Here is a 115,343-nt window from a genome sequence, read left to right as displayed (position 1 = left end):
CGCGTTCATCGGCAAAGGTCACTTCAACGGCCTTGTGGCGCGCGTACCACGCGCGAACCTTGCGCTCGCCCGCGGCCAGAAAGGCCGCGAGGTCGTCGGCAAGCGAGGTGCGCAGCAGGACGAAGACCGGATGCAGCGAAGTCTCGCCGGCGGCGTTGGTGGTCTTCGCGGTCGCAATGTCGGCGTCGTCGGCTTCGACCGCTTCGGCGAGACGTTGGGCGAGATCGGCCGGCAGCCACGGTGAGTCGCAAGGTGCTGCTAGCAGCCATTCGGTGCGTGCCGCAAGCATGCCGGCGAGCAGTCCTGCGAGCGGTCCGGCGTAGTCGGGCAGGGAGTCGGTTACGACCGCGGCGTGCCAGGGCGCGCCGAGCGCGGCGTAGGCGTCCTGATGCCGGTTCGCGCTGACGAGTAGCGGACCGACCTGTGGCGCGAGGCGCCGCATGACATGCAGCGCCAGTGCTTCCCCTTGCAGCGGTTGCAGACCTTTGTCGGCGCCGCCCATGCGAGTGCCGCGTCCGCCGGCGAGCACGAGTCCGGTGATGCGGTCGGCGGGCATGTTCATCGGCGTGTCTTGTTCAGCCGCCGATGTACGACATTTCGATCCGGCCGCCGTCTCCGGAAGGCGGTTGTCCAGCGCTGCTGCCGCGCAATTGCGAATAGCGGTCGGCGCGGCCTTGCCAGATGTGCGTGATGGCGCCGTCGATGTCGTCGTCCGTGGCGTCGCCGCGCACGAGCGCGCGCAGGTCGTAGCCGGCCGAGGCAAAGAGGCACAGGTAGAGCTTGCCTTCCGTCGAGAGGCGAGCGCGCGTGCAGGTGCCGCAGAACGCGCGCGTGACGCTGGAAATCACGCCGATTTCGCCGGCACCGTCGGCATAGGCCCAACGTTGCGCAGTTTCGGCAGCGCTATGCGCTTCGAGCGGCACCAGCGGAAACTCCGCGTGAATGCGGCTGACGACGTCGGCGGACGGCAGCACTTCGGTCATGTTCCAGCCGTTTGACGTGCCCACGTCCATGTACTCGATGAAGCGCAGCACGATGCCGGAGCCGCGGAAGTGGCGGGCGAGGGGCAGAATTTCCGCGTCGTTGGTGCCGCGCTTGACGACCATGTTGACCTTCAGCGGGGCGAGGCCCACGGCCTCGGCGGCAGCGATGCCTTCGAGCACGTCGGCGACGGCGAAGTCGGCGTCGTTCATGCGGCGAAAGAGGGCGTCGTCGAGCGCATCGAGACTCACGGTGACGCGCGTGAGCCCGGCATCCTTGAGGCTGCGCGCCTTGCGCGCGAGCAGCGAGCCGTTCGTGGTGAGCGTGAGATCGAGCGGACGTCCGTCGGGCGTGGTCAGCGTGGCGAGGCGTTCCACCAGGTGCTCGACGTTCTTGCGCAGCAGCGGTTCACCGCCGGTGAGGCGGATTTTTTCGACGCCGTGTGCGACGAAGCGCTTTGCGAGCCGCTCGATTTCCTCGAACGTGAGCAGGGCGCTGTGGGGCAGAAAAGGATGGTCCTTGTCGAAGACCTCGCGCGGCATGCAGTAGACGCAGCGGAAGTTGCAGCGGTCCGTCACCGAAATGCGCAGGTCGCGCAACGGCCGCGCCAGCGTATCGAGGAGTACGCCGCGCGGTGCGCTCGCGGCTCCGGCAGCGGAGCGAGGGACGGTGAGCGCGTTGGCGTCGGCGACAGGGATGATGCGACGGGACATGGTGGTTTTAACAAGGCTTGACCATGCATTTTAGCCGAACCGCCTCTTTGCCACATGGGACCAGACCGGCCGCGTGGGGCTTTGCGGGTGGCTTGCCGGCGAGGGGGCGCCTCAAGCGTGGAAGGCTCGCGAGGAACTCTGCCATGTTGTGGGCCTCTGGCGCTGCCACGTTGCGGCCGTTGGCGGCGTCCGGGCACAGGCGTCGGACAAAAAAAGCCCGCCGGTGAGGGCGGGCTTTCGGGTTTGCAGCGGGGTTTGCAGCGCGGTTCGAGCGACCGCGCAGCCTTACTGCGGGTGCTTGACGGTCTCGACCTGTTGCATCGGCGTCGAATCCGCCGGCGGCAGCGGCTTGCGTTCGCGCGGTGCACGCGGCGGCCTCACCACCTGGGCGGCCGCTTCCTGCGCGGCGCGCAGCTTGTCGGCGTCCGTGTTGACCCAGACGAGGCCGGCGTTTGCCAACATCGGCTGCAGCGTTTCCGGCGACAGACCGTTGGCGTGCGGCGCCGCTTGGCGGGGCTTGACCTCGGCCACTGCTGCCGGCGCCGTTTCCACGGGAGTTGCGGCGGCGGGCACGGCTGCTTCATGCGCCGGAACCGCAGCCTGGATCACGTCTTCCCGAATCACCGGAACCGGCTGTGCCACTGCGGGAACCTCTTCCACCGGCGGCGTGGTGCTTTCCGGGGCCGCTTGCGCGGCGGGTGCCGTTTCAGCGGATGCGGCGTGAGACGGCGCAGCCGTCTCGGCCGATGCAGGCGCCGCGGCTTCAACCGGCGCGACAGGCGCTGTTTCGACTGCGGCGGCAGCCGGAGCGACCTCGACCGGAGTCATCGCGGGGGCCGGCACAGGCGCCGGTTCGGTAGCCGGCACCGCTGGCGCATGACTGACTTCCGTAGCCGGGACGCTTTCTTCCGCGGGCACGATGGGCGCGACGGTTTCGATCTTCGCTGCGGCTTGCGCGGCGAGTTCGGGGGCGTCGATGGCGGGCTGGAGTTCCGTCACGACGACCTTCTCTGTCGCCACAGCAGCGACCACGGCTTCCACTGCGCCCGCCGGCTTCACGCCGTGATGCTCCACTTCGTGAACGGCTTCCGCTCCCTCTTCAGGCTCCGTGTCGCCGCCGGCTTCCGCGAGGTCGGCCGTATGCGTCAGGTTCGCGCCTTCAGCTTCGCGCTCGCGACGACCGCCACGGCGGCCGCGACGACGGCGGCGGCGTTCTTCGCCTTCACGCGGTGCGGCGCCCTGGTCTTCCGGTGCGATGTCTTCAGTGATGCCTTCCGCGAGACTTGCCTCGACGGCAGTTCCCGACTCAGGCGCCAGCAGCTCGCCCGGGACGTTCAACTGCTCAGCTGCGGCCTCGGCTTGCGGACGACGGCGCTCGCCGCGTTCCGCACGCTCGCCACGTTCGCGGCGCTCACCGCGCTCCTGCCGTTCGCCGCGCGGTGTGCCTTCTGCCGCGGCGTCGGCGCGTTCCTGGCCGCGCTCTACGCGCTCGATGCGTTGCTCGCGTCCTTCGCGGCCCTCGCGACCCTCACGTCCTTCCCGGCCCTCGCGGACTTCACGGGCTTCACGCGGTTGGCGCGGCTCGCGTGCCTCACGACCTTCACGACCTTCGCGGCCTTCACGCGGTTCGCGTTCCTCACGGCGTTGAGCCGGTTGCTGCTGACGTCCGCCGACGGCTGCGCCTTCACCGCGCGCGGCTGCGTCGCGTCCGCCGCGGCGGTTGCGATTGCGATCGCCACCGCGCTCGCCGGCCGGGCGTTCCGGCCGCGCTTCACGTGCCGGACGTTCGGTCTTTGCGGGTTGCGCAGGTGTCGGAGCGGTAGCGACCGGAGCCGGCTGCACGCCGAACAATCCCTTGAGCCAGCCGAAGAAGCCGCCGCTCGCAGGCGCGGCAACGGCCGGGGCGGGCGCCGCCTGGGGCTCCGCGGCCTTGACCGGTGCGCTGGGTGCCGGACGCTCAGGCGTAATGCCCTTCACCGCGGCCTCCTGCTTCGGCTTCACTTCTTCGCTGCGCTTGCTGTAGCCCGTTTCGGACTCCATTTCGCGGGCCGCGTCTTCGGCCATCTTCCAGGATGCACGCGGCTCGTCGAGGCGCGCGTCGTCGTGGCGCAGGCGCTCGAGCTTGTAGTGCGGCGTGTCGAGGTGCTTGTTCGGAATCAGGACGACGTTGACCTTGAAGCGCGACTCGATCTTGTTGATTTCCGCGCGCTTTTCGTTCAGCAGGAAGGCCGTCACTTCGACCGGCACCTGGCAGTGGATCGCGGCGGTGTTTTCCTTCATCGCCTCTTCCTGAATGATGCGCAGGACCTGCAAGGCGGACGATTCGGTGTCGCGGATGTGGCCCGTGCCGTTGCAGCGCGGGCAGGTGACGTGGCTGCCTTCGGAAAGCGCCGGGCGCAGACGCTGACGCGACAGCTCCATCAGACCGAAGCGCGAGATCTTGCCCATCTGCACGCGGGCGCGGTCGTGCTTGAGCGCGTCTTTCAGGCGCTGCTCGACTTCGCGCTGGCTGCGGGCCGACTCCATGTCAATGAAGTCGATCACGATCAGGCCGCCCAGGTCACGCAGGCGCAGCTGGCGAGCCACTTCGTCGGCGGCTTCCAGGTTGGTGCGGGCGGCGGTTTCCTCGATGTCGGCGCCCTTGGTGGCGCGCGCCGAGTTCACGTCGATGGCGACGAGCGCCTCGGTGTGATCGATCACGATGGCGCCGCCCGAAGGCAGCGGCACCGTGCGCGAGTACGCGGTCTCGATCTGGTGCTCGATCTGGAAGCGCGAGAAGAGGGGCACATCGTCGTGGTAGCGCTTCACCTTCCCGACGTTGTCGGGCATCACGATGTCCATGAAGGCGCGGGCCTGATCGTAGATGTCCGTCGTATCGATCAGGATTTCGCCGATATCGGGCTGGAAGTAGTCGCGGATCGCGCGGATCACGAGGCTTGATTCCAGGTAAATCAGCATCGGCTCGCCCTGGCGGCCGCTTTGCGAGGCGGCCTCGATGGCGCGCCACAGTTGCAGCAGGTAATTCAGGTCCCACTGGAGTTCTTCGGCGCTGCGCCCGATGCCGGCCGTGCGCGCGATGATGCTCATACCGTCGGGCAGTTGTAGCTGACCCATGGTTTCGCGCAGTTCCTGGCGGTCGTCGCCCTCGATGCGTCGCGAGACACCGCCGCCGCGCGGATTGTTCGGCATCAGCACGAGGTAGCGGCCGGCGAGCGAGATGAACGTGGTGAGCGCCGCGCCCTTGTTGCCGCGCTCTTCCTTCTCGACCTGGACGATGAGTTCCTGGCCTTCGCGCAGGGCGTCCTGGATGCGCGCCGAGCGCATGTCCACGCCATCGCGGAAATACTGGCGGGCCACTTCCTTGAACGGCAGGAAGCCGTGGCGGTCTTCGCCGTAGTTGACGAAACAGGCTTCGAGCGACGGCTCGATGCGGGTAACGATGCCCTTGTAGATGTTGCCTTTGCGCTGCTCGCGCCCGGCGGTTTCGATGTCGATGTCGATCAGCTTCTGACCGTCGACGATGGCAACGCGCAGTTCTTCCTGCTGCGTCGCATTAAACAGCATGCGTTTCATTGAACGGCTCCAGAGCGGCCTTGCCGGCCCACGTCCCGTGGTTGTCAGGCACGGGGACGCTGGCGGGCGGCGGCATGCCGCGCCTTATTGTGTTGTCACAAGCACGCTGGAGCAGGAACGATGGCGGGGAGAATTGCCGTCAGAGGGCCCATCCGGCAAACGGATGGAAGGGCCGCGGGGCACGTGCGAATACGGCTTCAAACAATGGCTCGATACGCCGCGCGGAATGCGGTGGTCCGAATGCTTCCGGTTTCTTCGACGCCTTGGCCTGCTGCGCGCAATGTGCTGCGCGCGGCCTTGCTGCGCGTTGAAACCTGCGGTCGTGCCGCATGCGGGAAGCTGATCTGGAACGCCCGTCTTCCCCCTCGGGTGTCTCGCCTCATTTTGACGTCGCCATGTTCCGCCGTTTTCTCGGAACGCTTCGGGCGCACGCCGTATTTTCGCCACTGGCCGCCTTGTGCCGCGCAACCGCACAAACTGTGGAGCGCGAGAGAAGGCCTGCCAGACAAATTCTTTGTACCAACATTCCGTTACCGTCGGAGCCGACGTGACCGAACGTGCCTGTGGGCGCCGTCCCTGCCCGTTGCGGGATCCGTGCGTGCAACTCGTTGCATCTCGTTGTCAGGGTGAGCAACCAGCCCCGGGCGCAAGTAAAATGACGATTTATCGCTTGCTGCCTGCGCAGACCGTGCGGTTTGGGGCGCCTCGAAGTCGTTCGAACCGTTCGAACGCGAAGGCCGGCCGCGCCGGTACGCTGGGCAAATTATATTCAGAATGAAAGGGTTAGGCAAAATTTCCCAGAATCAGGTCGCAAGCGACCAGGTTTCCTTCGTCGAAGTGGACGAGAACTCCGCCGGTCAGCGCATTGACAATTTCCTCACGCGCGTCTGCAAGGGCGTGCCGAAAAGCCACATCTACCGGATCCTGCGCAGCGGCGAAGTGCGCGTGAACAAAGGGCGGGTCGACGCTCAGTACCGGCTCGAACAGGGCGATCTGGTGCGCGTTCCGCCTATCCGGATCGCACAGACCCAGAGTTTCGACGCTGCGGCTGTGCCCTCCGCGCAGTTCGAGATCCTCTTCGAGGACGACGCACTGCTCGTCATCGACAAACCCGCCGGTGTGGCCGTTCACGGCGGCAGCGGCGTGGCGTTCGGCGTGATCGAGCAAATGCGGGAGGCAAGGCCGCACGCGAAGTTCCTGGAACTGGTGCACCGGCTGGACCGCGAAACCTCGGGCGTGCTCATGCTGGCGAAGAAGCGCACGGCGCTCGTGGGCCTGCACGAGCAGATCCGCGACAACCGCATGGACAAGCGCTACTACGCGTGCGTCCATGGACAATGGGCAAACGACTGGGGCCGTCGGCGCGTCGTCAAGGAGCCGTTGCACAAGTATCTGACTCCGGAAGGCGAGCGGCGCGTGCGTGTGCAGCCCGATGGTCTGGCCTCGCACACGATTTTCAATCTGGTCGACCGTTGGCCCGGGTACGCGCTTCTCGAAGCGGAGCTCAAGACCGGCCGCACGCATCAGATTCGTGTGCATCTGGCGCATCTCGGCCTGCCGATCGTCGGCGACGCCAAGTACGGCGATTTTGCGCTGAACAAGGCGCTTGCCCGAGCGAACGCCGTCCCGGGGCTCAAGCGCATGTTCCTGCACGCGTACCGGCTCAAGCTCGTGCATCCGCTCACCGGCGAGACCTTGCAGTTTGAAGCACCGTTGCCGGCGGATTGCCGGCGTTTCCTCTCGCAACTCACGGCGTTGCGCGATGGGGCCGCAAATGCAGGAAATTCGCCGCACGCCGGGACGCATCAGAACCCGGGTGAAAATAGGCACGATACCGATATCGAAGGGGAGACGAACGCGCATGGCCCGACAGCACTTTGACCTGATCGTCTTCGACTGGGACGGCACGCTGATGGACTCGACAGCGCACATCACGCGCAGCATCCAGGCCGCGTGCCGCGATCTCGGCCTTCCCGTGCCCGCCGACGAGGCGGCGAGCTTCGTGATCGGGTTGGGATTGCGCGACGCGTTGCAGATCGCCGCGCCGACGCTCGACCCGTCCGACTATCCGCGTCTCGCCGAGCGGTACCGGTTCCACTATCTGGTGAAGGATCAGCACACGGAACTCTTTACCGGCGTGCGTGAAATGCTGGAGGAACTGCGCGACACCGGCTATCTGCTGAGTGTTGCCACGGGCAAAAGTCGCGTGGGTCTGAACCGCGCCCTGGATCAGGCTCGTCTCACGAGCCTTTTCGACGGCACGCGCTGTGCTGACGAGACGTTCTCGAAGCCACACCCCGCCATGCTGCAGGAACTGGCGCGGGAACTTGGCCAGGACCTCGAGCGCACAGTCATGATCGGCGACACCACCCACGATCTGCAGATGGCGATCAACGCAGGCGCGGCCGGCGTGGGCGTGGCCTACGGCGCGCACCCGGCGGACTCGCTCGCCGCGCTCGAGCCCTGCTTCGTGGCCGACAGTGTCGGGTCGCTCGTCGCGTGGCTGCGGGAGAACGCGTGAGCGCCGCGGTGCTCGACCCCGTGCGCGTATGCGCCGCCGGGGACCTTGTCGAGGGCGGCCAGGGCGTGCGTTGCCGGGCGTCGTATGCGGGCGGGGAGGCGGTCGTGTTCTTCGTGCGCTACAACGGCAGGCCCTACGGCTATCTCAACCGCTGCGCCCATGTGCCCATGGAGCTCGACTGGGTGGAGGGCCAGTTCTTCGAATCGTCCGGTTTATACTTGATGTGCGCTACGCATGGCGCGATTTACGAGCCCGATACCGGCCGGTGTGTCGGCGGTCCGTGCCGCGGCGGCAGGCTTCGCCCGGTGCAGGCTGACGAAAGGGACACGCCGGAAGGCCGCGCCGTATTCTGGCTCCCGGACAACGATCTGCGTCCGGCCGATTCCTGACCTTCCACACGCCACGCATGTCCGACCAGCCGACTTCCGATCCGCGCGACCCCTCCTCGTCGGGTCCCCGACCCGTTCCTGCCACCTCTGCCGGAGAACCCGGCTGGGAGCGGGCGGCGCTCGAGCGTATCGCGCTCGCCGCGATCAACGAGCAACGCGCCGCCCGGCGCTGGAAAATTTTCTTCCGCTTCGCCTTTCTTGCCGTGTTGCTGGTTGTCGCCATCGGGCTGCTCGACGTCTCCGGCGGCAAGGTGTCCGGCTCGGGCCGCCATACGGCGCTCGTGTCGCTGGACGGCGAGATTGCGTCGGATAGCACTGCGAACGCCGAAGATATCGATACCGCACTCCAGAATGCGTTCGAAGACGACGGCACGGCCGGCGTGATTCTGCGCATCAACAGCCCGGGCGGAAGCCCCGTGCAGGCCGGCGTTATGTACAAGGAGATTCGTCGGCTGCGCGCGAAATATCCGGCCATCCCGCTCTACGTAGTGGTGGGCGACATGTGCGCCTCGGGCGGTTATTACGTCGCGGCGGCGGCCGACAAGATCTACGTGGACAAGGCCAGCATCGTGGGCTCGATCGGCGTGCTGATGGACGGCTTCGGTTTCACCGGGTTGATGGAGAAGCTCGGCATCGAGCGACGGGTTCGTACTTCGGGTGAGAACAAGGCGTTTTACGATCCGTTCTCGCCGGATACGCAGAAGATGGATGAGCATGCCCAGTCGATGCTCGATCAGATCCATACGCAGTTCATCTCGGCCGTGCGCGAAGGGCGCGGCAAACGGCTGCACGAGACGCCCGATATCTTCTCCGGCCTCTTCTGGACGGGCGAGAAGAGCGTGGAACTGGGTCTCGCAGACGGTTTCGGCGATATGGACTATGTGGCGCGCGACGTCATCAAGGCGCCGGACATCGTCGATTACACCGTGAAGGAAAGCCTGACCGACCGCGTGGCGCGCAAATTCGGCACCGCCGTGGGCAGTGCCGCCGTCCACACGCTGATTCTGACCGGCAAGGTGAATCTGCGCTGATTGCATCAACGAGCGGGTGAGTGGGCGCTCGCTTTTGGCCGCCTGAGCGAAACGGAAGGGTGCGCGGCCTGCGCCAAAGGCCGCGGCTAAGCGTTATACGGCGAGCAGCAGAAAAATCGCGGGCCGCTTCTGCAAATCCAGGGCTGGCGCCTTTTTCCAGGCAGATACCGGCCGGCTTGCAATAGTCTCCGTGGGTAAGGTCAGATCGGCCGCGACGCACAAAAGTGTCGAGGGTGCGCAGATGGAGATGAGCGCGTCCAGCAACGCGCGGTTGCGATACGGCGTCTCGATGAAAATCTGCGTCTGTTTCGACTTGCGCGACTGCTGCTCGAGTTCGCGCAGCCGCTTCGCGCGTTCGCCGGCATCGACGGGCAGGTAGCCGTGAAACGCGAAGCTTTGACCGTTCAGCCCCGAGGCCATGAGTGCAAGCAGAATCGAGCTGGGCCCGACAAGCGGTACGACCTTGACTCCACGCTCATGTGCGCGACGCACAAGAAGCGCGCCGGGATCGGCTACGGCCGGGCATCCCGCTTCGGACACGAGCCCGGCGTCCGTGCCGGCGAGCACCGGTTCGAGCAGCTTGTCGATTTCGCCGGGCGGCGTGTTCACGTTCAACTCGCGAATTTCGATCGCCTGAACAGGCTGTTCGGTACCCACTTTCTTCAGGAAGGCGCGCGTGGATTTGGCGTTTTCGCCAATGTAGTAGTGGAGTCCGGCCGCGCGCGTGCGCACCGCTTGCGGCAGCACGGCTGCGAGCGAATCGGCGTCGCCTTCGCCCAGCGTGTTCGGAATCAGGTAAAGCGTTCCGCTCATGCCGCCTCCAGCAACGGATAACCTGCGGCGAGCAGCATCCGCGTGAGCGCGATCAGCGGCAAGCCGATCAGCGCGGTGGGGTCGTCGGACTGAATCGCCTCCAGGAGCGCGATGCCGAGCCCTTCGGATTTGGCGCTACCCGCGACGTCGTAAGGCGTCTCGGCTCGCAGATAGGCGTCGAGCGCGCCGTCCGGCAGGCGGCGAAAACGCACGTGGGTGATCACATCCACGCTTTGCGACTCGGCCGATGCGCTGTCGAACAGGCATAGCGCACTGTGGAACAGTACCTCGCGGCCCCGCATGGCCTGCAATTGCGCCAGGGCGCGTTCGTGCGTGCCCGGTTTGCCGATCTGCTGGCCGTCGAACGTCGCAACCTGATCGGACCCGATAACGAGTGTGCGGCGCGCGTTCGCGGGCAGCGTGGCGGCCACGGCTTTCGCCTTGGCTTCGGCGAGGCGCAGCGCGGTGGCCTCCGGCGTTTCACCCGGGAGAGGCGTTTCGTCGATCGCGGGTACTGCTACGTCGAACGGAATGCGCAACCTTTCGAGCAGTTCACGCCGGTAGGGCGAACTGCTGGCGAGAATCAGGGCGGGCCGGCCGGTTGAAGGCGGGCGATCGGAAAAGTCCGGCATGGTCTATTGGGCGCTGAAAGAGGGGTGGCTGACGGGCTGGTGACGGCTAACGAGGGGCTGCGGCGGCCCGCGAACGTGCAAGAGACGGCGGCGCTACCGGCGATTTCGCCCGTGCCCTTAAGTGTTTGACTCGAAAAGACAAAGGCGATATGATCTCCGGCTTTTCATCGGTACGCTTTCGCATGCTCTTGCCGGTTCTCTTGTTGGCAACGAAGCTGCGCGAAATTCACCGATGCAGGAGCCGCCCATGACCGAACATCCTGGCAAACCTGCCGGTCCGGCCAGCATGCATGAACTTGATCTCTTCGAGTTCGCGCGCAGCGGGCGCCAGGCTGCGGGTGTAGTGCGCGTCTCGCAACTGCCGCGCATGTTAAACGAAGTCCCGGCAGACGCGCCAGACCGCGATACCTCGTTTACGTGGCAGGCGGAAGGCTCCACGCAGCCGGAATTGCAGGACGACGGTACCGAGGGTCCGCAGCCGTATTTGAGGCTCGCCGTCCACGGTGCCGCCTGGCTCGAGTGTCAGCGGTGCCTTACGCCGTACGAGCAGGCGTTCGATGTCGATGCAATTTATCGCATCGTTCAAACGGAAGCCGAGGCGGAGGAGTTTCCGCTCGACGAGGACGAAATCGAAGTGATCGTGGGCTCGCGCCAGTTCGATCTCATCGAGCTGATCGAGGAAGAATTGCTGCTTTCGTTGCCGGTGGTGCCGAAGCACGAGGTCTGCCCCGAAGTCCACGAGAGCCTCATTTCCGGTGCGAGTGGCGAGGATGCCAGCGAGCCGCCCGAAGAAGACGTTGAGGGCGGCCAAAGCGTTGGCGAGCCGGAGCAGGGCACGACAAAGCCTAATCCTTTTGCGGCGCTGGAAGCGCTCAAGAAGGGTGGGGTGGGCGACAAGCATTGACGGCGCTTTAAGCGGGCGTTGAACAAACAGGTTGCAGGGTAGCGCGATACGCCTCTGCGCAGTCCGGGCAGTAGGTCGGGACAGGTGTCAGGGTTGGTTAAGGCCGGATCGTGCTGTGTTAGAATTCGGAAAATTTTCAGGAGTTATCATGGCAGTTCAACAGAACAAGAAGTCGCCGTCGAAGCGCGGCATGCACCGCTCGCACGATTTCCTTCAGTCGGCCCCGCTGGCTGTCGAGCCGAGCACGGGTGAAGTGCATCTGCGTCACCACGTCAGCCCGAATGGTTATTACCGCGGCAAGAAGGTTGTCAAGACGAAGAACGACTAATCGCCACATCGCGTTGCGCCTTCTGGCGTTTCGCATGGCGACCCGTTCGCTTGACTACTTTCCTGCTCGGCAAAAAGGCGGCATTCAACTGCCGCTTTTTTGTGTCTGAAATTCGTCGCATTCCATGACTGTAAAGCTCACGATTGATTGCATGGGAGGCGACCACGGTCCGTCCGTCACCGTCCCCGCTGCGGTCCATTTCGTTCGTGCGCATCCCGACGCGCATCTGATGCTCGTCGGCGTCGAAACGGCGATTCGAGCGCAGCTGAAAAAGCTCAAGGCACTGGACGACCCGGCGCTTTCCATCGTGGCAGCAAGCGAGATCGTCGCCATGGACGATCCGGTCGAGGTCGCGCTGCGCAAGAAGAAAGACTCGTCGATGCGCGTGGCGCTCAACCGCGTGAAGGACGGAGAGGCGCAGGCCTGCATCTCCGCCGGCAACACCGGCGCGCTGATGGCCGTCTCTCGCTATGTGCTCAAGACGCTGCCGGGCATCGAGCGGCCGGCTATCGCGTTCGCCATGCCGAACCCGCATGGCTACACGACCATGCTCGATCTCGGCGCGAATGTCGATTGCGGGCCGCAGCATCTGCTGCAGTTCGCCGAGATGGGGCACGCGCTCGTGTCCGCACTCGAAGGCAAGGAGCGTCCGAGCATCGCACTCCTGAACATCGGCGAAGAAGTCATCAAGGGTAACGAGACCATCAAGCGCGCAGGCGAACTGCTGCGCGCAAGCACGCTGAATTTTCGCGGCAACGTGGAAGGCAACGATATTTACAAGGGCACCGTCGACGTGATCGTCTGCGACGGTTTCGTTGGAAATGTCGCGCTGAAAACGTCGGAAGGATTGGCTCAGATACTCGCCGACATCATCAAGGAAGAGTTCGGCCGCTCGTGGCTCACGAAGCTCATGGCGCTCGCCGCGCTGCCGGTGCTTTCGCGCTTCAAGAAGCGTGTGGATTACCGTCAGTACAACGGCGCGGCCCTTCTCGGCCTGCGCAGTCTCGTCATCAAAAGCCACGGTTCTGCGGACGCCTACGCGTTTGAGTGGGCGATCAAACGCGGGTATGATGCCGTCAAAAATGGCGTGGTGGAACGTCTTGCGCGCGCCATGGAAGAGAACGCGGCACCCCTCGAGCGGGCCGCGCGCGAAGCGGGCGGCGCGGGCTTTGCGAGCCCCGTCGCGGGCCAGCCGGCCGAGCCCTACGCAGCATTATCCCCGAAGGCATAATGGCTCAATCGACTCTATATTCCCGCGTGGCCGGTACTGGCAGCTATCTGCCGCCGGGCCGCGTCACGAACCAGGAACTGGCTGAACGCCTCGCGAAGAACGGCATCGAAACGAGCGATGAATGGATCGTTGCCCGCACCGGCATCCATGCGCGCCATTTCGCCGAACCCGACGTTCCCACCAGCGAACTCGCACTGATCGCTTCGCGTCGTGCGATCGAAGCGGCGGACATCGATCTGCAGTCCATCGATCTGATCATCGTTGCGACGTCCACTCCCGACTACGTGTTTCCGAGCACGGCCTGCCTGCTGCAGAGCAAGCTCGGCATCAAGAGCCACGGCGCGGCATTCGACGTGCAGGCCGTGTGCTCCGGCTTCGCCTATGCTCTGGCGACCGCCGACAGCTTCATTCGCGGCGGACAGGTGCGCACGGCGCTCATCGTCGGCGCCGAGACGTTCTCCCGTATTCTCGATTTCAATGATCGCACCACGTGCGTGCTGTTCGGCGACGGCGCCGGAGCAGTGATCCTCCAGGCATCGGACGAGCCCGGCGTGCTCTCGAGCGCACTGCACGCCGACGGCAGCTACGCAAATATTCTCTGCACGCCCGGCAACGTGAACGGCGGCGTGGTTGCCGGCAGCGCGTTCCTGCACATGGATGGCCAGGCGGTGTTCAAGCTCGCCGTCAACCTGCTGGAGAAAGTTGCCGTCGAAGCGCTGGAAAAGGCTCATCTCTCGGCTGATCAAATCGACTGGCTCGTTCCGCATCAGGCCAACATCCGCATCATGCAGGGCACCTGCCGCAAGCTGCACTTGCCGCAGGAGCGCATGATCGTCACGGTCGGCGAGCACGGCAACACGTCGGCCGCCTCCATTCCGCTCGCTCTCGACGTCGCCGTGCGCGACGGGCGCATCCGTCGCGGCCAGAACGTGCTGATCGAGGGAGTCGGCGGGGGCTTCACCTGGGGTGCATCCGTCATCCGTTATTGACGACCGCAGTGGTGCGGTGCCGGAGCGCTGCAACCGCCTATGTGGTTGTCACGCGGGGCAATCGCGCCGCATCGCGGTGCACGCGCAGAGCGTGTGCGCCCGCATCTGAAATCATCGAATTGGGGACGTTATGAAATTCGCGTTCGTTTTTCCCGGACAGGGCTCGCAGTCGGTCGGCATGCTGAATGCGTTCGCCGACCACGCTATCGTGCGCGAGACCGTCGAGGAAGCCTCCGACGCGCTCGGCCAGGACCTGGGCAAGCTGATCGCCGAAGGGCCTGCCGAGGAACTCAATCTCACGACCAATACGCAGCCCGTCATGCTCACGGCGGCTTACGCCGTCTACCGCGCCTGGCAACAGGCGGGTGGTCCGGCGCCGGCCATTGTGGCCGGCCACAGCCTGGGCGAGTACACCGCGCTCGTGGCGGCCGGCGCGCTCGCATTTCGCGATGCTGTGCCGCTCGTGCGTTTCCGCGCGCAGGCGATGCAGTCGGCGGTGCCGGTGGGCGAAGGCGGCATGGCAGCGATTCTTGGCCTCGACGACGACGCGGTGCGCGCCGTGTGCGCGGAGGCCTCAGTCGCCGGCGTTGTCGAAGCGGTGAATTTCAACGCGCCTGCGCAGGTCGTGATCGCGGGCCACAAGGCCGCTGTCGAAAAGGCCTGCGAACTCGCGAAGGCAAAGGGCGCGAAGCGCGCGCTGCCGCTGCCGGTGTCGGCGCCGTTTCACTCGTCGCTGCTCAAGCCGGCTTCGGACCAGTTGCGCGAGTATCTCGCGAGCGTCGAAGTACGCGAACCCGCCATTCCCGTCGTGAACAACGTCGATGTCGCCATGGTGCGCGACCCGGCGGCAATTCGCGACGCGCTGGTGCGTCAGGCCGCGGGCGCGGTGCGCTGGGTGGAATGCGTGAAGGCGATTGCAGCGCAAGGCGTGACGCACGTGATCGAATGCGGTCCCGGCAAAGTGTTGGCGGGCCTCACGAAACGTATCGACGGCAACCTCGTGGGGGCGGCGATCGTGGACCCGGCTTCGCTCGACGAGGCACTGAAGCTCGCCGGCGCCTGACTCGACGAGTGCGGTCGGGCGGCTTTGCTGCCCACGGGCCCGTGGCGTGCCTGCGCTGACAGCCAAGCCAGACGCTTTCGCCGCGAGGCGCATCGCCGATGAGCGCATTCCTGTATTACTCGCCCGCTGATTTGATGGTTATCGGGCCATTCGCAATCCGGACTGAACGATGGAAAAGACTCTCGACAAACAGATCGCGATCGTAACCGGCGCGTCGCGCGGCATTGGCCGCGCCATCGCGCTCGTACTGGCTCGCCAGGGCGCAACCGTGATCGGCACGGCAACGAGCGAAGTGGGCGCAGTCGCGATCAGCGACGCGTTCAAGGCAGCAGATCTGAACGGTCGCGGCGCGGTGCTCGACGTCAACGATGCCGGCGCGGTGGAAGCGCTGATCGAAGCGACCGTCAAGGAATTCGGCAGCCTCGGCATTCTCGTCAACAACGCCGGCATCACGCAGGACCAACTCGCCATGCGCATGAAGGACGAGGAGTGGGACGCGGTGATCGACACCAACCTGAAGGCGGTGTTCCGTCTGTCGCGTGCGGTTCTGCGTCCGATGATGAAGGCGCGCGGCGGTCGCATCATCAACATCACGTCGGTGGTGGGTTCGGCGGGCAACCCGGGTCAGGTGAATTACGCTGCGGCGAAGGCCGGGGTGGCAGGCATGACGCGTGCGCTCGCGCGCGAGATAGGCAGCCGCAACATCACCGTGAATTGCGTTGCGCCGGGCTTCATCGACACCGACATGACCAAGGTTCTGCCCGAAGAGCAGCAGGCGGCGCTCAAGGCGCAGATTCCGCTCGGCCGTCTTGGCAGCCCGGACGATATCGCGCACGCCGTTGCGTTCCTCGCGTCGCCGCACGCCGGCTACATTACCGGCACGACGATGCACGTCAACGGCGGTATGTACATGTCGTAACCGGATTCAGGTACTATCCGCGCCTTGATGCGCTCGTCGCAAACACCGTTGAAGAGCGCAGCGCGGACTGGCCATCTGGAACCCGTGGGCGCAGCTTTTTTGCCAGGTCAAACCTGATAAAATGCGCGCACTCGTATTTATGAACTTTCTTCCCTTGGAGGGGTAATGGACAACATCGAACAGCGCGTCAAGAAGATCGTCGCGGAACAACTGGGCGTAGCCGAAGCGGAAATCAAGAACGAAGCATCGTTCGTGAACGATCTCGGCGCGGACTCGCTCGATACCGTCGAACTGGTCATGGCCCTCGAAGACGAATTCGGCATGGAAATTCCGGATGAGGAAGCCGAAAAGATCACGACCGTCCAGCAGGCTATCGACTACGCCCGCGCGAACGTCAAGGCCTGAGCCGGTTCGCGTCCGCGTTCCGCGCGCTGCCTGCCGGGCCGCGCCGCTGCCCGCTCATCAGCCAGTGCACCTGCGAGCACATTTGCAAGCGCATCTGCCGGCTAACAGCCACAGGGCTCACAGGAGCATTTCCTGTGGCCCCTGTGGCTTTTGCTTTTGTCATTCTATGGAAAAGGGGTTACCGTGAGCCGCCGTCGAGTTGTCGTTACAGGCCTGGGGCTGATTTCGCCTGTTGGCAATAATGTTGCCGACGGCTGGTCCAATCTCGTTGCCGGCACGTCCGGCATCGCCAACATCACGAAGTTCGACGCGTCGAACTTCTCGACGCGCTTCGCCGGCGAGGTGAAGGGCTTCAACATCGAGGACTACATCCCCGGCAAGGAAGCCCGCCATATGGATACGTTCATCCATTACGGCGTTGCGGCGGGCATGCAGGCGATGCGGGACAGCGGGCTTGAAATCACCGACGAAAACGCGGAACGCGTGGGCGTGGTGGTGGGGTCCGGCATCGGCGGACTGCCGATGATCGAAATTACGCAGACCGAACTGCTCAATCGCGGTCCGCGCCGTATTTCGCCGTTCTTCGTGCCGGCCTCGATCATCAACATGATCTCGGGCCACCTGTCGATCAAGTTCGGCATCAAGGGTCCCAATCTCGCGATCGTCACGGCCTGTACGACGGGCCTGCATTGCATCGGCGAGGCCGCGCGCCTCATCGAGTACGGCGATGCGGACGCGATGATCGCGGGCGGTGCTGAGTCCACCGTGTCGCCGCTCGGCATTGGCGGTTTCGCCGCGGCGCGCGCGCTTTCGCAGCGTAACGACGATCCGGCTACGGCGAGTCGTCCCTGGGACAAGGATCGCGACGGCTTCGTGCTGGGCGAGGGTGCGGGCGTGATGATGCTCGAGGAGTACGAGCACGCGAAGGCGCGCGGCGCGAAGATCTACGCCGAAGTGGCGGGCTACGGCATGAGCGGCGACGCGTACCACATGACGGCACCGCTCGAGAATGGCGACGGCGCGCGCCGCTGCATGCTGGCCGCGCTGAAGAATGCACGCGTCAATCTGGACGAGGTGAGCTACCTGAACGCACACGGCACGTCGACGCCGCTTGGCGATCTCGCGGAGACGACGGGCATCAAGCGCGCATTCGGCGATCACGCGAAGAACATCGTCGTCAATTCGACCAAGTCGATGACGGGCCACCTGCTCGGTGGCGCCGGTGGTCTCGAGTCGGTGTTTACGGTGCTGACCGTGTACAACCAGGTGTCGCCGCCCACCATCAACATCTTCAACCAGGACCCGGAGTGCGATCTCGACTACTGTGCCAACACGGCGCGGGAGATGAAGATCGACGTGGCGCTGAAGAACTCGTTCGGGTTCGGCGGCACCAACGGCACGCTGGTCTTCAAGCGCGTCTGATCGCTTGACGCCGCTCTCCCGGGCGGGGTGTCCGCCGGGTCCGCAAGATGGACCATGGTCTGCGCTGCCGTCCGGGGAAGTGGTGCAACGCCTGGCGCCGCGACGCATTGCGTTGCGGCAGTCAGTCGGTTTGCAGATTGCCGTGTTCTGTTTCATCGCGGTTGCTGTTGCAGCCGTTCATACGAGCCTCGCGCCTTGGCTCGGCGGCTGGCGCGCGTTGCCGCTTTCTCTGGCCGTTCTGGCGCTGCTTGCGTTGGTTTCTGCGGCGCTTCGTCGCGGCGCCCCGGCTGCAATTGAAATCGGGCCAGACGGTGTGTCGGCGTTCGACCGCAGCGGCGTGCGCGTTGCCCAAGGGCTCATCGCGGCCAGTTCACAGTGGGGCGCCTGGCTGCTCGTCCTCGTTCTCGCTTCAGGTCGGCGCCGGTACTCACTGGTTATCACGGCCGACGCGCTCCATCCCGATGCTTTTCGCGAACTCTCGGTAATCGCGCGTTGCGGCGGACGTGGATGACCCCCGCGCGTGCTTGCTGCCGGCTGAACCGGCTACTACCCGTAACGCCTGTAACCGCTGTTACCGGCGTAACGTGAGGGGCCGAACGGAACGCTACAATGGTGCCCCGCGGGGCACTCCCCATTAACGGATTTATCAGGTGAGCGAAAAAGAAATCGATCAGTTGCTCGTCGAGCGCGTGCAAAAAGGCGACAAGGCGGCGTTCGAACTTCTGGTCTCCAAATACCACCGCAAGATCATCCGGCTGATCTCGCGTCTCGTGCGGGACCCCGCCGAGGTCGAGGACGTGGCCCAGGACGCCTTCATCAAGGCATACCGCGCGCTGCCGCAGTTTCGCGGCGAATCGGCGTTTTATACGTGGTTGTACCGGATTGCGGTGAATACCGCCAAGAACTACCTTGCGACCCAGGGCCGTCGGGCGCCCACCTCGACGGAGGCGGACGCGGAGGAGGCGGAAACTTTCTCCGACGCCGATCAACTAAGGGATATCAATACGCCCGAGTCGATGTTGATGAGCAAGCAGATCGCGGAGACGGTCAACGCTGCCATGGCGCTGTTGCCGGAAGAACTGCGCACCGCCATTACGCTCCGGGAAATTGAAGGATTGAGCTACGAAGAGATCGCCGAGATGATGGGCTGCCCGATCGGCACCGTCAGATCGCGAATTTTTCGTGCTCGAGAAGCCATTGCGGCAAAATTGCGTCCGCTGCTGGACACACCTGAAGGCAAGCGCTGGTAAGCGGTACCGGCAGCCAGAAGGGCACGAGCGCGATTATCAGGGTTTGGGTGGTGTCACTACGGGGTCTGTAAGGAATGGGGATCATCATGGGGTCGGTCTCGATGCAATCGCAAGCAGGCTCGCACGGCGAGCACCTGTCCGCTTTCGTCGACGGGGAAATGCCTGGCGACGGGCAATTGAACACCTTTCTCGGCGGGCTCAACCCCGAGGAACGCGCGGCGTGGTCCAGCTATCACCTGATCGGCGATGCGCTGCGTTCCGACGACCTCGCCATCAGTCCGGCGGCAAGCAGCGCTTTCCTGGCGGGTTTTGCCGCGCGCTTCGAGTCGGAGCCGCATCTACTCGCACCGCCCTCGGCGCCAGTCACGCGCCGTTTGCTTGCGCTGCGTCGCCGGGTGGTTCCCGCGTTCGCCGTCGCGGCCGCCGCCGCAACGCTGACGTGGATCGTCGTGCCGCAACTGCAAGGTGCGGGCGGCGTGGCCAGCCATGGCGGCGCCCAACTCGCGGCGGTCCAGCCCACCGACAGCGTACAGCGCGTGGCGATGGCTTCCATGCCGGCGGCCAATGTGCAGCCTGCTGTGGCGCAGGACGCCAACATCATTCGCGACGCACGACTCGACCAGTATCTTGAAGCGCACCAGCAGTTCGCCCAGCAACCGATGGTTCCCGACTCCATGCCGCTGATCCGCGCTGCAGCGCTTACTACGCAAGGCCAATAAGTCTGATGCAGACCCTGCGGTTGAATAAAACGACGATCTGGGGACGGCTGCCGGCATTCCTGTGCTGTGCAGCCGTGTTGTTATCGGCGCTGTCGGTCACTGCCCGCGCCGACGCGCAAGGGACTTCCGCCAGCGATCCGGCTGCCACACGCCGCATGGCGGCCGAATGGCTGAACCGGATTCACCAGGCCGCCCAGCAGCAGAACTACGAGGGTGCCTTCGTTTATCAGCGCGGCACGTTCGTGCAGACTTCGCGCATCACCCACTACGCCACGCACGGTGATGGCGAGTACGAGCAGCTCGAAAGCCTCGACGGCAAGCCGCGCAAGATGCTGCGCCATAACGACGAGCTTTATACGTTTGTTCCCGAGCGTCACCTCTGTGTGGTCGAAAAGCGCCAGAACAAAGACTCGTTCCCGGCCTTGCTCGCCGCGAGTGCGGACCAGGTGTTGTCGGTCTATGAGCCGAAGCTGGTGGGTACCGACCGTGTGGCGGGCGTCGACAGCCAGGTGATTGAGCTCGATCCGAAAGACGCGTATCGATTCGCGTACAAACTGTGGGCGGACACGAAGACCGGTCTGCTGCTACGTGCGCAAACGCTGGACGCTGGCGGTCAGGTGCTCGAACAGTTGTCGTTCTCGCAGATCCGCATCGGTGTGCCGGCCGACAAAACGCCGATCGCGAACGGCATTCGCAATACCGCAGGCTGGACCATCGTGCGGCCGCCGGTTGAAGCGGTGGACATGGAAGCCCAGGGCTGGCAGTTCGCGCCCACCGTGCCGGGTTTCCACAAAATTCGCGAGCTGCGCCGGCCCATGGCCGCCCGCAACCCGTCGAGCCCGCCCATTCCGGTCGATCAGGCCGTCTTCTCGGACGGGCTCGCCGCCATTTCGATTTTTATCGAGCCGGTCGAAAACAATACACGCAAGGAAGGGACGGGCAATAGCGGGGCGACGCACGTTCTCGTGAAGCGCAGCGGCGACTACTGGATCACGCTGCTCGGCGAGGTGCCCCAGGCAACGTTGCAGCAATTCGCGTCTGCCATAGAATACAAGGCTCCGCGATAAACCCTCCTTCGGCTGACTACGATATGACGACTTTTTCGGTGCGCAAATTCTTCGCGGCCGCAGCGGTGGCGGTCTGCCTGCCGTTCGCGCCGCACCCGGCGTCTGCGGCCCCGGCGGCCAATCTGCCCGATTTCACCGACCTTGTGGACAAGGTCGGTCCCGCAGTCGTCAATATCCGCACCACCGCGCGTGTGCCTACGTCGCAGCGCGGGCTGCCGCCCGGACTCGACGACGGCGACATGTCGGAGTTCTTCCGCCGCTTCTTCGGCATTCCGATGCCGCAGTCACCGCAAACGCCGCAATCGCCGCGTGGTGGTCAAGGCGGCGGCTCGGACTCGTCACCCGACAGCGGCGGCAACGACACCGAGCAGAACAGCGGCGTGGGTTCCGGCTTCATCCTGTCGGCCGACGGCTACGTGATGACGAACGCGCACGTCGTGGACGGCGCGGACAGCATCTACGTGACGCTCACCGACAAGCGCGAGTTCAAGGCGAAGCTGATCGGCGTGGACGACCGCACGGACGTGGCCGTCGTGAAGATCAGCGCATCGAGCCTGCCCGCGGTGACGATCGGCGATTCGAACAAGGTTCGCGTAGGCGAATGGGTGGTGGCGATCGGCTCGCCGTTCGGGCTCGAAAATACGGTGACGGCCGGTATTGTCAGCGCGAAGGGCCGTGACACCGGCGACTACCTGCCGTTCATCCAGACCGATGTTGCGGTGAATCCCGGCAACTCGGGCGGTCCGCTCATCAACATGCAGGGCGAGGTGATCGGCATCAACTCGCAGATTTATAGCCGCACCGGCGGCTTCATGGGCATCTCCTTCGCCATTCCCATTGACGAGGCCATGCGCGTGGCCGACCAGCTCAAGTCCACCGGCAAGGTGGTGCGCGGTCGCATTGCAGTGGCGATTGGCGAAGTGACCAAGGACGTGGCCGACTCGCTGGGCTTGCCGAAGGCGCAGGGCGCCCTGGTGAGCAGCGTGGAGCCGGGCGGGCCGGCCGACAAGGCAGGCGTGCAGCCGGGCGACATCATCCTGAAGTTCAACGGCCAGTCGGTGGATGCGGCAACGGATCTTCCGCGCATGGTGGGCGACACGAAACCGGGCACGAAGGCGACGGTCACGGTCTGGCGCAAGGGCCAGACGCGCGATATGCCCATCACGGTTGCCGAAATGCAGACGGACAAGACCGCGAAGGCTGACCAGAAGCCGGCCCCGGCTCCGAAGCCGCGCGCGTCGAATTCGCTCGGTATTGCGGTGAGCGACATTCCAGAAGATCAATTGAAGACGTTGAAGCTGCGCAGCGGCGTGCAGATTGACGCCGTCGACGGCCCGGCCGCGCGGGCGGGGCTGCAGAAGGGCGACATCATCCTGCGGGTGGGCGACACGGACATCAAGAGCGCGAAGCAATTCGAAGAGGTTGCCTCGCACCTCGATTCGCAGAAGATGGTCGCTGTGCTCGTGCGTCGCGGCGAGAACACCCAGTTCGTACCGCTGCGCCCCCGCGCAACGGCAAAATGACGAGGCATAGCGCCTGATGCCCACCGCTTGCGCAACCCTCACGCTGTATGGGCGCGCGTGGTGCCACCTGTGCGACGACATGCGCGCCGCGCTCGAGCCGTTGCTGGCCGAGTTCGGCGCGACCGTCGAAATCATCGATATCGATGTGGACCCCGTGCTGGAGGGGCGCTACAACGAACTGGTGCCGGTGCTTGCAATCGGGGGCATCGAATTGTGTCGCTACCGGTTCGAAGAAGCGCCGGTGCGAGCCGCGCTGACGCAGCTCGCGGCGTCCACACGCGAGTGAGGGCGGCGGTTGGCTGTACGGTTGATCCAGCCGTCCTGGATGCTTTACCCGTTTCTACGCCCGAACGCGCTGAAGATTGGCCGAGGCCGCCCAAAGCTGCCTCTGGAAGGCCTTTTCGGCTAAAATAGTCCGGTTTTTCATTTGCTTACAAGGCGTGCTCTGCAATCGTCCGGGCGCGCCTTTTTCGCTTGATCGGCACTGAATGGATCATATTCGTAACTTCTCGATCATTGCGCACATCGACCATGGCAAGTCGACGCTCGCCGATCGCATCATCCAGTTGTGCGGCGGCTTGTCTGACCGTGAAATGGAATCGCAGGTGCTCGACTCGATGGATCTCGAGCGCGAGCGCGGCATCACCATCAAGGCGCAGACCGCGGCGCTGAGTTATCGCGCGCGCGACGGGAAGGTTTACAACCTCAACCTGATCGACACGCCAGGCCATGTCGACTTCTCATATGAAGTAAGCCGTTCGCTGTCGGCTTGCGAGGGCGCGCTGCTTGTCGTGGACGCGAGCCAGGGCGTCGAAGCCCAGACGGTTGCGAACTGCTACACGGCCATCGAACTCGGCGTCGAAGTCGTGCCGGTGCTCAACAAGATCGATCTGCCGGCGGCGAATCCCGAAAACGCGATTGCCGAAATCGAAGACGTGATCGGCATCGACGCAACCGATGCCACGCGTTGCAGCGCGAAGACGGGCGAGGGTGTGGAAGACGTACTCGAAGCGCTCGTCGCCAAGGTGCCGCCGCCGAAGGGCGACCCGGAAGCACCGTTGCAGGCGCTCATCATCGACTCGTGGTTCGACAACTACGTCGGCGTCGTGATGCTCGTGCGCATCGTCAATGGCACGCTGCGCCCGAAAGAGCGCATCAAGCTGATGGCGACGGGCGCCCAGTACCCGGTCGAGCACGTCGGCGTCTTCACGCCGAAGTCGAAAGACCTCGAGGTGCTCTCCGCGGGCCAGGTAGGCTTCATCATCGCCGGCATCAAGGAACTGGCGGCAACCAAAGTGGGCGATACGGTCACCAACGCGGCAAAGCCTGCCGCGGAGCCGCTGCCGGGCTTCAAGGAAGTGAAGCCGCAGGTGTTCGCGGGGCTGTATCCGGTCGAGGCCAACCAGTACGACGCACTGCGCGAGTCGCTCGAAAAGCTGAAGCTGAACGACGCGTCGCTGCAATACGAGCCGGAAGTCTCGCAGGCGCTCGGCTTTGGCTTCCGCTGCGGCTTCCTCGGTCTGTTGCACATGGAGATCGTGCAGGAGCGGCTCGAGCGCGAATTCGACATGGACCTGATCACCACGGCGCCCACCGTGGTGTACGAAGTGGTGCTGGCCGACGGCAGCACAATCATGGTCGAGAACCCGGCGAAGATGCCGGACCCGTCGAAGATTGAAGAGATTCGCGAGCCGATCGTCACCGTGAACCTGTACATGCCGCAGGACTACGTGGGCTCGGTCATCACGCTGTGTACGCAAAAGCGCGGCAACCAGGTGAACATGCAGTACCACGGCCGCCAGGTGCAGCTCACCTACGAAATTCCGATGGCCGAGATCGTGCTCGACTTCTTCGACCGGCTGAAGTCGGTGTCGCGCGGCTACGCGTCCATGGACTACGAGTTCAAGGAATATCGCGCGTCGGACGTGGTCAAGGTCGACATGCTCATCAACGGCGACAAGGTGGATGCGCTTTCCGTGATCGTCCACCGTTCGCAGTCGCAGTATCGCGGCCGCGAAGTGGCCGCGAAAATGCGCGAGATCATTCCGCGCCAGATGTACGACGTCGCGATCCAGGCGGCGATCGGCGCGCACATCATCGCGCGCGAGAACATCAAGGCGCTGCGCAAGAACGTGCTCGCCAAGTGCTATGGCGGCGACATCACGCGCAAGAAGAAACTGCTCGAGAAACAGAAGGAAGGCAAAAAGCGGATGAAGCAGGTCGGCTCCGTCGAAATTCCGCAAGAGGCATTTCTTGCCATCCTCCGGGTCGAAGACAAATAAGATCAACACGGGAACCGTACCTACATGAATTTTGCCCTGATTCTTTTTGTGCTCGTCATTCTGACGGGCGTTGCATGGGTGGCGGACAAACTGGTTTTCATGCCGCAGCGGCGGCGGGCGGCAGAGGCGGCGGTGGCGGAATTCGACCGCCAGCAGGCGCGCGTCGGCGAGCGCTTCGCAGACGAGAACGCGCCCGCCACGCGAGCCCGCCTGCGCGAAGAAAAGCTGCGCCAGCCGTGGTGGCTCGAGTATTCCGCGAGCTTCTTTCCTGTCATCCTCGTGGTGTTCATGGTGCGCTCGTTCGTGATCGAGCCGTTCAAGATTCCGTCGGGATCGATGGTGCCCACGCTGCTGGTTGGCGACTTCATCCTCGTCAACAAATTCGACTACGGCATTCGCCTGCCCATCGTGAATACGAAGATCACGCAGGGCCGTCCGCTCGAACGCGGCGACGTGGTGGTGTTCCGCTACCCGAAGGACGAGTCGGTGGACTACATCAAACGCGTGATCGGCTTGCCTGGCGACGTGGTCGCGTACGAAGACAAGAAGCTCACCATCAACGGCAAGCCGGTTCCCGAAACGCCGCTGCCCGACTACTTCGACGAGGAGCGCATCGGCTACGCGAAGCAGTTCGAAGAAGATCTCAACGGACGCAAGAACGCGATCCTCAATAATCCGGCCGTGCCGCCCTTCGTGGTGGGTGCGGAAGATTACCCGTATCGTGAGAACTGTCAGTACAACGATCGCGGCGTCGTATGCAAGGTGCCGGCGGGGCACTACTTCATGATGGGCGACAATCGCGACAACAGCGCCGACAGCCGCTACTGGGGCTTCGTTCCGGACAAAAACCTGGTCGGCCGCGCCTTCTTCATCTGGATGAACTTCGGCAACCTGAAGCGCGTCGGCTCGTTCAACTGAGCACACATCGTCACGATGCGTTTCGCACGCGAGACGCATCGCATCGTGTTCGCGCGGCACTTTAAGAACGTGCGATAACGCCGCTTCACCACGCTTTTTCGCCCGCTGCCCCGTGTGTTCGCCGGGGCAGGCGGGCGCGTTATACTCTGCCCATGCCCCTATCTCCGCTGGAAAGCCGCTTGCGCTATGAATTTCGTAATGCGGAATTATTGCGCCAGGCTTTAACCCACCGCAGTCACAGTGCCACGCATAATGAACGGCTCGAATTTCTGGGCGATTCCGTTCTGAATTGTGCGGTGGCTGCCCTTTTGTTCCAGCGTTTCAGCAAACTGGACGAAGGCGACCTGTCGCGTGTGCGGGCCAATCTCGTGAAGCAGCAGTCGCTGTATGAAATTGCTCAGGCCCTCAATATCTCGGAAAGCCTGCGGCTAGGGGAAGGCGAACTGCGAAGCGGTGGTTTCCGTCGCCCGTCCATTCTGGCGGATGCGCTGGAGGCGGTCTTCGGCGCGGTCTTTCTCGACGGCGGCTTCGATGCCGCCCAGACCGTCATCAAGCGCCTGTACGTGCCGATTCTCGACCATATCGATCCTCGTACGCTCGGCAAGGATTCGAAGACGCTGCTGCAGGAATACCTGCAAGGTCACAAGATCGCGCTGCCCACCTATACCGTGGTCGCCACGCATGGTGCGGCGCACAATCAGCAGTTTGAAGTGGAATGCACGGTTCCGAAGCTCGACGTGAAAGTGTCAGGCTCCGGCGCGAGCCGGCGAGCGGCTGAGCAGGCCGCGGCCAAGAAGGCGCTGGAAGAGGTAATGGCCGTGGCGCCTGCGCTCGCGACGAAACCGAAGCGCTCGAAGAATTCGCGTGCGGCCAAGGCGGAACAGGAAGTGGTGCCGGGGGTGACAGGTGTGCAGGCCGCGCTGGATCTGCGCGCACCAGAGCGCCGTCCGGATCGCGCGGCACGTGCCGCGGAAAAGACCGCGGCCACCGCCGAGCCGGCGGCCGAGCGTGCGCCTTCGGCGTCTCCTGTGGCGTCGGGCGCCGTGCCGCCTGCCGCGCCGCTGGCCGTGATTCGTGCCGCCCACGTCGGCTCGACGCAAGGCCAGGAGAGAACGCCCGAAAAGCCGGCTGAAAAAAGCACTGAGAAAGCCACAGAAAGAACGTCCGAGCGAGGCGCCGAAAAGCTCCAGGACAAGGCGCCCGAGAAGAGCGCCGAAAAAGCGCAATCGAAGGAAGAGCACAGCGCTGAGAAGGTCGAGCCAGCTTCTGCGGAACGCAGTCGCTCCGAGAAATCCGATCGTCCTGAATCGCGTGCCGACCGTTCTGCCGAAAAATCCGAATCTGCTGGTGCTGCGGCGACTACGTCGGGCACCCCGGCCATCAAGGCCGCGGCAGATCGCGCCGAAGCCACCGTCCATAGCATCGATCGCTCCGGCGAGCGTAATGACGCATCGTCCGGCGCGCGTCCGCTCGCGGAGAAGTCCGTTGCACTGCGTGCTCGCGATGCGTCGTCCGGCACGTCCGAAGACGCAGTCGTGGCCCCCGGCGCCGTACCTGTCCGCGCCGCGGACGCCGGCCACTGAAACAATGTCGCCACCGTGCGCCGCACGTTGGTGAAATCCGCTGTCATCCGACCATGAATGCTCCTCTTTCCTCCTCGTCTTCCGGTTTTCGCTGCGGCATGGTCGCGATCGTCGGCCGCCCGAACGTCGGTAAATCGACGCTGATGAACGCGCTGGTCGGACAGAAGATCAGCATCACGTCGCGCAAGGCGCAGACCACGCGCCATCGCATCACGGGCATCAACACGATCGACGACGCGCAGTACATCTTCGTCGATACGCCCGGTTTCCAGACCCGCCACAGCTCCGCGCTCAACCGCTCGCTGAACCGCGCCGTCACGTCGACGCTGAGTTCGGTGGACGCCGTGCTGTTCGTCATCGAGGCAGGCCGCTTCGGCCCCGACGACCAGAAGGTGCTCGACCTGATTCCGCCTTCCGCGCCCACCTTGCTGATTGCCAACAAGCTCGATCGCGTCTCGGACAAGAACACGCTCTTTCCCTTCTTCCAGCAGATGAACGCGCTGCGGGAGTTCAAGGAAATCGTGCCGCTTTCCGCGAAGAATCCGGACGACATCAAGCGCCTGCTCGCCACGATCAAGCCGTATCTGCCCGAAGGCGAGCCCATCTACGGCGAAGACGATCTGACCGATCGCAGCGAGCGTTTTCTTGCCGCCGAAATTCTGCGCGAGAAAGTGTTCCGCTGGACCGGCGACGAGTTGCCGTACACGAGCACGGTGCTCATCGACAAGTTCGAAACCGAAGGGCGGCTGCGCCGCATCTTCGCGACCATTCTCGTCGAGCGTGACGGACACAAGGCGATGGTGATCGGCCAGAAGGGCGCCAAGCTCAAGCAGATCAGCACGGAAGCGCGCCTCGACATGGAAAAGCTGTTCGACGGCCCGGTCTACCTGGAGACCTTCGTCAAGGTGAAGAGCGGTTGGGCCGACAACGAAGCCGGGCTGCGGGCGTATGGGTACGAATGACGGATGGATGACGCTCGACCCGGGCGTCAATCCCGTCGACCCCATCGATCCAGACGAGGCCGAAGCCGCTGAAACCGCCCCGCGTGTGCCGCGCGGCCGCAAGGCAAGCGCCGCCGTCAAGGCGGCGAGCGAGTCGGCGCACGACACGCATGAAGACGCGGGCAATGAAAACAGCACCCGCGCCGCCTCGAGCCGCGTGAGCGGCGAACGAAGCCGACCCGCCACGCGCCGCGCACCCCGTGCGCCGTCGCCGCCCACTCCGCAGTATCGAATCACCGAGCAGCCCGCCTTCGTGCTGCATAGCTATCCCTATCGCGAAACCAGCCTGATCATCGACGTGCTCTCGCGCGACCATGGCCGTCTCGCCCTTGTCGCCAAGGGCGCCAAGCGTCCGCATTCGGCGCTGCGCGGGGTGCTTCAGACGTTCCAGCCGCTCTCGCTCTCGTGGACCGGCAAAGGCGAGGTCCGCACGCTTACGACGGCCGAATGGGTGGGCGGCATGTTGCCGCTCGCGGGCGACGCGCTCCTGTGCGGCTTCTACGTGAACGAACTGCTCGTGAAGTTCTGCGCGCGCGAAGATCCGCACCCCCAGCTGTTTCATCACTACGTCGTCACGCTCACGCGCCTCGCGCACGACGAACCTGCCGTGCAGGTGCTGCGCTCCTTCGAGCGCGTGCTGCTGCGCGAGACCGGCTATGCGATGTCGCTCGACAAGACCGCGTCGCGCAAGCCCGTGCTGGCCGAGGGCCGCTACGTGTTCGACCCAGAGCGCGGCGTGCGCGAAGCGTCCGACGACCTGCCCGCGCAATGGCCCATCATTGCGGGCCAGACATTGCTCGATATGGAAGAGGACGATTACCATCGTCCGCAGACCGTCGCGCAAAGCAAGACGCTGATGCGTTTCCTGCTCAACACCTACCTTGGCGGCGCGCCGCTGGCCACTCGTCAGATCCTGATCGACCTGCAAAACCTATGAGCTTCTTTCTCACCTCGCCGAACGTCATCGAGCTGGGCGTCAACATCGACCACGTCGCCACGCTGCGCAATGCGCGCGGCACGTCGTATCCCGATCCGATCCGCGCCGCGCTCGCGGCTGAAGAGGCGGGCGCCGACGCCATCACGCTGCACCTGCGCGAGGACCGCCGCCACATCGTGGACGCCGACGTGCGCGCACTGCGCCCGCAGTTGAAGACGCGCATGAATCTCGAATGCGCCGTCACGGCGGAAATGCTCGACATCGCGTGCGACGTGAAGCCGCACGACGCCTGTCTCGTCCCCGAGAAGCGCCAGGAGCTGACAACCGAAGGCGGCCTCGACGTCGCGGGTCAGTTCGAGGCGGTGCGCGCCGCGTGTCGCCAGCTTGCGGACGTGGGCATTCGCGTGTCGCTCTTCATCGACGCCGACGAGACGCAGATCCGCGCCGCTCACGAAGCCGGTGCGCCGGTGATCGAACTGCACACCGGCCGTTATGCCGAAGCGCACGATGCCGGCGAGCAGCAGCGCGAATACGAGCGCGTCGTGCGCGGCGTCGAGTTCGGTATGGGCCTGGGTCTCAAGGTCAACGCCGGACATGGCCTTCACTACACGAACGTCCAGCAGATCGCCGCCATCGACGGCATTGCCGAACTCAACATCGGTCACGCGATCGTGGCGCACGCGGTTTTTGTCGGCTGGGAGAACGCCGTGCGCGAGATGAAGGCGATCATGGTCGCCGCGCGGCTCGGTGCGCGCGGCTGATCCGCCGCGATCTTCGCAACCTTCGCGATTGGCCATCCCATCCCTGGCGCAGACGACACACAAACAACTTCCATGGCGATCTACGGCATCGGCACAGACATCGTTCAGGTGAGCCGCGTCGAGGCGGTGATGACGCGCACCAATGGGCGCTTCGCGGAGAAGGTGCTCGGGCCCGACGAGCTGCGCGTCTACCACGCGCGCAATGCGCGTTCGCAGGTGCGCGGGCTCGCGTTTCTCGCCACCCGGTTTTCGGCCAAGGAAGCGTTCTCGAAGGCGATCGGTCTCGGCATGCACTGGCCCATGACATGGCGCGCGATGCAGACGCTCAATGAGCCGAGCGGCAAGCCCGTCGTGGTGACGTCAGGCGAACTCGCCGAGTGGCTCGCCGCGCGCCGCATCACCGCGCGCGTGACCATCAGCGACGAGCACGACTACGCCGTGTCGTTCGTGATCGCCGAGGTCGATGACAGCAGCGACGGCAGCATTGAGACCCGCTCCGGCCCGGCCGCATGATTCCTGAATGCGCGGCACGCTCCGCGCTCTTTCCACCACTTTTCCCGATCCGATGAAAACCAGACCTGGCCCGGTGATGCTCGACGTCGCCGGCAAGACGCTGACCGACGCCGACCTGCGCCGCCTCGCCCATCCGATGACGGGCGGCGTGATTCTGTTCGCGCGTCACTTCGAAAGCCGCGCCCAGCTCGTCGCGTTGACTGACGCGATCCGCAACGTGCGCGAGGACATCCTGATCGCCGTGGACCACGAGGGCGGACGCGTGCAGCGCTTTCGCACCGACGGCTTCACGGTGCTCCCCGCCATGGGCCGGCTAGGCGAGCTGTGGGACAAGGACGTGCTGCATGCGACGAAGGTCGCGACGGCAGTCGGCTACATCCTCGCCTCGGAGCTGCGCGCGTGCGGCATCGACATGAGCTTCACGCCGGTGCTCGATCTCGACTACGGCCACTCGAAGGTGATCGGCGACCGCGCGTTCCATCGCGATCCGCGCGTCGTCGCGCTGCTCGCCAAGAGCCTCAATCACGGTCTCGCGCTCGTCGGCATGGCGAACTGCGGCAAGCATTTTCCGGGACACGGCTTCGCCGTTGCGGATTCGCACGTGGCGGTGCCCATCGACGACCGGCCGCTCGACGCCATCCTTGCCGAGGACGTGAAGCCTTACGACTGGCTGGGTCTCGCGCTGCAATCCGTGATCCCCGCGCACGTCATCTATCCCCAGGTGGACGACAAACCCGCCGGCTTCTCGCGCGTGTGGCTGCAGGACATCCTGCGCGGCAAGCTGGGCTTCACCGGCGCCATCTTCAGCGACGATCTTTCGATGGAAGCCGCGCGCCAGGGCGGCACGCTGACCGAGGCGGCCACCGCCGCGCTCGGCGCGGGCTGCGACATGGTGCTGATCTGCAATCAGCCGGAAGAGGCGGGCAAGGTATTGGATGCGCTGGCGTTCGAGCCGTCGAAGGCGTCCCGGCAGCGCATCAAGGCGATGCGCCCGCGCGGCAAGGCGCTGGAATGGAACAGGCTCGCAAGCCAGCCTGCCTATCAGCGCGCGCAGGCGCTGCTGCGCAGCGCCCTGGGCTGAGTTCCGGGCTCTAGTTCGTCCCTCAATTGAGCCGCATACGCTGCAGCTTGTTGTAGAGCGTCTTGGGACTGATTCCGAGCAGCGACGCGGCGCGATGTCGCGTTCCGCCCACCGCGTCCAGCGTCGCGCGAATCAGCATTTCTTCGACATCCGCGAGCGGCGTGCCGACTGTCACCTGGACACGGCCGCCATTGATGTCGCGCATGCCGCCGCTGCCGGTCTCGTCTGCGCGCAACGTCTCCAGCACTTCGCCCGACGCGTGATACGCCCGCCGCACGCGCTCCTGCAGTTCGCGCACGTTGCCGGGCCACTCGTACGAGAGACACTCGCGGACGAATTCGGGCGAGATCAGCCGCGTGGTGCCCGTGAGACCTCGCGCGTGCGTTTCCTGGTTCAGTTCGTCGACGAATGCCTGCGCGAAAAGTGCGGCGTCGTCTTCGCGTTCGCGCAGCGGCGGGAGCGCGAGCGCTGCGGCATCGAGGCGCAGCCACAGGTCTTCGTGCAGCCGGCCTTCGGCTACCGCATTGCGCGGCACCGTGCGGGTGGCTGCCACGAGCCGGAAATCGGTCCCCACCTTGCTCGTGCCGCCTACGCGCATGAAGGTCTGCGAATCGAGCGCGTGCAGCAGCGCTTCCTGTTGCGCGCGCGGCAGGTCGGCGAGTTCGTCGATGAACAGCGTGCCGCCGCTTGCCTGATCGACGAGTCCGGGTTCGCGTTGCTCGGCGCCGCTAAACGCGCCGCGCTCGTGCCCGAAGAGCAGGCTCTCGAGCGGGCGTCCCTCTTCTTGCGCGGCAGCCTTGCGGGTGTCGAACACCACGAACGGCCCTTTGCGGCGGCGGCTCATCTCGTGCAGCGTGCGTGCTGCGATCTCCTTGCCGGTACCCGCTTCGCCACTGATGAGCACGGCGGCCTCGGTAGGGGCAATTTGCTCGATGGCGTCGTAGACGTGCTGGATGGCTGTGCTGTGCCCGATCATGCGGCCGAAGCGGCCCATCTGCCGCAGCGTGGCGCGCAGCGTGCGCACTTCCTCCGTCAGTTCATAAGGACGCGGAATACGCGCGAGCAGGCTGCGCAGACGCGGAATGTTGACGGGCTTGAGCAGATAGTCCCAGATGCCATGCCGCAAGCCTTCGATGGCGCTTTCCACTGTCGCGTTGCCGGTCATCACGATCACGGGCAACGCGCCGCCGGGCGGTTGCGCAGGCAGGTGCTGGAGCAGGTCGAGACCACTGCCGTCGGGCAGATTCAGGTCGACGAGCACGACGTCGGGGATGAACCGCGCGAGCGCGCTGCGTGCCTCGGCAAGCGTGGCCGCGGTATCCACAGAAAAACCGTCTGCCGCGAGGATGGCAGAGAGGCCGGACAGGCTGTTGGGATCGTCTTCGACAATCAGGGCGTGTGGCATGGCGGAGCGCAAGTTGCAGATATTGGGATGCGTAGGGCGACGTCGCGTTGCTGCCGCTCTGACGTGAGCCGGCGGCGGTCGCGATTCGACGCGTTCGTTGTCTTTGTCATTCGGTCCTTGTCGAAAACGCCTGCGGGCGCCGCGCGGCTCTTGCATGCCGCGTCCTGCGGAGTGCCTCCGGACCAACCTCACGGGGCTGGTGCCTGTTTCCGGGCGCCTCGAGCGTTACGGTGTTACGGTCGCCAGTCTTCGTCTGTGTCAAACAACCGGCGCACTTCGCGTCGCGCTCCTTCACGGATCTTTGCCCGTGAAGCTCTTCTACTTGCCTGCTGTGACGTCGTTGTTTATGGCACGTCTCCTGAACCTCGACGATGGGGATGCGGCTCCCCAAAGACTCGCGTCGTTTAAAGCAGGGAACGTGCCATCCGGTAACGTCTGGATCGAGCCCCGCGCGGCGCGGCACCGCGACGGTCTGTGTGCCGGAGAGGGCGCGGAATGCCGTGCAAAAACGGTAAAGTTTTCCCAAACATACACGGTCGAAGGAAAAAGAAAAAGCGCCCAAAAGGGCGCTTTATTCCCTGAGGGCGCTTTATTTCGTCGCGGCCGCGGACTGTGCCGCAGCGCTTTCTTGCAGCGAGTAAGTCGTGTGCGCCGAGTGGGGCCGGCCTCAGGCGCGGCTGCGGTACTCGTTCGTACGCGTGTCGATTTCGATCTTGTCGCCGATGTTGCAGAAGAGCGGCACTTGCAGTTCGAAGCCCGTGTTCAGCTTCGCGGTCTTCAGCACCTTGCCCGAGGACGTGTCGCCCTTGACTGCCGGCTCCGTATAGACGATCTCGCGCACGAGCGTGGTGGGCAGTTCGACCGAGATGGCCTTGTCGTTGTAGAACACGACTTCGCACGCCATGCCGTCCTGGAGGTAGTTGAGCGCATCGCCCATCATCTCGGCTTCCACTTCGTACTGGTTGTAGTCGGCGTCCATGAACACGTACATCGGGTCGGCGAAGTACGAGTACGTCACTTCCTTGCGATCCAGCACGACGACGTCGAACTTGTCGTCGGCTTTGTACACCGATTCCATGCCTGCGCCTGTCAGCAGGTTCTTGAACTTCATCTTCACGACGGCGGCGTTGCGGCCCGACTTGTTGTATTCGGCCTTCTGCACGACCATCGCGTCGCTACCGATCATCACGACGTTGCCGGTGCGGAGTTCCTGTGCAATCTTCATAAAACTGTCCTGTCCAAAAATTTAAATCGCTTCGAATATTTTCTACGGCATACGACCCTGGGCGGGTTCGCGCTGCATGCTGCGCCTACCCGGGGATGCGCGTTCACGGGTAACCGCTTATTTTAGCTGACTTTTTGCAAATCCGGCCAGATTCGCGGCGAGGTCGCCCACCCGCGCAAGCTCGCTCGCCCATTCCACTGCACGGGCCGCGAATTGCACGCGGTGGCGTTCGAAATCGGTCCAGTCGGGCACGCCGTTGCCGTTCCACGCATGCCAGAACCGCGCGAGCGACGCGCGTGCCGCGTCGGGCAGCGTGCGGGTGTAGTGGGCGAGGGCGGCGTCGAGCTTGGGCAGATGAGCGTCGTCGGCTTGCGGGTAGATGTGCCATACGAACGGCCGCGCCGCCCACTGCGCGCGCACGAACGAATCCTCGCCGCGTACGAAGTTGATGTCGCTGGCCCATAGCAGGTTGTCGTAGCCGTTTTGGTCAGTGAACGCGAGGCCATATGCCGTGAGCGCCCCCATGCTTGCATGCGTTTGCGCGCCAAACGACCCGACCCCGAAAAAGCGGGCCACGGCCCCGGAGATCCGGCCTTCGGGGACGAGCAGCACGATGGGTGCCGCGCTGTTGCGCCACTGGGCGAGCAAAGCGTCCACGGCGGGGTTTTCGTAGGCGAAGAGAGAGACCACGGTAGTGCCTTCGGCCGGCGGCGGGCCGCCAGTCGTACGTTGCCACCAGTCGGCGCGCGCCTGTGCGGAGGCTTCGAACGCCGCGCGCCGGGCGTCGAGATCATGTTCTTTCAGCACGCCGCCCGTGCCGGCGCCGAGCCCCGGAAAGAAAAACGTCTTCGTAAGCGCATAGCGCGGGTGCGGCGATGGCCGCAGATGAAAGTCCGCCACCCAGTCTTCCGCACTCAGATATTCGAGATTGAGCCACACGGGCTTGCGTTCGCGCCGCGCCATGGCCGCGACGTACACGGGCGGCAGTTCGCAGGCGAACGCCTCGATCACCACGTCGGCGATCTCGAGCACGTCGCCCGCGTGCGTGGGCGTGTGCCAGTGCTCCACGGCAATGCCGTCTACCGTTTGCCGTGACTTGTCGAGATCCAGTGCCGGACAGAGTTTCTGGAACGCATGCAGGTCGTCCACGAACACGCGCACCTGCCAGCCGTGCTCGTGCGCGAGCTGACGCGCGAGCCGCCAGCTGACGCCGATGTCGCCGAAGTTGTCGATAACGGCGCAGAAGATGTCGCAGGCGATGGCTGTCGCTGTACCGGAGGGATGCATGCCGGGACGGGAAGAGAAGGACGAAGCAGGCATGGCGTCGGCGTGCACATTGCGCAGCGTGGCACGGCGCCTCGAGCGCTTGCCCGCGCCGCGATTCGGACGCGCGTGGAATGTTCTAAACTGGCGATTCTAAAGCACATCAGCCATCGAGGCGGCCCGCGTGCAAGCGCGTCGCCGCCCGTTTCTGCATGACCGAATCCGAAGACTTCGAACCGAAAAAAGTACTGGCGCAGCTGCCGCATCTGCCCGGGGTCTACCGTTATTACGACACCGCCGGCGCCGTGCTGTACGTGGGCAAGGCGCGCGACCTGAAGAAGCGCGTGTCGAGCTACTTCACGAAGACGCTGCTGTCGCCGCGCATCGCGATGATGGTGACGCGCATCGCGCGCGTCGAAACCACGGTGACGCGTTCCGAGGCCGAAGCGCTGCTGCTCGAAAACAATCTGATCAAGGCGCTCGCGCCGCGCTACAACATCCTGTTTCGCGACGACAAGTCGTATCCGTACCTCAAGCTCACGGGCCACGCGTATCCGCGCATGGCGTACTACCGCGGCGCTGTCGATCGCAAGAACCAGTACTTCGGGCCGTTCCCGAGCGCATGGGCGGTGCGCGAGAGCATCCAGATCCTGCAGCGCGTCTTCCAGCTGCGCACCTGCGAAGACTCGGTGTTCAACAACCGTACGCGACCGTGCCTGCTGCATCAGATCGAGCGCTGCTCCGCGCCTTGCGTGGGCGCGATCAGCGAAGAGGATTACGCGCGCGACGTGCAGAACGCCTCGCGCTTCCTGCTCGGGCGGCAGACCGAGGTGATGAAGGAACTCGAGCAGAAGATGCACGCCTTCGCGGCCGAGCTGAAGTTCGAGCAGGCCGCGGCGGTGCGCAACCAGATGAGTTCGCTCTCGACGGTGCTGCATCAGCAGGCCATCGAGACGGGCGGTGACAGCGACGTCGACATCCTCGCCGTGGTCGCGCAAGGCGGCCGCGTTTGCGTGAATCTGGCGATGGTGCGCGGTGGCCGGCATCTGGGCGACAAGGCGTATTTTCCCGCGCACGTGGAAAGCGCGCTCACGGCAGACGAAGGCGGCGTGGGCGACGAGTCTGAAGTGGTCGCGGATGGGCAAGACAGGGGGGAGCGCGCGGAGGGCGAGGCCGATGCCCGCGCCGTGATCCTGCGCCAGAACGACGATGAGGCCGCGGCAGACGCGAGCGCCGCTGAAGCCGATGCCGCCGGGAAGGGGGCCCACAGCGAAGCCGGCGCCGCGAATTTCGCCGACGACCCCCTCGCGCTCGCCGAAGCCCTTGCGCCGGAGAGCGACGACGAAGAAGGGGCCGACGCCGCGAGAACAGGCCGCAGCGTCGCGATCGAATCGGAAGTGCTCGATGCCTTCATTGCGCAGCATTACCTCGGCAATCGCGTGCCGCCGGTGCTGGTCGTGAGCCATCCGCCCGCCAACAGCGAACTCGTCAACCTGCTCATGGAGCAGTCAGGTCACAAGGTGACCGTGCTGCGTCAGCCGCAGGGCCAGAAGCGCGCCTGGCTCACGATGGCCGAGCAGAACGCGCAGCTCGCGCTCGCGCGCCTGCTCTCCGAACAAGGCTCGCAGCAGGCGCGTACGCGCGCGCTTGCCGATACGCTGAGCCTCGAATTCGACGACCTCGCGCATCTGCGCATCGAATGCTTCGACATCAGCCACACCATGGGCGAAGCCACGCAGGCATCGTGCGTGGTCTATCACCACCACAAGATGCAGTCGGGCGAATACCGGCGCTACAACATCACGGGCATTACGCCGGGCGACGACTATGCCGCCATGCGCCAGGTCCTGACGCGCCGCTACGAAAAGATGGTCGCGCAGGCCGCGCAGAATGCCGCCGACGAAGCCGGGACGCTGCAATCCGAAGAGGCCGCGAGTGCCGGCGGCGACGTGGCGGAGCCGGCTGCGGCGGGCGGGACGCTGCCGAACATCGTGCTGATCGACGGCGGTAAGGGGCAGGTCGAGATTGCGCGCCAGGTGTTCACTGAACTCGGGCTCGATCGCGGCATGCTGGTGGGCGTGGCGAAGGGCGAAGGCCGCAAGGTGGGTCTCGAAACGCTTGTCTTCGCGGACGGCCGCGCCCCGCTGGAACTCGGCAAGGAAAGCGCGGCGCTGATGCTGGTCGCGCAGATCCGCGACGAAGCGCACCGCTTCGCCATTACGGGCATGCGCGCCAAACGCAGCAAGACGCGGCAGACCTCGCGGCTCGAAGAACTCGAAGGCGTGGGGGCGAAGCGCCAGCAGCGGCTGCTCGCGCGGTTTGGCGGCCTTCGTGGCGTCATGGCGGCGAGCGTGGACGACCTCGCGAGCGTGGAGGGCATCTCGCGCTCGCTTGCGGAGCAGATCTATCAGCAGCTTCACTGAGGCGCTGCGGTGCCATCCAGCCGCCTTGCCGTTTCGTCGCGTCCTGCGCTGGGCCTTGCGGGGCTCGCCGGGCTTTGCTTGTAGCGGGTGCGGCGACACGGCACAATTGCAACTCCCTTGACAGATGGCGCCCGCCGATGCCGTTCAATTTCCCGATCTTTCTGACGTGGCTGCGGATCGTGCTGATTCCGCTGTTCGTCGGCGTGTTCTACCTGCCGGACATGATGATGAGCCCCGCGCATCGCAATCTGGCGGCAGCGGCCATTTTCATTCTGGCGGCGCTGACAGACTGGTTCGACGGCTATCTGGCGCGCAAATGGAATCAGACGTCGTCGTTCGGCGCGTTTCTCGACCCGGTGGCGGACAAGCTGATGGTAACGGCGGCGCTGCTCGTGCTCGTGCAGCTGTTGCGTCTCGACGCGGCCATTGCACTCGTGATCGTGGGTCGGGAAATCGCTATCTCGGCATTGCGCGAGTGGATGGCGCAGATCGGTGCGTCGAAGAGCGTGGCCGTGAATCAGCTCGGCAAGTTCAAGACCGCGTGCCAGATGGTCGCGATCCCGATGCTGCTGCTTTACGGGCCTGTGCCGCTGGGCGGCGGCTTCGTGCTCGACACGCGCGTGTGGGGCCTGTGGCTCATCTACGTGGCTGCTGTGTTGACCATCTGGTCGATGCTTTATTACATGAAGCTCGCGTGGCCGCAGATTCGCGAGCGCGGTGGGCGGGCCTGAACCGGCGAGGGGCCGGCCTTGCGTGATGCCACCGCTTCAAAGAGGAAAAACTTGCGTGGGGCTTGACACGTTTCAGCGGCTTATACATAATCTCATCTCTCCGGTGCACGCGGTTCTGAACACCGGAGTTGCTTTAAGAAGGCGGCAAAAAGCAGCAAAACGCGGGAGTAGCTCAGTTGGTAGAGCGCAACCTTGCCAAGGTTGAGGTCGCGAGTTCGAGACTCGTCTCCCGCTCCAGATTTTCGATGCGGCGTTTTGCGGTTGTGTCTGTTCCGAAAGCGTTGCAAGCAGGACCATGCGGGAGTAGCTCAGTTGGTAGAGCGCAACCTTGCCAAGGTTGAGGTCGCGAGTTCGAGACTCGTCTCCCGCTCCAGATACACGGGGAAGCTGCGCTTCCCTTTTTGTTTGGCAGGCCGGAAGGCTGCCGCACAAATCTGCCGGGCCGTTTCAGGCGCACCCTGTTCGATCCGGGCCGGCAGTCCGCTTCTGGCGCGATAGCAAAGCGGTTATGCAGCGGCCTGCAAAGCCGTGTAGGCCGGTTCGACTCCGGCTCGCGCCTCCAGATAGAAAGCCCTGATCCGTCAGGGCTTTTCTTTTTTCCGGGCCACTGCGCGCGGGCTCATGCGCCCATCCCCAACCGCCTTTGCTATGCTTCTTCGCCCACGCTCATTTCGAGCGACGTGCGAGGAGCCACGCCATGCGCGGGATAGTGACCGTCGTGCTGTTTATTGCGTTCGCGTGCGCGGCTCGGGCGCAGACCGATGCGCCGAGCTTCAACGCAGGCATCATCCGCCTGACTGTCGCCGATCAAACCGCGCCGATCGACACCGTCGTCTTCTATCCCACCCGCGATCGCGAAACCGCCTGGCAAGCGGGGCCGTTCCTGATCGAGGCCACGCGCAATGCCGCGCCCGTCGCGGACAGGCGTTTTCCCGTCGTGCTGCTCTCGCATGGCCGGCGCGGCGGTCCGCTGAGCCATCGTGAGCTGGCGACCGCGCTTGCGCGTGCCGGATTCATCGTCATTCTCCCAACGCACGTGGGCGATGCTTACGGCTCGCCGCCGGCGCCGACACAGTCGCGCATCTTGATCGATCGTCCGCGGCAAGCTGAGGCGTCGCTCAATGCCGTCCTGGCGGATCCACGGTTCTCGGCGAGCGTCGACGAAAACCGTATCGGCATGATCGGCTTCTCGGCCGGCGGCTACACCGCGTTGATCCTCGCGGGAGCGAAACCAGACTTCCGGGCCGCAGTCGCGTACTGCTCGACGCACGACGATCCCGGCTCATGTCCGCGTCGCGTTGCGCAGGGCGGGACCACGCCTGTCGCAGAATCGGCCGCCGCCATCACGCCCGAACTCGCGGCGTGGAAGCCGCCTCTCGACCGCCGCGTAAAGGCGCTCGTGCTGATGGATCCGCTGGCGGTCATGTTCGATGCGTCGACGCTTTCCGCCGTGCGTGTGCCCACGCTGCTCTATCGTCCGCAAAACGACGCCTATCTTGGCAGCGCGGTCAATGCACTTGCCGTTGCGACCGGCTTGCAGCCGAGGCCGCAAATGGAGGTCGTGCCCGGCAATCACTTCGTCTTCATCGATCCTTGTCCCGACTCGATTGCGCTCGATCAGCCCATGGTGTGCCAGGACGCGCCCGGCGTCGATCGAGCGCAGATTCATCGGCAAATCGAGCACGAGGTGGTCAGCTTCTTGCGCGAGCACCTCTAGCCGGCGCCGCGCGTGGCGAATCCGGTGTGTGCAACGCGGCGCCCAGGTGGCTCTGCCCATCGCCCGGTGAGCGCGGCATAATCGCGTATTCCCGCAGCGTGACGAACGTCCCATGGCCGAGCAACCGAGCATCCCCGAGTTTGCGCATGTCGAATGGCGCTGGAAAGCATTCGACGACCTCACGACCGTCGAGGTCTACGACATGCTGGCCGCCCGCGCGGCGGTATTCGTGATGGAGCAGAACTGTCTGTACGGCGACATCGATGGTCTCGATACCACCGCATGGCACCTCTTTGCCTACAGCGCCAAGGCGAACGACGCAGCGGACGGCACCGCGAAGGGCGGCCGTCCGAAGCTTGCCGGTTATCTGCGCGTGCTGTTGCCCGATGCGTCCGATCCCGACATCCGCATCGGCCGGGTGCTCACGACGGCGCCGTTTCGTGGCATCAAGCTCGGCAACGCGATGCTGGACCGTGCGCTCTTTCATATTCGCGTGCAGTGGCCGGGCGTGCCGATTCGCCTGCACGCGCAGGCGCATCTGCAGAAGTTCTATGGCGCCTTCGGCTTCGAGCCGATCTCCGAGATTCACGAGGAAGACGGCATTCCGCACGTCTGGATGCGCTCTGCGGCTTGAGCGCATCGCTTGAGCGCTGCCTCGCGCCGCGACTTTCAGGCGCTGCTTTTCGCCGTCTTTCCGCTCGCCGCGCCGGCTTGCTTGCCGGTGATGCCGCCGCCGACGTCGCCGTCATGACGCGCCGGTATTGCCGTTCCGACTCGCTCCTCGCGCAGCCGCGCACGCGCCGATAGCCGCATCCAGTGCCGCAGGGCGAGCACGGCGCCAAGCACGCTCATCATCGATCCCGGAATCCACAGCAGCAGCCCGCCGATCTGCTGATCGCGCAGCGGGCTGAGCCACGTGAATGCGCGTCCGCAGATCGAGTAGATCGGATAAAGCTCGCGCGGCGAAAAGAAGATGAACGCGCCGAGCACGATCTGCGGCGGAATCGCGGCAATCACGATCAGCACGCGCCGCCCCGGCGAGAGCCGCGCGGGCGGCGCGGGCCGCGAGTCGAGCACGAGCCACCAGAACATCAGGCCGTCGATCACCATGCTCCAGTTCATGACGCGATAGAGCCGCCAGTCGAGCATCGCCATGAAATGGATCGGCGAGAGCAGCCAGAAATAGATGAGCCCCACGAACAGCACGACCGCGACGACCGGATGCATCAAGACGTCCACGACGGCCCGCACGGGGCGCGCCGCGAGCGCCGGTCGCACGAAGCGCTGCCGCCACACGAACGGAATGCCGGCACGCAAAGCCGCGCCCGGGTAGGCAAGGGCAATGAAGAACGGCCCGAGGTGATGCAGCACGAGATGCTGCGCGCGGTGCATGAAAAACTCGTGCTCGAAGAAGTAGTCGAGCCGCGTATGCAGCGCGACGTAGAGCCCGGTGAGGCCGAGCCAGAACGACAAGCAGCGCGCGAACGACACGCGGGCCTTGCGCTGCCCGCGCACGAAGAGCACCGCCGCGACGGCGATGGCGATCACCACCGTCGGCGACGGCTCCCAGGGTTCGAGCCAGTAGAGCAGATTCATCACGATGTCAGCCGAGCCTGGCGTTCACTGCACGCCCGCGGGTGGCTTCACAGCAAACGCGGTGTCGAGCGTTTCGCCGTCCGAGAACTTTAGCTTCAGATGCACGGTGCTGCCCGGCATGATCTTGTGCGAGGCGTCCTCGAGCATGAGGTGATAGCCGCCCGGTGCGATCGCTACCGAACCGTGCGCGGGCACCGTCAGCTTGTCGACCATCACCATCTTTTGGGTCGAGCCGTTCGACACCGTCTGGTGCAGCATCGCGCTGCCGTAGTCGTCGCTCGAGATGCCGACGAGGTCGACCGGCTTGTCGCCGTCGTTGGCAAGCGTGACGTAGCCGGCCGCCGGCAGGTTGTTGGGTAGCCAGCGCACCCAGGCGTTGCGCGCGGTGACGGCGTGAGCGTCGGCTGCCATGGCCGGGGCGCCGCTGACGACGGTCGCGAGCAGCGCGGCAAACGTGGCGGCGCGAACGTGGGAAGCGAGCAATGAATGGCGGATCGACATGGCGAAGTGAGCAGGCAAATGAGTGGGCTTCAGTTGAGTTGAACGGGAACGGAGCGAAGGCAGAACCGGGGCCGGCTACGACGTGGAATCGATCACGCGCCGCACGTCGTGGGCGATGGCATCGGGCGAGTCCTGATCGGTGGCGATGAGCCGGGCGTGCCCTTGCGCATCGAACACGTAGACCGCGGAACTGTGCGTGACCTCGTAGTCGCCGTTGGGATCGCGCTTTTCCATCTGGTAGGCCACGCGATAACGCTGCGCGATGGATTCGATCTGGCCGTCGGTGCCGGTGAGGCCGCGTGCGTGCTCGGCATCGAAGGCGCCGACGTAGTCGTGCAGCGCGCGCGCCGTGTCGCGGGCCGGATCCACGGTCACGAACAGAATGCGCACTTTCTGCGCATCGGGGCCCAGCTTGCCCATCACCTGCATGAGCCGCGCCATCGTCTCGGGGCAGACATCGGGGCAGTGCGTGTAGCCGAAGTACAGGAGCACCGTTTGTCCGCGGAATGCCTGCGCGGACGTGGGCCGGCCGTCGTCGCCGGTCAGCGAAAACGTGAGGTCGGGCAGATGCCCGCTCACATTCGTGAGCTGCCACGGCTCGTTGTCGTGCGAGCACGCAGCGAGACCTGCGAGCGCCGCAGCGAGCACGAGAGATGCTACGACTCTGTACCGGCGCGGCGGCTGGGGCAGAGAATCTGGGCGGCGGTTGGCGTCCAGTTTGTTTCGAGGTGCAAAGTTGGGGAACAAAGGCTTGTCCGGAAGTTCGATCTTCAGTGCACCGCGGCAGTTGTCCGGCCTTGGCCCGCGATGCGGCTGCGCTTGGGCTGGCTGATGTGAATGGCGGCGCGCAACGACGCTGTGCGATGACGCAATGAACGCGGCGGGTGCCAGTGCGACGGCTTGCCGCGCCCTGGCTGGGACTCTAGCAAAAACGGCTCCGCGCTGCCTTGCAGTGCCCTTTCCGCGCCAGCAAACGCGGGCAATGCAGGAGAAAGCGAGGCAATTTGCCGCAGGCGGGTATGTTGACCGGCGTGAGGCGGAAAGGTCCGCGCAGGCCGATTGTTCGCGATCTGCATGGAAGCCAACGCTGCCGCGTTCTACCGGCTGTGGCACGTGCGCGGTCGCGTCCGGGCGTCGTCGGACGAAGCGCTTCAGGTTCGCGCCAGGCTTACGTTGTCGAAAAATTGTCTGATGCGCGGTAAGATTCGCTCACTTTTCCGGCGCACGCCGCCGAGAGGCCAGAAACCAGATGCAACTCCTTCCTGCCGTGGTCACCCCCTCCCAGACGGCATTCTTCTTCGACTTTGACGGCACGCTCGTCGAACTGGCGCCTACGCCGGACGGCATTCTGGTGCCGACCGAAATGGTGTCGCTGCTCCATGACCTGCGTCGTCTCTCGCATGGCGCGGTGGCCATCGTGTCGGGGCGCGGCATCGACAGCATCGATTCGTTCCTTGGCATTCCCGACCTGCCCGTGGCGGGCATGCACGGCGCGGAGCGGCGCGACGCGAACGGCGACACCCAGCGCGTCGGCTTCAACGACGAGCGCCTGCTGCGCATGGAGCAGGTGCTCGCGGACGTGGTGAGCCGCAATCCCGGCATGCTGCTCGAGATCAAGGGCGCCGCGCTCGCGCTCCACTATCGCAACGCGCCCGAGCGGGAAGCGGTCGCACGCGCGGCCACCGAACGGCTCGTGGCCGACTATGCAGGCGCCTATGTGCTGCAGCCCGGCAAGATGGTCTACGAGATCAAGCCCAAGGACGTCGACAAGGGCCGCGCGCTGCGCGCTTTCCTCGACGAGCCGCCGTTTGCCGGCCGCACGCCGCTCTTCGCCGGCGACGATCTGACCGACGAGAAGGGCTTCGCCGTGGTCAACGAGCACGGCGGGCTCTCCATCAAGGTTGGCGGCGGCGATACCATCGCCCGCGCGCGAGTCGAGTCGGTCGATTCGCTGCTCGCCTGGCTTGGCTCGATCGTCGCGCACGCCCAGGGCGCGACGTGAGCTTGCGCGCCGCGGTGCGTTCCGGTCTTTGCCGCGCGCCCGCGCCGCTCCATTTGTCTTCGTACGGAACCTGTCTTTCATGAGCCGATTGATCATCGTGTCGAACCGCGTGGCGCCTATTTCGGAGGGCGGACCCGCGGCGGGCGGTCTTGCCGTCGGCGTCTACGATGCGCTCAAGGAAACCGGCGGCATGTGGTTCGGCTGGAGCGGCGACGTGCTTTCGTCGGGACAACTGGAGATTCAGCTCGAAGAGCGCGGTCCCGTGACGTTCGCGACGATCGGCCTCATGAGGCGCGATTACGACCAGTACTACCGGGGCTTTTCGAATGCGACGCTGTGGCCCGCGTTTCACTACCGCGCCGATCTGATCCAGTACGACCGCCACGACTTCGAAGGCTATTGCCGCGTCAACACCTGGCTTGCCCAGCAGCTCGTTCCGCTCCTGCGCCCCGACGACGTGATCTGGGTTCACGACTATCACCTGATTCCGTTCGCGCAGGCCTTGCGCGCGGCCGGCGTGAAGAACCGCATCGGCTTCTTCCTGCACATTCCGTTTCCCGCATCGCAGGTGCTGCTCGCGGTGCCGCCGCATCGTGCGCTCGTGGAGGCACTCTGCGCGTTCGATCTGCTCGGTTTCCAGACGGCGCCCGACCTGCGCGCGTTCTGCGACTACGTCGTGAACGAAGCGGCGGGTGCGGTGGAACTGCGGCTCGACGGTCTCACGACTGTGCGGGCATTCGGCCGCACGCTGCGGGCCGGGGCCTATCCGATCGGCGTCTACCCGGACGAGATTGCGGAACTGGCGAAAGCCGGTGAGCGCGGCAAGCCGGTGCGCACGCTCAAGGCGACGCTGCATTCGCGCAAGGTCATCATGAGCGTGGACCGGCTTGATTACTCGAAAGGGCTCGTGGAACGGTTTCGCGCGTTCGAGCGGTTGATCGACCTCGCGCCGGCACAGCGCAATCAGGTGTCGTTCCTGCAGATCGCCCCGCCCACGCGCGCCGATTTGCACGCCTATCAGGACATCCGGCTGCGGCTCGAAGCCGAATCGGGCCGCATCAATGGGCGCTTCGCCGAACTCGACTGGACGCCTATCCGCTACATCCATCGCCAATACGAGCGGTCCGTGCTGGCGGCACTCTTTCGCGCGTCGCACGTGGGCTACGTCACGCCGCTGCGCGACGGCATGAACCTCGTGGCGAAGGAGTACGTGTCGGCGCAAGACCCGGAGAACCCGGGCGTGCTGGTGCTCTCGCAGTTCGCCGGTGCGGCGCAGGAACTGGGCGGCGCGCTGATCGTGAATCCGTTCGATATCGACGGCATGGCCGACGCGCTCGCCACCGCGCTTGCGATGCCGCTCGAGGAGCGCCAGGCGCGCTATCGGGACATGATGGCGCGACTGCGCGAGAACAACGTCTCGGTGTGGCGCGACAACTTCATGCGCGATCTGGCGCGCGCGGGCGCGAGCGGCGGAGATACTGTGACGCAGGCGGCGAGCGACGGGCCCGCGCCGCAGGTGCCGCTGGCGGCAGAGTAGGGGCTGAGACGGTTGCAGCGTGCCGCTGGCGGGTGAGGCTTGCTGCGGCCCCGCCGCCTCAGGCGACGTGCTTCTCGTTGACCTTCTTGCTGCCCAGATGCAGCGTGGACGTCTTGCCGTACTGTTTGGCGAGCAGGTCGCGATAGAGGCCGGGGCGCTCGCGCAGTTCTTCAGGGCTGCCGTCGTCGATCACCTTGCCCGTGCTCATCACGATGATGCGGTCGAAGTTGTGCAGCGTCGACAGGCGGTGCGCGATGGCGATCACCGTGCGGCCCACCATCAGCCGGTCCAGCGCCTGCTGGATGGCTTCTTCCGACGCGCTGTCGAGCGCGGACGTCGCTTCGTCGAGCAGCAGGATCGGCGCGTCCTTCAGGATGGCGCGTGCGATCGCAATGCGCTGCCGCTGACCGCCGGAGAGCTTCACGCCGCGGTCGCCCACGATCGTGTCGAACCCTTCGGGCATGGCTTCGATGAAGTCGGTGCAGCGCGCCTCGCGCGCCGCCGCGATCACTTCTTCGCGCGTGGCGTCGGGGCGGCCGTAGGCGATGTTCTCGTAGATCGTGCGGTGAAAGAGCGAGATGTCTTGCGGCACGAGCGCAATGGCGTGACGCAGGCTGTCCTGGGTGACCGCGCCGATGTCCTGGCCGTCGATCAGGATGCGGCCGCCCTGTGGGTCGTAGAACCGCTGCAGCAGCGCCAGCACCGTCGATTTGCCCGCTCCGGACTTACCGATCAGGCCCACCCGCTGGCCGGCCTCGATGCGCAGGTCGAAGTGGTCGAGAATCGGCTTGCGCCGTGGATACGCGAACGTCACGCTGTCGAACTCCACGCGCCCGCCGCTGGCCACGAGCGTGGTGGCGTCGTTGCGGTCCGGCATGCCGTGTGGCTCAAGCAGCGTCTGCACGGCTTCGGCAAGCCGCGCGACGTGCTGGGTGACATCGACGAGCGCCACGGCCAGGTCGCGCGTGCCGTGCAGGATCGTGAAGCCGAGCGAACTCACGAGCACGATGTCGCCCGAAGTAGCGCGCCCCTGGTTCCACAGCCACAGCGCCCAGCCGAGCAGTCCTGCCGAGAGCAGCGCGGTGATCACGGCGTGCAGCAGCCGCAGTTTTTCGAGATACAGCAGGCTGTTCTGGCGCGCGTCCATCTCGGCCTTCACGGTCGCGCCAAAGCGCTTCTGCTCGCGCAGCGTCATGCCGAAGGCGCGCACGAGCGCCATGTTGGCGATGACGTCGACGAGTTCGCCGTCCACGGACGCCGCCCGGGTGGCGAACTGGTGGTGGCGCGCGGAGCCGCGGCCCGCCAGCTTGTAGAGGATGATCGAAAGAATCGCCGAGCACAGCAGCAGGCCGCCCGCCATCAGCGGATTGACCGTGATGATCATGACGATCGCGCCCATCACCGCAATGCAGGGCGGCAGGACGTTCCAGGCCATCGTGTTCTCGGCCGTGTAGACGGCGTTCGAGGTTGCCGTGATGCGGCTCGCGAGCGTACCGGGCTGCTTTTCGGCGTAGTAGGTGGGCGAGTGGCCGCTCAGGTACTGAAACAGGTCGCGGCGCAGGTCGCCCGTCACCGCGACGAAAGTGTGGGCAGCAACCCAGCCGCCTACGCGCCACAGCAGGTTGTCGGCGGCGATCAGCCCGACGAGGATCGCGAACGCGCCCCACAGCGGCCCCGGATGGTTGCGCCCCGCGCCCAGCACGTCGATCAGATGCTTGATGGCGTACTGGGAGGCGAGCGCGCAGGCCACGGCCGCAAACACGCTGGCGAGCACGATGGCATGCGCGAGCGGATGGCGGCGGATGAAGCGGAAGAGGAACGCGAGCGGCCGGTGCGCATAGCTCGCGAGCTTTGCGTTGTGGGCGTTACGCTGGGCAGTGGTCAAATGTTCCAATTGAGCGTGTCGTCGGTCAGCAACGGGTGGTTGGCTACGCGGCCGGGTTGCGGAGATGCCGCAACGGCGAGTGACGGCGAGAGCGGATAGGCGTTCCGGCATTTTAAACGTGCATGCCGCGCTCCGCTGTACGGTTTGCCGCATGGGCCGCGCATCATAGCGCGACAGAACGGCGGGGTGCATGCCTCGTCGACCCGTTGTTGCTGCGGTGGTTCAACGCGGATCACAGCGGCAATTAACGTTACAATTACAGATTGCATTCGGTCTCGGCGCCGGGAGTGGAGCAAGGGGCGCGCCGGCTGGTTCGATGCTCTGCGAAAAGCCCTTCGAAGGGTGGTGGCAACGGCTGCCGCGAAAGCGTTCCAATCTAGAAGTGTCTTAGAAAACAATGGGTTGCAAAGTGTTTCGGCTTTGTAACAACGTAAAGTATTTGAAATGTTGACCTCGGCCGAATTGTTGCAGCGCGGATAATACGATCCGCCTGGCCGGCAAATTACAGAATTTTGAAGAACTGTCAACGCCAGTTCTTTCTGAACGTTTACCGCCGGTGTACCGTCCTGCCATGAAGGCAGGCGGGTGCTGCCGGGAATGGGGCTTGCTGCCGGGGATGGCCCGCGCGGTCCATAGCGGTGGCCAATCAGTCAACCTGCAGTATTTTTGCCCGATTTATTACGAGGAAGGAGTTCACCACTATGCGAATCGCTCAAATCGCTCCGTTGCACGAGGCGGTTCCTCCCAAGCTGTATGGCGGCACGGAACGGGTGGTGTCCTACCTGACCGAAGCGCTCGTCGAACAAGGCCACGACGTGACGCTGTTCGCAAGCGGCGACTCGCAAACTTCCGCAAAGCTCGAAGCCTTCTGGCCGCAGGCGTTGCGCCTCGACCCCACCATTCGTGACACGGTCGCGCCGCACATGCTGCTGCTCGAAGAGGTGCGCCGCCGTGCCGATGAGTTCGACGTGCTGCACTTCCACATCGACTATTACCCGTTCTCGCTGTTCTCGCGCCAGCCGGTGCCGTTCGTCACCACGATGCACGGCCGCCTCGACCTGCCCGAACTGCAACCCGTGTTCAGCACGTTCAATGACGTGCCGGTGGTGTCGATTTCCGATAACCAGCGCATTCCGCTGCCGCAGGCGAAGTGGATGCAGACCGTCTATCACGGCCTGCCCGACAACCTGCTCACGCCGCGTACCGACACCCAGCCGAGCTACCTCGCGTTTCTCGGCCGCATTTCGCCGGAAAAGCGTCTCGATACGGCGATCCGCATCGCCGAGCAGGCCGGCATGCCGCTGAAGGTCGCCGCCAAGCTCGACAAGGCCGACCGCGCCTACTACGACGAAGTGATCAAGCCGCTAATGGCGCTGCCGCACGTCGAGTACATCGGCGAGATCAGCGAAGCCGAGAAGGCCGAGTTCCTGGGCGGCGCGCACGCGCTGCTGTTCCCGATCGACTGGCCGGAGCCCTTCGGTCTCGTGATGATCGAGGCAATGGCCTGCGGCACACCGGTGATCGCGTTCAAGCGCGGCTCGGTGCCGGAAGTGATCGAGAACGGCGTATCGGGCTTCGTCGTGGAAGACGAGATCAGCGCCGTCGCAGCCGTTAAGCGCCTGTCGAGCCTGCCGCGCGAGAACGTGCGCAAGGCGTTCGAAGCGCGCTTCTCGTCGAAGGTCATGGCGAAGAACTACGTGGCCGTGTACGAAGAACTGCTGCGCCAGAAGCGTCGCACGGTGCTGCGCGAAGTCGCCGCCGGCTGATTGTCAGCGCGCGCAGGCGCGTTCTGAGTGGCTTGATGCAGTCATCAAGCCGCCGCGAACAACGCCCCGTTTGCCTCCGGCAACGGGGCGTTGTTGCATCTGCGCCGCACCGCGCGTGCGGAAAGCATCGCGAAAGGTGTTTTTCGGCACACGAGGAATGAGGCGCCATCCCAATGTCCCTATAATGGCCGTGCCGCAAAAATGCGGCGCCGCACACGACAGGAGAATGGCCTTGACGAGAACGAAACAGACGCGCGCGAACGCGGCGCCCGGCGCGGGCACGCTCTTCGCACTGCGCGCCATCGGTCTCGTGATCCTGGTCCGCTGGCTGTTCTCGATGTCGGAGATGCATCTGCTCTCCGCACTTGCCGCCATGGCGTCGTCGCCGTGGGCCTGCATCAATCTCGTCTTCCTGTTCCTGCTGATCTTTTTGCCCGGCGCGCGGGCTCGCGCGGAGCGTCCGTTTCACCCGCTGCCCCAATGGCTGCGTCAAGCGCTGCGGCTCTTCGCCTTTCTCGGCTTCGTCTTTGCCGTCTGGACCGTGGGCGCGTTCGTGTGGACCGCCGGATGGCGCCGCGCCCTTCTCGCCGTGGCCGAGACGAACGGCTGGCTCGTGGCGGCGCCTACGCTGTATGCCGTCGTACTGTGGATTTGCCGGCCGCGTGCACTGTGGAGAACCAACGTCGCCGCGCGTCGATTTGCGATTGGCCGCTACGCGGTGTCGCTCGATGGAACGACACGTACCGCGGTGGTCTGGGCCGAAAGCCGCAAGATCGGGCAATACGATGCGCGCGAACTCTCGGTGCGCTGGCCCCAGACGGCCCAGACGGCCACAACCGCTTCTGCGCCCAGTGCATCGATTTCACCCTTCGCCGCAGGCGCGGATGTTCCCGATCCGGATGCCGTTCCAGCCGGTTCGGGTTCTGCGCTTCCCGGCGCGGCGCGCACTGCGCCGAATCGGGCAAGCCTTGCGGGCTGGGGGCGCTGGCCGAGAGTCGAATTGCTGTGGGATTCGCCGGCTGCGGCGGGCCATAACCGGCAGACGGTTTTCCGCGTCCCGCTCGTTACCGAGCGGGACCGCATCGCCGCCCGCGCGCTCGACGCCACATTGAAGCAGGCGTAATCGCGCGCGGCGGGCGTTACGCGCCGCGTACGAGGCAAGGGCGTTTGTTATCGAAGGTCCAGTTCGGGATCAGGTACTGCATCGCGACGCTGTCGTCGCGGGCGCCCAGGCCGTGCTGTTTGTACAGTTCGTGCGCCTTCGCCACTTCATCCATGTCGAGCTCGATGCCGAGCCCGGCGCGCTGCGGCACCGTCACGTTGCCACCCACGATCTTCAGCGGATCACGTGTAAGGCGCTGCCCGTCCTGCCAGATCCAGTGCGTATCGATCGCGGTGATCTTGCCGGGCGCCGCGGCCGCGACGTGCGTGAACATGGCGAGCGAAACGTCGAAGTGGTTGTTCGAGTGCGAGCCCCACGTGAGCCCCCAGTCATTGCACATCTGCGCCACGCGCACCGAACCCTGCATGGTCCAGAAATGCGGGTCGGCGAGCGGAATGTCCACCGACTGAAGCTGGATGGCGTGACCCATCTGGCGCCAGTCCGTGGCGATCATGTTGGTGGCCGTGCGCAGGCCCGTCGCGCGGCGGAATTCGGCCATGACCTCCCGGCCCGAGTAGCCGTTTTCGGCGCCGCACGGATCTTCGGCGTAGGCGAGCACGTCGTGCTGGTCGCGGCACAGGCGGATTGCCTCGGCGAGGGACCAGGCGCCGTTCGGATCGAGCGTGATGCGCGCGTGCGGAAAGCGTTCGGCGAGCGCGGTGACGGCCGCGATCTCTTCGTCGCCGCGCAGCACGCCGCCTTTCAGCTTGAAGTCGTTGAAACCGTAGCGCGCGTGCGCCGCTTCCGCGAGGCGCACCACCGTTTCCGGCGTGAGCGCAGCCTCGTGACGCAGGCGCGTCCAGTCATCGGTGGCATCGGCGCCTTCGGAATAGGGCAGGTCGGTCTTGCGGCGATCGCCGATATAGAACAGGTAGCCCAGCATCTCCACCTCGTCGCGCTGCTGGCCTTCGCCGAGCAGTGCCGCGACCGGCACGCCGAGGTGCTGGCCCAGCAGGTCGAGCAGCGCCGCTTCGAGCGCGGTGACGGCGTGAATCGTGGTGCGCAGGTCGAAGGTTTGCAAGCCACGGCCGCCTGCGTCGCGGTCGGCAAAGCGCCGGCGCATTTCGTTCAGCACATTGTTGAAGGCGCCGATGGGCTGGCCCACCACGAGCGGGCGCGCATCGTCGATGGTCTGGCGGATTTTTTCACCACCCGGCACTTCGCCCACGCCCGTATGTCCGGCGCTGTCCTTGAGGATTACCAGGTTTCGCGTGAAGAACGGGCCGTGCGCACCGCTCAGGTTCAAGAGCATGCTGTCGCGGCCGGCGACGGGAATGACCTGGAGGTCAGTGACGCGCGGCGCGTCGGTGGGGCGCAGGGAATCGGAAGCGTTCATGGTCAGATGCAGTGGGGTGAAAAAACGCCGGAGCAGCGAGTGAGGCACAGAAGCGTGGCGGCGTACGGCAGGGCTGCCACGCGGCAAAGACAGCAGTGGGGTGCGCGACGTGACGTGAGGCGCAACATCATGCCGAAGCGATCAGCGAGTGTTTGAGTTCGACGCGGCGAATTTCGCCCACCACGAACAGATAACAGCCGACGGCCACGAGCGCGTTGGCGCCTACGAACACGAGCGCGGCCGCAAACGAGCCGGTGCCCTGCACGAGGTAACCGATGACGATCGGCGTCGTGATGCCCGCCGTGTTGCCGAACGTATTGAAGAGGGCGCCGCACAGGCCGCTCGCTTCCTTGGGCGCCGTATCGGCAACCACGGCCCAGCCGAGCGCGCCCACGCCCTTACCGAAGAACGCGAGCGCCATGATCGCGACGATGAGCCACTGCGTGTCGACGTAGTTGCACGCGATCATCGCGGTCGAGAGCAGCATGCCGGCCACGATCGGCACCTTGCGCGCGAAGGTCGTCGAATGGCCGCGACGCAGCAGCGCGTCGGAGATCACGCCGCCCAGCACGCCGCCGAGGAACCCGCAGATCGCCGGAATCGCCGCGACGAATCCCGCCTTCAGGATCGACATGTGCCGCTCCTGGACGAGGTAGATGGGAAACCACGTGAGGAAGAAGTACGTGATCGTGGTGATGCAGTACTGGCCGATGAAGACGCCAAGCAGCATGCGGCTCGCGAGCATCTCCTTGAGGCACGCGCCCACTTTCACGCGCGGCGCGGGCCGCGCTGTGGCCGCAGTGCCGCGCTGCCGGTCGAGATCCACGAGCGCACCGCCTTCTTCGATGTAGCGCAGCTCTGCTTCATTGATCAACGGATGCTCGCGCGGCGTGTAGACCGTCTTCATCCAGAGGGCGGCGATCAGAATGCCGAGCAGACCCATCACCGTGAACACGTGCGGCCAGCCGAAGGCGTGCGTGATCCAGCCCATGATGGGCGCGAACAGCACCGTGGCGAAGTATTGGGCCGAATTGAAGATGGCGGCCGCGGTGCCCCGCTCGGCGGTCGGGAACCACGTGGCCACCACACGGCTGTTGCCCGGGAAAGAGGGCGCTTCGGCTGCGCCGACGAGAAAGCGCAGCGCAAAGAGCGCCGCGACCGCGGTGCCCACGGCGAGCCCGGCCACCCAGCCTTGCATCATGGTGAGCACCGACCAGAAGAAGATGCTGAGCGCGTAGGTGCGCTTCGAGCCGAACCGGTCGAGCAGCCAGCCACCTGGCAGTTGCGCGATCACATAAGCCCATGCGAATGCCGAAAAGATGTAGCCCATCGAGACGGGCGTGAGGCCCAGCGCGTGTTCCATCGCCGTGCCGGTGATGGAAAGCGTGGCGCGGTCGGCATAGTTGAGCGTCGTCACGACGAACAGCATGAGCACGATCAGGTGACGAGCGCGCGTGCGCCGTGCGTCGCTCCGCGCGCTTGCCGCGCTTGCTGCGCTTACGTTCGCGCCGGACGGCTGCTGAACGATGGCGGATGCCGTTTCTGCCGAAGCGCCGATACGTTTGTTGAATTCAGTCATGACGAAGGACCGGAACCGGAAGGGACTGCTGGCGGTGGATTGCCGCGGTTGGGCGGACGCGAGCCGATCTTGGGAATACGACGACGGCCGGCGCTCGAGAGCTGGATCGGAATCCATATCATCAGTCATCAGATGACATGTGACGCAGTATAATGAACTCAGCTTTGAGAGACCTACCCCGCGTTAACCCTTAAACGAGCCTTGGACCGGACAGCATTCGCCTGCCGGTCTGTCGCGAGGATTTTGCCCATCATGTCTGCGCCTACCGTGCCGCCGCCCGCCAGCCCAGCGGGAGTTTCGCCCCGCCGTCGCGTGCGCAGCCTTGCCCAGGAAGTCGTCGACGCGCTCACGGCGCAGATCGAGGCCGGCACGCTGCGCCCAGGCGACAAACTGCCGACGGAAACCGAAGTCATGCTGGCTCAAGGCGTGAGCCGGACGGTGGTGCGCGAGGCAATCTCGCGGTTGCAGGCAAGCGGTCTGGTCGAGACACGGCATGGCATTGGCAGCTTCGTGCTGGAGCGCGCGAGCCGGCCGGTGGGTATCGATCCGGCCACCATCACGACGATTCGCGACGTGCTCGCCATTCTCGAACTGCGCATCAGCCTCGAAAGCGAATGCGCGAGTCTCGCGGCCCAGCGCGCTACGCCGGCGGACCTGGCCGCGCTGAGGCGTGCGCTCGACGCTATTTCAGCCGCGGCAAAATCCGGCGGCGAAACCGCGACGCTCGACTACGCGTTTCACCTGCAGATTGCAAAAGCCACGGGCAACCGCTATTTCGTCGACATCATGTCGCAGTTGGGCACGACGCTGATTCCGCGCACGCGCCTGAATTCGGCGAGCTTCGCGGAGGACGATGCCGACCGTTATGCCGCGCGCCTCGGGCAGGAGCACGAGGACATCTACGAAGCGATTGCGCGGCGCGACCAGGAGGCGGCGCGCGCCGCGATGCGAACTCACCTCGCCAAAAGCCGGGAGCGGCTGCGCCGTGCCCACGAGGCGGCCGAGCAGGCAGGCGGCGATTCGCTTTAATTCCCGATTGAATGTTTGCCTGCGCGCCGCCGGGGCACAACCGGCGGCGCCTGGCGCGTGCCGTTACTCGTTACTGCGCGCCAACCGATTTGATGAGCGCGTCGAGCTTCGCGCACTCTTCTTCGGTGAGGTCGGTGAGCGGTGCGCGCACCGGACCCGCGTCGTGGCCCACCAGTCGCGCGCCGGCCTTGACGATGCTCACGGCGTAGCCCGCACGGCGGTTGCGGATTTCCAGATACGGCAGGAAGAACTGGTCCAGCAGACGGCCAGCGGTCGCGTGATCGTCGTTGGCGATCGCCTGGTAGAACTCGACGGCCGTTTTCGGGATGAAGTTGAACACCGCCGACGAATACACGGGCACACCAAGCGCCTTGTACGCCGCTGCGTAGACTTCCGCCGTAGGCAGGCCGCCCAGATACGTGAAGCGGTCGCCCAGCTTGCGGCGGATCGTGACCATCAATTCGATGTCGCCGATGCCGTCCTTGAAGCCGACCAGGTTCGGGCAGCGGTCAGCAAGGCGCGCCAGCGTGTCGGCCTGCAGACGGCACGCGCCGCGGTTGTACACCACCACGCCGAAGTTCACCGACTTGCACACCGCCTCCACGTGGGCCGCGAGGCCTTCCTGCGACGCTTCCGTGAGGTAGTGCGGCAGCAGCAGCACGCCTTGCGCACCCACGCGCTCGGCTTCGCGCGCGAACGCGATGGCGGTGCGCGTCGGGCCGCCGGCGCCGGCGAGAATCGGCACCTTGTTGCGGCAGGTTTCGACCGCGGTGCGGATGATGTCCGTGAACTCGCCCGGCTGGAGCGAGAAGAACTCGCCGGTGCCGCCTGCGGCGAAGAGCGCGCTCGCGCCATAGGGCGCAAGCCATTCGAGGCGCGCCGCGTAGGTGTCCGGGCGGAAATCGCCATTGGCGTCGAAGTCGGTGACGGGGAACGACAGCAGGCCCGAAGAAAGGACTGTCTTCAGCTCTTGAGGGGTCATGGTGGACGTGCGCTGCGCGCGGTTCGTTGTAGACATCGGTCATCGTACAACATCAATCGGGCGAGCGGCAACGCTTTTCATTAAAGGCGCTACCGGGCGAACGTGTGACTTGCGCGACGTTCAGCCCGCCATGCCTCGGGTCGCGTCTTCAGGCGCGTCCTCAATTGCGCCGGATGGTCGATTCGCGCACGATCAGGCGCGGCTCGAATGTTGCGTAGCCGCTTTCGCGCTTGCCGGCGAGCGCCTCGAGCAGCTTCTGCATGGCCAGCTCACCCATCTTTTCGCTCTGGATATCGACCGTGGTGAGGGCGGGCGACGCGTATTCGCCATACGGCACGTTGTCGATGCCCGTGACGGATACGTCCTGCGGCAGCCGGAACCCGAGCGAGGCCGCTTCCTTCATGAAGCCGAGCGCGATCAGGTCGTTGTAGCAGATCACCGCGTCGGGCCGGGACGGACCCAGCATCACCGACGAACAGGCCCGCTCGCCCGCCTGCGCCGTGGGCGCATGCGCGTCGTACACCTCGAGCGTGAGACCCGCCTCGGCGAGGCATTCGCGCGCGCCGCGAATCCGCTCGTCGTTGACGCGCGCCTGGCCGAAGCCGAGGTACGCCACGTGCCGGTGCCCCTGATTCACGAGATGGCGCGCCAGCATGTAGGTGGCCAGATGATTGTCGATGCCCACGCTCGGAATCTGCAGATGCGGACTGCGCCGCAGCAGCACCACGGGTTTGTTGAGTTCGAGCATCCAGTCCGACGCTTCGTCGGGCATACGCGAACTCACGATCAGGCCGTCGACGCGCAGCGCCAGGGCCTCGATGAGCGGCCGCTCGCGCGCCTGGTTTTCTTCGGTATCCACCAGCAGCAGCGTGTAGTCGTGCTGCAGCGCGACCCGGTTCGCGCCTTTCACGATGTTCGTGAAGTGCGGGTTGGAGATATCGAGAACCGTGAGACCGATGGTGCGCGTCTTGCCGGTGATCATGGAGCGCGCGAGCGGATTCGAGCGGTAGCCGAGCGCCTCGATGGCAGCCTTCAGCCGGGCTTCTACCGGCGCGGAAAAGCGCTGCGCGCCGTTCATGTACTTCGAGACGGTGGCAACGGAGACACCCGCTGCGGCGGCGACATCACGGATGGTAGGGGACGATTTCTTCATCGGTGGAGGTAACGTTTTCTCGAATTGTTAACTGCATTTTCGCGGAAGACGGCCTCTGCTGTCACTCACCTGCTCGTACCGATGTCGTTTTGCCGTCGCGCATGCGCTTCTTTTGCTCGCCGGACTTGACGAAGCGGCGATCCCTGGTTCGCGGTAGGGCCGGATTGACTCGCTCACCGCACCACCTTATTATCGGGAAAACGTTTTCTCTCGCGCCGCCTGCGCCCCGGAGACAGGGCGAGGCCAATCCATTACTCAATCCTCAATCCATCTGGGTGGCATTCATGAGCAACGAATCAGCGGCGCCGCGCAAACCTTTCCGGCGGCTGCTTCTGACCGGCGCGGCCGGCAACCTCGGCAAACAGTTGCGCGGCCCGCTCGCACAATGGGCGGACGCGGTCCGCATCACGGACGTCGCTCCGCTCGAGGCTGTCGCGGCACACGAAGAGGCATCGGTCGTCGACCTGGCCGATCGCGCCGCGGTGGATGCGCTGCTCGAAGGCGTGGACGCGGTGATCCACCTCGGCGGCATTTCGGTGGACGCGCCGTTCGACGACCTGATCGAAGCCAACATCCGCGGCACCTACAACCTCTACGCCGCGGCGCAGCGCCATGGCGTGAAGCGCGTCGTGTTCGCGAGTTCCAATCACGCCATCGGTTTTCATCCGGTGACCGAAGTACTCGACGCCGATTCGCCGCAGCGTCCCGACAGCCTTTACGGCGTGACCAAGTGCTTCGGCGAGGCGCTTTCGCGGTACTACTACGACCGCTTCGGCATTGAAACGGTGTGCCTGCGCATTGGTTCGTCGTTCGAAGAGCCGAAGAATCCGCGCATGCTCGTGACCTTCCTCAGCTATCGCGATTTCGTCGAACTCGTGCGCTGCTCGCTGTTCACGAACCGTGTTGGACACGCGATCGTCTACGGCGTATCGGACAACCCCGCGAAGTGGTGGGACAACACCAAGGTCGGCTTTCTCGGCTTCTGTCCGCAGGACAGCTCGGCGCAGTTTGCAGACCGCTTTCCCGTGAGCGCGCCGACCGCCGCCTACGACGACCCCGCGCAACGCTTCCAGGGCGGCGCGTTCGTGGTGGGCGAGCCGCTGGAGCGTGGCCGGTGAGCGGCGCGGGCCACGTCGAACGCATTGCCGCTGCGGGGCGCATGCAGGTGGGCGAAAGCCCGGTATGGCGCGCACAGGAGAACGCGCTGTACTGGGTCGATATTCCGGCGCAAAAAATCGTGCGGTTGCGCATCGATGACGGCGCGCGGACCGAGTGGCTCTTGCCGGAGCGTGTGGCGTGCATCGCGTTTGCGCGCGGTGGGCGGCTCATCGCGGGGCTGGAGACCGGCATCTTTGCTGTGACGCTGCCGGAGACGGCGGATTCGGCAAACGCGGCGGATTTCACCGCAGCGCCCGGCGCAGCGTGGCGAGCCCAGGTGCGAAGGCTCGCCACGCCCGTTCACGCGGCGCCCGACATGCGCTTCAACGACGGCCGCTGCGATCGCCAGGGGCGCTTCTGGGCCGGGACGATGGTGCAGGACATGTCGCTCGCCAACCCGGCTGGCGCGCTTTATCGATTCGACGCCGAAGGCATGCTGTCGGCACCGGTTGTCGACGGGCTCGTAACGCAGAACGGTCTTGCCTGGTCGCCGGATGGCAGGACCCTGTATTTGTCGGATTCGCATCCTTCCCGGCGGCTCGTCTGGGCATTCGACTTCGATACCGACGCCGGCATTCCGCACAACCGCCGCGTGTTCGCCGACCTGCATCGCTACGCGGGCCGGCCCGACGGTGCGGCGGTCGATGCCGACGGTTGCTACTGGATCTGCGCCAACGACGCGGGCCGTGTTTTGCGCTTCACGCCGGAGGGCGTGCTGGACCGCGAGATCGCGGTGCCCGCCGTGAAGCCTTCGATGTGCGCGTTCGGCGGGAGTGGGCTCGAAACGCTGTTCGTGATGTCGATCCAGCCTGCGAATAGCGCATCCGACGACGACGGCGCCGTGTTCGCGGTGAGACCCGGCGTGGTCGGCTTGCCGGAAACGGAGTACGCGGGCGTGCTGTAAGTCCGCGGGGGCCACGGCGCGGCGTCTTCCTCCCCAGGTTCCTCAGATTGCGAGCAGCATGCTGGCGCCGCACAGTGCGATGACCGCCACGCTTACGCGGTCGCGAAACGCGAACACGATCGGGTCGTCGTGCATCCTGCCGCGAAACGCGAACATCCAGATGCGGCTCACCCAGAACAGCGTGAGCGCAAAGAGCATCCACAGCGCGGGAGGATGGCTGTACAGCAGCCTCTGTTCGGGCGAATTCAGATACAGCGCGAGTACCAGCACCGCGAGATACGCGGAGGCCGTGCCGAACGAACGCAGGATCGACATGTCCTGCGTGATGTAGCCGCGCCCCGCCGCCTCGGCTTTGCCCTCGCGCAGAATCGCATCGAGTTCGACATAGCGCTTGACCATGGCGAGGCTCAGGAAAATCGGCACGCAGAAGAGGATCAGCCAGTGCGACAGCGTGATCCCGGTGGCTGCGCCGCCAGCAATTACGCGCACGGTGTACAGGCAGGCGAGCGTGAATACGTCGACCAGCGCCATGCGCTTCAACGCGATCGAATAAGCGAGCGTGGCCGCGAAGTAGCCGGCCAGCACCGCCGCAAACGGCGCAGGCAGCAACACGGTCAGCCCGCCCGCCGCAGTGGCCAGCACGACAGTCAGCACCACACCCCACGAAAGCGGCAGATTGCCCGAGGCGAACGGCCGGCTGCACTTGCGCACGTGACGGCGGTCGGCGTCGAGATCGAGCATGTCGTTGAGCAGGTAGACCGACGACGCGCACAGGCAGAACGCGGCGAACGCAATGCAGGCGTCGCGCAGCGCGAGCGGGTCGGCGAGCCGATGCGCGGCAAGCAGCGGAACGAACACGAGCACGTTCTTGATCCACTGGTACGGGCGCATCGCCTTGAGCGCGAGCGGCAACCGGTGCCGATTGTCGTCGAAGAAGATAGTCGTTGCGTTGACCTTGCGCGCCGCCGCTTCGATGTGGCGGCTCCCCACCACGATCGCGCGGCGTGCGCGCCGCCATACGGGGATGTCGGCGCGCGCGTCGCCGCAGTAGTCGAAGCCGCCGTCGCCGAATTGCTCGACCAGCACGCGCGCCTTGTTCGAGCCGCGCAGATTGAGCTGTCCTCGCGTCGCGAATACGCCAGTAAAGAGGCCGATGTGCGTGGCCACCTGTTCCGCGAGCGTGCCGTGCGTGGCAGTGCACAGATACAGTTCGCGGCCGCTCGAGCGTTCGCTGCGCAGGTAGGCGAGCAGTTGCGTGTTGTACGGCAGCATGCTTGCGTCCAGCGTCACGCGTTTCGCAATCTGCTCCTTGAGATAGGCGCGTCCGCGCAGCATCCAGACGATGCACAGCAGCAACGCGAGCGGATTCTGCCTTGCGAGCGCGAAGAACGCTTCGAAGAGCAGATCGGTGCGCGCAAGCGTGCCGTCGAGATCGACACACAGCGGCACTGGCGACGCAGCAGGCAGCGTGGCCATGGGTGGTCTCCGCGCCGGTGGCGTGCGACCCGGCAGCAAGCAAAACGGGATCGGGCCGCGCTGCGCGCCGCGCATCGCATGTCCGGACTTTTCGAGGTCATTCTGTCGGTTCGCGCAAAGCGTTTCCGTACGCGAACGCACGCGCAATCAGGCAAACACGAAGCGCTTGTCGAGCCTGTACTTTGCGACGTAACCCGCCACGAGACCGAGCGCGCCGCCCGCCAGCCGCGCCGGCTCCGTGTGGAAGAGTGCCTGCGCGCCGAATTCGAACAGCCAGAAGACGAGCGTCGTGCCGATTCCCATCACCACGTACAAGACGAACGTGCGCGCGCCGTGCGCGGCGTTGCGGTGCTCGTAGCGAAATATCCATGTCTTGTCGAGCAGGTACTTCACGACGAGCCCCATGCCCGTGCCTGCGCAGACGGAAAACGGCACCGCCCATGCGGCGCAGGGCGAGCTGGCTGCCGTGCAGAACAGATCGGCGTCGGCGAGCCAGCCGGCCGCGCCCAGATAAACGCGATATGCAATGGTTTGCACGCCGAGGTTGGCGGCAATCGAAAGTGCGGCGAAGAACGCATACCAGTAGACGATCTGCGCACGCGAGAGCTGAGGCGCAGGGGCGCTCACAGCGACAGCCTCTTGAACACGAACGACGGCAGCAAGCGGATTGCCAGCATGACCTCGGCCCAGAACCACGGCGTATAGAGCGAGTCGCGGCTGCGGCCGATCGCGCGGACGATGTCCGTTGCCACGCGCTGCGGCGATGCGACGAGCGGCGCGGGCAAGGGCAGGCCGGCTGTCATGGGCGTTGCGACGAAGCCGGGCTTGATGGTGAGCACGCGCGCGCCGGACTTGAACAGGCGCGCGCGCAGCCCTTCGCAGAAGGTCGTGACGGCGGCCTTCGCGGCGCCGTACACGTAATTCGAAGGACGGCCACGATCGGCCGCCACGGAGGAAATCACGGCCAGCGTACCGCCGCGCTGCGCCTCGAAACGCTGCGCCAGCAGCGTGAGCAGCGCGATGGTGGACACCGCGTTGGTCATGAACGCATCGACTGCCGCGGAAGGATCGCGTTCGCAGGCAGCCTGGTCGGCGAGCGTACCGTGCGCTACGAGGGCGATATCGATGCGCCCGAGCGCGGCAACGCAGGCCTCGAGCATGGGCGGGTGCAGCGCAAGATCGTTCACGTCGAGCACGTAGGTCTCGACGCGCGCCGCGCCGCGCACACGCAGGTCGTTCGCGACCGAGGCGAGCCGGGCTTCATCGCGGCCAACGAGGAAAAAGCCGACCGGCTGCGCCGCACGCAGCCATTCGCGCGCGCACGCGGCCGCAATGGCCGAAGCGCCGCCGATGATCAGAATGTTCTTCATGATTGTGTCGTCCGTTGCCAGAAGCGGGACATCAAAGCCGGATCGCGCAGGCTTTCCAGGGTTTGCCATGCCGGATAGGCGGCGCGGAAATCCGCACCGCTCATGTGTGCGTCCTTCGCCGGATACAGGCGGCCGCCTGCCTCGCGCACGATTGCATCGAGCCGGTCGAACAGACGCGCGTCGCGCACCGTGCGTTGCGGAAAGTCGAGCGCGAGTGAAATGCCCGGCATCGGAAACGACAGCAGCCCGGGCGAGGGCAACGTGCCGCAGCGCTTGAGCACCGCGAGAAACGAACCGCTGCCATGTGCCGCGATGGCCTCGAGGGCGGCGCGCAGTGCGTCGTGCGCCGCGGCTGTCGGCACGACGAACTGGTATTGCTGGAAACCGTTGCGGCCGTACAGCCGGTTCCAGTCGCGAATGCGATCGAGCGGATAGAAATAGCGCGCGTAATCGACCCAACTGCCGCCTCGAGTTCGAGCGGCCCGGGCGCGCTGCCGATGGTAGTAGAGCGCGTTGAAGGGCTTGAGCGTCACGCGGTTCACAGGCGAGCAGGGCAGTACGAACGGAATGCGCCACAGGCCGCTGCCTTGCGGGCGGATGTCGTGGCCAGCGACAGACGCATCGGCATCCGCGTGATCGGCGGACATATAGATGCCGCGCCCGAGCGCGGCGCCGCGACTCATGCAATCCACCCAGGCCACGCCGTATTCGTGTTGCGCGTCGAGCGCATCGGATAGCGCGAGGAATTCGTCGACGTGCGCGAACGGAACAGTCTCGACATGGAGCAAGCCGGAGCGCACGGGCATCAGTTGCAGTTCGATCCATTCGACGACGCCGGTCAGCCCGAGGCCGCCAATCGTTGCGCGAAAGAGCAGCCCGTGCTCGTCGGCGCTGCATTCGAGCGGCGGCGAAGCGGAACGCAACAGACGAAAACGCCGGACGTGTCGCCCGAACGTGCCCCTGACGTGATGGTTCTTGCCGTGCACGTCGTTGGCGAGCGCGCCGCCGAGCGTGACGAACTGCGTGCCGGGTGTCACCGGCAATATCCAGCCGTGCGCGACGGCGAGCGCCTGCACCTCGCCGAGCGTCACGCCGGCTTGCGCGCGCAGGATGCCGGCTTGCCAGTCGGCAGCGATGAAACGGTCGAGCGAATCCAGCGTGAGCACGTGGCCGCTTGCGGCAAGACAGCTGTCGCCGTAGCTGCGGCCATTGCCGAACGGCAGCGTGGTGCCTGCCTGCGCAGCCAACTGGCGCAACGCGCGCGCGGCTGCATCGGGCCACGCCAACGCGTGACCTGTCTGCGGGATCGCGGGATAGCGGCCCCATGACAATAGCCTCATTGCATGCATCGACAGATCCAGGAGCCAGCCCAAGGCTGCGGCGGTCCGCCGATCGTATGCCGGCCGCCTGCCGCGAACCGTGCGCCAAGGCACACGCGGGCATGGGCGGCTTCGTACGGCAGCACACGGTTGCCGGCGCGCTGCCTGCCTACCATCGTCGGACGGATCCATGTGCGTGCGGTTGCGTCGGCGTCGGCTCCGGCCGCGCGCGCATCTGTCACGACGAGTACGCGCATAGCGATAGAGGGGAGCGAGCCATGAACGTGTCTGCACTGTTACGCGCCGCCACGCGCACGACGATGCTGCTGTGCGTCTACGTCCTCGTTGCCGCGGCATCGTATTGCGGCTTCCTGGCGAAATACGGCTTTCGCGATGGCGACGCCGGCACGTCGCTCGTCGCGATCGTCGACGGCACGGCCGAGCGTCCGTACGTGTATCGGCAACTGCTTCCTGCGGTCGTCAATGTTGCTGCGAAAGCGGTGCCTCACGCCGTCGAGCAGCGCTTCCTCGCGCATCTCGCCACCGAGGCGCCGAAGCACAGCCCGTTGCGCGCGTCGTTTGCCCATGCTGCCGGCTCGGACGCTCCGCCTTACGCGCTGCGCTACTACATGGCATACGGGCTGACGTTCGGCGCGCTCGTTGCCGCCATGCTGATGCTGCGGCGCGTGTGTATGGAGGTGACCGGCAACGAAGCTGCGTCCACCCTCGCGCCGCTTGCGTTCGCGATCGCCATGCCCGCGTCGTTCTATTACGACTTCGTCGAGCTGCTGTTCATGGCGCTCGCCGTCTGGCTGGCGTTGCGCGGCCGCTGGCAGTGGCTGATTCCGCTCACTTTGGTGGCCACCTTCAACAAGGAATCGTTCGCGGTTTTCGTGATCGCGCTGTATCCGCTGGTCCGGCAGACTGTGTCGAGGCGCACTGCGCTTCTCGGCGTGGCAGCGTGCGTTGCGGTGGGCGCGCTCGTCAACGTCGCGGTCAAGCTGCATTACGCGCACAACCCGGGCCAGCCCGCGATCTTCAACCTGTGGCTGAACCTGCATTTCCTGCTGAATCCGCGCAACTATCTGCTGGGCGAGTGGACGTATGGCGTGCTGCTGCCGAAAGGCGTCAACGTGCTGATCCTGGCCGCGCTCGCCTTCACGGTACGCACGGGCTGGCGTGCGCTGCCGCGAGCAGTGCGTCAACACACGCTCATTGCCGCGGCGATCAACGTGCCGCTGTTCGTCGCGCTGGGTTATCAGGACGAGGTGAGGGCGCTCAGCATGCTGTTCGTGCCGGCTACGCTCGTGATGTGCGCGAGTATCGCGGCGTATCTGGCCCGGGCCGGCGCGACGGCCCGCGTGGCAGCTGCGCCGGTGGAGGCCGGGGCAGGCGCGCGTGCGGCGCAGGTGGCTGCCGCATCGGGATGAATGTTGCGAGCGTGGCTGTGCCCGATGAGGTCGAACGCAGGTCGGGTGAGCTGGTAATGCTCTGCTGATGTTGTGCCGCTGATGTTGTATGCGAGGCGGATCCGGTTGCCAGTAAGGAGCCGGAAATGAAAAAGGCCCTCAGACTTTCGCCTGAGGGCCTTTGTTCTTCGGGCTTCCGACACACCCACGAATTCTGGTGGGCGGTACTGGGATCGAACCAGTGACCCCTGCCGTGTGAAGGCAGTGCTCTACCGCTGAGCTAACCGCCCGAAGAGCTGCGCATTATGTCAGACTCCTCTCGCTTCGTAAAGCACTTTTTAAGCAGTCTGCGTATCGACGGTTTTGCCAGCAGCTTCGGCCGTCGCAACGGGCGCCGGTTCGAGCCGCCAGACGCTCGTTCCCTTGACTGCCTTGTCGAGGCCATCGAGCAGCGCCTGGTGTGCGGCGAGTTCCTCGTCGGTCGCAACGATCACGGGCAGGGCCAGCGAACTCGCCTGCCGCAGCGGTGCGCCGGCTTCACCCGCCGCCGCGGCGGTTTCCCCGATCATGTCGATCACGAGGCTTTCCTGGCCGCGTGTCATCGACAGGTAGACCTCCGCGAGCAACTCCGAGTCGAGCAGTGCGCCGTGCAGCGTGCGGTGCGCGTTGCTGATGCCGAAGCGGTCGCAGAGCGCGTCGAGCGAATTGCGCTTGCCCGGGAACATCTGCTTGGCCTGCACGAGCGTATCGATGATTTCGCCGCACTGCTCGCGAAACGACGGCAGTCCGAGCAACGCAAATTCCGCTTCGAGAAAGCCGATGTCGAACGGCGCGTTATGGATGATGATTTCCGCGCCACGCACGAAGTCGAGCAGCGCGTCGGCGATTTCGGCGAATTTGGGCTTGTCGCTCAGAAATTCGGTGGTGAGGCCGTGTACAGCGAGCGCGCCCGGGTCGCTATCGCGTTCCGGATTCACATAGAAGTGCAGGTTATTGCCGGTCAGCCGGCGGTTCACCAGTTCCACGCAGCCAATTTCGATGATGCGGTCGCCGGAACGCGCGTTGAGGCCGGTGGTTTCGGTATCGAGAATGATCTGGCGCATGTTGAGCGGTTCTACGTTGAGGTGTTGCGGGAAACGGCTTTAGCCGCTTGCCTGAGCGGTGGCTGTGAGGCCGGCTTCACGTGGGCGCGAGCGCGGCGACGCCGCGGTTGGCGAGCGCGTCGGCGCGCTCGTTCTCCGGATGGCCGGCGTGGCCCTTGACCCAGCGCCATTCGATCTCGTGGCGCCCGACGGCCGCATCCAGCCGCTTCCACAAATCGTCGTTCTTCACGGGCGTTTTCGCCGCGGTCATCCAGTTCTTTTTCTTCCAGCCGTGAATCCACTCGCTGATGCCTTTCTGCACGTATTGCGAATCGGTATGCACGACTACGCGGCAGGGGCGCTTGAGCGCGTCCAGCGCGGCGATCACGGCCATCAGTTCCATGCGGTTGTTGGTGGTCTGCGCCTCGCCGCCGAACAGTTCTTTTTCCTGCGTGCCGAAGCGCAGCAGCGCGCCCCAGCCGCCCGGACCGGGATTGCCCTTGCAGGCGCCGTCCGTGAATATTTCGACGAAGTCGGGAGAAGTCATGGGTTCCTGTTGCGTGGATGAGGGGTGGCGGCCGGCGCGAGGCCGGCGGCCAGCACCGGCTTTTTCACCTTCACGGGCCCGACGAGGCGCATGCCGCGCACGCGCTTGATCGCCGTGACCATGTAGACGGCGCCGAAGATGGGCCACCAGCGGTCGCCTGCGCTTTCCATGAAGGCGTAGCGCGCCAGCCACTGGTCGGTGGCAAGCGGCGGACGATAGCAGCCGAAGCGCCCGCGTTCAAGTTCGAAGCCGAGCAGCTTGATCCAGTCCTTGAGACGCGTGAACGCGATGAGGTCGTGCTCGCCAGGCAGGAACGGGCGCCCCGCCACCTTGCCCACCGACTGGCGGGCGCCCCACAGGCTGAGCGAATTGAAGCCGAGAATCACCAGTTGCCCTTCAGGCATGAGCACGCGCTCGGCCTCGCGCAGCAGCCGGTGGGGGTCGCTCGTGAACTCGAGCGTGTGCGGCATCACGATGAGGTCGACGCTTTGCGTCTCGAGCGGCAGGTCCAGCAGGTCGCACCACACCACGCTGCGGCCCTCGGGGGCATGACGCGGCGCGGGTGCCGGCCAGACAGGTGCAACCGGCCCGGCGATGCCGGCCTCGCGCGGCAGGGTGTAGGGGGCGCTCGCGACGCTTTGGGCGTCGAGCAGCAGGCCCCGGCATGGCATGCGGTTCTCGCGCAGTCCGTCGAGTTGCGGCAGGCCGAGTTGCAGTGCGTGATAGCCGAAGACGTCCGACACCACGCGGTCCAGCTGCTCCTGTTCCCAGTCCAGCACGTAGCGGCCGGGCGGCGAGGCGATCCAGGCGGGCCAGTCTATAATCGGTCGGTCAGACATATTGAAGAATGCGTCGCCCATGAATGCGCTTGCGTACGAATACGTACCCGTCCCGGCGTTTGAAGACAACTACGTCTGGGTCGTGTCAGACGGCCGCGATGCGATCGCCGTCGATCCGGGCGAAGCCGGCCCGGTGCGCGCGTATCTGGCGAAGCGGGGCTGGCGGCTCGCCGCTATTTTACTCACGCACCATCACAACGACCACGTCGGCGGAGTGGCCGATCTGCTGAAAGGCGAGGCGCTGCCCGTCTACGGTCCGGCAGCCGAGCAGATTCCCTGCGTCACGCATCCGCTTGCGGGCGGCGACCACATCCGCATCGCCCAGCCGGCGCTCGAATTTTCCGTGATTGACGTGCCCGGCCACACGCGTGGCCATATCGCGTACTTCCAGGCGGCCGACCCGCTCGGCACGCCGCACGTGTTTTGCGGCGACACGCTCTTCGCCTGCGGCTGCGGCCGGCTTTTCGAGGGCACGCCGGCGCAGATGCTGACGTCGCTCGACGCGCTCGCGGCGCTCCCCGGCGCGACCCAGGTGCATTGCGCACACGAATACACGCTTTCGAACATCCGTTTTGCGCTGGCGTGCGAGCCGGCCAATAGAGACCTTGCCGCGTGGCGCGATGAGGCCATCGCCCGGCGCGAGCGAAACGAGCCCACGCTGCCCACCACGATCGCACACGAGCGCGCCGTGAATCCGTTCCTGCGTGCCGGCGACCCGACAGTCCAAGCCACGCTTGCGCAGTCGCTCCACGAAACGGTGCCGGACCGCCTCGCGGCGTTCACGCTCATGCGGGAGTGGAAAAATCGCTTCCGCTGAAGCGCTGTCAACGCGCTTTCCGGCCGTTGTAAATCGCGGCGATCTTCATCCCATCACTATGGAAAATTGGCCAAGCATCGGATTTAGCTGGGTTTTTCCCGTTATTTCCAATTGACGGAAACGCTTGGCTTCCCGTACCATCGGCTCCAAATTCCAGCCTTGTGGAAGCCGATTCATGCGATTTATCTTCAGTGCGCTAGTGGTCCTCATGCTCGCCGCGTGCGCGAGCCAGGGACCGACTGCGAGTCAATCCGCCTCACCCGATCCCAATACCCAGCAAGTTGTAGCCGACACCCTCCGCAAGACTGCCTCCGCCAAAGAAACCATCGACGTCGACAACGGTTCCGTCGATCAGCTCACCAGCGCCGATACCGATCTGTGGGCGCGCATCCGCCGCGGTTTCCAGATGCCCGACCTGCAGAGCGACCTGGTCGACATGCAGGTCAACTGGTATGCGCAGCGCCCCGCCTACGTGGCCCGCATGACCGAGCGGTCGCAGAAGTACCTCTATCACATCGTCGAAGAGCTCGAGGCGCGGCACATGCCCACCGAGCTCGCGCTGCTGCCGTTCATCGAATCCGCGTACAACCCGCAGGCCCTTTCGGTCGCGAAGGCGGCGGGCATGTGGCAGTTCGTCCCGGGCACGGGCCGCACCTACAACCTCAAACAGAACATGTGGCAGGACGAGCGCCGCGACGTGCTTGCGTCGACGAGCGCCGCGCTCGACTATCTGTCGCGCCTGCATGACATGTTCGGCGACTGGTATCTCGCGCTCGCGGCGTACAACTGGGGCGAAGGCAATGTGCAGCGCGCCATTGCGCGCAACCAGGCGGCGGGGCTGCCCACGGACTACCAGAGCCTGCGCATGCCGAACGAGACGCGCAACTACGTGCCGAAGCTGCAGGCCGTCAAAAACATCGTGACGAACCCGCAGCAGTACGGGCTCGCGCTGCCCTCCATCCCGAATCACCCGTACTTCGTGACGGTCACGACTTCCCACGACATGGACGTCGACGTGGCCGCGAAGCTGGCGAACATGTCCACGGACGAATTCCGCTCGCTTAATCCGTCGTTCAAGAAGCCGGTCATCCTCGGTGCGACGCAGCCGCAGATCCTGCTGCCGTTCGACAACGCGAGCGCGTTCGAGCACAACCTGAAGGCCTACAAGGGCCAGCTCTCGTCGTGGACCACGTACACGGTGACCGAACGCGCGCGCCCTGTGGCACTCGCCGAGAAGATCGGCGTGGACGCGGACACGCTCATGTCGGTCAACAAGATTCCGGCGGGCATGCGTCTGAAACCGGGCTCTACGCTCGTGGTGCCGCGCAGCGGCGGTGACGACGACGAAGACATCAGCGCCGACGTTGCCGAAAGCGCCGTGCTGGCAATGGAGCCCGACGTACCCGACACCCGCAAGATGCTGATCCGCGTGCGCCGCAAGCAGTCGATGGCCGCCGTGGCGAGCCGCTACGGTGTTTCCGTCAGTCAGTTGCAGGCGTGGAACCGTACGCACCGGACGCTCGTTGGCCCGGGGCAGGTGCTCGTGTTGCACGTGCCGGTCGGCAAGTCGATGCCGAGCGAGCCGGGCCCCGAAAAGCTCGCGACCACTGTGCAGGGCGGCGGCGTGGAGAAGGTCAGCGCAAGCGTTCCGGACAAGCCTGCCGGTTCGCGCTACGATAAGAAGCACGGTCACGCTCGCACCGGCGTCGTCAAGGTTTCGGCGGCTGCGAAGAAGACGCCGGCTGCATCGACGAAGGCGCCTGCAAGCGTGTCCAGCAAGGCATCGAAGTCTGCGGCAAGCCGCCCGAAGACCGCAGGCGAAGCGCGCAAGCGCAAGTAAAACAAGCGGCCCGCCTGGGGTGACCACATGCGTTGCGGGGGCAGCGCATGAAACGCGCTCCGATCACACCTGGTATTTTCATGCGCCGTCACCTTGCGTGACGGCGTTTTCATTTCTGCTGCAGCCGTTCCCGTCGCCGCGCGATGCTGATTCGGTGGGGCGTGGCGTCGAATCCGCGTCCGGCAGGCGCGGCCGCTTTCCAGTATCGTTCCGGTTTCTCGCCGGCCGATGCGCCGGCGCTTACACAGCGCTCGTCCGACGTTCCAATGTCCTCTACCCAGTTGCGTGTGTTCGTGCTGTTTTCCGCGGGGTATTTCGTCTCGTACGTGTTCCGTGGCGTCAATCTCGGCTTCGCGCCGTTGATCACTCATGAACTCGGACTTTCCGCAGCCGATCTTGGCCTTCTCACCAGTCTCTACTTTCTCGGCTTCGCGGGTGCCCAGATTCCGGCAGGCGTGCTGCTCGATCACTACGGCGCGCGCCGCGTAACGGCGGGGATGCTCCTCTTTGCTGCGGCCGGCGTATGGGCCTTCGGCGCGGCTCATGGCGTGGCCGGGATGATGGCAGGGCGGCTGCTGATCGGTGTGGGCGTTTCCGTATGTCTCGGCGCGGCGTTCAAGGCGCTTGCGCAGCATTACCCGCAGGCGCGGTTGCCGCTCATGAACGGGCTCGTGATGGCGGTCGGCGGGCTGGGCGGCGTTGCAGTCGGATCGCCGCTGACCTGGCTATTGACGTTTGCGGGCTGGCGTACGGTGTGCGTTGGCTTGGGCGTGCTTACGGTGGCCGTGTCTGCCGCGCTCTGGCTCGGCGCACCGGAGTCGCGCGACTCGCAGCATCGCCAGGGCGGGCTCGTGAGTCAGTTCAAGGGCACGTGGCACATCATGCGCAGCGCGGCGTTCTGGAGGATGGCGTCGTTCTCCGTCGTCACGCAGGGGTCTTTTACGCCATGCAGTCGCTGTGGGTCGGTGCCTGGCTGCGCGATGTCGCGGGCTTCGCCGGGCCGGCCGCGGCCGCGCTCGTATCGGTGTTGGGCTTCGCGATGATGGCGGGTTGCGTGGGCTTTGGCGCGGCGGCCCGCGGCCTCGAGCGCCAGGGCATTTCTTTGTACGCGTTCTGCGGCATCGGCATGGCGCTGTTCGCCGTCACCCAGGTGCTGATCGTGTGCGGCGCGCCGCTGCCCGCCGGCTTCCTGCGGGCGGCTTACGGCTTCTTCGGCGGCACCGGCATCCTGAGTTACGCGGCGATGGCGCGACATTTCCCGGCGCATTTGATCGGACGCGTTAATACGACGCTCACCCTCGTTATCTTTCTGCTGATCTTCGGTTTCCAGATCGGCGTGGGCGCTGTGTTGTCGCACTGGCCCGAAATGGACGGACATTATCCGCGCGCGGCGCATCTCACCGCCTGGGGCATCCTGATTGCGCTGCAACTCGCAAGTGCGGTGTGGTACGTACTGCCAGGTCCGGCGATGGTGGAATCGGCCGCGCTTTCGGCCGAGCGGCAGCTCTGAGCGACTCGAACCTGAAATGGGCTGGAGAACCGGATTGGCGCCCTCGTCCGGTGTCCCGCAATCACGATGTCGAGCCTTGCCGTGCACGAACGACTGGGGGCTCATCGGCTGCCCGTGGGGCCGGGTGGACTATAGTGAATACGGTCAGCGAACCGCCGCGGTTCTGGCCCTAACGTCCCGGGATTTGAAGATAACGTCGCTTTCAGGCTATAATTCGAAAGTTTCAGCTTATCAACCCGCACCCTAGCGCCTACCTCCTCCAAACCGTTCATCCGCCGCGCGTCGGCGTGCATTCGCACGCAATATGTACGCAACAGGCAGCGGAAGGCGCGCCGCAGCTCCCGTCCGGTCCGCTCGTTGAGAGCCGCGACCGTCCGCCGCGAGCGCGACGCCTGCCGCCAGCCGCGACGGGCTCTCGCGCGCATCGAACGATGCCGCTGCCTCAGCCCGTACGGTCGGATCAACAGGTCGGCAACAGGGTGTTCCCCCAAGGAGTCTCCCGTGTTGCCGTCTTTTTCTCCTGCTCTGCTCGCGCTTGCCGACGGCACGGTCTTTCGTGGTTACTCGATCGGCGCGCCGGGCCATACCATCGGCGAAGTCGTGTTCAACACGGCCATGACGGGCTATCAGGAAATCCTGACCGACCCGAGCTACGCCCGCCAGATCGTCACCCTCACGTATCCGCATATCGGCAACGTCGGCGTCAACGCTGAAGACGTCGAAGCCACGAAAGTCCATGCCGCCGGTCTCATCATTCGCGACCTGCCGGGGCTCGCGTCGAACTTCCGCATGGAGCGTTCGCTCTCCGACTACCTGCGCGACGAAAACGTGGTGGCGATTGCGGGCATCGACACGCGCAAGCTCACGCGCATTCTGCGTGACAAGGGCGCGCAAAACGGCGCGATCGTAGCGGGCTCGGCAGACGAAGCTCAGGCCATCGAACTGGCGCGCTCGTTTCCCGGCCTTGCCGGCATGGACCTCGCGAAGGTGGTCTCGACGCAGCGCGAGTACGTCTGGACGACGACCGAATGGCAACTGGGCGAAGGCTACGGCGTGCAGAACGAGCCGAAGTACCGCGTGGTCGCCTTCGACTACGGCGTGAAGCACAACATCCTGCGCATGCTCGCGCAGCGCGGCTGCCACGTCACGGTGCTGCCCGCCCAGGCGAGCGCGGCCGACGCGCTCGCGCTCAATCCGGACGGCATCTTCCTCTCGAACGGCCCCGGCGACCCGGAACCGTGCGACTACGCCATCGCGGCCACGAAGGAATTCATCGCGCGCGGCATCCCGACGTTCGGCATCTGCCTTGGCCACCAGATCATGGGGCTCGCCGTCGGCGCAAAGACGATGAAGATGAAGACCGGCCACCACGGCGCGAACCACCCGGTGAAGGATCTTGCGGACGGCCGCGTCGTGATCACGTCGCAGAACCATGGCTTCGCGGTGGATGCCGACACGCTGCCCGCCAACGCGCGCGTGACGCACGTGTCGCTGTTCGACGGCACGCTGCAGGGCTTCGCGCTGACCGACAAACCGGCGTTCTGCTTCCAGGGCCACCCGGAAGCGTCGCCGGGGCCGCACGACATCGGCTATCTGTTCGACCGGTTCACGGCGTTGATGGATGCCGCCCGCAACACCGGCGCGACGGGTCGCACGGCTGCTGCCTGAAGAGCCGGCACGAAGGACGCAGCGCCGGCGGCGTACCCTGCCGCCCGAGCGCGCGAGCAAGCAAGGAACACAGGAATACATCTACGAGAGCGTTATGCCCAAGCGGACAGACATCAAGAGCATCCTCATCATCGGCGCCGGTCCGATCATCATCGGCCAGGCGTGCGAGTTCGATTATTCGGGCGCGCAGGCGTGCAAGGCGTTGCGGGAGGAGGGCTACAAGGTCATTCTCGTCAACAGCAATCCGGCGACGATCATGACCGACCCGAACACGGCCGACGTCACCTACATCGAGCCGATCACGTGGGAAGTGGTGGAGCGCATCATCGCGAAAGAGCGCCCTGACGCGATCCTGCCGACGATGGGCGGCCAGACCGCGCTCAACTGCGCGCTCGACCTGTTCCGCGAAGGCGTGCTGGCGAAGTACGACGTCGAGCTGATCGGCGCCTCGCCGGAAGCCATCGACAAGGCCGAAGACCGCCAGAAGTTCAAAGATGCGATGACGAAGATCGGCCTTGGCTCGGCGAAGTCCGGCACGGCGCACTCGATGGAAGAGGCGCTCAAGGTGCACGCGGAAATTGCGCAGGCCACCGGTACGGGCGGTTATCCGATCGTGATTCGTCCTTCGTTCACGCTGGGCGGCTCGGGCGGCGGCATTGCGTACAACCGAGAAGAGTTCGAGGAAATCTGCAAGCGCGGGCTCGACCTCTCGCCTACGCGTGAGCTCTTGATCGAAGAATCGCTGCTGGGCTGGAAAGAGTACGAGATGGAAGTGGTCCGCGACAGGAAGGACAACTGCATCATCGTGTGCTCGATCGAGAACCTGGACCCGATGGGCATCCACACCGGCGACTCGATTACGGTCGCGCCGGCACAGACGCTCACCGACAAGGAATACCAGATCCTGCGCGATGCCTCGCTCGCCGTATTGCGAGAGATTGGCGTGGATACGGGCGGCTCGAACGTGCAGTTCTCGATCAACCCGCAGAACGGCCGCATGATCGTGATCGAGATGAACCCGCGCGTGTCGCGTTCGTCGGCGCTTGCCTCGAAGGCAACGGGCTTTCCCATCGCGAAGGTCGCGGCGAAGCTCGCCGTGGGCTACACGCTCGACGAACTCAAGAACGAGATCACGGGCGGTCAGACGCCGGCGTCGTTCGAACCGACCATCGACTATGTGGTCACCAAGATTCCGCGCTTCGCGTTCGAGAAGTTCCGCGAAGCCGACCCGCGCTTGACGACGCAGATGAAGTCCGTGGGTGAGGTGATGGCGATCGGTCGCACGTTCCAGGAGTCGTTCCAGAAGGCGCTGCGCGGCCTCGAAGTGGGCGTGGACGGTCTCGACGAAAAGACCACGAACCGCGACGAAGTGATCCGCCAGATCGGCGAGGCCGGTCCGGATCGCATCTGGTACGTGGGCGACGCGTTCCGCCTCGGCATGACGCGCGAGGAAGTCTTCGAGGAAACGTCGATCGACCCGTGGTTCCTCGCGCAGATCGAACAGATCGTGCTCAAGGAGAAGGCGCTCGCCGGCCGCACGCTCGCAAGCCTTTCGAAGGAAGAGCTGTACTTCCTCAAGCAGAGCGGCTTCTCGGACCGGCGTCTCGCGAAACTGCTGGGCGCGACGCAGACCGACGTGCGCCGCCGCCGTATCGAACTCAACGTGCGCCCCGTGTACAAGCGCGTGGACACGTGCGCGGCCGAGTTCGCCACGAAAACCGCGTACATGTACTCGACCTACGAGGAAGAGTGCGAAGCGCAGCCCACCGACAAGAAGAAGATCATGGTGCTGGGCGGTGGCCCGAATCGGATCGGCCAGGGCATCGAGTTCGACTATTGCTGCGTGCATGCCGCGCTCGCGATGCGCGAAGACGGCTACGAAACGATCATGGTCAACTGCAACCCCGAGACCGTTTCCACCGACTACGACACGTCCGACCGTCTGTACTTCGAGCCGCTCACGCTCGAAGACGTGCTCGAAATCGTCGACAAGGAAAAGCCGCTCGGCGTGATCGTGCAGTACGGCGGCCAGACGCCGCTCAAGCTCGCACTCGATCTGGAGGCGAACGGGGTGCCCATCGTCGGCACGTCGCCTGACATGATCGACGCCGCGGAAGACCGCGAGCGTTTCCAGAAGCTGCTGCAGGACCTGAACCTGCGTCAGCCGCCCAACCGCACCGCGCGTACCGAAGAGGAGGCGCTCAAGCTGGCGGACGAGATCGGCTATCCGCTCGTCGTGCGTCCGTCGTATGTGCTGGGCGGGCGCGCGATGGAAATCGTCCACGAGCCGCGCGACCTCGAACGCTACATGCGCGAGGCCGTGAAGGTCTCGAACGACTCGCCGGTGCTGCTCGACCGCTTCCTCAACGACGCCATCGAGTGCGACGTGGATTGCATCTCAGACGGCGAAGCGGTGTTCATTGGCGGCGTGATGGAACACATCGAGCAGGCCGGCGTGCACTCGGGTGACTCGGCGTGCTCGCTACCGCCGTATTCGCTCTCGCAGGAAACGGTTGCCGAACTGAAGCGCCAGACGGCCGCGATGGCGAAGGCGCTCAACGTGGTGGGCCTGATGAACGTGCAGTTCGCCATCCAGCAGGTTCCGCAGGACGACGGCTCGAAGCGTGACGTGATCTACGTGCTCGAAGTGAACCCGCGCGCCTCGCGTACGGTGCCGTACGTCTCGAAGGCGACCAGCCTGCCGCTCGCGAAGATCGCGGCGCGCGCGATGGTTGGCCAGACACTCGCGGAGCAGGGCGTGACGCGCGAAGTGGTGCCGCCTTACTTCAGCGTCAAGGAAGCGGTGTTCCCGTTCGTCAAGTTCCCCACCGTCGACCCGGTGCTTGGACCGGAAATGCGTTCGACCGGCGAAGTGATGGGCGTGGGCAAGACCTTTGGCGAGGCGCTTTTCAAGTCGCAGCTCGCCGCGGGCTCGCGCCTGCCCGAGTCGGGCACGGTGTTGCTTACGGTGATGGACGCCGACAAACCGAAGGCAGTGGAAGTCGCCCGCATGCTGCACGAACTCGGCTATCCGATCGTCGCGACGCGCGGCACGGCCGCGGCCATTCAGGCCGCCGGCGTGCCGGTGAAGGTGGTGAACAAGGTGAAGGACGGCCGTCCGCACATCGTCGACATGATCAAGAACGGCGAGATCGCACTCGTCTTCACGACGGTCGACGAGACGCGATCGGCGATTGCGGACTCGCGTTCCATCCGCATGAGCGCCCAGGCAAACAAGGTCACGTACTACACGACCATGTCGGGTGCGCGTGCCGCGGTGGAGGGTCTGCGGTACCTGAAGAACCTGGAAGTCTATGATTTACAAGGACTCCATGCTCGCCTAAACTAAGGCTTCGATCACCAGTCCAATTCGTAACTGCCGCGGTTAGGCGGCGTCCCGAAGGCTACGGCCTGATACCAGCGTATCGTGGCCGGTTCCGCACCGGGATGCACTTAACCGCGGTGATTTTTTTTATGGCCGTTTTTGGCCACATGAGTCGTCTATGAGCACTATTCCCTTGACCAGACGTGGCGCGGATCAACTGCGCGACGAACTGCAGCGTCTTAAAACAGTCGAGCGTCCCGCTGTCATCAATTCGATCGCGGAAGCCCGCGCACAAGGTGACCTGTCGGAAAACGCCGAATACGATGCAGCCAAAGAAAAACAGGGCTTCATCGAAGGCCGCATTGCCGAGATCGAATCGAAGCTGGCAGCGGCGCAGGTCATCGATCCCGCCGCACTGGAAGCGGACGGCCGCGTCGTGTTCGCGGCAACGGTGGAACTCGAAGACCTTGAATCGGGCAAGACCGTGACGTATCAAATCGTCGGCGACGACGAAGCCGACCTCGAGCACGGCCTCATCTCCATCAGCTCGCCCATCGCGCGTGCGCTCATCGGCAAGTCGGAAGGCGACGTCGCCGCCGTGCAGGCGCCAAGCGGCGTGCGCGAGTACGAAATCATCGAAGTCCGTTACGTCTGAGCGGCGCCGTGCAGGTGTCCTCGATGCCTCACCGGGTATTCCGGCTCATCGTCGTAGTCTGGGTCGGCAGCTTGCTGACGATCGGCTACGCGGTCGCGCCCGTGCTGTTCACTTCGCTCGATCGCATGACGGCGGGCAGCGTCGCGGCGCAACTCTTTCGCATCGAAGCAGTGATCGGTGTGGTGTGCGGCGTGTTGCTGCTCGCGCTCGGCAATCTGCTCGTTCGGCGCGGTAACGATGTGTATCGCCGGCTGCGCTGGGTGATGACGGGCATGCTGGCGTGCGTGCTCGTCGGTTATTTCGGATTGCAGCCGTTCATGAATGCGCTGCGCGTAGCGGCCCTGAATGCCGGTACGGATGTGGGCCATTCCGCATATGCAAGCCGCTTCGGGCTGCTGCACGGCGTATCGAGTCTGTTCTATCTGGTGGAGAGTCTCTTCGGCCTCGCGCTGGTCTGGATGCTTCCCGGCAGCGCGACGCTCGCGGCGCCGCTCCGGTCGGGCGCACAGCGCGATGCTGCATAACCGCCTGGACGCGCTGGGGCCGTTTGACGCACCTCCGGCGAAAGGCGCGTAAGCGCCTTGCCGATTCCTGTTGCGGCCTTACTTGGTGCCCTGGTGCTGTCGTTTTGCGCCCGTCTGGCGCTTTTTCGCCCGTTTCACGTTGCCGCCCGCCGTCACGCGCTCATTGCCGCGTACCACGACGAGTTCGGGCCTGTTCCGGCGCATCGGGTTGTCGCTCGGCTTGACCACTTTGACGACGCGCGGCGCGCGGCCTTTCGGCGCGGCAGGCTCTGCGGCTCGCGCCTCGCGGGCGCCCGGAACGGCCGCTTTGCGAGCCGCACCGCGCCTCGCGGCGGGTTCGGCGGGCCGGCGCTTCCAGATCACGAGCAGCTTGCCGATGTGCTGGATCGGCGCGGCGTTGAGCCGGTCGCAAATTTCCTCGTAGATGGCGAGGCGCGTTTCGCGCTCGTCGCCGAACACGCGGATCTTGATGAGTTCATGGGCCGCGAGGTGCACCTTGATCTCTTTGAGAACGGCGTCGGTCAAGCCTTCGGCGCCGACGAGTACGACCGGTTTGAGCGCGTGCGCTTCGGAGCGCAGTGCGGCGCGTTGGTCGGAGGAGATTTGGAGGGCGGGCATGGCGGCTGTGGGAGTTCGGGACTCGACTAGAATGGCGGCGCCCGCTCGCCGCATGGGCGCGAGGAGCGGCTCGCCGGAACAAGGGAAAACGTGGGGGGAAGAAACAACCCGCAAGCAGCCCTGCGGCCCGGTACGGGCGAGGGCGGCAGCCACGTAAATAAAACGCGTATTATCCGCTAAAAGTGCGGCATCACGCAGCAACAGTTCAACGGTAATGGCAAAAAATCGATTCAACCAGTCGTGGCTGCACGACCACATCAACGACCCGTACGTGAAGATGGCGCAGCGGGAGGGGTATCGCGCCCGCGCCGCCTACAAGCTCAAAGAGATCGACGAGCAGGACAAGCTGATCCGGCCCGGTCAGGTCATCGTCGATCTTGGCGCTGCGCCGGGGAGTTGGAGCCAGTACGTGCGCAACAAGCTCGCGCAGGGCGGCCGACGCGACGCGGCGCGCCAGGGCGGTATCGACGGCACAATCATTGCGCTCGACCTGCTGCCCATGGAGCCCATTGCCGATGTCCATTTCATCGAGGGCGATTTCCGCGAGGAGAGCGTACTCGCCCAGCTTGAAGAAGTCGTGGGAGACCGGCCGGTGGACCTTGTAATTTCCGACATGGCACCCAACCTGTCCGGCGTGGCCGTTGCCGACGCCGCGCGCATCGAGCACGTTTGCGATCTGGCGCTGGAATTCGCCCAGCAGCACCTCAAGCCGGATGGCGCCCTTTTAGTCAAGTGCTTTCACGGCAGCGGGTATAGCCAGATCGTCGAGAAGTTCAAGCACCAGTTCAAAATCGTGGCGGCCCGCAAGCCGAAGGCGTCACGCGATAAATCGGCTGAAACGTTTATTTTGGGCAGACAGCTGAAACGTCCGGAAGCCCGCGACAAGTGACGGTTGCGGGGCATCGCCGGATGCCGCCAGGGCCGCTTCTGGCGCGGTTTCCGGCTATCCCTGCAGTAGCGATTCGTTATGGCAGGGGTCTGCGGACTGGATTAGAATGCTTTCGTGGTGCCGCAAGGCAAATGTAGGCGCCCGTCTATGAGTGAAGGAGTGGTGCTTTGAACAACAACATGTTTTCGAAGGCAGCAGTGTGGCTGGTCATCGCACTGGTGCTGTTTACTGTGTTCAAGCAGTTCGATAAGCCCCGCGTCCAGGAAGGCGTTTCGTATTCGCAGTTCATGGACGACGCCAAGAACGGTAAGGTCAAGAGCGTTATCGTGCAGGGGCGGAACCTCACGGTCACTCCGTCAGACGGCCAGAAGTATCAGATCGTGTCGCCCGGCGACATCTGGATGGTCGGCGATTTGATGAAGTATGGCGTCCAGGTGAGCGGCAAGGCCGATGAAGAACCCAACGCGCTTGTCTCGGCGCTGTATTACCTTGGACCAACCATCCTCATCATCGGCTTCTGGTTTTACATGATGCGACAGATGCAGGGGGGCGGAAAAGGCGGGGCCTTTTCGTTCGGCAAGTCCCGCGCGCGCCTGATCGACGAGAACAACAACGCTGTCAATTTCTCCGACGTCGCCGGCTGCGACGAAGCCAAGGAAGAAGTATCCGAACTTGTGGACTTCCTGCGCGATCCGCAGAAGTTCCAGAAGCTGGGCGGTCGCATCCCGCGCGGCGTGTTGCTCGTCGGCCCTCCGGGTACCGGCAAGACGTTGCTTGCGCGCGCTATCGCAGGCGAAGCAAAGGTGCCGTTCTTCAGCATCTCGGGTTCCGACTTCGTTGAGATGTTCGTCGGCGTGGGCGCGGCGCGCGTGCGCGACATGTTCGAGCAGGCGAAGAAGCATGCGCCGTGTATCGTGTTCATCGACGAAATCGATGCGGTGGGTCGTCATCGTGGCGCCGGTATGGGCGGCGGCAACGACGAGCGCGAACAGACGCTGAACCAGATGCTCGTGGAAATGGACGGCTTCGAAGCGAATTCCGGCGTGATCGTGATTGCTGCGACGAACCGCTCCGACGTGCTCGACAAGGCGTTGCTGCGTCCGGGCCGTTTCGACCGCCAGGTGTATGTCGGCCTGCCCGACATTCGCGGTCGCGAACACATCATGAAGGTGCATTTGCGCAAGGTGCCCATTGCGAACGACGTAGATGCGGCGGTGATCGCACGCGGCACGCCGGGCTTCTCGGGCGCCGATCTCGCGAATCTCGTGAACGAGGCTGCGCTCTTCGCGGCCCGCCGCGGCAAGCGCATCGTCGAAATGCAGGACTTCGAAGACGCGAAGGACAAGATTTTCATGGGTCCGGAGCGCAAGTCGGCCGTGATCCGTGAGGACGCGAAGCGTGCCACGGCGTACCACGAGTCGGGCCACGCCGTGATCGCAAAACTGCTGCCGAAGGCGGACCCGGTGCACAAGGTCACGATCATTCCGCGTGGCCGGGCGCTCGGCGTTACGTGGCAGCTGCCTGAGCACGACAACGAAACGTACTCGAAGGACTACCTGCTCGATCGTCTTGCGATCCTGTTTGGTGGGCGTGCAGCCGAAGAACTGTTCCTGAACCTGATCAGCACAGGCGCGTCTGACGACTTCAACAAGGCGACGCAGACGGCACGCGCCATGGTGGCCCGTTTCGGCATGACGGACGCGCTGGGGCCGATGGTGTATGTCGACGACGAGAACGACGCTTCGCCGTTCGGCCGCGGGTTCACGCGTACGATTTCCGAGGCGACGCAGCAGAAGGTCGATGCCGAAATCCGTCACGTGCTCGACGAGCAGTACAGCCTCGCAAGGCGTCTGCTCGAAGAGAACCGCGACAAGGTTGAGGCGATGACCGCCGCGCTGATGGAGTGGGAGACGATCGATGCCGATCAGATCAACGACATCATGGCGGGCCGTCCGCCGCGCTCGCCGAAGAGCGCGCCGCCGCCGGCCAGCGACGCCTCATCGTCCGGTGGCAGCAATACGGGCACCGAGGTCAAGCCGGGCAGCGCTGCCGCACCGGCGTAATAGAGGCCGCATAACGTACGGGCCGGTGTGACACCACACCGGCCCGTTTTGCATTCCTAGTCACGTCGAAAGCGTTTTCGTGTCCAGCATCGAATCGCGGTCTTATCCGCTTCCCGCGCCGCTACAGTGCGGCCGCTTTACCCTGTCGTTCGAGCGTCCGCTCGTGATGGGCATTCTCAACGTCACGCCCGATTCCTTCTCCGACGGCGGCAAGTTCATTGCCCGCGGCGACGCTTTGCGTCAGGCCGAGCGGATGATGCTCGATGGCGTCGATTTGATCGACATCGGCGGCGAATCGACGCGGCCGGGTGCGCCACCCGTGCCGCTCGACGAAGAACTCGAACGCGTGATTCCCATGATCGAGCAATTGCGCGACGCGAACGTGCCGTTGTCCATCGATACCTACAAGCCCGAAGTGATGCGGCAGGCATTGGCCGCGGACGCCGACCTGATCAACGACGTCTGGGGTTTCCGGCTGCCGGGCGCAATCGACGCGGTTCGCGACAGCCGCTGCGGCCTGTGTGCAATGCACATGCTTGGCGAGCCGCAAACCATGCAGCGCGGCGAGCCGGCGTATACGAACGTGGTGGACGACGTGCGTCAGTTTCTCGAAGAGCGCGTGCGCGCGCTGACTGACGCGGGCATCGCGCGCGAGCGCATCAGCGTCGATCCGGGCTTTGGTTTTGGCAAGTCCGTGGTCGAGCACAACTACGCGCTGCTCGCGCATTTGCGCGACACAGCGCCGCAGGCCGATCCGCCGTTCCCGATTCTGGTCGGCATGTCGCGCAAGTCGATGCTGGGCGCGGTCACGGGTCGTTCGACCCCTGACCGCATGGCGGCGAGTGTGGCCGCCGCCGTGTGCGCAGCGGAACGGGGGGCTGCGATCATCCGCGTGCACGACGTGGCACCGACGGTGGACGCATTGAAAGTTTGGGCAACAGTGCGCGACGCGGCACGCCGCGTTTGATCCGCACGGGCCCTCAATATAAGGAAGGGAGGACCACAAGCAATGGCACGTCGCTATTTCGGTACAGATGGCATTCGAGGCAAAGTCGGTGCGGCGCCGATCACCCCGGATTTCGTGTTGCGCCTCGGCTTTGCTGCGGGCAAGGTGCTTGCCGGTGCGGACCGCTGGGCTAAGTCGGGTACTCGCCCCACGGTATTGATCGGCAAGGACACACGCGTTTCGGGCTATATGCTCGAAGCGGCGCTCGAATCGGGTTTCTCTGCGGCCGGCGTCGACGTGATGCTTGCCGGCCCGATGCCAACGCCTGGCATCGCGTATCTCACGCGCGCGTTGCGCCTCGCGGCGGGCGTCGTCATCAGTGCCTCGCACAATCCGTACTACGACAACGGCATCAAGTTCTTCTCGGCGGACGGCAACAAGCTGCCCGACGAGGTCGAACTCCAGATCGAAGAGCAACTCGAGAAGCCGCTCGACTGCGCGCCGTCGGAGCAACTGGGCAAGGCCCGGCGCCTCGATGACGCGGCGGGCCGCTACATCGAGTTCTGCAAGGGCACCTTTCCTCAGACGTTCGACCTGCGCGGCATGAAGCTCGTCGTCGATTGCGCCCACGGCGCGGCCTATCACATCGCGCCGCACGTGTTCCATGAGCTGGGTGCGGACGTGATCCCGATCGGCGTCGCGCCGAACGGTTTCAACATCAACGACGGTGTGGGCGCCACTGCGCCGGACGCATTGGTGCGCGCGGTGCGCGCGAACCACGCGGACCTCGGTATCGCGCTGGACGGCGATGCGGACCGCCTGCAGGTCGTGGACGCAGCCGGCCGCCTCTATAACGGCGACGAACTGCTTTACGTACTGGTCCAGGATCGCATCGCGACAGAGGGCAAGGTCGAAGGCGCCGTCGGCACGTTGATGACGAACATGGCCGTCGAAGTCGCGCTGCAGCGTGCCGGGGTGAAGTTCGTGCGCGCAGCGGTGGGCGACCGTTACGTGCTCGAGCAGCTGCGCGAGCACGGCTGGCAGCTGGGCGCCGAAGGGTCGGGTCACATTCTGTCGCTGGATCGCCATTCCACGGGCGACGGCATCGTGTCGGCGCTGCTCGTGCTCGCGGCGATGAAGCGCAGTGGTCGCACGCTCGCCCAACTGCTCGAAGGCGTGAAGCTGTTTCCGCAGAAGCTCATCAATGTGCGGATGCAGCCCGGTTCGGACTGGAAGGGCAGCGACGCGATTCGCCACGCGATTCGCGAGGCCGAGAGCGCGCTGGCCGATCGCGGCCGCGTGCTGATCCGCGCCTCGGGCACCGAGCCCGTGCTGCGCGTCATGGTGGAGGCGCAGGCGGAGCAGGACGCCGTGCGCCATGCCGAAGCCATCGCCGACGTGGTGAAGCGCGCGACGGCGTAATCATCAGGCCAGCCAGGCCGATTCACGAGCGACACGCGACGCAATGCCGCCGCGGCGTCGCGCCCGCTGCACCAACTTTGTGTACGATTCGCGTCGACGCGGGGTTCGCGAGGCGTTCTGCGCAAACGTTCGCGCCGCCCATGCCCCTCCCGCGAAAGTCCCGCCACGCCTGGCTCAACGCCGCGTAATCGCCAAACGAAGCACCCGCTTAACCGCGCGATTTCGCTTTCATCCAGTAATAAGAATGTCATGTGACTTTCACGTAACGTCACGTTACTGTCATAAAGAGACCCTAAGCTTCGCGGTGTTGTGTCATCCGCTCACACCACTGGAGGTCTCAATGAAATTGATGCAAACCGCGCTTGCTGGCATGGCTGGCGCGCTCTTCGCGATCGCCGCACATGCTACCGACATCACCGGCGCGGGCAGCACCTTCGCAGCACCCATCTATACGAAGTGGGCCGACGCCTACCAGAAATCGGGTGGCGGCAAGGTCAACTATCAAGGCATCGGTTCGTCGGGCGGTCTCAAGCAGATCATCGCCAAGACGGTCGACTTCGCCGGTTCGGACGCTCCTCTGAAGGACGACGAACTCGAGAAGCAAGGCCTCTTCCAGTTCCCGACGGTGGTGGGCGGCGTCGTGCCGGCGATCAACGTGCCGGGCGTGAAGGCCGGCGAACTCGTTCTGTCGGGTGAAGTGCTGGGCGACATCTACCTCGGCAAGATCAAGAAGTGGAATGATCCGGCCATCGCCGCGCTGAATCCGAAGGTCAAGCTGCCGGATCTCGACATCGCCGTGGTGCGCCGTGCCGACGGTTCGGGCACGAGCTTCATCTGGACCGACTACCTCTCGAAGGTGAACACCGAGTGGAAGTCGAAAGTGGGCGAAGGTACGACGGTGAACTGGCCGGTCGGTACGGGTGGCAAGGGCAACGACGGCGTTGCGGCCTTCGTGCAGCGTCTGCCGGGCTCGATCGGCTACGTCGAGTGGGCGTACGCCAAGCAAAATCACATGGTCTACACTTCCCTGAAGAACGCGTCGGGTGCGGTTGTCGAGCCCACCACCGAAACGTTCAAGGCCGCAGCCGCGGGCGCAGACTGGAAGAAGTCGTTCTACCAGATCCTGACCAACGAGCCGGGCAAGAACGCATGGCCGGTCGTCGGCGCGACGTTCGTGCTGCTGCATACGGCGCAGGACAAGCCGGATAGCGGCAAGGAAACGCTGAAGTTCTTCGACTGGGCGTTCAAGAACGGCACGGAAGCAGCGGATCAGCTCGACTACATCTCGCTGCCGGCGTCGGTCGTGAGCGAAATCCGCACGCAGTGGAAGGCGAAGGTGAAGGACACTTCCGGCAAGGCCATCGCCGAGTAAGTCGTCAGCGCCGGTTCGGGGCTGTGCCGTGTGGCGCAGCCTCGGTGATCCGGTTGTGCGCCGCTTCGCCCCGGGTTTCTGGGCGAGGCGGCTTGCGGTTTCCGTATGCCCGTCTTTACCTGGCTGCACGCCGACGCAATGCGTCGCCGGGCGGCTTCTGAAACAGGCCAACATGTCCGACATCCAACTCGCGCCCGGCGTCACCCGCCCGGCTCCGCCAGGAGGCTCGGCGCAGCAGAAGGCGCCCAGCCCTCTCGGCGACGTCATCTTCGGCAGCCTGACCCGCCTCGCGGCCATCGTCACGTTACTGCTGCTCGGCGGCATTATTGTGTCGCTGATCGTTTCGTCGATGCCGACCATCGAGAAGTTCGGCCTGCGCTTTCTCTGGACGGCCGAGTGGGATCCTCCTTCTGAACAGTTCGGCGCGCTCGTGCCCATTTACGGCACCATCGCGACCTCGCTGATCGCGCTCATCATCGCGGTGCCCGTGAGCTTCGGCATCGCGCTCTTCCTGACCGAGCTGTCGCCCGCCTGGCTGCGCCGGCCGCTTGGCATCGCCATCGAACTGCTGGCCGCCATTCCGTCGATCGTGTACGGCATGTGGGGTTTGCTCGTGTTCTCCCCGATCTTCGCCGCGTGGTTCGAAAAGCCGCTCGGCACGTTGCTTGGCGGCATTCCGATCGTCGGCGCGCTGTTCCAGGGCGCGCCTATCGGCATCGGTATTCTGTGCGCGGGCGTGATTCTCGCCATCATGATCATTCCGTACATCGCCTCGGTGATGCGCGACGTGTTCGAAGTGACGCCCGTGCTGCTCAAGGAGTCGGCATACGGCATCGGCTGCACGACGTGGGAAGTCATGTGGAAGATCGTGCTGCCGTTCACCAAGTCCGGCGTGATCGGCGGCGTCATGCTGGGCCTCGGCCGCGCACTCGGCGAAACGATGGCGGTGACGTTCGTGATCGGCAACACCAATCTGCTCGACAACGTCTCGCTGTTCTCGCCCGGCAACAGCATCACCTCGGCACTCGCCAACGAGTTCGCCGAAGCAAGCCCTGGCCTGCATACGTCCGCGCTTATGGAACTCGGTCTCATCCTGTTCGTGATCACGTTCATCGTGCTCGCAATCTCGAAGCTCCTGCTGCTGCGCCTCGAAAAAGCGGAGGGTGGTCGGTCATGAGCGAAACGCAGATGAAAATTCCGGGCGCGATCTACGGCGAAAAGCTCGAAACGATGCGTGCGCGGCTGCAACGCCGCCGCCGCACGGTCAACGCCATCGCGCTCTCGCTCTCCCTCGCGGCCATGGCGTTCGGCCTGCTGTGGCTCGTGTGGATTCTGTTCACGACGCTTCAGCTCGGTGTGGGCGGCCTCTCGGTGCAGCTCTTCACGCAATCCACGCCGCCACCGAATACCGACGGCGGTGGTCTTGCCAACGCGATCGTGGGCAGCCTGTTGCTCGTGGTGATCGCGACGTTCGTGGGCACGCCGATCGGCATTCTCGCTGGCGTGTATCTGGCCGAATACGGCCAGAAGAGCTGGCTTGCGAGCGTCACGCGCTTCATCAACGACATCCTGCTGTCGGCGCCGTCGATCGTCGTGGGCCTCTTCGTCTACGCGCTCTTCGTGGCGAAGATGGGGCACTTCAGCGGCTGGGCCGGCGTGATCTCGCTCGCGCTGCTGCAAATTCCCATCGTGATCCGCACGACCGAGAACATGCTCAAGCTCGTGCCGAACGCGCTGCGCGAGGCTGCCTTCGCACTGGGTACGCCGAAGTGGAAGATGGTGATGTCGATCACGCTGAAGGCGTCGGTGGCGGGCATCATCACCGGCGTGTTGCTGGCCGTTGCCCGTATTGCCGGCGAAACGGCGCCGCTGCTCTTCACGGCGCTGTCCAACCAGTTCTTCTCGTGGGACATGAACCAGCCGATGGCGAACCTTCCGGTCACCATCTTCAAGTTCGCGATGAGCCCGTTCGCGCAATGGCAGTCGCTCGCGTGGGCAGGCGTTTTCCTGATTACGCTCGGGGTGCTGGGACTCAATATCCTCGCACGCACGGTCTTTTCGAAAAAGTAAGGGCGGAGCAATCCGATGAACATGGCAGAGACTCACCTGAACACCGATGGCCGTGCCACGACGCCTGCTGGCATGGACCCCGCCCAGGGCACGCAAGCGAAGCCGATGGGTGCCGCGAAGATCGAGGTCAAAGACCTGAACTTCTTCTACGGCAAATACCACGCCCTGAAGAACATCAACCTGAGCATTCCCGAAGGTAAGGTGACCGCGTTCATCGGTCCATCGGGCTGTGGCAAATCCACGTTGCTGCGCACGTTCAACAAGATGTTCGCGCTCTATCCGGAGCAGCGCGCCGAAGGCGAAATCCTGATGGACGGCGAGAACCTGCTCACCACGAAGCGCGACATCTCGCTCTTGCGTGCGCGTATCGGCATGGTGTTCCAGAAGCCGACGCCGTTTCCGATGTCGATCTACGACAACATCGCGTTCGGCGTGAAGATGTTCGAAACGCTGTCGCGCTCGGAGATGGACGACCGCGTCGAATGGGCGCTCACGAAGGCGGCGCTGTGGAGCGAAGTGAAGGACAAGCTGGGGCAGAGCGGCTACGGCCTCTCGGGCGGCCAGCAGCAGCGCCTGTGCATTGCGCGCGGCATCGCCATTCGTCCCGAAGTGCTGCTGCTCGACGAACCGTGCTCGGCGCTCGACCCGATCTCCACGGGCCGCATCGAAGAGCTGATCGCCGAACTGAAGAGCGACTACACCGTCGTGATCGTCACGCACAACATGCAGCAGGCCGCGCGTTGTTCAGACTACACGGCGTATATGTATCTCGGAGAACTGATCGAATTCGGCGACACCGAGAAGATCTTCATCAAGCCGGTCCGCAAGGAAACGGAAGACTACATCACCGGCCGTTTCGGCTGATTCCCGCCGCCGTGAGGAGCACGACATGTCCGACAAACATCTCTCCAGCCAGTTCGACGCCGACCTGAACCTCGTTTCATCGAAGGTGCTCGAAATGGGCGGCCTCGTGGAATCGCAGATCGTCCACGCCATGCAGGCGCTCAACGCGTTCGATACCGAGATCGCCGACCAGGTGATCACGAACGAAGAGCGCGTGAACACGATGGAAATCGAGATCGACGAGGAATGCAGCAACATCATCGCGCGCCGCCAGCCGGCTGCACGCGATCTGCGCCTGCTGCTCGCCATCTCGAAGACGATTACGAACCTCGAGCGCGCCGGCGACGAGGCGGAAAAGATCGCCAAGCGCCTCAAGCGCCTGACCGAAGACGGCGCGGCGCGCACGGTCAACATCGCCGAGATCAAGGTCTCCGGTGAGATGGCCGTCTCGATCCTGCGTCGCGCACTCGACGCGTTCGCGCGCCTCGACACGGTGGCCGCCGCGCAGATCGTGCGCGACGACAAGGCGATCGACGAGGAATTCCGCGCTTTCGTGCGCAAGCTCGTGACGTACATGATGGAAGATCCGCGCACCATCAGCGCGGGCCTCGAATTCCTGTTCATCGCAAAGGCGATCGAGCGCATCGGCGACCACGCGAAGAACATCGCGGAATTCATCATCTACATCGTGAAGGGCACGGACGTGCGACACAAGTCGCGCGACGCGCTCGAACGTGAAGCGCTCAGCTAATTCTTTTCGCAAAGGTCAAGAGGTGCCGATGCCCAGCAGCATTCTTGTCATCGAAGACGAACCCGCGATTTCCGAGCTCATTTCGGTGAACCTCCAGCATGCGGGCCATTGCCCCATTCGCGCGTACAACGCGGAGCAGGCGCAGAACCTGATCAGCGACGTGCTGCCCGACCTCATCCTGCTCGACTGGATGTTGCCGGGCAAGTCGGGCATCGCCTTCGCCCGCGATCTGCGCAACAACGAGCGCACGAGGCACATCCCCATCATCATGCTGACCGCGCGCGGCGACGAGCAGGACAAGGTGTTGGGTCTCGAGATCGGTGCGGACGACTACGTGACCAAGCCGTTCTCGCCGAAGGAACTGATGGCGCGCATCAAGGCGGTGCTGCGCCGCCGCGCGCCGCAGTTGACCGAGGACGTCGTGGCGATCAACGGCCTCAAGCTCGATCCCGCCACGCATCGTGTGGCGGCCCATTCGGACGGCAGCGAAATCAAGCTCGACCTGGGTCCGACCGAATTCCGTCTGCTGCATTTCTTCATGACGCATCCGGAACGCGTGCACAGCCGTACGCAGTTGCTCGACCAGGTATGGGGCGACCACGTGTTCGTCGAAGAACGCACGGTGGACGTCCATATCAAGCGGCTGCGGGCGGCCCTCAAGCCCGCGGGCTGCGATGCGATGATCGAAACGGTGCGCGGCAGCGGCTACCGTCTCGCGAAGAGCGCCTGAAAGAAGCGTTCGCGGCGCCGGCAGCCAGCGACCAGCGACGTACCGCCGGAGCGTACCCCTATAATCAGAACGACAACCCGGCGGAGCGCGTAACAGCGTCCCGCCGTTTCTTCGCGCGGACGTGTTGCGCGTAACGCTTTCCATCGCTACATCCATGAACATCATCTGGGTGCGCTCCATCGTGTCGGTCGTGCTGCTGGCTGTGCTGTGTGCAGGCGTCGGCGCGTTCTTCGGCATCGAGGCGGCCTTGATTCTCGCCGTCGTCGTGCTGCTCGCGCAGGGCTTCTTCAGCACGTTTCACAAGCAGCAGCTCTGGCGGCTGCTCGATGCCCCCGTGTACGGCGAGGTGCCGAGCGCGCCCGGCGTGTGGGGTGAAATCTATTACCGGCTGCACAAGCTCGCGAAGCGCTGGCATGCGCAGGTGCGGCAGGTGGAACAGCAGCACTCGCGCTTCATCCAGGCGATCCAGGCGTCGCCGAACGGCGTGGCGATGCTCGACGACCACGACCAGATCGAGTGGTGCAACGCGATTGCCGAAGTGCATTTCGGACTGGACGCGAAGCGCGACCTGCGCCAGCACATCACACATCTCGTGCGACAGCCCGAGTTCGTGCGCTATCTGAATTCGCAGCAGTACGACGAGATGCTGATCATGCGCGGCATGGGCGAGAAGCGGCAGAACGTGCTGTCGGTGCAGGTGTTTCCGTACGGCGAGAACCGCAAGCTCGTGCTCTCGCAGGACATCACGGAACTCGAACGAACCGATTCGATGCGACGCGACTTCGTGGCCAACGTGTCGCACGAACTGAAGACACCGCTCACGGTGCTGTCGGGCTTTCTCGAAACCATGCGCGAACTGCCGCTCAGCGAATCCGAACGCACACGCTACCTCGACATGATGGAGCAGCAGGCCTCGCGCATGCGCCACATCGTGACGGATCTGCTCGTGCTCGCGAAGCTCGAAGGCGAAGCCAAGCCGCCTGGCGAGCGGCTCGTCGACATGTCTGCCGTGCTGCGGCACGTGCGCGACGATGCCAGCACGCTCTCCGAAGACCGGCATCGCATCACGTATGACATCGACGAAGGGCTCACGGTCAAAGGTGCGGAAACCGAGATTCTGAGTGCGCTTGGCAATCTCGTCATGAACGCGATCCGCTACACGCCGGACGGTGGCAAGGTGCACGTCGACTGGCACATGGAAGGCAACACCGCGGTGTTTTCGGTGACAGACAGCGGCCTGGGCATTCCCGCGGCCGACATTCCGCGTCTGACCGAGCGGTTCTATCGTGTGGACCGCAGCCGTTCGCGCGACACGGGCGGCACGGGTCTTGGGCTGGCCATCGTCAAGCACGTGCTGCAACGGCACGATGCGCAGCTCGAAGTGAAGAGCGAGGAAGGGCGGGGCAGCAAGTTCACGGTGCGGTTCCCCGCTGTACGCACGGCGCGCTGCCAGACCACTGCGGCTTGAGGTTGCGCCTGCGCGGCCGCAACTGAGGCGCGGTAAGTCACGTAAGTCACGATACGGCCGGCGCGACGCCGGCCGTATCGCTTCAGCAACTCACGAACAGAACTTCGCGAGCAGGCTCAGTTGAGCATTGCGCGACGACTTGCCGGGGCGGCGCCGGCGATAGTGCCCGTCACTCTGCATGAGCCACGCCGACTGATTGTCCCCCAGGTACACCGAGAGCCCTTCCGCAATCACGCGTCGCTTCAGGCGCCGGTTCTTGATCGGGAACGCTACTTCCACGCGACGGAACAGATTGCGGTCCATCCAGTCGGCGCTCGAAAGGTAGACGTTCTCTTCACCGCCCGCATAGAAGTAGTAGATGCGATGGTGCTCGAGAAAGCGTCCTACGATGGAGCGCACCGTGATGTTCTCGGAGAGTCCCTCCACGCCGGGCTGTAGCGCGCACACGCCACGCACGATCAAGTCGATCTTTACGCCGGCCTGCGATGCTTCGTAGAGCTCGTCAATGACGCTCGGCTCGAGCAGCGCATTCATCTTCGCCACGATGCGCGCCTTCTTGCCTGCACGGGCGTGCTCGGCTTCGGCGCGAATCGAGCGAATCAGTTGCGGGTGCAGCGTGAACGGCGATTGCCACAGATCGTGCAGAGCGAGCTCGCCACCAATACCCGTCAGTTCCTGGAACACGTGGTGCACGTCTTCGCAGATCTTCGGGTCCGCGGTCATCAAACCGAAGTCGGTATAGAGGCGCGCCGTGCGCGGATGGTAGTTGCCCGTGCCCAGGTGCACGTAGCGCTTGAGGACCATCTTGCCGTTCATGGGCGTGCGCCGCACGATCAGCATCATCTTCGCGTGGCACTTGTGGCCCACCACGCCGTACACCACGTGCGCGCCCACCGCTTCGAGCTGCGACGCCCAGTTGATGTTGGTTTCCTCGTCGAAGCGCGCGAGCAGTTCCACCACCACGGTCACTTCCTTGCCGTTGCGCGCGGCCTGCATCAGCGCATCCATCAGCGGCGAGTCGGTGCCGGTACGGTAGATGGTCTGCTTGATGGCGACGACGTTCGGGTCTTTTGCGGCTTGAAGCAACAATTCCAGCACGGGCTGGAAACTCTCGTACGGATGATGCAGCAGCACGTCGCCCTGATCGATCACGTCGAAGAGACTCGTGCTGGCCGCGACCTGCGAGGGGATCGCCGGAATATGCGGGACGAACTTGAGGTCGGGCCGGTCCACCATCTCGGGCAGCTGCATGAGCCGCACCAGATTCACGGGACCGTCGACGTAGTAGCAATCCTTTTCCGAGAGCGCGCTTTCGTCGAGCAGGCGTTTGACGAGATGCGGCGGCGTTTCCGCGGAGACCTCGAGCCGCACTGCGTTGCCGAGGTGCCGCGCGGGCAGTTCGCCTTGCAGCGCAACACGCAGGTTCGTGATTTCGTCTTCGTCGACGAAGAGTTCGCTGTTGCGCGTAATGCGGAACTGGTTGCAACTGCGTACGACGAGATTCGGAAAGAGTTCGTTCACGAAGCGCTGCAGCAGCGAACTCAGCAGCACGAAACCGTGGGCGAAGCCGGAGAGTTCTTGCGGCATGCGCACGAGCCGCGGCAGCGCGCGCGGCGCCTGAACGATGCCCATCATCGCCTGGCGGCCGAAAGCGTCTTTGCCTTCCAGCTCGACCACGAAATTCAGGCTCTTGTTAAGCACGCGCGGAAAAGGATGTGCGGGATCGAGCCCGATGGGCGTGAGCACCGGCAGCAGTTCATCGAGGAAATAGCCGCGTGCCCATTCCGTCTGCGCTTCGTTCCACGCTTCGGTGCCGTGGAAATAGATGCCTTCCTGTTCGAGGGCGGGCAGCACGGTCTCGTGCAGCATGGCGTACTGGCGATGCACGAGCTTCTGGGCGCGTTCGACCACGAGGTCGTACACATGCTGCAGCGACATGCCGTCGGGCGAGAGCGCGCCCGGATTGTCACGCATCTGTTCGTGCAGCCCCGCCATGCGCACCTCGAAAAACTCGTCGAGATTGCTGCTCGTGATGCAGATGAAACGCAGCCGTTCGAGAAGCGGCACGGCGGGGTCGGCGGCTTGCGCGAGCACGCGCTCATTGAAGCCCAGGATGCCCAGTTCGCGATTGAGAAGGGGGTAGCGGGCGGACATCGGTTGGGAGAATGGGGTGTCGGTAGACTTGAGTGGACCGTCGGAAATTCTCACAATAACGTGGCATTCTTATGACATTCGGGCTGTCACAAATTCTACGCTGTATTTTCGGGCCACCGTAAATAGGATGCGGTATTGAGCAGCATTCCGGCGCGAGGAGCGACATCGTGAGGTCCGCAACGCTTAAAATGGCGACTTTGAACAGCGCTGCGCTGGCCCGTGCGGCCTTGCTGGCGCGTATGGAACCCGCTCAATCGATGGTCAATACTCCGCATCTTCTCGCCGCAGTGGATCTCGGCTCCAACAGTTTCCGGCTGATCGTCGGGCGCGTTGAGGAAACCGAAGCCGGCAGCCAGATCTACCAGGTCGATGCCCTGCGCGAACCCGTGCGTCTTGCCGCCGGCCTTTCAAAAGACAAGATGCTCGACCGCGCCTCGCAGGTGCGCGGCTGGGACGCGCTGAAGCGTTTCGGCGAACGGCTGCGCGATTTTCATCCCGATCACGTGCGTGCGGTGGCCACCAATACGCTGCGTATCGCGAAGAACGCGCGCGAATTTCTCGTCGAGGCGGAAGCGGCGCTCGGGTTTCCTATCGAAGTTATCGCGGGCCGCGAAGAAGCGCGGCTCATCTATGCGGGCGCGGCACATTCGGTGCCCGCGAGCGCGGGCAAACGGCTCGTGGTGGATATCGGCGGCGGCTCGACGGAATTCATCATTGGCCAGCATTACACGCCCATCAAGATGGAGAGCCTGTATATCGGCTGCGTGAGCCACAGCCGCGGCTTCTTTCCGGCGGGCAACGTCGACGAGTACACGATGCGCCAGGCCGAACTCGCTGCGCGCCGCGAAATCCAGATCATCTCGACCGAGTACAAGGACGCGGGCTGGGAGCAGGCAATCGGCTCGTCGGGCACGGCGCGCGCGCTGGCCGAACTCGTGGAGGCGAATGGCTTCAACGACGCCGGCATTACGCACGGCATTTCGCGCGGCGGTCTCGAGCGACTCAAGCGCGCGTTGATCAAGGCCGAGAACGTCAACCGCCTCAAGCTCGTTGCGCTCAAGGCCGACCGCGTGCCGGTGCTCGCGGGCGGTCTCTCGATCATGATTGCGGTATTCGACGAACTCGGCATCGACTACGTCGATACGACCGACGGTGCGCTGCGTCTTGGCGTGCTCTACGACCTGCTCGGGCGGTCCCAGCACGAGGACATGCGCACTGTGACGGTGGAAGGATTCATGCGCCGTTACGGTGTGGACCGTGCGCAGGCGGTGCGCATCGGCGAGCTTGCCGTGCAGTTCTACGACCAGTTCGAAGAGGCCGACGAGGAAGTGTGCGCCGAGAACCGCATGTTTATTTCGTGGGCGGCTTCGCTGCACGAAATCGGGCTTTCCATCTCGCACAGCGCCTATCACAAGCATTCGGCGTACATCGCGAGCAACGCGGACATGCCCGGTTTTTCGCGTACCGATCAGGCGCGCCTTGCCGCGCTCGTGCTCGGTCACGCAGGCAAGCTCGGCAAGCTCTCGCAGACGCGCGAAGTGGAGTGGCAATTGCTGTTTTGTCTGCGTCTCGCCGCGTTACTGTCGCGCCGCCGTGCCGACGTTGGCTTGCCCGAGATCGCCGTGGCGCGCGAGGGTAATGGTTACGAGGTGCGTTTGCCCAAGGAATGGGTGGTGAACAATCCGCTGACGGACTACAGCCTTATTCAGGAGGCGGCGGAGTGGGAGAAAGTTGGCATTCCGTATCGTGTGGTCTACACGGACAGGTAGCATTTCCGCTGCGGCGGCACGCAATCATGCTGTGCCGTTTCGTTCGATATCCCGATAAAAAAGAGCCCGGCATGCCGGGCTCTTTTGTTTTCGTTCGCGCGACGGCTGCGCTTGTGTCGGCTTTCAGCGCGGCAGTGCGTCACCGAGGAAGTGACGGGCGTAGCGCGCGTTGATTTCCGAGAGGCGGAACAGCGTGAGGAAGTCGGCCGTGTTGAAGTCGGGGTCCCAGGCCGGTGCGCCGCAGATCTTTGCGCCCAGACGCAGATAGCCCTTCACGAGCGGCGGCGCCACAGCAACGGCACCCGTGCGCAACTCGTCGACCGGCAGCGGCGTGTGCGGGAACGCGCGATATTCGGGTGCCGTGAGCGCGCTTTCGTCGAGCGACGCGTAAAGGTTCGCGGCATAGTGGCCACCGTCCACCATCGGTACGCTCGCGCAGCCCAGCATCGTTTCGTAGCCGTTCTGCATCATGTACGAGCCGAGGCCCGCCCACAGCGACATGATGACGGAACCACTGCGATAGTCGGGGTGCACGCACGAGCGGCCCACCTCGACCATCTTCGAGCGCAGATGCGTGAGGCGTGAAATGTCGAACTCACCTTCGGCATAAAGGCGGCCGATGCGCGCTGCCTGATACGGCGGCAGCACGCGGTAGGTGCCCACGACCTTCAGTGTGTCGAGGTCGCGAACGAGCAGGTGATCGCAGTACGCGTCGAAGGCGTCGACGTCGAGACCGGCCGGCCCCGTCAGATGCGCGCCCATTTCCTCGGCGAAGACGCGGTAACGCAGACGCTGCGCTTCGCGAAGTTCTTCGTCGCTGCGCGCCCAGGCCACCTGCAACCGATGCTGGGCCGTGATCGTTTCCTCCGCGTGCGGCAGGCGACGACGCGGCTCGAACGGGATCGAAGCGAGGGGCAGGGTGGGCGTCGGCAGTTCTCGCATGGGGCGTTCCTGGTCGTAAAAAGGGGCTTCACTTGAGCGCCAAATATAGTAATGACCGGTGACGCTTCCATGGCAAACCAGTGACGATTCGATGACGTATCGTAAGGCTGACATGCAGGCTGACATGCGTCACCCATCGCGCGCGGAACGGCCGTTCCACGCCTTCCATGCCCCCTGCATTCAGACCAGGTCCGGGCTCATGACCGCGCGCAACACAACCTGGTCGTGGCCGTTACGCTCGCGGCTTTCGAACCACCAGAGGCCGCCTTTCTTCACGGCCCAACTGCTTTCGCCGCTGCCTGTCAGCAGCAGGGCCGCCACTTCGCCGAGCGTGGGCTGATGACCGACTACGACGACGGTCGATGCGATGCCCTGGGGCCAGCCGGCTGCGGAAAGGATGTCGCTTGCGCTTGCGCCGGGTGCAATGTCGCGCACGACACGGTATTGGTCCGAGAGCGCTTCCGCGGTCTGCACCGTTCGTGTAGCAGGACTCGCGATGACCATGGCATCGTTGTCCAGTCGGGGGCGCAGCCACCGCGCAACGTTTTGAGCCTGCTTGCGGCCACGCGTGGTGAGCTGGCGCGCAAGATCGGTCGCGGCGACATCTTCGGCCTCGGCGTGGCGCCATAGGATGAGGTTCATGCGGCGTCTCCTTGAGTGGGCGTATCTCGCATGGTGCATGCGGGATGCCTCGCGCGGCAAGACGCGACGTGACGGTGGCCGGAGGCTCCCTGGTTTGACGGCTAGAGCGCGTTCTGGGTAGAATGTCGGATTACTCGGAGCGTAGCGCAGCCTGGTAGCGCATCTGATTTGGGATCAGAGGGTCGTAGGTTCGAATCCTATCGCTCCGACCAGCAACACCAAGGGGTTACCCGCCTTCCGGCCGGTAACCCTTTTCTGTTTTGACGGGTCATGTAACCGCCATGTAACCCGATTCGGCGTGCGTCAGTACATCAAGGTCACTAAGGTCATCTGCGTTTTACAGGATGGACGTGGAGACAGTTGGCGGCGCGTTTGCTCCAGAACCTCTCGCGCACCGGGGGGGCAAACTATGGTGGCGGGCATCGCGCTCCACGACAGCCGAGCCAACGCGTATGCCTTTGTTGGCTCCGTTGAGGCCCCGGCCGTCGCAGCGAGATAATTGCTGCCTAGCCCAACGCCGCAGTACACACATTCCCCGGTGAGGTCCTGTGGGATCACGCGCTATCTGACGCCAGCTGCGGCGCGATAGAATTGCCCCATCACGGCGACCTTTCTGCGTTGCCTCACGAGCTACATGCGGGAACGGGGCCATGACCAGCGATCCATCACCACAAGAACGAATCGCTGCCGCAAGGCAGCTTTATGCCGTATTGAAGGAATACCTCGACAGACCGATCTGGACGCCTGTCGAAGGTGCCCTGATTCTGTCCGGCATCCATCCACCGAAAGGCGAGAACGGAATTCCAGCTGAGGGAACCGGCCTTGATGGCAGGCAGTTCGCGAGCGCTGCGAATGACCGCTTCCATTCAGCGTTCCGGATCATGGACCAGTGGCAGCTACGCTGCGAGGACGATACGGAAAACGGCGATGCGACTCCAACGGAGCTTTCGCCGTATGCGTTCATTGCCTGGTGCCAGGACATGAGCATCGAGACCGACTGGATGCGGTTCTTCTTCGAGGTCGCGGACGGCTCGTCGCGATCCGATCGTCCCGACCTGATTCCGCCTGCGGTAGCCGAGTACGCGGCGAGGTCCGCCGAGACCATCGGCGCCATTCAGGCTGCTCTCATCGGCGGCGCGTCTGGTGGCCCGCCTGCTACAGCACCCGCGCTGGCCAAGGCTGAGCCGGTATCGCGCCGTGGTCCCATTCCGATTCCGGAGAACCGCGAGCACGTGTCGACGGAAGAACTGGCGGCCATTCTGGCCGTCGAGCCGCAGACCATTCGCAAGCGCTACTCCGAGACGGGCACGTACCACGGCATCAAGCCAACGAAGCTGCCGAGCCGCCGGCTGCTGTGGCCAGTAGAGGCCATCAGGGAGCTACTCGGTCAGGCCTGAAGTCTCGTCGGGACCGGATGAGCCGGAACCGCTGACTGCGCTGGCTCGGGTATTGTCTTGCGCCGGTTTCATTTCCGTTCTGCTCGGGTACGGGGCGATGGCCTCCGAGTCTCAACCTCTATGGTACGGAGTCGGCCAGACGCGTCAGGCTGCTGTATTTTCGAAGTCCAGCGGCGAGTCTTTGGGCCGTCATTGGTCGCCGCCCCGGATGTCGCGGCAGTGTCCCGCTGAGTGTCGCCCGGACGGGGTGCAGGGATGATTACATCGGAGTGTTCATCGAAAATGGGCGGGTGAGCATGCGACCCTCCTAAAGCTCCTTGATCCGCGCTCACCGCGCCCATTTCTGGTGGGTTCGGCGTGATGTCTGTCTCCGACGAGCCGGGCGCCAGGCTGTCGGTGTCGCGCGGCGTTGTGTCAGCCGACGGGAGACGCCTGCGTCGGCGTGAATGTCGGCGCAAGGCCTGAGCCACATCAGTTACCTCGACAGCCTCAACATCGATTATTTCACCGTCGTACGTGACGCGGCTCTTGCACGCCTCAAAGCGTGCGCTTTGCCAGGCGCGCTGCTGCTCCGCTGTCTTCCGGTTCGTCGCGCGCGTGCGAGCTCCCTTCTTGTGGCTCGCGGAACGTCGTGCCTGCTCTTTCTCCCGTTCCTGGCGCCAGCGCAGCTCCTTCTGGATGCCGTTGTTTTCCGCTTCTTCCTCCCGCAGGGCTTCCAGCAGCGGATCTGCGCTGCCGGGTTGTTTTGCAGTCGCCCCGGACGAACCGGCTTTGCCTTTGCGGTGCGCCGCGCGTAGCTTCACTGGGAACCGGGTGCACCAGAAGTGGCGAAGCTTTTTCGATGCCCCGCTGGGACGGGCGGCGTGGACGTAGAAATCCGGTTCTGTCACAAGCGTCATCCGCTCCAGAGTCTCCTTTGCAAGTTCGGCGTGGGGCAATACGCGGGCCACGCAACCTGTGGATTTCGGAGCGAACGCTTCCCACCATTCCGTCAGCTCTTGTGCAATATCTGCGGCGGGCTTGAGATATGAATCACTCAGGAAAACAAACGCATCGAGGCAATAGCCGAGGTCTGAAAACCTTCTGAGAAAAGAGCAGTGACCGAGATGAGAGCGTTTGGGGCTTGGCTCGTGCAGATAATCGTTCAGCATTTGCCGGCACGCGCGTATTTCATCCTGCGACACTGGGTTGCCGTAGAGATCGAGATGCCGACGGATTGTTACGTGAACGATGCGCGTTCTAGGTGCGCGATCAATTAGCTGGGCCGCGTACCGCATTGCGTGCTGGCGGTTGTCCGAAGGCGTGCGCTCAAATGCCTTGGCGGCGTCCCGGCATTTCTTGTCTAGTCGTTTTCCAAGCCGGACAAAAAAATCGTTCAAGGCAGCACAGTACAGTGCCGCCTTGGGCTGATTGCTGAAACTTGCCCCGTCGAATTCATCGTATTCGAGCGTGCGCATTTCTCCGGCCGCGTCTTCATAGCGCAGCCCTATGTCGACCTCTTCCACGAACGCTTCGAAATACGGGTGAAATTCATGCACCTCACCGGTGCGGGCCTTGATCTGGCGGGCGGGTTCACGCAGTTGCCTCAGCAGTTCAAGGACAGGACTCGCGTAAAACCCTTGCTGAACATAGGGCCCAGGCCGCGGTACGGCCGTGAAGGGTGGGTGGCGGTAACGGCTCGCTCGCGCCATCTCCCTCATCCGCGTGACGACGTCGCGCACTGTGCGGAGGTCTGCGATGTGATGCGGCGCGTACCGTTGCTCGGCCACGACCCTCCCCATGGCAAACCACGCACGCAGGCTCACATCTTTGTGAGCTGTCCCTCTATGTAGTTGCTGCGCATGCGGGAGAAGCTCCTTGCTCTTCGAAGTCATGGCGATGAGTGCGGCGAGTGGCGGGAATGGACTGCATGGAGCTTAACATGAGCCTGTCAAGTTAGCGTTCTTTTTAAAAATAGTTAACGTTATTCACGCTATAGACGAAGGATTCGTGGGCGACTAGATTTTGAGATTTATCCGGCACGATTGTTGCTCGCAAGTGCCATGGCTTCCCGCTGCCGCTAGCCGTTCACGCTGGGATGGCGTGGCGCCCTGACGGCGAACCTCCAGAGGGATGTTGCGGTGCGGCATGGCTGGAGGCGTTGGGGTAGGTCAGAGCGGCGGGTCGGTGGTGCTGTCCCCGGAATGACCTGGTCGGAAGGCACCCTTTGGTGGTCGGCCCCACACGCGGAGAACATCTGTTCCCGCATAGCGCGCGACAAAATAACTGCCTGCGATCCCGCGGTGTTCCGTTGGCTTGCCTTGCTCACAGCCTTGCGTTAGGCATTTCACGCTCAGTTCGTTGGTATTTGTCTCTTGCGTCCTATCCTATGTGTCGGGATAAGTGTTAATTTTCGAGAGAGTGGTGAAATTGCCGGTATCAGGCGATTTATCGTGAGAATAATCGCCTCATCCGCGTGTGCGACAGGGTGATTTGCGAGGATTAATGGTGGGAGTCTGTTAGGCTCCTATATTAAGATTGGCATTGAGTATTGTCAGATTGATTTCGAGTGTTGTCAGCTTGTCATCGAGTATTTCTAGCGCTGATTGCTGCTGATAGCACCGGTATCAGCCGATGCTGCCATTGACATCAGCTAATGCCTCAGTCTGAAACCGGTCCTGAGTGACGCGATACTCAGGGATCGAGTAACCGTACCTCCTGTTGACCGGTTACGCCTTCTCCTCTTCCTCAGTCTCTCTCGCTTAACTCCTATCTCCCGACCACGGTACGTTATATCCAGCAGCCAGTACCGTTCTGCCATTTCTGACAGCAAACGACATGTCAGCTACGTGCTCCGGTACGTAGCGGCTGATCCGTATTGCCTCCGGTGCAGTCGCATGAGCGCAGCGTATTGCGCAGCACGGATATGACGTCTTTCAACCCAAATAAACCGATGCAAAGGGGTAGTGATGAACGCATGCATAACGCCGGGTTTCTCACCGGCAAATACCAGTCTTCCTGATGGACGCAATATCGATACACGCTTCTGGGAAGTCGGGGAGTATTCCGCGCTATACCGCTCGATGGTTCGCTTTATGGCCGAGGTGCTTGATACCGAGGAAATGCCGTTCGATTGTCTGGCAGAGCCTGCACAGCTTCGCAGGAACAACGGAGTGCTTGCATCGGCGATGGGGCAATGCCGGTCGTTCATGGACCTGTACGATCCGGGCTGGTGGTATACCGCTGACCTGAAGCTCTTCTTTGACGGCTACCGCGAGCATCCATTCGGTCTCGTTGAGCCGGGTATGGCGGCTCATGCGCCTTTCACTGAACGGGCGCTTGTCGGTGAGGCCTATAACGACTTCATTGCCTTCCTGCGCCAGCAGGCCGTGAAGCGTCGGGTCAGGAAGCAGCTGGCCGACTGGAAGGCCGGTATCCTGCTCCAGAGACAGACGATTCACGAATACCTCGCCGAGCTGTACAGCTTGTACCCTTGGTTGCTGATCGTGCGCATCGACCACTTCTACAGCGAAGATGCTGTTGACGAGCGCGATCTGCTACCGCGCATGAGCTGGCGTCCGTACTACACGGGACGCTGGTCGCAGGTGCCCTCTGACGCGCCTTCCTCCTCTGAGCCGGTGGGCGAGACGCGGGCGCGTATCGACACGGGCCTCGCGATGGAGCACCGCAACCGTTTCTTCAGGAACCAGCATGGCGCCGACGGGTGGCTGTTCGATCACATGGCCGGCAGCATCTGGAAGATGGAGGCCGGCGGCCAGAGCAGTGCAAACCACTTCCACGGGCTCTACCTGTTCGATGGCTCGCATTGGAACCTCTCCGACCTTCCTCGCCTGATCAACGGGCTGATTCACCGCTGGTCCGCGGTGACGGGGGGCCTTGGCCAGTCGTACAGCTGCCACGACAGTCCCGGCCGGCAGCAGATGATCGGCAAGGGCACATGGGTGCTGGGCGAGCTTGACTGCAAGAATCCGGAGCATCGGCAAAGGCTCGATACGTACGTCAACTACTTCGCCAAGACGGATTTCGGGAAGGAAGATGCGCAGGCCATACGCATCAAGCCGACACCCGGTGCCAACACGCTGACCATGAAGCAGGGGCCGCGACGGTAGCGGCGGGGTGATGAGGCGCAGCGGCACGCCGTGCAGTGGCGCCGGCTGCGCCGCACCTCACCGCGGCGGTGTCAATGTCGTGCATTAAAAGGGGCCATAACGTCTTGCTGACTCATGCCTGTGGGTTGGGGTGGGGGAGAAGTGCGTAAGCCACCCGCTGGCCTCTAATCGCTTCCTGAGTGGCACTCCGATGTAGGGTTGTTGCATTGGAGTTGCATGACGGTTTCATTCGGTCGCACAATTGGTCTCTTCAGGCTCATCCGGTCGTGATCATGTCAAGGGAAAAGCTTCTGGAAGCGCTGCACGGGCTGGAGCGTCGCGAGACGCCGGGTAGCGCTGCGACGCAGTTGCGCGAGGTGAGGGAAGAGATCACCGCCATGCTGGGGAAGGGTTTCACGCTCAGGCGCGTGTGGACTGCGCTGCACGAGGACGGCGGTCTCACCATGACGTACAGCGCATTCAAGAGCGCGTACTACCGAATGCAGCCGGAGGCAGTGCAGCCGCAAGGCGTTTCAACCGGTGTCACCACGTGCCCGCATTGTGGCAAGGCGTTGCCCGTGGTTGCAGGGCGGGACAGTGCGCCTGCTGGCGAGTCGTCCGCTGAACAGCCGACGCTACATGGCGAAGGGCCAGCCTCGCCACCGCCCGCAGCGACGTCGGCTGCGGCCGCATCGGATAGCCACGCAGCACGCGAATCGTTCGCCGAGATATTTCTGCAGCGCAGGGAGTTTGCAGCAGGTAGACGATGGAAGTAGCTCGCACAGGGCGACCTATCTTCCCTATCTTATGTTGACGTGCGGTCCCCGGAGCCCCGCGTCAGCAACCTCACGATCTACCCCTTCTTGGCCGGCGGCGTTGCTGCCGGCCTTTTTCCCCTCGATTTACGGGAAGTCGCTTCTCGACCCATGTGCGCCACTCGTTGGGCACCGACGATCGTCCGCTCGTGGGACAACATAAGACGGTCATCTCCGACGTTGAGATTTTCGGCCAATGGAAGAGGCCGATCGATACTACTGCGGTTTTTCAGCCTCCGAAAATGCAACGCCTACCCCGCCCGTTCCTCGAGCGTCGGGCCGATGTTCGCAGCATGCGGTGGCAAATACAAGGACGCGCAATAACAGATTCAATGTCGTGCGGTTCGCCCGTAGACCTACCTCGAGCAATATAAAGCAGCGTGTCTTTGATGTCCTTTTTCCAAGATCCCTAACCCGAATCTCTACGCGCTTGGCAACCAGCGGATGTGATGTTTCAGAACTCTAGTCGTCGCTGCTTTCAGCCACTCCGGTAACGCGCTTCAAAAGCTTGGCGAGCGGCCCGAAAGGGTTCAAATATATAACTTGCTCGCGAATCTTAGTTTTGGTCCTGCCATCGGGCCCGGTGCTTATTTCGATGTCACGAGTCATCGATTGCTTTCCGCCGGAGCGGGTCACAATATACCCTGCTATCAGTAGCGTGCAGATTCCATAGAGTTCCGGGCCCACCACAATTAGCTTGCGGCCGGCTGCGGCGGCAGCGTTGAACACCGATGCCTCTCCATCCGGTTGAGTGTCTGCGAGGTCGGTCAGAACCATGCGCAGGAGCCCCTTCAGCTCACTGAGCGACGAACGGCCTGTCTCCTGTGCGAGCGCCTCGATTTCGGCTACCGCTTCCGGAGGCAATCCGGCAAGTTGAGCGACTTCGGTTGCTGCCTCTTCCGGATCATCAATTTCCAAAAGAGGGGGAAGCAACCGTTCGGCAGTCTCTGCAAGTCCGGAAGTTTCGAGACTTTCAAGTTGTTTCAAAAGGTCTTCGTTGTTCATTTTCTCATTTCGATTAAAGGCCGTCCCCGAAGACCGCAAACGCTTCGGCGGCGAGTGAAGGAATGCCGACGCCAAGCGAGGCAACACGCTGCGCAGCCACGCAGTCCACCAACGAAAGAGTTTCTGACGACAGCCAGCGTGTGAGCAGCGCCGTCGCGACTTCCTGTATGGGTACTGTCGGCACCGGCCACTGCGGCGCGATGTACGCCAATGTGCCGGCGGAAAACAGAGGTCTCTCAAGGCCAAGGCGCTCGCCACCGACATGTAACACGGCAAGCCCAGAGTTGCAAGCCGTAGACATAACGACGGTGGAAGCGGAAGGAAGCGTTGCGAGACGTTGCCATCCCAGTATATGCGGCGCATTGCGATGCGCCAGAATGTGCGTAAGGTCGGCAGGAGGCAACCGGCCCTCGCCGGCAACGATAAGGTCGATGGCCTCAGCGTCCGGCAAGATGCGCCCGTGGCAGGCGATGCACGTAAGCTCGGCTTCCGCTAAACCCGTTAGGAGCCTTTCTCCAGTACCTTCGCGCCCTACGGCGCTGGAATAAGAGAGGCCGCGCTCTGCGGCAAGTGTTGCCCCTTGGTCTGTCATAGCTGAAAGTGAAGCGGCTTCTGTTGCCCGCTCGCGGTCGAACCAGACAGCGAATGCGAACATACTTTGTGGACGCCAGCAGAGGCCGCCCGATAGCGTCCGTCGCCTCGCGCGCATGGCCAGAAGTGCCCCGATGCTTGGGACGAAGCACAGTGCACGCATTCCGCCCAAGGCAAGCGTGGGCATCGTCGATCCGAGCGGACCGGGCACTATGCACAGCGGGAGAGACTCGGGAAGATCAACTACAAGGCTTCGAAGACGGTCACGGAGATCGAGCCACCCCACCACGTGACTCAGATCGAGATCGGAGTCGTCCGGCGCGGCGCGACGAAGCGCATAAGCGAGCCGGCCGCCGATACGGTGTGCTTTTTTTGCGTCGACAGCAAGCTCGCGCAGTTCAGTATTCAGCGCGCCATCTTCGCCCGGGCGCGTTACCAGAACGCCGATATCGTCGGTCATCGCGACGAACTGCAGAATTACGCAAGGAGTTTCAGCAAGCAGAACGACAAGACGTTCCGTCTCTCCAGTCATGTCGGCCACAGCCGGAGGCAAGCTCGCTAATCGCCGGAGTCGCGGAGTAAGTAAGGGCGCTGCGCGCAGCTCAGCGGCCACCCGCAGCGCGGTAGCAGTCGCAGGGGAAGACGGTGATATTCCCTTCAGGATGTTGGTCGCCAGGTAATCAACCGCTTCGGCGTTCGGCGCAAGCAGCGAGATAGGATCTCCTTCCTCAGCAACTTCCCATAGCGTTTCGCTCAAATGCGACATGCCGCGAAGGAGGTCCTTCGCCGCCTGACGTCTGTCATCACGATTCATCGCATAGCGGAACACGGGTAGCGCCAATACCCAAGCTTTTGTCGCACCAAGCGATTCAGCCTGGTCCCAAACCTCGCGAACCATCGGCTCCGATTCGTCCGCTCTCCCGTCCGAGTCAAGAACATCGCCGAGTTCCATCGCAAATGCGATCATGGTTTCCGGGACACCTGCCAGCGTACGGGCATTCGCGAGTCCTTGCTTCAACGCATCGATCGTTTGCCTGCGCTGAAGGACTCGCTCGCGTTCTGGCAACCCGGCATCGGGCGCCGGATTGGGCGCGAGGGTCGCGGTGGTTGCTTGGTCGAGCACGCTGGGAAATCTGTTACCTAGTGCTGAAATCCGGGAGATCAACGGTTGCGCTTCGGACGTCCTACCGTAGCTCAGCAGAAGTTGTGCGTAAAAAAGCATCGCCTGCCGCACATTGGGGTCCGCAGTAGAAGCGTTCTCAATTAGGGGCTTGTGCGCATCGAGCAGGTTAAGAGCTTTTCGGCTTTCGCCCATCTCCGCGAGGCAGATCGCCTCCGAAGTGACCAATCCCACCAGCTCGGCGTCGTGCGCGTGCGGCCTAAGCTCAGCAAAGATTTCCTGCGCAGCGGCGTAGCGATGCAGTCCTCGCAAGACAATGGCGCGATTGCGAAGAATGACACGAGTATTGAGGGCGCTAGCGTCCTTCCCCCAAAGCGTCAAGGCCGCATCGTAGCGCTGCAAAGCCTCAGTGAATTTCCCGGCATATCGAAAGCAATTCCCGACCTCGTTAAGCAAATGCGCGCGAATCGTCCCACCCGCCTCAGGGTTGGCGGAAAGCAATTGCTCGACTTTATGCGCAACGGCTAGCGAGGCCAAGTAGCGGTGTGCATGATTTAACGCCTCTATCGCGTAGCGAAAGCAAATGAGTCGATCATTGCCATCGGCACCGGTTGCGTCAAGCGACGCGTCCAAGGCATCTACGACCGCCTCTAGAAGGTGTGGTCTATATTGCTGAAACCCGAAAAGCAGCGCCTGCAATGGGGCTGTCTGAGGCAATGCTGAAAGCGCAGTCTGCAGCAGCTCCCCAATTCCCTTGAGCACATCCTTGTCCAATTTGCTGTCTGCGAACCTGAATACCCACCGCGAAAAAACCTGCACTTGCTCCGGGAACAGACGTTCTACCGTCTCTAAGAGGTGGCTGTGCAGAGACATCGACTCTTCGTTGATCCCAGAGGATCGCCCCCCAATCGAACGCACAGCGCTCCAGAAGATGGGCTCGTCCAAGGTCGACCGCACGATTTCCGGTGCCAACAACATGGACTCGTCGTTACCGTCCACGCGTCTGAAGTATTCGTAACGAAACAAGACCTTCGTCCATTCAGCGGTCCGAGGGTTGCGTTTGCCATGCGTCTGACAGAGGACGGCAAGCACGGCTTCGTACACGTATTGAGCTACGATCGTACCTGGCTCACCCAACTTAAACAGCCCTACCCACTCCTTAATTTTCATACCGGCCGCGATGAGAACATCGTCCGACAAGGAGATGTCGACTAGCAGGTCGGCCGCTACGGCACAGTAACGATCGAAAGAGCGCTCCTCGAAAACGCGCTGGACCCATACCGCGAGCAACCATCCCAGTATGTCTCCCGTGCGGGTCGCAGTGGCTTTCTGTGCAGCCTCGCGCTTCAAAACGTGATTGACGGCAGCGGGTGCCTGCTCGTGGGGTACGAAGCTGGAATTCGACGCCTCGCTAGCTAGCACTTGAAACGTTTGAACGGCGCCGTTAGCAACCAGCCACTGCGCAGCAAAGAAGGGGGCCCCTAGACTGGCCTCGTTCTTTTCGATCCACGGGCCGACCGGGCCCGCTAACTGGGCGAAGCTATTGGCCAGGTCCATGAAAGGGGTGATAAAGCGCTGAAGAAAAGCGCGACGGAAAGCTCGGCGATCGCGAGCGACGGTGAGTCCAGTGAGATCGGAACTCTCGCGAAGCTTTAATGCGATTTTGATCATCCGAGCGTCGCGCATGGGATCGGGCGGCGATCTGTCATCGGGGATGTAAAGCACGGCCTCACCTTCCGGTCCGAGCACCAGTTGTGGTATGTCAAACGCCGTCAAGTGGCCGCACCGGCTACAAGGCATGACTGAAGGGCCTGAAGCGAGATGAACGTAGCAGTTCAATAACTGTTGTGGGAACCGGGAAACCAGAAGCCCCCCGTTTGGGTCACCGGCGACGTTTAGCGGTTCGTCGCATTTTTCGCAAGCGTAATGAGTCATGACGGAAGTCTCGATCATGTTGGTGTTGAAGACGCCCGCTCGTGTTCAAAAAACCGACGCGAACCACGTTTCGAAACCTAATGCTAATGTATTCGGCCCTTAATCTCTCGCCGTTTTCGGTTGCGGATATGCGCTAACTGCTGTTCGACGTCTAGCAGCAATCCACGACCGTCGTCAAGGCCGACGCCTACGGTCGAGCACGAACTTAGTCAGCGAATGCCTGTTGTCCCGACACGAGCGGACGTTTGCTAAACCTTCTCAAAGGGCTGGAGTTGGCCGACGGCTGTCCGATGCCGCCGGCCGTAGCCGACCCACTGCGGCGGGTCGACCCGACGCTACATATCGGGCGGCTTTCAAGGTACAACAGACGTTCGTAGAGTCGCATTGGAAGACGGGAGTTCGGCCATTGCGGACGTTCGGCAAAAGGGGGCGATGCGTCGGCTGTAAATCGCTTTGCTGCCATTCGCAATCTAGGGTCGACGAAGGGCACTTTTCACCGTCAAAGAACGGGGCTTCCCGGACTCGTTGCCGTCATTTGCTTAGGGAGCCGGCTGCTTCCGATTGAGGCTGATAAGCGACCACTCGATCGCAGTGTTACGCGAAAACTAACCGAATTAGTCTCTTCTCTCAGGTCGGGTTGATCTATAAGTAGTTCTAATATATGGTTGCAACCGAATCAAACGACCACTCATTGCTGCTGCAATACCGGTGCAACGTGATTACTCCAAGTCTTCGGAAAGCGTTGTGCCATCGCCGACTTGGTTTTGCTCGCTTGCGCGCTCGACGATGGCGGATCGTATATTCGGACTCCTCGGTATCGGGGTGCAACGCTCCGACGATTCAGGTGTGTCCGGGTTTCTGCGCGATCCCGGACTGCGTGAAACGGGAACTCGGTATAGTGCGACGGTGCGAAATCGCAGTCATTGACCGGCCATCACTGTGGTGCTAATGCTTGAAATCTTACCGGTGCGGAATTTCTCCATGTCTTGTGAGGCCTGCACCGATATTCGATAGTCGCTATATATCGCCGACGCCTGGCGAGGGACTAGAGTATTGTCCCGCATGTAGGAGCCCCACATGCCGCCTCTATCCTTTGTGCCGCCACGCCTTCTCCGCTCGGTCCTGTTCCCAAGGCACTGACGGTCGTTGAGATACGACATTTAGAGATAGTCCGTGTTTGAAACCGTCCACGTGCCTAGCGCGCGTCACGAAGTCGGGATCTGTGTCTCCCTTTGAACACCGAGGCATCCATTTCCCCAAGTACGTTCCTAGCGTAATTAGGCGATGCTCCTGAGAGAGTGGCGCTTTAGAAGTTGCGTTCCCGCTGTAATCCTTCGCATCAACCACGTAGATATTCTTGTGCGTGTAGAAGATCGCTACGGCATCGTCGGTATGGCGAAGCATATCTTTCGATTGACCCTGCAACCGCTTCGCCTCGGCCCTCGGCATCGTAAGTGTGCGGACATCACCGAGGCCCCCGATCAATTTGGCTTGAAAGAGGGCCGCTTTTTCCACCGTCCCGTTTGGGGTCACCACCCGCACAAGAAAGCCACCGTCTGCTCCGGAGTAACGCTCCTCCGTGTATTTGTTGTGTTGCCGATATTTAAAATCAACCCGTAAGTCTGATTCTCGGATCTGGTGCTTCATTAGCGAATGCCCAAGTGCAGTTGTCATTCCCTCTTCATTTCCATGGCTAGCAACTTCGCCAAGGACCCGCTCCACTGCACTATCAATGAGCTTTGCGATTCGCGTTTGCGCTTCCTGATCGATAAGGAACGTCAAGATTCTGCTACCTCACGTAATGTATCCCGAAAAACAATTGCCAACCTTTGGCTATTTAGTCGGTGTTTGTAATATTCTTTGCTGTGATAGTCACTGTTTCTGCAGCTTCAACTCCTCCAATTGATTTCCATAGGGTCCCCATAGCAGAGGCGATTTCACTCACATCGGTCTCGTCAACAAGCGCATGCGATTCGGTACGTACAGCCTCGTCGATCTTAAATGCTTTCGCACAGTGCGGGCAGATGATTTCATGCGCAACTACTTACCCTCCACCTTGGCCAAGATCCGCATGAGCATTTCTGGCACAGCGCCTTCGGCCTTAAGTGTTGCAGTCCGATATGCGAGTTGATTTTTCGCGAGACTGATACCTGCGGCAGCCTCAACGTTTTTGCAGGCTGTGATCCATTCGGCCCAGTTCGCCGACAGGAACGATTCAAGGTGATCCTCAAAGATTGCTACTTGATCAGCAACTATGACAGATGGAAAGTCCTCCTCAGTTCGACCAAAGTACTTAAGCGCAGCGCGATTCGCCGCTACATGGCCCTTCCGCTCCTCATCGATCTTGCTTTGTGCCTTCCCATTGGCCTTCGCGCGCGCCTCAAACCCGCCATCCGCATCAAAGAGCGCGTAGACCGGGATACCGATCGACGTCAAGATCGCGTGTGTGAGTGGAATGGATGCCTTGCCTCCTACGGGGACAATGGAGATGCCAGCGGCCTCGAGCGAGCCCAGAGAAGTTTTATCGCCAATGCCGTAGAACACTGACGACTCTGTCGTACCTTCCACGAGGAAAGCGCGATGCGCAAAGAGTGCGACGGCAAGCTGATTCGCCACGATGCCGTCCAGCTGGCGGTCAACTGTATCGGCACTCACCACACCGTTCAGTTTGGTCTTCACGTCAGCAACCGTCGCGAGGTGGACAGTAACCACAGGAATCTCGTCAGATGATCTCGTCAGCCTCCTGACCTGGTCGAAATGTCGCGCTTCAAGGAAGTAAGGGCTATGAGTCGCATAGGTCACCTGGATGCGTTTACCGGCGTCCTCCGCGAGCGACCGGAGCACCTTCGCGAACGTCTGGGCCTGAATCGGGTGCTGAAAGAGTTCCGGCTCTTCGATCGCCAGGCAGATGACACCCTCTGCCGACGCCGCACCTGACTGTGCCAAAAGTTGAAGCGCGGAGATCAGAAGCGTGCGCTGAAAACCATGCCCCTGTCGCTCAACCGCAGTCTCGGTTGTGCCATCGCGCACCGCAACCTCGAATGTGGTCCGAGGAGCCTTGAGTTCAACCTCTGCAGGGGAAACCGTGACAGCCCGACCGGGTGAGTAAGATGTGACGACTTCGTTGAGCTGCGTCGTTATGGCCTCAAGCTGCGCTTTGAATTTCTCCTCGTAGACATTTTGCTGCTTTGCGCGTGACTCCTCGACGATCTTCGCGATCTCCTCATCAGCCGCAGCGCGATCGACTGAACGCTCAAGAATTCGACCAATGATGCTCGACTTTCCGTCGATCGACTCCTCGCTCGCGCGAAGGTCAGCAGTGACCAGGACGAAGTCAAAAAGCCCACTCATCTTGCCACCGCTATTGAAGCCGAAGAAGTTGGTCTGCAGCGACTCCGGCGCTTCTGTGAGTTGGTCGGTGTGGCCAGCCTCCCAAGTCGTCATAACTTGGTTGGCAGCGTCGGCGCTGCTCCAGGCAGGGAGAGCAAGCGACGAATCAGAGTTCCGCAGATCGTTGTAAGCCGTCCTCTTATCGGCAGCGGATCCTTTACCACGGATGGCGTTGAATGGTGGGTAGCTCTTCGAGTTCGCAGATAAGCTTTCAGCCCCGTCTGGGCCGCGGCGCTTCCACGCGGTGAAGGTCGTGACCCCTGCCGGAGCGTACTTGCCAAGCTCGTTCCGATCCTTGTCGGTGAGGTCAGCGAATGTGACCTGAACCTCGATGTCTTCGTCAGTCGCCCCGAAGGAGCAGTCCTTCTCCGTCAGCGAACCTAGTTTGCCGTTAAAGTACCAGTCGAGCGCACGAAGCACAGTTGACTTGCCGGCACCGTTCGGCCCGATGAATGTCGTAACGGAATCGAAGGGGATCGTCACGTCTTTCAACGTGCGGAAGTTTTTTATGCGAACGGATTGGATCTTCATTGTGGGTTCGAGCTTCTTGTGTCTTTCTGCGAAGACAGATTTGCCGACACCGACTTGGTACTCGAAAAGAGCAGTCTATCGGTGGATCGTCGAGCGCGCCGCTACCTTGTGACCTACGGAGATCTAGTCAACGGTGGCTATACGCGAATCCCAAGAGCTATGCTTTCCAGAGGGGATAGGACGGCGTCCGGGAAATGTTTGAGCGAGGATTGCAAGTCGTGACATCTGGTTGAGGTCGAAACGTCGCCAGTCAGGGAGTCCACCGTTGCTACTTTGTCCCCCGGGTCTGATAGCCGAGAACTTGCCTGACTCCATTTGTAACTCCATACACATGGGGTTCGGCAATTCGCGGAAGATTGTGGTAGTAAAACTCAATCAATTGTTTGGTTGCGATCGCTTCTAATATCAGGTTTTCCATATGGCCCCGTTTTTTGCTCGGCAAGCCCGTAGGACGTCGACAACAGCAGTCGGCGTCACGGAGGCAATACTTGCCGCTAGATTAATCGTCTGTTCAATGTAGACGGTAAACGTTGCCGAGGCCAGAACGAATTGCGCCGATCACGGCAGAAAAACGGTGAATCCAGTTACCTGTTTGCAGCACAGAAAAAATTAAAATGGGCATGCAGAGGCGCTACCCGCGATCGGCAGCACAATGACACGGAGCGGACCGGTGCCGGAGCCTCCTGAACGTCTTCTCTCGGTGCCGACCCTACGCGTTTACGCGATCCACTTGGGAGCCGCCATTGAGGATTGCCAGATCCGCTTCATGGAGCGTTCGTCGAACTGGTGTAATCGGCCATGAGCGGTCGTCGGATCGTGCAGTGCCCACGACCGCTGTAGAAGTAGTGACCCTTGCACGCCGGGCTTGCGTCGCTCTGCAGGGAATACGAACTCACGGCGCCCACACCGGCAGGCGACCTGAAGCCCAGGTCCGTCACCTCCCGTCCTCGAACCTCACTCGCCGCGTGCTTGAACGAACAGTAGATCTGCTCAAGTCTTCTTTCTTCAGCGCTTCTACATGAACGAGTGAAGGGTAAGTCCGCCGATGTGTTCCCCGCCAATCCATTGCTCAGAGCGGACATTTTTAAGAATCTCCGCGTCTTCCTTCGAGTGTAGACAAAAGAGCGTTTGCACATTCTGCTGCTTTTGAACGGAGAGCTTTCTAAAGAGTTCGGCTTTCCGTTCGACGTCCAGACGTGAGAAAAACCTTGAATCAAAGATATAAAGCCAGTTCTCGTTTGCGGAAGTGCATGACACCAAGCGTATCGCCATCTCGAGAAAAGCCATCTGCTGTTCGGTAAAGCTAAGGCCTGCATGAGGCAAAAAGAAGTTTCTGCCGTCGGGAACCAATATTTCAGCCTTGCGCCGGCCGACCCGGCGCATCCGATAGCCAAAAAGAGAGCTTGTAAATAGTTCCTCCCTCATCGCATCCCAGATGAGCTCTTCGTCAGTATCAAGCACACGGGCGAGATATTTCATGGCTTTGACGAATGTATCCTTGGGCTCTTTATAGTGCCCGCCGTATAGCTGATCTTCAAAGTACATCACCCGGAATGCGGAACGCGGCCAGTCAGGCGACGGGTTGCCGTTCACGTGCACGTGAATGCTCGGTCGCGCTTTGCACGCGCCGTACTTGCCGGAGGCCAGGATCTGAGGACTGAGCCTGACGGTAGTGGTAGCACGTTCGGCGCCCTGACTGGCCACCTCAATATAGGCCCGCTCGGCGGCCTTGTCTCGCAGTGCAAATCTCTTTTCAAAGTCGTGCCAATGAACGCCGCCTGAAAACGCCGCGAGTATCTGGCAGAACGATGTCTTGCCCGTGTCATTCAGTCCAACGAGGATGTTGTTACGTCCGAGGGCGAGCGAGCACTCTTCCTTGAAGGGGCCTACATTGGCCATGGTGACGCGATGAACGCCTCGGATTAGCGCGTCTTTCCCGTTGGCCACCCGTCCAAAAACCCAGCTTTCATGCTGGGACTTCCAGCGCCGCAACTCCTCGACAGTGCATCGACTGGGATTATCATCAATGAGCTTGCCGTGAATCTGGCATGTCCACATGCCGTTCCTTTCGCTTGCGCGCTCGTCTGAGCTCATTTCCGGATCATATCGAGGCCCGCCGCTGGCCGCAGCCGTGATATGTGCAGCGACCCCCGTCATAGTAAGCCCGGACTTCCGGTCTTCCGACACCGCGACCGTCATACGCTCGCATCCCGGATAGGAGCAAATGTAACCCGATCGCTTTGCGATCAGTTCGACAGTTGTTGCCGAAAAATCATCTCGCGGCTTCTTTACGGTGTTGTCGTCAATAGTCATTGAAAGGATTGCGCGGGTTCCAAATACGATAGTGAACGCAAATTTGGCTGAGGCTACCGGCCCGTTCGCCCCGAAAACGATGCATGTGGACGTACCGACGCCGTACGTATTGAGCAGAGCAAGCCTTCTGACGGTAACTGCGCGCAGTTGGCAAGCGACAGATTCTATCGTGTCGCTGACGGATAAGATAATCGCCGGCTTGCTGCCTATTGCAGAGCCGCCAGCGGCGCTACTCAGTAGCGATCAACTAACTTGCCGGCTACAGGCGACACTGACCAACTTCTAGATTACTGCCGCTATGGCAGCGAGAATTCGTTGATTGAGAAGGTTTAATTGGATGACAGCTTCGGGTCGGGAGTGTGAGTTCGCTGATGCAGGAAGCTGGCGTTGAATTGCTCGATGCCGCCATCGTCAGCTGTCCGCCACATTGCTGACGCAGAGGTCACCCGGTTCCATCGGCAGCAATGGCCGATGACCGAGCGTAGGTCCTCTACGATTGGATGGCCGTTTATGGGGTATTGCCGACGCTTGAACGTCCGAGCGACGCCGCACCTGAACGGCGGCTCATGGCCGACCGCCGCCCCATGTCCGAGTGTGGCTATCGGCACGGGCGCGGCCTTTCATGCAAAAGGCATAACTCGACCCGTAGTAGACGGTCGCTATTCCGAGAAGCTGCCATTGAAATATTCTTGAGAAGTAAGCGTTCCTGGAACTCGACCTGCTTTGCTAGAATTGCCCACATACTCCCTTTGTGCCAATTTTTTAAATCTGAAAATGCGTTGCATATTCTGCAAAAAAGACTCGTCTTTGAGTGTGGCTATTGAGCACGTTATTCCAGAATCGTTGGGGAACACAAAGCTAACGTTGCCAAAAGGGACTGTCTGCGACCGATGCAACAATTATTTCGCGACACATATTGAACAACCCATACTGCAATCAAACGAATTTTTATATCTGAGATTTAATCAAGAGTTAAAAAATAAACGACGAAAAGTGCCTGCGGCAAAAGTTATTTTTGGCGATCAAGTTGTTAATGCGCGTCGTCTTGGATCACTTAGTTTTTCTTTCGACTCAGAGGATTTTGCCAAAATAGAGGCCTATCTGGCGGCAGGCGGAGACAAAATGATGATTCCTGTTTCAGGAACACCCCCGGATGATACGCTGACGTCGAGATGGCTAGCGAAGATGGGACTCGAGATGCTCGCACATCGATGGCAAAACATCGACAGATGGAATGACTATATAGTCGAGCATGCAGGACTTGATGAAGTTAGGCGATATGCACGCGCCCCAAAGCCTGGGGAGAAATGGGATTACGGAAAACGTCGCATATATGAACAGAATAGTTCGATCTCGACTCCAGACGGACAATCGGCTCAGATGATTTACGAGTGTGACATCCTCGCGACCGGAACAGAGGAGAGTAGTGAGTTTTATTTTGTGGTCGCGATTTTTGGCGTTGAGTATTCAATCAATCTTGGCGGCAACAGTATGGATGGATATTATGTAAGCGGCTCGGCCGGACCGTCTCCCGATGCTGATTTTTCCAACGCATGATGGGCGCGTTTAGATTGACGGAGCCAGTCAGCCATGTCGAACGCAGGGAACCGTGCCCATCCCCATCGCACGTACGCGCAAGAATTCAAGCAGCAGGTGATCAGGGAGACGTTGGAGCCGGGTATGTCGGTGTCGATTGTTGCGCGTCGACACGACATCAACGCCAACGTGGTATTCGGTTGGCGCAAGCAATATCGTGAAGGCAAGCTGGTCGTCCCTGCACTGGATGTTGCGCCGAGCGTGCCAAGCACGGAACTGCTGAGCGTCGACGTGATCGACACGGCATTGGTGCTGCGAGCGCCGGAGCCGACGGTAGCATCGGGAGCGACGAGCAGCGTACCGATGTCGACGCCCGTGTGCGAGATCGAGGTGGAGATCGGCAAGCGGCGCGTGAAGATTCGCGGTCTGTCTGCCGAGCGCACCGAAGCGTTCCTGCAGGAATGCCTGAAGTGATCGCGCTGCCGGCAGGTACGCGTATCTGGCTGGCGGCCGGCGTGACCGACATGCGTTGTTATGCGGTGTTGCCGGTTATGCGCAGTTGGTCACCAGCCCGTCGGACATGTCGAGCATTGGGCATGATGGCGCTGCGCATAACGGGCTAGTGCTTGACCGGTCTCAGCATCTCAATCAAAGCATCG

At 63.4% G+C, this 115,343-nt stretch carries 94 protein-coding genes, 5 tRNA genes and 1 pseudogene (1 of these 100 running past the window's edge); 66 read left to right on the top strand and 34 right to left on the bottom strand.

The features are described from left to right. The 3 genes from mobA to PKKP23_RS08945 all read right to left on the bottom strand — a co-directional run. Positions 1–562: the 5' portion of a molybdenum cofactor guanylyltransferase MobA gene (mobA, locus tag PKKP23_RS08955; protein WP_126876637.1), read on the bottom strand. The gene continues 53 nt to the left of window position 1, outside the view; the window shows 562 of its 615 coding nt (coding positions 1–562); its start codon is at positions 560–562; the stop codon falls past the left edge of the window. A gap of 13 nt (positions 563–575) precedes the next feature. Further along, positions 576–1,694, bottom strand: coding sequence for a GTP 3',8-cyclase MoaA (gene moaA, locus PKKP23_RS08950; protein WP_126876636.1), 1,119 nt, complete (start codon positions 1,692–1,694; stop codon positions 576–578). Between the two features lie 285 nt (positions 1,695–1,979). Next, entirely contained in the window at positions 1,980–5,267 is a 3,288-nt protein-coding gene (locus PKKP23_RS08945; RefSeq protein WP_126876635.1) for an Rne/Rng family ribonuclease, read from the bottom strand. A 774-nt stretch (positions 5,268–6,041) separates the two neighbouring features. On the opposite strand from PKKP23_RS08945, the gene PKKP23_RS08940 reads away from it, so the two are divergent. From PKKP23_RS08940 to PKKP23_RS08925, 4 genes are read left to right on the top strand one after another with little or no spacing between them, the layout of a single operon-like run. Then, a complete protein-coding gene (locus PKKP23_RS08940; protein WP_126876634.1) occupies positions 6,042–7,148 on the top strand; it encodes an RluA family pseudouridine synthase in 1,107 nt (368 codons plus the stop codon). Beyond that, complete coding sequence (locus PKKP23_RS08935; protein ID WP_126876633.1) at positions 7,129–7,788, top strand: HAD-IA family hydrolase; 660 nt, start codon at positions 7,129–7,131, stop codon at positions 7,786–7,788. Before PKKP23_RS08940 ends, PKKP23_RS08935 begins: the two co-directional genes overlap by 20 nt. Next, positions 7,785–8,177 (top strand): Rieske (2Fe-2S) protein, encoded by a 393-nt coding sequence (locus PKKP23_RS08930; RefSeq protein ID WP_017774660.1) that lies wholly within the window; start codon positions 7,785–7,787, stop codon positions 8,175–8,177. Before PKKP23_RS08935 ends, PKKP23_RS08930 begins: the two co-directional genes overlap by 4 nt. Positions 8,178–8,194: 17 nt before the next feature. Further along, entirely contained in the window at positions 8,195–9,208 is a 1,014-nt protein-coding gene (locus PKKP23_RS08925) for a S49 family peptidase (RefSeq protein ID WP_126876632.1), read from the top strand. Positions 9,209–9,301: 93 nt separating this feature from the next. Here the strand turns inward: PKKP23_RS08925 and PKKP23_RS08920 are convergent, their stop codons facing one another. Both PKKP23_RS08920 and PKKP23_RS08915 read right to left on the bottom strand, forming a co-directional pair. Then, positions 9,302–10,021, bottom strand: coding sequence for an SAM-dependent methyltransferase (locus PKKP23_RS08920; RefSeq protein ID WP_126876631.1), 720 nt, complete (start codon positions 10,019–10,021; stop codon positions 9,302–9,304). Beyond that, positions 10,018–10,653 (bottom strand): Maf-like protein, encoded by a 636-nt coding sequence (locus tag PKKP23_RS08915; RefSeq protein ID WP_126876630.1) that lies wholly within the window; start codon positions 10,651–10,653, stop codon positions 10,018–10,020. Before PKKP23_RS08915 ends, PKKP23_RS08920 begins: the two co-directional genes overlap by 4 nt. A gap of 247 nt (positions 10,654–10,900) precedes the next feature. Here PKKP23_RS08915 and PKKP23_RS08910 point away from each other — a divergent pair, with 247 nt between their 5' ends. From PKKP23_RS08910 to nagZ, 22 genes are all read left to right on the top strand, one after another. After that, positions 10,901–11,557: a DUF177 domain-containing protein gene (locus PKKP23_RS08910; RefSeq protein ID WP_126876728.1), complete on the top strand. Its 657-nt coding sequence runs from the start codon at positions 10,901–10,903 to the stop codon at positions 11,555–11,557. A 148-nt stretch (positions 11,558–11,705) separates the two neighbouring features. After that, positions 11,706–11,885 (top strand): 50S ribosomal protein L32, encoded by a 180-nt coding sequence (gene rpmF, locus PKKP23_RS08905; protein WP_017774665.1) that lies wholly within the window; start codon positions 11,706–11,708, stop codon positions 11,883–11,885. A gap of 124 nt (positions 11,886–12,009) precedes the next feature. Further along, positions 12,010–13,116 (top strand): phosphate acyltransferase PlsX, encoded by a 1,107-nt coding sequence (gene plsX / locus PKKP23_RS08900; protein WP_026121404.1) that lies wholly within the window; start codon positions 12,010–12,012, stop codon positions 13,114–13,116. Further along, the gene (locus PKKP23_RS08895) at positions 13,116–14,105 is read left to right on the top strand and encodes a beta-ketoacyl-ACP synthase III (RefSeq protein ID WP_126876629.1); all 990 of its coding nucleotides are present in this window, start codon (positions 13,116–13,118) and stop codon (positions 14,103–14,105) included. Before plsX ends, PKKP23_RS08895 begins: the two co-directional genes overlap by 1 nt. Before the next feature lie 130 nt (positions 14,106–14,235). Beyond that, the gene (gene fabD, locus PKKP23_RS08890) at positions 14,236–15,168 is read left to right on the top strand and encodes an ACP S-malonyltransferase (RefSeq protein ID WP_126876628.1); all 933 of its coding nucleotides are present in this window, start codon (positions 14,236–14,238) and stop codon (positions 15,166–15,168) included. 169 nt (positions 15,169–15,337) lie between these two features. Then, entirely contained in the window at positions 15,338–16,087 is a 750-nt protein-coding gene (gene fabG / locus PKKP23_RS08885) for a 3-oxoacyl-ACP reductase FabG (protein WP_126876627.1), read from the top strand. Between the two features lie 165 nt (positions 16,088–16,252). Continuing rightward, positions 16,253–16,492, top strand: coding sequence for an acyl carrier protein (gene acpP, locus PKKP23_RS08880; protein ID WP_004197638.1), 240 nt, complete (start codon positions 16,253–16,255; stop codon positions 16,490–16,492). A 183-nt stretch (positions 16,493–16,675) separates the two neighbouring features. Next, on the top strand, positions 16,676–17,914 hold the full coding sequence (gene fabF, locus PKKP23_RS08875) for a beta-ketoacyl-ACP synthase II (protein ID WP_126876626.1): 1,239 nt from the start codon (positions 16,676–16,678) through the stop codon (positions 17,912–17,914). Positions 17,915–17,993: 79 nt separating this feature from the next. Further along, a complete protein-coding gene (locus tag PKKP23_RS33680) occupies positions 17,994–18,425 on the top strand; it encodes a protein YgfX (RefSeq protein ID WP_420873205.1) in 432 nt (143 codons plus the stop codon). A 139-nt stretch (positions 18,426–18,564) separates the two neighbouring features. Further along, positions 18,565–19,164 (top strand): RNA polymerase sigma factor RpoE, encoded by a 600-nt coding sequence (gene rpoE, locus PKKP23_RS08865; RefSeq protein ID WP_017774672.1) that lies wholly within the window; start codon positions 18,565–18,567, stop codon positions 19,162–19,164. An 86-nt stretch (positions 19,165–19,250) separates the two neighbouring features. Continuing rightward, the gene (locus PKKP23_RS08860) at positions 19,251–19,883 is read left to right on the top strand and encodes a sigma-E factor negative regulatory protein (RefSeq protein ID WP_126876624.1); all 633 of its coding nucleotides are present in this window, start codon (positions 19,251–19,253) and stop codon (positions 19,881–19,883) included. A gap of 5 nt (positions 19,884–19,888) precedes the next feature. After that, complete coding sequence (locus tag PKKP23_RS08855; protein ID WP_126876623.1) at positions 19,889–20,950, top strand: MucB/RseB C-terminal domain-containing protein; 1,062 nt, start codon at positions 19,889–19,891, stop codon at positions 20,948–20,950. Positions 20,951–20,973: 23 nt separating this feature from the next. After that, complete coding sequence (locus tag PKKP23_RS08850; RefSeq protein ID WP_126876622.1) at positions 20,974–22,473, top strand: DegQ family serine endoprotease; 1,500 nt, start codon at positions 20,974–20,976, stop codon at positions 22,471–22,473. A gap of 16 nt (positions 22,474–22,489) precedes the next feature. Further along, positions 22,490–22,759, top strand: coding sequence for a glutaredoxin family protein (locus PKKP23_RS08845; RefSeq protein WP_126876621.1), 270 nt, complete (start codon positions 22,490–22,492; stop codon positions 22,757–22,759). 202 nt (positions 22,760–22,961) lie between these two features. After that, a complete protein-coding gene (lepA, locus tag PKKP23_RS08840; protein ID WP_017774677.1) occupies positions 22,962–24,755 on the top strand; it encodes a translation elongation factor 4 in 1,794 nt (597 codons plus the stop codon). Positions 24,756–24,779: 24 nt separating this feature from the next. After that, on the top strand, positions 24,780–25,673 hold the full coding sequence (gene lepB / locus PKKP23_RS08835; RefSeq protein ID WP_017774678.1) for a signal peptidase I: 894 nt from the start codon (positions 24,780–24,782) through the stop codon (positions 25,671–25,673). 152 nt (positions 25,674–25,825) lie between these two features. Further along, entirely contained in the window at positions 25,826–27,256 is a 1,431-nt protein-coding gene (gene rnc / locus PKKP23_RS08830) for a ribonuclease III (protein ID WP_026121406.1), read from the top strand. A gap of 98 nt (positions 27,257–27,354) precedes the next feature. Continuing rightward, entirely contained in the window at positions 27,355–28,218 is an 864-nt protein-coding gene (gene era, locus PKKP23_RS08825) for a GTPase Era (RefSeq protein WP_017774680.1), read from the top strand. Beyond that, positions 28,205–29,194: a DNA repair protein RecO gene (recO, locus tag PKKP23_RS08820; RefSeq protein WP_126876620.1), complete on the top strand. Its 990-nt coding sequence runs from the start codon at positions 28,205–28,207 to the stop codon at positions 29,192–29,194. The genes era and recO overlap by 14 nt, the downstream gene beginning before the upstream one ends. After that, positions 29,191–29,955: a pyridoxine 5'-phosphate synthase gene (pdxJ, locus tag PKKP23_RS08815; protein ID WP_017774682.1), complete on the top strand. Its 765-nt coding sequence runs from the start codon at positions 29,191–29,193 to the stop codon at positions 29,953–29,955. Before recO ends, pdxJ begins: the two co-directional genes overlap by 4 nt. Before the next feature lie 72 nt (positions 29,956–30,027). Continuing rightward, positions 30,028–30,468 (top strand): holo-ACP synthase, encoded by a 441-nt coding sequence (gene acpS / locus PKKP23_RS08810; RefSeq protein WP_126876619.1) that lies wholly within the window; start codon positions 30,028–30,030, stop codon positions 30,466–30,468. A 52-nt stretch (positions 30,469–30,520) separates the two neighbouring features. Beyond that, positions 30,521–31,549 (top strand): beta-N-acetylhexosaminidase, encoded by a 1,029-nt coding sequence (gene nagZ, locus PKKP23_RS08805; protein ID WP_126876618.1) that lies wholly within the window; start codon positions 30,521–30,523, stop codon positions 31,547–31,549. 22 nt (positions 31,550–31,571) lie between these two features. On the opposite strand, the gene PKKP23_RS08800 is transcribed toward nagZ, so the two are convergent. The 3 genes from PKKP23_RS08800 to earP all read right to left on the bottom strand — a co-directional run bounded on the left by PKKP23_RS08800 (position 31,572) and on the right by earP (position 35,499). Beyond that, positions 31,572–32,954, bottom strand: coding sequence for a sigma-54-dependent transcriptional regulator (locus PKKP23_RS08800; RefSeq protein ID WP_017774685.1), 1,383 nt, complete (start codon positions 32,952–32,954; stop codon positions 31,572–31,574). A 667-nt stretch (positions 32,955–33,621) separates the two neighbouring features. Further along, complete coding sequence (gene efp / locus PKKP23_RS08795) at positions 33,622–34,179, bottom strand: elongation factor P (RefSeq protein ID WP_017774686.1); 558 nt, start codon at positions 34,177–34,179, stop codon at positions 33,622–33,624. A gap of 117 nt (positions 34,180–34,296) precedes the next feature. Further along, complete coding sequence (gene earP, locus PKKP23_RS08790; RefSeq protein WP_240658844.1) at positions 34,297–35,499, bottom strand: elongation factor P maturation arginine rhamnosyltransferase EarP; 1,203 nt, start codon at positions 35,497–35,499, stop codon at positions 34,297–34,299. A gap of 155 nt (positions 35,500–35,654) precedes the next feature. Between earP and uvrC the strand changes: the two genes are divergently transcribed. The 7 genes from uvrC to PKKP23_RS08755 all read left to right on the top strand — a co-directional run bounded on the left by uvrC (position 35,655) and on the right by PKKP23_RS08755 (position 40,947). Continuing rightward, the gene (gene uvrC, locus PKKP23_RS08785) at positions 35,655–37,865 is read left to right on the top strand and encodes an excinuclease ABC subunit UvrC (RefSeq protein WP_126876617.1); all 2,211 of its coding nucleotides are present in this window, start codon (positions 35,655–35,657) and stop codon (positions 37,863–37,865) included. A gap of 137 nt (positions 37,866–38,002) precedes the next feature. Then, a complete protein-coding gene (pgsA, locus tag PKKP23_RS08780; RefSeq protein ID WP_017774689.1) occupies positions 38,003–38,596 on the top strand; it encodes a CDP-diacylglycerol--glycerol-3-phosphate 3-phosphatidyltransferase in 594 nt (197 codons plus the stop codon). Positions 38,597–38,757: 161 nt separating this feature from the next. Further along, positions 38,758–38,833: transfer RNA gene (locus PKKP23_RS08775), tRNA-Gly, on the top strand. A 60-nt stretch (positions 38,834–38,893) separates the two neighbouring features. Beyond that, positions 38,894–38,969: transfer RNA gene (locus PKKP23_RS08770), tRNA-Gly, on the top strand. A 115-nt stretch (positions 38,970–39,084) separates the two neighbouring features. Beyond that, positions 39,085–39,158: transfer RNA gene (locus PKKP23_RS08765), tRNA-Cys, on the top strand. 135 nt (positions 39,159–39,293) lie between these two features. Then, positions 39,294–40,313, top strand: a complete 1,020-nt coding sequence (locus tag PKKP23_RS08760) for an alpha/beta hydrolase family protein (protein ID WP_126876616.1) — start codon at positions 39,294–39,296, stop codon at positions 40,311–40,313. Between the two features lie 112 nt (positions 40,314–40,425). Next, positions 40,426–40,947, top strand: coding sequence for a GNAT family N-acetyltransferase (locus PKKP23_RS08755; RefSeq protein ID WP_126876615.1), 522 nt, complete (start codon positions 40,426–40,428; stop codon positions 40,945–40,947). 35 nt (positions 40,948–40,982) lie between these two features. On the opposite strand, the gene PKKP23_RS08750 is transcribed toward PKKP23_RS08755, so the two are convergent. From PKKP23_RS08750 to PKKP23_RS08740, 3 genes are all read right to left on the bottom strand, one after another. Further along, positions 40,983–41,909, bottom strand: a complete 927-nt coding sequence (locus PKKP23_RS08750; protein WP_126876614.1) for a cytochrome c oxidase assembly protein — start codon at positions 41,907–41,909, stop codon at positions 40,983–40,985. A gap of 24 nt (positions 41,910–41,933) precedes the next feature. Continuing rightward, the gene (locus tag PKKP23_RS08745) at positions 41,934–42,410 is read right to left on the bottom strand and encodes a copper chaperone PCu(A)C (RefSeq protein ID WP_126876726.1); all 477 of its coding nucleotides are present in this window, start codon (positions 42,408–42,410) and stop codon (positions 41,934–41,936) included. Between the two features lie 75 nt (positions 42,411–42,485). Next, complete coding sequence (locus tag PKKP23_RS08740; RefSeq protein WP_420873208.1) at positions 42,486–43,184, bottom strand: SCO family protein; 699 nt, start codon at positions 43,182–43,184, stop codon at positions 42,486–42,488. 475 nt (positions 43,185–43,659) lie between these two features. Here PKKP23_RS08740 and otsB point away from each other — a divergent pair, with 475 nt between their 5' ends. Beyond that, positions 43,660–44,412 (top strand): trehalose-phosphatase, encoded by a 753-nt coding sequence (otsB, locus tag PKKP23_RS08735; RefSeq protein WP_017774695.1) that lies wholly within the window; start codon positions 43,660–43,662, stop codon positions 44,410–44,412. A 79-nt stretch (positions 44,413–44,491) separates the two neighbouring features. Next, positions 44,492–45,949, top strand: a complete 1,458-nt coding sequence (otsA, locus tag PKKP23_RS08730) for an alpha,alpha-trehalose-phosphate synthase (UDP-forming) (RefSeq protein WP_126876612.1) — start codon at positions 44,492–44,494, stop codon at positions 45,947–45,949. Between the two features lie 58 nt (positions 45,950–46,007). Here otsA and PKKP23_RS08725 read toward each other — a convergent pair whose 3' ends face one another. After that, positions 46,008–47,843: an ABC transporter ATP-binding protein gene (locus PKKP23_RS08725; RefSeq protein WP_126876611.1), complete on the bottom strand. Its 1,836-nt coding sequence runs from the start codon at positions 47,841–47,843 to the stop codon at positions 46,008–46,010. A gap of 692 nt (positions 47,844–48,535) precedes the next feature. Here PKKP23_RS08725 and PKKP23_RS08720 point away from each other — a divergent pair. Both PKKP23_RS08720 and PKKP23_RS08715 read left to right on the top strand, forming a co-directional pair. Next, the gene (locus tag PKKP23_RS08720; protein ID WP_026121411.1) at positions 48,536–49,600 is read left to right on the top strand and encodes a glycosyltransferase family 4 protein; all 1,065 of its coding nucleotides are present in this window, start codon (positions 48,536–48,538) and stop codon (positions 49,598–49,600) included. Between the two features lie 232 nt (positions 49,601–49,832). Further along, complete coding sequence (locus PKKP23_RS08715; RefSeq protein ID WP_126876610.1) at positions 49,833–50,723, top strand: hypothetical protein; 891 nt, start codon at positions 49,833–49,835, stop codon at positions 50,721–50,723. A 16-nt stretch (positions 50,724–50,739) separates the two neighbouring features. Here the strand turns inward: PKKP23_RS08715 and gudD are convergent, their stop codons facing one another. Both gudD and PKKP23_RS08705 read right to left on the bottom strand, forming a co-directional pair. After that, positions 50,740–52,098, bottom strand: a complete 1,359-nt coding sequence (gudD, locus tag PKKP23_RS08710) for a glucarate dehydratase (protein ID WP_126876609.1) — start codon at positions 52,096–52,098, stop codon at positions 50,740–50,742. 127 nt (positions 52,099–52,225) lie between these two features. Continuing rightward, the gene (locus PKKP23_RS08705) at positions 52,226–53,677 is read right to left on the bottom strand and encodes an MFS transporter (protein ID WP_126876608.1); all 1,452 of its coding nucleotides are present in this window, start codon (positions 53,675–53,677) and stop codon (positions 52,226–52,228) included. 252 nt (positions 53,678–53,929) lie between these two features. On the opposite strand from PKKP23_RS08705, the gene PKKP23_RS08700 reads away from it, so the two are divergent. Continuing rightward, a complete protein-coding gene (locus PKKP23_RS08700) occupies positions 53,930–54,706 on the top strand; it encodes a FadR/GntR family transcriptional regulator (RefSeq protein ID WP_126876607.1) in 777 nt (258 codons plus the stop codon). A 70-nt stretch (positions 54,707–54,776) separates the two neighbouring features. Here PKKP23_RS08700 and kdgD read toward each other — a convergent pair whose 3' ends face one another. Beyond that, the gene (gene kdgD, locus PKKP23_RS08695) at positions 54,777–55,724 is read right to left on the bottom strand and encodes a 5-dehydro-4-deoxyglucarate dehydratase (protein WP_233425701.1); all 948 of its coding nucleotides are present in this window, start codon (positions 55,722–55,724) and stop codon (positions 54,777–54,779) included. Positions 55,725–55,848: 124 nt separating this feature from the next. Continuing rightward, entirely contained in the window at positions 55,849–56,841 is a 993-nt protein-coding gene (locus tag PKKP23_RS08690) for a LacI family DNA-binding transcriptional regulator (RefSeq protein ID WP_026121414.1), read from the bottom strand. Positions 56,842–57,125: 284 nt separating this feature from the next. Between PKKP23_RS08690 and PKKP23_RS08685 the strand changes: the two genes are divergently transcribed. Together PKKP23_RS08685 and PKKP23_RS08680 are read left to right on the top strand one after the other, a co-directional pair. Then, positions 57,126–57,959, top strand: a complete 834-nt coding sequence (locus tag PKKP23_RS08685; protein WP_126876606.1) for an NAD-dependent epimerase/dehydratase family protein — start codon at positions 57,126–57,128, stop codon at positions 57,957–57,959. Then, complete coding sequence (locus PKKP23_RS08680) at positions 57,956–58,903, top strand: SMP-30/gluconolactonase/LRE family protein (RefSeq protein WP_126876605.1); 948 nt, start codon at positions 57,956–57,958, stop codon at positions 58,901–58,903. Before PKKP23_RS08685 ends, PKKP23_RS08680 begins: the two co-directional genes overlap by 4 nt. Before the next feature lie 42 nt (positions 58,904–58,945). On the opposite strand, the gene PKKP23_RS08675 is transcribed toward PKKP23_RS08680, so the two are convergent. The 4 genes from PKKP23_RS08675 to PKKP23_RS08660 all read right to left on the bottom strand — a co-directional run bounded on the left by PKKP23_RS08675 (position 58,946) and on the right by PKKP23_RS08660 (position 63,089). Next, positions 58,946–60,379 carry a UbiA family prenyltransferase gene (locus PKKP23_RS08675; RefSeq protein WP_126876604.1) on the bottom strand — a complete coding sequence of 478 codons (1,434 nt, stop codon included), beginning with the start codon at positions 60,377–60,379 and terminating at the stop codon, positions 58,946–58,948. 147 nt (positions 60,380–60,526) lie between these two features. Beyond that, entirely contained in the window at positions 60,527–61,006 is a 480-nt protein-coding gene (locus PKKP23_RS08670) for a GtrA family protein (RefSeq protein ID WP_126876603.1), read from the bottom strand. After that, entirely contained in the window at positions 61,003–61,749 is a 747-nt protein-coding gene (locus PKKP23_RS08665) for an SDR family oxidoreductase (RefSeq protein ID WP_126876602.1), read from the bottom strand. The genes PKKP23_RS08670 and PKKP23_RS08665 overlap by 4 nt, the downstream gene beginning before the upstream one ends. After that, positions 61,746–63,089, bottom strand: coding sequence for an FAD-binding protein (locus PKKP23_RS08660; RefSeq protein WP_126876601.1), 1,344 nt, complete (start codon positions 63,087–63,089; stop codon positions 61,746–61,748). The genes PKKP23_RS08665 and PKKP23_RS08660 overlap by 4 nt, the downstream gene beginning before the upstream one ends. 257 nt (positions 63,090–63,346) lie before the next feature. On the opposite strand from PKKP23_RS08660, the gene PKKP23_RS08655 reads away from it, so the two are divergent. Next, a complete protein-coding gene (locus tag PKKP23_RS08655; protein WP_126876600.1) occupies positions 63,347–64,498 on the top strand; it encodes a hypothetical protein in 1,152 nt (383 codons plus the stop codon). A gap of 194 nt (positions 64,499–64,692) precedes the next feature. On the opposite strand, the gene PKKP23_RS08650 is transcribed toward PKKP23_RS08655, so the two are convergent. From PKKP23_RS08650 to PKKP23_RS08635, 4 genes are all read right to left on the bottom strand, one after another. Next, positions 64,693–64,767, bottom strand: a tRNA-Val gene (locus PKKP23_RS08650). Between the two features lie 48 nt (positions 64,768–64,815). Then, on the bottom strand, positions 64,816–65,580 hold the full coding sequence (gene dnaQ / locus PKKP23_RS08645) for a DNA polymerase III subunit epsilon (protein ID WP_126876599.1): 765 nt from the start codon (positions 65,578–65,580) through the stop codon (positions 64,816–64,818). Between the two features lie 76 nt (positions 65,581–65,656). Beyond that, positions 65,657–66,106, bottom strand: a complete 450-nt coding sequence (gene rnhA, locus PKKP23_RS08640) for a ribonuclease HI (RefSeq protein WP_017776169.1) — start codon at positions 66,104–66,106, stop codon at positions 65,657–65,659. After that, a complete protein-coding gene (locus tag PKKP23_RS08635) occupies positions 66,103–66,945 on the bottom strand; it encodes a class I SAM-dependent methyltransferase (RefSeq protein ID WP_026121733.1) in 843 nt (280 codons plus the stop codon). The genes rnhA and PKKP23_RS08635 overlap by 4 nt, the downstream gene beginning before the upstream one ends. A gap of 19 nt (positions 66,946–66,964) precedes the next feature. Here PKKP23_RS08635 and gloB point away from each other — a divergent pair, with 19 nt between their 5' ends. The 7 genes and pseudogenes from gloB (at position 66,965) to PKKP23_RS08600 (ending at position 77,284) form a co-directional block, all read left to right on the top strand. Beyond that, positions 66,965–67,762 (top strand): hydroxyacylglutathione hydrolase, encoded by a 798-nt coding sequence (gloB, locus tag PKKP23_RS08630; protein WP_126876598.1) that lies wholly within the window; start codon positions 66,965–66,967, stop codon positions 67,760–67,762. 175 nt (positions 67,763–67,937) lie between these two features. Then, on the top strand, positions 67,938–69,602 hold the full coding sequence (locus PKKP23_RS08625) for a transglycosylase SLT domain-containing protein (protein ID WP_126876597.1): 1,665 nt from the start codon (positions 67,938–67,940) through the stop codon (positions 69,600–69,602). 266 nt (positions 69,603–69,868) lie between these two features. Continuing rightward, positions 69,869–71,112: pseudogene (locus tag PKKP23_RS08620) on the top strand (MFS transporter). 501 nt (positions 71,113–71,613) lie between these two features. Continuing rightward, complete coding sequence (gene carA, locus PKKP23_RS08615; RefSeq protein ID WP_017776174.1) at positions 71,614–72,780, top strand: glutamine-hydrolyzing carbamoyl-phosphate synthase small subunit; 1,167 nt, start codon at positions 71,614–71,616, stop codon at positions 72,778–72,780. Positions 72,781–72,874: 94 nt separating this feature from the next. Beyond that, a complete protein-coding gene (carB, locus tag PKKP23_RS08610; RefSeq protein ID WP_126876596.1) occupies positions 72,875–76,129 on the top strand; it encodes a carbamoyl-phosphate synthase large subunit in 3,255 nt (1,084 codons plus the stop codon). A gap of 154 nt (positions 76,130–76,283) precedes the next feature. Then, a complete protein-coding gene (gene greA, locus PKKP23_RS08605) occupies positions 76,284–76,760 on the top strand; it encodes a transcription elongation factor GreA (protein ID WP_017776176.1) in 477 nt (158 codons plus the stop codon). A gap of 23 nt (positions 76,761–76,783) precedes the next feature. After that, positions 76,784–77,284 carry a DUF4149 domain-containing protein gene (locus tag PKKP23_RS08600; RefSeq protein WP_126876595.1) on the top strand — a complete coding sequence of 167 codons (501 nt, stop codon included), beginning with the start codon at positions 76,784–76,786 and terminating at the stop codon, positions 77,282–77,284. 78 nt (positions 77,285–77,362) lie between these two features. Here the strand turns inward: PKKP23_RS08600 and PKKP23_RS08595 are convergent, their stop codons facing one another. Continuing rightward, a complete protein-coding gene (locus PKKP23_RS08595; RefSeq protein WP_126876725.1) occupies positions 77,363–77,902 on the bottom strand; it encodes a YhbY family RNA-binding protein in 540 nt (179 codons plus the stop codon). A gap of 214 nt (positions 77,903–78,116) precedes the next feature. Between PKKP23_RS08595 and PKKP23_RS08590 the strand changes: the two genes are divergently transcribed. From PKKP23_RS08590 to phoR, 11 genes are all read left to right on the top strand, one after another. Then, a complete protein-coding gene (locus PKKP23_RS08590) occupies positions 78,117–78,791 on the top strand; it encodes an RlmE family RNA methyltransferase (protein WP_017776179.1) in 675 nt (224 codons plus the stop codon). Between the two features lie 167 nt (positions 78,792–78,958). Beyond that, positions 78,959–80,854, top strand: a complete 1,896-nt coding sequence (gene ftsH / locus PKKP23_RS08585; protein ID WP_126876594.1) for an ATP-dependent zinc metalloprotease FtsH — start codon at positions 78,959–78,961, stop codon at positions 80,852–80,854. Positions 80,855–80,933: 79 nt separating this feature from the next. Continuing rightward, on the top strand, positions 80,934–81,821 hold the full coding sequence (folP, locus tag PKKP23_RS08580) for a dihydropteroate synthase (protein WP_126876593.1): 888 nt from the start codon (positions 80,934–80,936) through the stop codon (positions 81,819–81,821). Positions 81,822–81,863: 42 nt separating this feature from the next. Beyond that, positions 81,864–83,222 (top strand): phosphoglucosamine mutase, encoded by a 1,359-nt coding sequence (gene glmM / locus PKKP23_RS08575; protein WP_126876592.1) that lies wholly within the window; start codon positions 81,864–81,866, stop codon positions 83,220–83,222. Positions 83,223–83,562: 340 nt separating this feature from the next. Beyond that, positions 83,563–84,594, top strand: a complete 1,032-nt coding sequence (gene pstS, locus PKKP23_RS08570) for a phosphate ABC transporter substrate-binding protein PstS (protein ID WP_126876591.1) — start codon at positions 83,563–83,565, stop codon at positions 84,592–84,594. Positions 84,595–84,766: 172 nt separating this feature from the next. Further along, the gene (pstC, locus tag PKKP23_RS08565) at positions 84,767–85,771 is read left to right on the top strand and encodes a phosphate ABC transporter permease PstC (protein ID WP_126876590.1); all 1,005 of its coding nucleotides are present in this window, start codon (positions 84,767–84,769) and stop codon (positions 85,769–85,771) included. Further along, the gene (gene pstA, locus PKKP23_RS08560) at positions 85,768–86,664 is read left to right on the top strand and encodes a phosphate ABC transporter permease PstA (RefSeq protein WP_126876589.1); all 897 of its coding nucleotides are present in this window, start codon (positions 85,768–85,770) and stop codon (positions 86,662–86,664) included. Before pstC ends, pstA begins: the two co-directional genes overlap by 4 nt. A gap of 15 nt (positions 86,665–86,679) precedes the next feature. After that, complete coding sequence (gene pstB / locus PKKP23_RS08555) at positions 86,680–87,528, top strand: phosphate ABC transporter ATP-binding protein PstB (protein WP_042299817.1); 849 nt, start codon at positions 86,680–86,682, stop codon at positions 87,526–87,528. A 25-nt stretch (positions 87,529–87,553) separates the two neighbouring features. Then, positions 87,554–88,258, top strand: a complete 705-nt coding sequence (gene phoU, locus PKKP23_RS08550; RefSeq protein ID WP_017776187.1) for a phosphate signaling complex protein PhoU — start codon at positions 87,554–87,556, stop codon at positions 88,256–88,258. Between the two features lie 28 nt (positions 88,259–88,286). Further along, the gene (gene phoB / locus PKKP23_RS08545) at positions 88,287–88,988 is read left to right on the top strand and encodes a phosphate regulon transcriptional regulator PhoB (protein WP_017776188.1); all 702 of its coding nucleotides are present in this window, start codon (positions 88,287–88,289) and stop codon (positions 88,986–88,988) included. 154 nt (positions 88,989–89,142) lie between these two features. Beyond that, entirely contained in the window at positions 89,143–90,456 is a 1,314-nt protein-coding gene (gene phoR, locus PKKP23_RS08540; RefSeq protein WP_017776189.1) for a phosphate regulon sensor histidine kinase PhoR, read from the top strand. Positions 90,457–90,546: 90 nt separating this feature from the next. Here phoR and ppk1 read toward each other — a convergent pair whose 3' ends face one another. Then, positions 90,547–92,610 (bottom strand): polyphosphate kinase 1, encoded by a 2,064-nt coding sequence (ppk1, locus tag PKKP23_RS08535; protein WP_126876588.1) that lies wholly within the window; start codon positions 92,608–92,610, stop codon positions 90,547–90,549. 188 nt (positions 92,611–92,798) lie between these two features. Between ppk1 and ppx the strand changes: the two genes are divergently transcribed. Continuing rightward, positions 92,799–94,379 (top strand): exopolyphosphatase, encoded by a 1,581-nt coding sequence (gene ppx, locus PKKP23_RS08530; protein ID WP_240658841.1) that lies wholly within the window; start codon positions 92,799–92,801, stop codon positions 94,377–94,379. Positions 94,380–94,502: 123 nt separating this feature from the next. Here ppx and PKKP23_RS08525 read toward each other — a convergent pair whose 3' ends face one another. Beyond that, positions 94,503–95,321, bottom strand: a complete 819-nt coding sequence (locus PKKP23_RS08525; protein ID WP_017776192.1) for a GNAT family N-acetyltransferase — start codon at positions 95,319–95,321, stop codon at positions 94,503–94,505. 180 nt (positions 95,322–95,501) lie between these two features. After that, entirely contained in the window at positions 95,502–95,963 is a 462-nt protein-coding gene (locus PKKP23_RS08520) for a SixA phosphatase family protein (RefSeq protein ID WP_126876586.1), read from the bottom strand. Positions 95,964–96,098: 135 nt separating this feature from the next. Between PKKP23_RS08520 and PKKP23_RS08515 the strand changes: the two genes are divergently transcribed. Together PKKP23_RS08515 and PKKP23_RS08510 are read left to right on the top strand one after the other, a co-directional pair. Beyond that, a tRNA-Pro gene (locus PKKP23_RS08515) sits at positions 96,099–96,175 on the top strand. Between the two features lie 438 nt (positions 96,176–96,613). Further along, complete coding sequence (locus tag PKKP23_RS08510; protein WP_240658839.1) at positions 96,614–97,360, top strand: hypothetical protein; 747 nt, start codon at positions 96,614–96,616, stop codon at positions 97,358–97,360. Between the two features lie 68 nt (positions 97,361–97,428). Here PKKP23_RS08510 and PKKP23_RS08505 read toward each other — a convergent pair whose 3' ends face one another. Further along, on the bottom strand, positions 97,429–99,234 hold the full coding sequence (locus PKKP23_RS08505; protein WP_126876585.1) for a hypothetical protein: 1,806 nt from the start codon (positions 99,232–99,234) through the stop codon (positions 97,429–97,431). 1,074 nt (positions 99,235–100,308) lie between these two features. Between PKKP23_RS08505 and PKKP23_RS08500 the strand changes: the two genes are divergently transcribed. Both PKKP23_RS08500 and PKKP23_RS08495 read left to right on the top strand, forming a co-directional pair. Then, positions 100,309–101,469, top strand: a complete 1,161-nt coding sequence (locus PKKP23_RS08500; RefSeq protein ID WP_240658837.1) for a YagK/YfjJ domain-containing protein — start codon at positions 100,309–100,311, stop codon at positions 101,467–101,469. A gap of 272 nt (positions 101,470–101,741) precedes the next feature. Continuing rightward, a complete protein-coding gene (locus PKKP23_RS08495) occupies positions 101,742–102,224 on the top strand; it encodes a TraK family protein (RefSeq protein ID WP_126876584.1) in 483 nt (160 codons plus the stop codon). Between the two features lie 501 nt (positions 102,225–102,725). Here the strand turns inward: PKKP23_RS08495 and PKKP23_RS08490 are convergent. The 5 genes from PKKP23_RS08490 to PKKP23_RS08465 all read right to left on the bottom strand — a co-directional run bounded on the left by PKKP23_RS08490 (position 102,726) and on the right by PKKP23_RS08465 (position 113,148). Beyond that, entirely contained in the window at positions 102,726–103,268 is a 543-nt protein-coding gene (locus tag PKKP23_RS08490) for a hypothetical protein (RefSeq protein ID WP_126876583.1), read from the bottom strand. 13 nt (positions 103,269–103,281) lie between these two features. Further along, complete coding sequence (locus tag PKKP23_RS08485) at positions 103,282–106,755, bottom strand: tetratricopeptide repeat protein (RefSeq protein ID WP_161978088.1); 3,474 nt, start codon at positions 106,753–106,755, stop codon at positions 103,282–103,284. Positions 106,756–108,000: 1,245 nt separating this feature from the next. Next, a complete protein-coding gene (locus PKKP23_RS08480; protein ID WP_126876581.1) occupies positions 108,001–108,696 on the bottom strand; it encodes a hypothetical protein in 696 nt (231 codons plus the stop codon). Between the two features lie 258 nt (positions 108,697–108,954). Beyond that, positions 108,955–110,835 carry an ATP-dependent nuclease gene (locus tag PKKP23_RS08475; RefSeq protein WP_126876580.1) on the bottom strand — a complete coding sequence of 627 codons (1,881 nt, stop codon included), beginning with the start codon at positions 110,833–110,835 and terminating at the stop codon, positions 108,955–108,957. 1,014 nt (positions 110,836–111,849) lie between these two features. Continuing rightward, on the bottom strand, positions 111,850–113,148 hold the full coding sequence (locus PKKP23_RS08465) for a hypothetical protein (protein WP_126876579.1): 1,299 nt from the start codon (positions 113,146–113,148) through the stop codon (positions 111,850–111,852). 774 nt (positions 113,149–113,922) lie between these two features. On the opposite strand from PKKP23_RS08465, the gene PKKP23_RS08460 reads away from it, so the two are divergent. Beyond that, positions 113,923–114,705 carry an HNH endonuclease gene (locus PKKP23_RS08460; protein ID WP_275094565.1) on the top strand — a complete coding sequence of 261 codons (783 nt, stop codon included), beginning with the start codon at positions 113,923–113,925 and terminating at the stop codon, positions 114,703–114,705. Between the two features lie 33 nt (positions 114,706–114,738). After that, complete coding sequence (locus PKKP23_RS34815; RefSeq protein WP_045579726.1) at positions 114,739–115,158, top strand: transposase; 420 nt, start codon at positions 114,739–114,741, stop codon at positions 115,156–115,158. Positions 115,159–115,343 lie beyond the last annotated feature (185 nt).

The sequence above is a fragment of the Paraburkholderia kururiensis JCM 10599 = LMG 19447 genome, from assembly GCF_003986935.1.
Classification (GTDB): Bacteria; Pseudomonadota; Gammaproteobacteria; order Burkholderiales; family Burkholderiaceae; genus Paraburkholderia; species Paraburkholderia kururiensis.
This window is presented reverse-complemented; position numbering and strand designations above follow the sequence as displayed.

Excerpts from the sequence above, each read along its gene's own strand:
- moaA (WP_126876636.1), bottom strand. The coding sequence starts at position 1,694 with ATGTCCCGTCGCATCATCCCTGTCGCCGACGCCAACGCGCTCACCGTC.
- PKKP23_RS08945 (WP_126876635.1), bottom strand. The coding sequence starts at position 5,267 with ATGAAACGCATGCTGTTTAATGCGACGCAGCAGGAAGAACTGCGCGTT.
- PKKP23_RS08940 (WP_126876634.1), top strand. The coding sequence starts at position 6,042 with ATGAAAGGGTTAGGCAAAATTTCCCAGAATCAGGTCGCAAGCGACCAG.
- PKKP23_RS08935 (WP_126876633.1), top strand. The coding sequence starts at position 7,129 with ATGGCCCGACAGCACTTTGACCTGATCGTCTTCGACTGGGACGGCACG.
- PKKP23_RS08925 (WP_126876632.1), top strand. The coding sequence starts at position 8,195 with ATGTCCGACCAGCCGACTTCCGATCCGCGCGACCCCTCCTCGTCGGGT.
- PKKP23_RS08920 (WP_126876631.1), bottom strand. The coding sequence starts at position 10,021 with ATGAGCGGAACGCTTTACCTGATTCCGAACACGCTGGGCGAAGGCGAC.
- PKKP23_RS08915 (WP_126876630.1), bottom strand. The coding sequence starts at position 10,653 with ATGCCGGACTTTTCCGATCGCCCGCCTTCAACCGGCCGGCCCGCCCTG.
- PKKP23_RS08910 (WP_126876728.1), top strand. The coding sequence starts at position 10,901 with ATGACCGAACATCCTGGCAAACCTGCCGGTCCGGCCAGCATGCATGAA.
- rpmF (WP_017774665.1), top strand. The coding sequence starts at position 11,706 with ATGGCAGTTCAACAGAACAAGAAGTCGCCGTCGAAGCGCGGCATGCAC.
- plsX (WP_026121404.1), top strand. The coding sequence starts at position 12,010 with ATGACTGTAAAGCTCACGATTGATTGCATGGGAGGCGACCACGGTCCG.
- PKKP23_RS08895 (WP_126876629.1), top strand. The coding sequence starts at position 13,116 with ATGGCTCAATCGACTCTATATTCCCGCGTGGCCGGTACTGGCAGCTAT.
- fabD (WP_126876628.1), top strand. The coding sequence starts at position 14,236 with ATGAAATTCGCGTTCGTTTTTCCCGGACAGGGCTCGCAGTCGGTCGGC.
- fabG (WP_126876627.1), top strand. The coding sequence starts at position 15,338 with ATGGAAAAGACTCTCGACAAACAGATCGCGATCGTAACCGGCGCGTCG.
- acpP (WP_004197638.1), top strand. The coding sequence starts at position 16,253 with ATGGACAACATCGAACAGCGCGTCAAGAAGATCGTCGCGGAACAACTG.
- PKKP23_RS08860 (WP_126876624.1), top strand. The coding sequence starts at position 19,251 with ATGGGGTCGGTCTCGATGCAATCGCAAGCAGGCTCGCACGGCGAGCAC.
- PKKP23_RS08855 (WP_126876623.1), top strand. The coding sequence starts at position 19,889 with ATGCAGACCCTGCGGTTGAATAAAACGACGATCTGGGGACGGCTGCCG.
- PKKP23_RS08850 (WP_126876622.1), top strand. The coding sequence starts at position 20,974 with ATGACGACTTTTTCGGTGCGCAAATTCTTCGCGGCCGCAGCGGTGGCG.
- PKKP23_RS08845 (WP_126876621.1), top strand. The coding sequence starts at position 22,490 with ATGCCCACCGCTTGCGCAACCCTCACGCTGTATGGGCGCGCGTGGTGC.
- lepA (WP_017774677.1), top strand. The coding sequence starts at position 22,962 with ATGGATCATATTCGTAACTTCTCGATCATTGCGCACATCGACCATGGC.
- lepB (WP_017774678.1), top strand. The coding sequence starts at position 24,780 with ATGAATTTTGCCCTGATTCTTTTTGTGCTCGTCATTCTGACGGGCGTT.
- rnc (WP_026121406.1), top strand. The coding sequence starts at position 25,826 with ATGCCCCTATCTCCGCTGGAAAGCCGCTTGCGCTATGAATTTCGTAAT.
- era (WP_017774680.1), top strand. The coding sequence starts at position 27,355 with ATGGTCGCGATCGTCGGCCGCCCGAACGTCGGTAAATCGACGCTGATG.
- recO (WP_126876620.1), top strand. The coding sequence starts at position 28,205 with ATGGGTACGAATGACGGATGGATGACGCTCGACCCGGGCGTCAATCCC.
- pdxJ (WP_017774682.1), top strand. The coding sequence starts at position 29,191 with ATGAGCTTCTTTCTCACCTCGCCGAACGTCATCGAGCTGGGCGTCAAC.
- acpS (WP_126876619.1), top strand. The coding sequence starts at position 30,028 with ATGGCGATCTACGGCATCGGCACAGACATCGTTCAGGTGAGCCGCGTC.
- nagZ (WP_126876618.1), top strand. The coding sequence starts at position 30,521 with ATGAAAACCAGACCTGGCCCGGTGATGCTCGACGTCGCCGGCAAGACG.
- PKKP23_RS08800 (WP_017774685.1), bottom strand. The coding sequence starts at position 32,954 with ATGCCACACGCCCTGATTGTCGAAGACGATCCCAACAGCCTGTCCGGC.
- efp (WP_017774686.1), bottom strand. The coding sequence starts at position 34,179 with ATGAAGATTGCACAGGAACTCCGCACCGGCAACGTCGTGATGATCGGT.
- earP (WP_240658844.1), bottom strand. The coding sequence starts at position 35,499 with ATGCCTGCTTCGTCCTTCTCTTCCCGTCCCGGCATGCATCCCTCCGGT.
- uvrC (WP_126876617.1), top strand. The coding sequence starts at position 35,655 with ATGACCGAATCCGAAGACTTCGAACCGAAAAAAGTACTGGCGCAGCTG.
- pgsA (WP_017774689.1), top strand. The coding sequence starts at position 38,003 with ATGCCGTTCAATTTCCCGATCTTTCTGACGTGGCTGCGGATCGTGCTG.
- PKKP23_RS08760 (WP_126876616.1), top strand. The coding sequence starts at position 39,294 with ATGCGCGGGATAGTGACCGTCGTGCTGTTTATTGCGTTCGCGTGCGCG.
- PKKP23_RS08755 (WP_126876615.1), top strand. The coding sequence starts at position 40,426 with ATGGCCGAGCAACCGAGCATCCCCGAGTTTGCGCATGTCGAATGGCGC.
- PKKP23_RS08750 (WP_126876614.1), bottom strand. The coding sequence starts at position 41,909 with ATGAATCTGCTCTACTGGCTCGAACCCTGGGAGCCGTCGCCGACGGTG.
- PKKP23_RS08745 (WP_126876726.1), bottom strand. The coding sequence starts at position 42,410 with ATGTCGATCCGCCATTCATTGCTCGCTTCCCACGTTCGCGCCGCCACG.
- otsB (WP_017774695.1), top strand. The coding sequence starts at position 43,660 with ATGCAACTCCTTCCTGCCGTGGTCACCCCCTCCCAGACGGCATTCTTC.
- otsA (WP_126876612.1), top strand. The coding sequence starts at position 44,492 with ATGAGCCGATTGATCATCGTGTCGAACCGCGTGGCGCCTATTTCGGAG.
- PKKP23_RS08720 (WP_026121411.1), top strand. The coding sequence starts at position 48,536 with ATGCGAATCGCTCAAATCGCTCCGTTGCACGAGGCGGTTCCTCCCAAG.
- gudD (WP_126876609.1), bottom strand. The coding sequence starts at position 52,098 with ATGAACGCTTCCGATTCCCTGCGCCCCACCGACGCGCCGCGCGTCACT.
- PKKP23_RS08705 (WP_126876608.1), bottom strand. The coding sequence starts at position 53,677 with ATGACTGAATTCAACAAACGTATCGGCGCTTCGGCAGAAACGGCATCC.
- PKKP23_RS08700 (WP_126876607.1), top strand. The coding sequence starts at position 53,930 with ATGTCTGCGCCTACCGTGCCGCCGCCCGCCAGCCCAGCGGGAGTTTCG.
- kdgD (WP_233425701.1), bottom strand. The coding sequence starts at position 55,724 with ATGTCTACAACGAACCGCGCGCAGCGCACGTCCACCATGACCCCTCAA.
- PKKP23_RS08690 (WP_026121414.1), bottom strand. The coding sequence starts at position 56,841 with ATGAAGAAATCGTCCCCTACCATCCGTGATGTCGCCGCCGCAGCGGGT.
- PKKP23_RS08685 (WP_126876606.1), top strand. The coding sequence starts at position 57,126 with ATGAGCAACGAATCAGCGGCGCCGCGCAAACCTTTCCGGCGGCTGCTT.
- PKKP23_RS08675 (WP_126876604.1), bottom strand. The coding sequence starts at position 60,379 with ATGGCCACGCTGCCTGCTGCGTCGCCAGTGCCGCTGTGTGTCGATCTC.
- PKKP23_RS08665 (WP_126876602.1), bottom strand. The coding sequence starts at position 61,749 with ATGAAGAACATTCTGATCATCGGCGGCGCTTCGGCCATTGCGGCCGCG.
- PKKP23_RS08660 (WP_126876601.1), bottom strand. The coding sequence starts at position 63,089 with ATGAGGCTATTGTCATGGGGCCGCTATCCCGCGATCCCGCAGACAGGT.
- PKKP23_RS08655 (WP_126876600.1), top strand. The coding sequence starts at position 63,347 with ATGAACGTGTCTGCACTGTTACGCGCCGCCACGCGCACGACGATGCTG.
- dnaQ (WP_126876599.1), bottom strand. The coding sequence starts at position 65,580 with ATGCGCCAGATCATTCTCGATACCGAAACCACCGGCCTCAACGCGCGT.
- rnhA (WP_017776169.1), bottom strand. The coding sequence starts at position 66,106 with ATGACTTCTCCCGACTTCGTCGAAATATTCACGGACGGCGCCTGCAAG.
- PKKP23_RS08635 (WP_026121733.1), bottom strand. The coding sequence starts at position 66,945 with ATGTCTGACCGACCGATTATAGACTGGCCCGCCTGGATCGCCTCGCCG.
- gloB (WP_126876598.1), top strand. The coding sequence starts at position 66,965 with ATGAATGCGCTTGCGTACGAATACGTACCCGTCCCGGCGTTTGAAGAC.
- PKKP23_RS08625 (WP_126876597.1), top strand. The coding sequence starts at position 67,938 with ATGCGATTTATCTTCAGTGCGCTAGTGGTCCTCATGCTCGCCGCGTGC.
- carB (WP_126876596.1), top strand. The coding sequence starts at position 72,875 with ATGCCCAAGCGGACAGACATCAAGAGCATCCTCATCATCGGCGCCGGT.
- greA (WP_017776176.1), top strand. The coding sequence starts at position 76,284 with ATGAGCACTATTCCCTTGACCAGACGTGGCGCGGATCAACTGCGCGAC.
- PKKP23_RS08600 (WP_126876595.1), top strand. The coding sequence starts at position 76,784 with ATGCCTCACCGGGTATTCCGGCTCATCGTCGTAGTCTGGGTCGGCAGC.
- PKKP23_RS08595 (WP_126876725.1), bottom strand. The coding sequence starts at position 77,902 with ATGCCCGCCCTCCAAATCTCCTCCGACCAACGCGCCGCACTGCGCTCC.
- PKKP23_RS08590 (WP_017776179.1), top strand. The coding sequence starts at position 78,117 with ATGGCAAAAAATCGATTCAACCAGTCGTGGCTGCACGACCACATCAAC.
- glmM (WP_126876592.1), top strand. The coding sequence starts at position 81,864 with ATGGCACGTCGCTATTTCGGTACAGATGGCATTCGAGGCAAAGTCGGT.
- pstS (WP_126876591.1), top strand. The coding sequence starts at position 83,563 with ATGAAATTGATGCAAACCGCGCTTGCTGGCATGGCTGGCGCGCTCTTC.
- pstC (WP_126876590.1), top strand. The coding sequence starts at position 84,767 with ATGTCCGACATCCAACTCGCGCCCGGCGTCACCCGCCCGGCTCCGCCA.
- pstA (WP_126876589.1), top strand. The coding sequence starts at position 85,768 with ATGAGCGAAACGCAGATGAAAATTCCGGGCGCGATCTACGGCGAAAAG.
- pstB (WP_042299817.1), top strand. The coding sequence starts at position 86,680 with ATGAACATGGCAGAGACTCACCTGAACACCGATGGCCGTGCCACGACG.
- phoU (WP_017776187.1), top strand. The coding sequence starts at position 87,554 with ATGTCCGACAAACATCTCTCCAGCCAGTTCGACGCCGACCTGAACCTC.
- phoB (WP_017776188.1), top strand. The coding sequence starts at position 88,287 with ATGCCCAGCAGCATTCTTGTCATCGAAGACGAACCCGCGATTTCCGAG.
- phoR (WP_017776189.1), top strand. The coding sequence starts at position 89,143 with ATGAACATCATCTGGGTGCGCTCCATCGTGTCGGTCGTGCTGCTGGCT.
- ppk1 (WP_126876588.1), bottom strand. The coding sequence starts at position 92,610 with ATGTCCGCCCGCTACCCCCTTCTCAATCGCGAACTGGGCATCCTGGGC.
- ppx (WP_240658841.1), top strand. The coding sequence starts at position 92,799 with ATGGCGACTTTGAACAGCGCTGCGCTGGCCCGTGCGGCCTTGCTGGCG.
- PKKP23_RS08525 (WP_017776192.1), bottom strand. The coding sequence starts at position 95,321 with ATGCGAGAACTGCCGACGCCCACCCTGCCCCTCGCTTCGATCCCGTTC.
- PKKP23_RS08520 (WP_126876586.1), bottom strand. The coding sequence starts at position 95,963 with ATGAACCTCATCCTATGGCGCCACGCCGAGGCCGAAGATGTCGCCGCG.
- PKKP23_RS08510 (WP_240658839.1), top strand. The coding sequence starts at position 96,614 with ATGACCAGCGATCCATCACCACAAGAACGAATCGCTGCCGCAAGGCAG.
- PKKP23_RS08505 (WP_126876585.1), bottom strand. The coding sequence starts at position 99,234 with ATGACTTCGAAGAGCAAGGAGCTTCTCCCGCATGCGCAGCAACTACAT.
- PKKP23_RS08500 (WP_240658837.1), top strand. The coding sequence starts at position 100,309 with ATGAACGCATGCATAACGCCGGGTTTCTCACCGGCAAATACCAGTCTT.
- PKKP23_RS08495 (WP_126876584.1), top strand. The coding sequence starts at position 101,742 with ATGTCAAGGGAAAAGCTTCTGGAAGCGCTGCACGGGCTGGAGCGTCGC.
- PKKP23_RS08490 (WP_126876583.1), bottom strand. The coding sequence starts at position 103,268 with ATGAACAACGAAGACCTTTTGAAACAACTTGAAAGTCTCGAAACTTCC.
- PKKP23_RS08475 (WP_126876580.1), bottom strand. The coding sequence starts at position 110,835 with ATGAAGATCCAATCCGTTCGCATAAAAAACTTCCGCACGTTGAAAGAC.
- PKKP23_RS08465 (WP_126876579.1), bottom strand. The coding sequence starts at position 113,148 with ATGACTATTGACGACAACACCGTAAAGAAGCCGCGAGATGATTTTTCG.
- PKKP23_RS08460 (WP_275094565.1), top strand. The coding sequence starts at position 113,923 with ATGCGTTGCATATTCTGCAAAAAAGACTCGTCTTTGAGTGTGGCTATT.
- PKKP23_RS34815 (WP_045579726.1), top strand. The coding sequence starts at position 114,739 with ATGTCGAACGCAGGGAACCGTGCCCATCCCCATCGCACGTACGCGCAA.